Genomic DNA, 112,146 nt, shown 5'->3' with positions numbered 1-112,146 from the left:
GTCATGGCGGCCGCGAAACGGTTGTCCGGCACGTTGAAGGCCAGGTGCACGCCGCCGACCGCGACGTCATCGGCCAGCCGCAGCTCGATCGTGCTCCAGCCGATGCGGATGCGGTTGCCGCTGACCGGCAGCTGCAACACATCGCGGAAATAGGCTGCCACCCCGGTGACGTCGGATACCGGCAGGGTGAGATGCAACAGACGCATGGTCTCTCCGCCTCGAAGCGTGCGCTGACAGTGTAGTGGCACGGGCCTTCGCGCGCCGTCGTCATCCGTGCAACACGGCGTCGCGAAGCGCTATGGTCGCGGCTTCAGGGCGGCCTCGAAGAACCGCTGCGCCTCCGCCACGGCGCGTGCATGCGTCTGCGCTCTTGGCGTCTGGCTGCTGCACAGGGCGGGCAGTCGCTGCTGGCCCAGCGGCGTGCATTCGGACAGGAAGTCGTAGTGGCCGACACCGGGCAGGACATCCAGTCTCGCCTCCGTGATGGACGCCTTGGCGACCTCCGCGTTGGTGGCTGCAGGAGCGACCGTGTCCGCCGCGCCCTGGATGATCGACACCGGTTGCCGCAGCGCCTGCAACTGCTGGGGCGGGAACGCCTGCATGATCGCCGGTGCCATCAGGAACACGGCGCGCACCCCCGGGACCGGGCGGGCATCATCGGCGTGGGCCATCCACGGCGCCAGATCCGCTGCTGCCGCCGCGGCCTTGCGAGCCTCCAGGGTGTGCGACGGCGCCTCGCTCTGGGGCTGGCACACACCGTCATCCGGATGGGCTTCGCAGAAATCACGCAACCGCCGCAGGTCCGGTCGCGCCCCCGCCGCCAGCAGGGCCGTGTAGCCTCCGGCCGAGAAGCCCATTACACCGATCCGCTGCGCATCCACGTGCGGCCCCAGCTTGGGATCGGCCTGCACGGCGGCCAATGCGGCGCGCAGATCATCCGCACGCAGCCAGCTCAGCATGCTGCCCTGCAGGGTCAATTCATCCACGCCGTTGTTGCCGGGATGGTCGACGGCGATCACCAGATAACCAGCGCGCGCCAACGCGGTGCCCAGCCAGCCCATCATGCGGGCGCTGCCGCCGTTGCCATGCGAGAGCAGCAAGGTCGGCAGGCGGCCACCGGTAATGGCGGCCTCCGGCGCCGCCTGGCCCACCACGAACAGCGGTGCATCGGGCGGACCGATACGCAGTGGCACTTCGCTGCTGCCCGCCATAGCCGGATACCAGACGGTGTAGCGAAGCGTATCGCGCTGCTGCGCGTCGCGTACCGCAGCGCTGGCCACGGTGGTCACCGCCTGGTGTTCGCCGGCCAGGCCACTGCCGGGGACGCCGGCGAGCGACGCGGGGGCAATCAGGACCAGGCCCAGCAGCAGGTGCATCAAGCGCATCGCACGACTCCTTTCAGTGTGTTGCATTCATCAGGGGTGGGGGTCCACGGGCAGCCAGATCTCCACACCGCCATTGCCGCTGTGCTCGTCGAAGCGGGCGTCGTAGCGTTCCAGGTCCGGCGCCGCGGCAAGACTCAATCCGGAGGTGGGCAGATAGTGATCCAGCAACCAGAACCAGGTGGCGCGGATGGACGAGATGTGGCCGTCATGCCAGGCCACCAGATAGCGGCGCGCGGGAATCTGCAGGCGCTGCCAATGTGCTGGAATCGAGGTCAGCGCGGCGCTGGGCAATGCGGCCAGGTAGGTGAATCCGCCGTCGTCATCGCTGTCGTGGCATACACCAAAACTGACCGGTGCGGGTTTGGGCCACTCCCGGTTGAGCTGCGCCCATTGGCCAGGGATGGCGCCACTGCTGTGGCGGGTGTGGCGCATGCCGATTCCGGCCACCTGGAACGAAGGCGTGTCGAGCAGGCGCGGTGCCACGCTGCAGGCGGTGGGAATGTCGTCCACGCGCGCCGCCTGCACCAGGACCAGATCCGCAGTGCCGGACTCGCGCACCCGTTCGGGGGTCTGCCCGAACTGCTCGCAGAAGGCACGGGTGAACGCGGCATGCGTGGAATAACCGGCGTCCATCGCCACCGGCAGGATTTCGTCGGCACCGTCGGCCAGCCGCTGCGCCGCCATGCTCAAGCGGCGGCCGCGCAGGTAGCGCATCACCGACGTGCCGGTGCGCGCGTGGAACAGACGCGACAGATGGAAGGGCGACAGGCCAGCGGCTGCCGCGATATCGGCCAACGCCAGCGGACGGCCCGCATGGGTTTCGATGTACCACAACGCCTTGCCTGCCGCGCTCATCCCGCCATCCCCGCTGCACTGTCCGGCACAGTAGCGGATCGGCTGCCGCTGCGCTTAGCAGTTCTTGCGCAGTGGATGGCTGACATGGGGAGAGAACCGGGCCGCCGGTCGACTCCGGCAAAGTCCCCGGCCGGCCGGGAGAGCCGGCCCGCCGGGGATACCACACAACGCTTTACCGCCTTACTTGGTTTCTTCCCACTGCACGACGTCGGGCTCGGCGGCGCGGATGCCGGCGGTCGACAGCAGTCGTGTGGTCGCGTCCAGTGCGGCGTTCACCGATGGGTACTCGACGATCGCACGGCCGGAGGCCTTGGACACCTTCACCACGGTGCCGCCGGTGGCCGTTGCCGCGCGCTGTGCGGAGGCTGCATCGGTGAAGAAGACCTTTACCCGGGAGGTGGCCACCACCGGCGCGCCGTCGCTTGAAACGGCGGCGGCGAACTTGCCGGCACCAGCATCCAGACGTGCAGCGGCACCGGTGCTGCTGGCGTCGGTGGAGCGCTTGCTGCGGGTACCGGTGGCGGGCGCCGGTGCGTCGGTCGAGGGCGTGATGCGGAACTCACCGCCCTTGGCCTGCTGCACGGTAGCCGACGGCGCCAGCTGGAAGCGGGTCGCGCCCACGTTGAACGCGCGGCCCGTGGCCCTGGCCTTCAGTTCCTGTGCGTCCACGGCAGACAGGCTCCGGGCTGTGGGGGCCTGGGTCGAGCTCTGCGCCCAGGCGGTAGAGGAGATCGCCGCGACGGCGAGGGTGGTCAGCAGAATTGTCGTCTTCATCATCAGTGCCCCAGAACGCGGATCTTGAAGAATTCGAGGCTGCCGCGCGACGCTGCGTTCGCGGACTGCCCCATGTCGGTCACTTCCAGGGTCCAGGTGCCGTTGCCGGTCTCATCCAGGAAGGCGTTGCTGGACAGCAGGTCCCAATTGGTGAAGTTGCGCTGGATCGCCACGGAACCCGACAGGCCGGAGCCGATCGAGGTGAACGCCGGTTGCACCACGCTGCGCGTACCGCTGGGTGAAACCAGCACGAACTGCAGCTGGCGGGTGTTGCTGTGATTCACCCGGAAGCCCAGCTGCACCGATTCGACGTTGCGTGCGACATTGGCCAGCTGCACCGTCAGCCGCGCTGCCGCAGCGGAGGTGTTGCCGATGGCGACCCGGCGCGTGGTGTTGCGCCATCCGCTGTCCACCAGCGGCCCCAGCGACTGGAAGTTCTCTGCGACCTCCACCGCGCGCGCCGCGTTGACCACGCCGAAGCCGTACCAGTTGCTGTAGGCCCGGTTTGCAGCGTTGACGGTCCAGCCCGGCACCAGCGTGCGTCCATCGGCGAGTGTCACGGCAGGCTGGTTGGGATGGTTGCGGGTCGCCGTGGTGGCCAGGATGTACTTCACGTCGCGGTAGGTCAGGTTCGGATTGGTTTCCAGCACCAGCGCCGCCACGCCCGACACCATCGGCGCCGAGGCCGAGGTGCCGTTCATCTTGGCGGTGTAATTGCAGGTGCTGTCGACAGCGGACTGATTGCCGTCCAGTGTGTTGCGCAGGCTCGTGTTCTTGTTGCTGCCCTGCGCGCAGCCGGTGACATCGGTGGTGACGATGGCCGGATCGTAGCGGACGGCAGGCTGGCCCGGGACGACCTGCCGCTGCCAGCCGTACTCGCCACCGAATGCGGACACCCACAGCGCGGCACCGGTGGACGAATAGGACGAACGCACGCCGTCGGCGCGCACCGCACCCACGGTGATCACATTGAACAGATTGTTGCGGGGGTCGCGGCCGGCAGGCACGCAGCCGGTGCCGCGGTTCTTGGTGTCGGTGGTGCAGACATCCTGCGTCTGGCTGATCGATGCGTTGTTGAAGTTGTTGCCGGCGGACTTCACGTAGATGCCGCCGCTGCCGCCGCGCGTGCCGGACAGCGCCTGCTCGTACGCGCGGATATCGTTCTCGCTGAACGCGAACGGCAGGTTCGGGTTGCCCGGGCCTGCGCCCCAGCTGTTGTTGAACACCTGCACGTCGGCGGCCTCGGCGCCGTCCCACCACGAGTACTCGATGTTGGCCGTCTGGCTGCCGCTTGCATCGGAGGCCAGTACGTTGAAGCCCTTCAGCGTGGCCGCCGGGGCCACGCCGCGCACGCCCACGCCGTTGGCGCCCACCGCGCCGGCAATGCCGCCGACCATGGTGCCGTGATTGTCCACATCCGGAGCGGAAGGGGAGGGGTTGTTGGAGTTGTTGGCAAAGTTCTTGCCCGCCACGGCTGCCACATTGGCGGCCAGGTCCGGGTGGGCGATCTGCAGGCCGTCGTCGACGATGCCGATGATCACCCCTTCGCCGCGGATGCCATTGCGGAACAGCCCATCCACGTTCAGATCATTGCCGGCAACCGGGCGCGTGTCGCCCTGTACGGCCTGTCCGGTGTTGAGCAGATGCCACTGGATCCCGGCCAACGGATCGGCCTGCTGGGCCTGGGCGGTCACGGCCAGGCTGCCCAGTACCAGGGCAGTGGCCAGGGCCAGCCGCGCGGAGCGCGGTGGCGCGGAGTGGTGCGTGTGTCGCTTCATACACGAATCCTTCTGTTGTGAATCGGCATGGCAGGACGGCGGGACGGAATTGCCCCATCGCAACGAGCCAAACGCGACACAACTGAGAACCCCCTACCTCTTCACGGCAGCAATCTGCAGATGTGCCGATTGCGTCACAAACACTCATGCCCCGCGGTAATGACGACTGCGCATTCCTGTTGTAAGGCCGAGCCTGGCCTCGTCGCAGAACCGAAGGCTCATCGCGCGCCTTCACCACCGACTGTGCTACCAAGGCCCCTGCACTTCCCCGCAATGGAGCAGGACGATGGTCAATCCGCTGGCCCAGGCCCATCGTGGCCTTGGCACGACGCTGTTCAGCCTGTTGAACCCGATCCCGTTCGGCTTCTTCGTCGGCGCCCTCATCTTCGATGCCATCTACCTCAACTCTGCCGAGGTGATGTGGGGCAAATCCGCGGCGTGGCTGATCACGTTCGGCCTGCTCATCGCCATCGTGCCGCGACTGATCAACCTGTTCGCCGTCTGGCGCCGGGGCAACACTGCCACGCGCATCGACCGTCTCGATTTCCTGCTCAATCTGGTGGCGGTCGCCCTGGCCATCTGGAACGCCTTCGTGCACAGCCGTGATGCGTATGCGGTGGCCGTTCCCGGCACGATCCTGTCGGCGCTGACCGTTGCACTGATCGGTCTTGGCCATGTCCTGTTGTCACTGCAGCCGCCGGTGCTGCAAGGAGGCCGTCATGGTTGATCGCATCGTGCCTGCTGCAGGCGGGCTGGTCCTGGCCGCAATCCTGTCGGCGTGTGCCGGCAAAGCCGAATATCACCCCAGCGAACAATCCGGTGCGCATCCGCCGCTGCCGGCGCCGGAGAACTACCTGATGCCGCCCATGCAGGTACCGCGCGGGGTGGGCTGGGCCGATGGGCAGGCGCCGTCGGTGGCCGACGGACTGAAGATCGAGCGCATCGCTGCCAACCTGCAGCACCCGCGCCGCCTGCTGACCCTGCCCAATGGCGATGTGCTGGTGGTGGAAGGCAACGGTCCGGGCACCGAGCCGGTCACCACCCCCAAGCAATGGATTGCCGGCAAGGTAAAGGCGCGCTCGGGCAAGGCCGGCAAGGGAGGCAACCGGGTCACGCTGCTGCGGCGCGCGCCCGGCACTGCCACATGGAGCCAGCACGTCTACATCGAGGGCCTGCATTCGCCATTCGGCATCGCCCTGATCGGCGACACGCTGTACGTCGCCAACACCGACAACATCATGAAGTACCACTACGTGCCCGGCGAAACGCGCATGTCCGACAAGGGCAGCGAATTCACCGACCTCCCCAGCACCGTCAACCACCACTGGACCAAGGATCTGCTGGCCAGCCGCGATGGCAGCAAGCTGTACGTGGGTGTGGGCTCCAACAGCAACATCACCGAAAACGGCCTGGCCATCGAGTACCGGCGCGCGGTGGTGCTGGAGGTGGACGTGGCGACCAGCGGCAGCCGCATCTATGCCTCCGGCCTGCGCAACCCCACCGGCCTGGACTGGGAACCCAGCACCGGCAGGCTGTGGGCAGTGGTGAACGAGCGTGACGAGATCGGTGCCGACCTGGTGCCGGACTATCTCACCTCGGTACAGGAACATGGTTTCTACGGCTGGCCGTACAGCTACTACGGCCAGCATGTGGACGAGCGTGTGCAGCCGCAGCGGCCGGATCTGGTGGCCAAAGCGATCCGCCCGGACTACGCCATCGGTTCGCACGTGGCACCGTTGGGGCTGCTGTTCTATACCGGCCAGGCACTGCCGGCGAAGTACCACGGCGGCGCCTTCATCGGCGAACATGGCAGCTGGGACCGCTCTCCGCTGAGCGGCTATGAAGTGGTGTATGTGCCGTTCAAGGATGGCAGGCCGACGGGGCGTCCGCAGACCGTGGTCAGTGGCTTTGCCTCGGAGGACGAGAAGACATTGAGGGGCGCACCGGTGGGCATGGCCATCGACAGCGAGGGCGCCCTGCTGGTGGCCGACGACGTCGGCGATGTGGTGTGGCGTGTGTCGGCCAGGTAGCTCTGCAGAGTCCAGCCATGCTCGACTGCTCTGGATCTGGCTTCTGTAGGGCCGAGCCCATGCTCGGCCTACGCGCGCAGCGCTGGGTTTCCGCGTACAGGTCGAAGAGCAGCCGAACGTGGGCCCGGCTCTACAGTTCCGTGGTACCGCTGCGGATCCCGCTGAACACCGATTCGGCCGCAAACCCGACGCCGCCCAGCAGCACGCCGAAGTACGCAACCGTGGCGACCAGGAAGGCATAGCCGGCCGCCACCGCCGCGCCATCACGCTGGATGAAGCCGATGGCGAAGGACATCAGGGCAAGTGCCGGCAGCGTGTTGCTGAAGGGAATCGGCCCGGCCGGCGCCATCAGCAGCAGCGTGGCCACGATCAGGGCCAGGTTGTTCAGGCGCATCATTCTCTTCGAGCGCACCATCACCGCCAGCCGCATCGGTCGCGACAGGCGCTCCATGCGGTGCACCCACTTCAGTGCGCGGCCAAGGTTGGCCTTCAGCTTGTCGGTGGCGATCTCGCGACGGGCCAGCTTCCGGGGCACCCACAGCGGGCGGTTGCGCACCCGGCTCAGGCCGATCAGCAGGATCGAGGCACCGAATACGGTACTCAGCCCGGGAATCGACACCGGAATGATGAAGATGGCCGAGAGCAGGATCACGATCAGCAGCAGGCCTTCATCGCCCAGCGCGCCGAGCAAGGTGCCGACGCTGACCTGGTCACCGGGCAGCTCGTCGATCATCTGCTCGATCTGCTGGGCCAAGGGGGCGCTGTCGTTGGTTTCGGGGGCACGGTAGGTCATGCGTCGCAAGCTTCTCCAGGGAAGGGCGGTCAACGGGCCGTCCTGCGGTGTGGGACGCACAGGCTCTGGCAGTATCCCGGCCAACGTGGGCAAAGAGGTGAACCGGGCATGAGGGGGTAAACTGGCGTGCCCCGCATGAGTTGAACGCAATGGACATGGGCCGCAGGCAATCGACCGTCGAACTGGTCGCCATCGACATGGATGGCACCCTGCTGGATCCCACCCACGCGCTCACCGCACGCGCCAAGCAGGCTATCGCGCAGGCGCGCGCGCTGGGCGTGCACATCGTGCTGACCAGCGGCCGCCCGGTCCCCGGCCTGGCGCCGTTCCTGCACGAACTGGGCATCGATGGCAACGACGACTACTGCATCGCCTGCAACGGCGGCCTGGTGCAGCGCATCGGCACGCGTGAAACGGTGGTCGAGTACCCGCTCAGCTTCGACGATTTCCTGTTCTGCGAGCAGGTGGCGCGCGAACTGGGCGTGCACTTCCAGGCGCTGGACAGCCAGCGCATGTACACGCCCAACCAGGACATCAGCTATTACACGGTGGCCGACTCGCACCTCTCGCGCATGCCGCTGTCGTACCGCCGAGTGGCCGACATGGATCCCACCATGTCCTTCATCAAGCTGATGATGATTGATGAGCCGGAGGTGCTGGACGCGGCCATCGCGCGGTTGCCCAGTGAGCTGACCGAGCGTTTCGCGGTGCTGAAGAGCGCGCCGTTCTTCCTGGAGGTGTTCGATCATCGTGCAGGCAAGGGCCCCAGCCTGCAGAAACTGGCGGAGCACCTTGGGATCGACCGTGCCAACGTCATGGCCATCGGCGATCAGGAGAACGACCTGACCATGCTGCAGTACGCCGGCACCAGCGTGGCGATGGGCAACGCGATCGATGCGGTGAAGGCCGTGGCGCGCTTCGAGACCACCACCAATGCCGACGAGGGCGTGGCGCGCGCGATCGAGCGCTTCGTGCTGCGGTAGGGTCCGGGGCGGTAGGCCGTCTCCTGCGTCGACGCAAGGTTCACACAATGTTGCCGCGTCATGCTTCCTGGCATGGCCCAGTCCGATTCCGCCCAACCACCGATCCGTCCGGGCGTCCGAGCATGCCCGCGCACCGCGCCCTGCGCTGTGCCCAGGGTCGATCTCGACGCCGAATATCAGTTCTGGCAGGTCTATGAGCGTCTTGTCCGCCCCCTACCCGGCGGGGGCCTGCGGCGGGCCTGGCTGGTTCTGCAGGCGGTCTACCGCACCCGCCTGCGATTTCCTGCGGACACCCAGGAAGTCGCGCTCGCGCGGGTCATGTTCGGCAGCAATACCACTGCCGAGCGTTCGGCCGAACTGCAGGACCTCTACGGTCTCGTCAGTCGCCGTCTGGCAGCCGTCGCTGCCCGGGGCAGAGGTGCCTCGCGCAGCGGGGCAGGCGATCGCGCGAGGACCGGACCCCGCTGATGGCCCGCGGCATCCGGCGAAGACATCCAGCCCGGCGTGATACTCGGTGGTACTGACCTGGAACAGGCCCAGCAGTGAGTGGAACAGGTTGTCATGGCTGAACACCCGCGTAGCCGCATCGCGGCGCAGGCACGCAGGATCCAGTTCTGCATGGGAGGCGAACTGCGCGGAGAACCACATGATCATGGGCACCTGGGTCTGCTCCTGTGGCGCGATGAGGTAGGGCGTTCCATGCAGGTACAGGCCGTGCTCGCCGAGTGACTCACCGTGGTCGGAAACGTAGATCAGGGCCACATCGCGGTCGTTCGAGTAGGACTGCAGCAGGTCGATCGCACTGCCGAGCATGCGATCGGTATAGACAAGCGTGTTGTCATACGTGTTGACCAGCGCTTCATTGCTGCACTTCTGGATCTGGTTGCTGTCGCAGGTTGGACTGAAGACACGGGCGTCTGCGGGGTATCGCTGGAAGTAGGTGGGGCCATGGCTGCCCAGCGGGTGCAGAACGACGAGGCCGTCGCCCTGCATGGCTTCGATGCGCGATGACAGCCCGTGAAGGAGGATTTCGTCAAGGCACGTGCCATCGTCGTTGGTACACAGGCTGTCGACCTTCAACTGTGCCATGTAATCCGTCGGCACCCGCGCACACACGCCCTTGCAGCCGCCATTGTTGTTGTCACGCCAGACCACGTCGACACCGGTCTTCCTCAGGATGTCGAGGACGTTCTCCTGCGACGCGGCCCTCTCCGCATCGAACCGTGTGCGCGGCATGGATGAGAACATGCACGGCAGGGAGATCGCGGTGGCGGTCCCACAGGACGATACGCTCTGGAAGCTGATGACGTTGTCCTTGCGCGACAGCATCGGGTTGGTGGGTCTGTCGTAGCCGTTGAGCTGGAAATTCCGGGATCGGGCGGTCTCCCCTACGACGAGGATCACCAGCCGGGGTCGGGGGCCCTGTGCACGCACGGCGTCGTCGGCCAAGGTGCGCAGCGGCTGGAGACGGGCGCGGTGGCTGCTGCCGAGATGGCCATAGGTGTGCCGCACGATGTTCAGTGGCAGTACCTGTTCCCTCAGATAGCGGTTGTTCCGCAGCAGCGATGAATAGTCCTTGTAGAAGCCCAACGCAATGGTGACGAGCACCATCATCGTGGCAAGAACGTTTGCCAGCCACACCAGGGAGGATCGCAGCGGACGGCCGTGATTGCCCGTCCGCATGAGCAGCAGGATGCATGAGGGCAGCACGCCCAGCAGGAGGACGGACAGCACCAGCGGGAGCGAGAAGTAGGAAGCCATCTCGGCCTGATTGGTCTCCAGCACGTTCTGCACCATGCTTCTGTCGATCAGTACGCCGTAATGCAGCATGAAGTAGCTGGCGGCGCTGCTGACGATCAGCAGCAGCGCCAGAAGCGGCTTGCGCAGCAAGGGCAGCATCCCGACGGGTGTCAGCAGGAGGTTGAACAGGCAGAACAGCAGCAATGGCAACGAGCCGATGAACAGTACGCTGCGAAAGCCATGGATCTCCACGATGGACCACAGGCTCTTCCAGAGGGCCATGTTGCCCGCCGTTGCGAAGAACGCGGCCGAGAGCCAGACAAGCGTTACCGGATGTGGCCGATGCCACGTGAAGCAATCGCGCACGTGCAGATCCTGCGGAGCCAGAGAGGCGCGCAGTATCTGGACGCGTTCATCAGGAAGTTGTCAGCTGCGGATGCGGACCCAGCAGGATCACCGCCCATACCAGCGCGACCATCACAAGCACCACGCTCTGCGCAGCGCTGCCCATGTCCTTGGCGTTCTTCGACAGGGGGTGGTACTCGAGCGAGATGCGATCGACCACCGCCTCGATGGCCGAGTTGAGCAGTTCAACCACGAGGCTCAGCAGGCTGACGGCCAGCATCACGGCACGCTCCACCGCGCTGATGTCCAGCACACAGGCGATCGTCATGAGCAGGCCGTGCAGGACAAGCAGCTGGCGGAATGCTGCCTCCCCGCGGAATGTGGCGATGAAACCGTCGCGTGAGTGAATCAGGGTGTGCAGGATGCGTCGGAATCCGGTTCTGCCGTGCCGGTACTTGCCCTCGCCCTGCGGTGCCTGCTGCTGCATTGGTGACCTGCCTCTCCATGAAAAGGTGGCCAGAATGTGGCTGGCAATGTCAGCAAAGTGTCAGGCACGCGCTTGCGGCGAGGACAGGTGAAGCAGGAATCGGCACCCCTGAGCGGATGTCTCCACCTTCATCTGCCACCCAAGGTGCTCTACCACGCGCTGCACGATGGACAGCCCCAGCCCTTCGCCATCCTGGCGTGCGCTGGGAAGGAACCTGCTGAACTGGGCAGGGTCGATGGTCGGGGGCAGGCCCGGACCGGTGTCGGCGATGGCCAGCTCGCCCTCCCGCAGGGTGATGCGGACCTCGCCCCTGTCGGTGTACTGGCAGGCGTTGCGCAGCAGATTCCATACGACGCAATGCGCCAGCTCCGCATGGGTGACCACAGTGACCTCCTCTGGGGCATCCAGCCGCAGTGTCACGGGCTTCCCTGCGAGCCAGGGTGCGCAGCGTGCCATGCACTCCTGGACGATGGCACGCAACGGGACGTCGGTCAGAGAAAGGCTCGCAGGGGATCTGGAGAGCAGCAGCAGGCAGGTCAGCTGGCGTTGCATCTCCTGTGTGGTCCGCAGGATGCGGTCGGCGCTGGGCAGCAGATGGCTGTCGGGCGGCAACTGGTGAAGCAGTGTCTCGGCCGCGCCAGCGATGATGGCCAAGGGCGTACGCAGCTCGTGGCTGGCGTCTCCGGCAAAGCACCGCTCGCGGTGCAGGAACCGCTCCAGCTCATCGCTATGCTGGGCAAAGGCACGCGCAAGAACGCCGATTTCGTCGCGCGCGTCCTGGTACGGGAACGGCTTGGATGTGCGCTGCACCGCCTCGGAAAGTCGGGTGATCGGAGCGATGACGTGGGCCGACGTCAGTCGCCCGATCCAGTAGGCGCACAGTACGCAGGTCAGGATGACCAGTGCGGCGAAGGCATTGATCAGGTGTTCAAGGTAGGCATAGTGCTCGCCGTCCTGGAGCAGGTAGTAGCGCTTGCCCTCGACGTCGAACACCCGCAGGTGCCACTCGTTGGGTGCGGGCTCGCCGTGGTAACCGGGACCATACTGGCGCAGCACGGTCGGCACGTTCTCCTCGTCATAGAGCTGACTGTCATGCGTGACCACGCGTGGTGATCCAAGGCGGATCGCATCCTCCAGCCTGCGCACCTCGCCATCCTGCGCCCGTGAGACCGCCGAGGCGCGTACCTCGTCATAGTCGACGAGCTCGACCACGGCGATGAAGCACATGGCTCCGGCCATCAGCAGCACGAAGGACACCGTGATGCGCGTCCGCAGCGACATCCGTTGATAGATCGACGTCCACGCCGTCGGTCCTGTCGGCATGACCTACTCCGGTTGCCCGGGCGCGGGGTTGGAAAGACGCCAGCCTACGCTGTGTACCGTTGCGATGAGCGGGTAGTCGAAGCGCCGATCCACCTGCAGGCGCAACTCGTGGATATGCGTTCGCAACGCGCCACTGTCAGGCGGCTCGTCACCCCAGATCAGGTACTCCATCTCCTGCTTGCGCACGACGGCCGGCGCCGCCCGCACCAGTGAAACGAGCAGTTTGTGGGCCGTCGGCGTAAGGCTGATCGCCTTGCCGCACCGCCATGCCTGCGGCGAGCGCGTATCCACCTGCAGCTCCTGCCACGCAATCACCGTGTCCACCTGCCGGCCCTGGGCTCGACGTACCAGGGCCTTGATGCGGGCATCCAGCTCGGCCAGTGAGAACGGCTTGACCAGGTAATCATCCGCACCCAGGGCCAGGCCCTGCACCCGGTCGTCCACCTGGTCGCGCGCGGTGAGCATCAGGATCGGTATGGGGTTCTGGAACTCCTGCCGAAGCCTGTGGCACAGCGTCATCCCATCGAGGCGGGGCAGCATCAGGTCCAGCAGAACGGCGTCATAGTCGTTCTCCGTCGCGCGGCGCAGCCCGCTGGCGCCGTCCCGCGCATCGTCCAGCACGTAGCCCAGTGGTTCCAGGAACGCATACAGATTGGCTACCAGCTCAGGATTGTCTTCAATGATGAGCAGGCGTGTCATGGGCCGCGCGCATGAGGAGACATGAAGCCCGAACTTTGGCCGATCCACCGACGTTTGCCAAGCCTCGTCGCCCGTTCCGCCAAGGGCCCGCACGCCATGACTGCGGCATGAAGCAGCTGCGCATGTTCTTTTTCATCTCTTGAGCATTCGCCTATCGTGTGCGGTCCAGCGGGCATCGACAGACGGAGGAAATCATGGAGACCAGACGATCCGCGCGCCTGGTGATCGTCGATGAAGACGGAAGGCTTCTGCTGTTCCGGTACCACGACGAACACCACGCCCCCTTCTGGGCGACCCCGGGCGGTGAACTTCTGCCGGGCGAAAGCTATCTGGACGCGGCGCGGCGCGAGCTCCGGGAAGAAACCGGACTGAACCTGCAGATCGGCAGGCTCGTTGAGGAAAGGGACGCCGTCTATGCGGTCGCCCGTTCGACACCCGCGAGATGGCTGGAGACGTATTTTCTGGTTCACGCTCCGGTACAGCCAGCCATTCGACGTGACGGCTGGACAGAAGAGGAGAACGCCACGATCACAGACTGGAAGTGGTGGCGCGCAGAGGAAATGAGAGAGCAGCCTTCCTGCGTGTTCAAGCCGGAATGGCTGCCGGCATTGCTGGAGCGGCTGCGGTCATGATGCAGCATCATTGGCTCGCCTTCCCCCGATCCAGCTGTCGATAGCCAATCGCCTCGGCCAGATGTGCGGTCTGGATGTTCTCGCACCCGGCCAGATCGGCAATCGTGCGTGCCACGCGAAGAATGCGATGCATCGCGCGCGCTGACAGTTGCAGGCGCTCGATGGCGTGTTCCAGAAGATCCTGGTCGGCCTCGCTCAACCGCGTGCACGCGCGCAGCGCAGCGGGCGGCAGATGCGCATTGAGTCCCCCGCGCATCTGCTGCCGCGCATGCGCAGCCTCCACCCGCCCGCGCACCGCATCACTGGGCTCGCCCAGCGGCGTGCTCTCGCGCAGCTCCACCGCATCCATGCGCGTCACCGCGATGTGCAGGTCGATGCGGTCCAGCAATGGGCCGGAGACACGGGCGCGATAGCGGGTGATCCGCTCATCGGTGCACAGGCAACGGTTGCTGCGGTCGCCGGCCCAACCGCAGGGGCAGGGGTTCATCGCCGCGACCAGCTGGAACCGCGCCGGAAACATCACGCTGCGTGCAGCGCGGGCGATGCGGATGTGGCCCGATTCCAGCGGCTCGCGCAGGGTCTCCAGCGCGCTGCGGTTCCACTCGGGAAGTTCGTCCAGGAACAGCACCCCATGGTGCGCCAGTGATATCTCGCCGGGGCAGGGCGGATTGCCGCCGCCCACCAGTGCCGCAGCACTGGCGCTGTGGTGTGGCGCGCGGAACGGTCGTTGTCGCCATCGCTTCGGGTCCAGCCCTTCGCCACTGACCGAGGCGATGGCCGCCAGCTGCAACGCATCGATCTCGGAGGACGCCGGCAGCAGCCCGGGAAGGCGTGAAGCAAGCAGGGTCTTGCCACAACCGGGGCTGCCGATCAGCAGCAGATGGTGCCCGCCGGCCGCAGCCACCTCCAGCGCGCGCCGTGCATGCACCTGCCCGCGCACATCGGCCAGATCCGGCAGCGGCAGGGGCGTGGTGTCCACCCGCTCAACCCGCGGCAACAGGCGCGGATTGCCCACCCCGGCGCAGCACTCCAGCAACGTGCGGGCCACGCGCACGTCGGCGTGTTCGGCCAGCGCCGATTCGGCCGCATTCCCCGGTGGGACCACCAGGATGCGGCCCGCTTCGGCCGCCGCGATAGCGGCGGGCAGCGCGCCTGCAACCGGGCGCAGCTCGCCGGTCAGGCCCAGCTCGCCCAGGAACTCGTACGGCAGCAGCGACTGCGGCGGGATCTGGCCACTGGCGGCAAGAATGCCCAGGGCGATGGCCAGATCGTAGCGCCCGCCTTCCTTGGGCAGATCGGCGGGCGCCAGGTTCAGGGTGATGCGCCGTTGCGGGAAATCAAAGCGCGCGCAGAGCAGCGCCGCACGTACGCGTTCGCGCGACTCGCGCACACTGGTTTCGGCCAGACCGACGATCTGGGTGGCGGGCAGGCCACCGGAAAGATGTACTTCCACCCGCACCAGCGGGGCCTCGACCCCGGCGCGGGCACGGCTGTAGACCAGGGCCAGGCTCATGTGTGCTTCCTGCAGAGAGAGAGGCTCGATGGTGCGGCCGTCACTCTGTCCGTCGCCATCAGGCATTGCTGGCCAGGCGCCTAGGGCTTTCCTGCGTGGCACGAGGAGGGGGGGGGCACCGACGCGCGCGCGGCTCGGTATGACCGTCGGCCAAAAGCAGATAACTACTGAGCATTTCTGCATTGGGGCGCGGGCGGGGTTAATGAATGTGCGATGTCTGGTCCACCGATTGCGGCTGGCATTGCTTCCCCCACGACCCGTACAGCCCACGATGACGACAGCTCGTTCTTCACTGCGCCCGCGATTGCTGGCGTTGGCGGTGTTGCTTGCCACCGCGTCTCCCACACTTCATGCACAGTCCACCACCGGCGCGATCGCCGGACAGGCGCCGGCCACCGCCCAGCGCATCTTCGTTCGCAGCGATACCGGCCTCACCCGCGAGGTGACGGTCGATGGGCGAGGCCGCTTTACCGTCGGCCAGCTGCCACTGGGCCGCTACGTGGTGGAAGCACGCGATGCCGAAGGGAACGTGCTGCAGACCCGCGAGGGCATTTCGCTGACGGTAGGCGCCAGTACCGAGGTGTCCTTCGCTGACGTCACCCGGCTGGACGGTGTGCAGGTCAGCGCCGACCGGGCCGCGGCTGCGATCGATGTCAGCAGCGTGGACTCGCGCACGGTGATCACGGCCGAGCAGCTGCAGCGCCTGCCACTGGGTCGCTCGGCCGAGGCGATCGCGCAGCTTGCGCCCGGGGTCAACGGCAACAGTGGCAATGGCACCTATGCCGGCCCGACCGGTGCACAGCTGGTGAGCTTCGGCGGTTCGTCCGCTGCCGAGAACGCCTACTACATCAATGGCTTCAACAGCACCGATCCACTGCGCGGTCTGGGTGGCCTCACGCTGCCCTACGGCAGCATCGACCAGCAGGAAATCTACACCGGTGGCTACAGCGCCAAGTACGGCCGTTCCGATGGCGGCGTCATCAATGCGGTGGGCAAGCGCGGCACCAATGAGTGGCGATTCGGTGGCCAGGTCACCTGGGAACCAGCATCCACGCGCTCGGACAAGGACGATGTGCGTTACCCGGGCAATGGCGCGCTGTATTCACCGGAAAGCCAGGACCGCGAGTGGGTGACCACGCAGAGCATCTACGCCGGTGGCCCGCTCCTGGAAGACCGGCTGTTCTTCTTCGGCTCGTACGAGCTCGAGCGCCGTGAGGGCACCGACGTCAAGAATGTGGAGGCGACCAATGCCTACTCCCGCTATGAGTACGACCGCCCGCGCTGGTACGCCAAGCTGGACTGGAACATCACCGACAACCACCTGCTGGAACTGACCGGAGCCTCCAGCCGCAATGTCTTCCGGGGCGATAGCTTCGCTTACGACTACGACACGCTCACCCGCGGTGCGCAGCGTGGCAAGGAAGACACCACCAAGACCGGTGGCGACCTGTGGACGGCCAAGTACACCGGCTACCTGACCGACCGGCTTACCGTCAGCGCGCAGTATGGCGAAATGCGTACCGATGACTACATCGGCAACCCGGCCTACGACGGCAGCCTGACCTACATCAGCAGCGCCACGCTGCAGAATCCGGCGCTGAACGGTGGTACGCCGATCACCAATGCGCAGACCACGTCGCTGCTGGTCAACCCGGATCGCGGCAACCGCACCAACAACCTGCGACTGGATGCGAACTACAGATGGGGCAACCACAGCATCACGGTCGGCATCGACAACCAGAATGCCCGTGCGCTCAACCGTGGCTCGGTGGCCTCCGCCGACGGTTACTACTGGATCTATGGCCAGTCCAACCCGAACGTGCCCCTCAATACCGGCCTGGGCGTGCCGGCCACCGGCGGCATCCGCAATGGTGAGGACGGTTATTACGTGCGCCAGTACATCTACAGCGCACTGGCGTCGGTACGCGCCTCGCAGCGGGCGCAGTACATCGAGGACAGCTGGCAGGTGGCCGACCGCCTGCTGTTGAACCTGGGCCTGCGCCTGGATCAGTTCACCAACTACAACCGCGATGGCGACGCCTACATCAAGCAGACCAGCGGGCAGTGGGCGCCGCGGCTGGGCTTCAGCTGGGACGTCGACGGCGACGGGCGCTTCAAGGTGTTCGGCAACGCGGGTCGCTACTACCTCGCGCTGCCGCTCAACCCGGCCTTCAACGCGGCGGGCGCGACGCTGGCCACCTCGACGTACTACACCTATGGCGGCATCGACAGCAACGGTTATCCAACCGACCTCACCGCGTTCTCCGGCGCGGTGTCGGCCAACAACTACTACGGCGTGCTGCCCGATCCGAAGACGGTGGCGACCTCCGGCATCGAGCCGTCCTACCAGGACGAGTTCATCCTGGGCTTCAGCAGGGCGCTCGGCCAGAACTGGGTGTACGGCGCGAAGGCGACCTATCGGGTGCTGCGCAGCGGCGTGGATGACTACTGCGATATCGGCGCGGTGCTGGCCAAGGCCGACAGCCTGGGGTATGACGTCACCAAGGACAGCAATCCGGTCAGTTGCTGGTTGATCAATCCTGGCCGTGCGAACACCTTCAATCTGGTCGATACCAGCGGCAACTACGTAAGCGTGCCGCTGACCAATGCCGAGATGGGCTTCCCCAGGTTCAAGCGCAACTACTACGCGGTGAACCTGTCGCTGGAGCACCCGTTTGATGGCCGCTGGTATGGCCGGGCGGACTACACCTGGTCGCGCAGCTACGGCACCACCGAAGGCCAGCTGCTGTCGGGCATCGGCCAGACGGCGGTGTCGACCACGCAGGCCTGGGATTACGCGCAGCTGATGGAGCACACCAACGGGCCGCAGAGCAACGACCACACCCACCAGTTCAAGCTGCATGGTTACTACCAGTTGACGCCGGAATGGCTGGTCTCGGCCAACCTCAAGGTGATTTCCGGCGCGCCCTTCAGCGCGTTGGGTTCGTATGGCCCGAACTTCGAAGACCCTTCCGGCTACGGCATTGCCTACCACTTCTACAACGGCCAGCCCGCGCCTCCGGGCAGCCAGGGGCGGCTGCCCTGGCTGAAACAGCTGGATCTGGGTGTCTCCTACCGGCCTTCGGTGGCGGCTGGGCGACTGGGCTTCAACCTGGATGTGTTCAACGTATTCAACAGCCAGGTGGCGTTGTGGAAATCGCCGTACTCCGAGTTGGATCCGGGGCAGCCGGACCCGCTGTACGGCGCAGCGACGGTGCGGCAGGCACCGCGCTCGCTGCGCGTCAGCGTGAGCTACGACTACTGAGGGAATGCGCCGGCACGGGCGGGCATAAGCTGCCACCCGTAGGGGGGCGGACGATGCGTGGCTCGAAAACCGGGTTGTGTTGGGCCGGCGGGCACGAGGCCCCCACGAACCGCCCGCCATGGCCGGCAGGCGGAGACTTCATCACAACGGCGGGTTTTCGAGGCCCGGCCACCGATACACGGTGGCCGGGCAACAATTACCTGCCGTTGTGGGGAGTGCCAAGGGATCGGGGCCAATGCGGCCAGGCCCGAGACGTTTCTGGCATTGTCGTATAGGGAGGAGTGGCGCGAGAGGCTTGAACGGCGGGGCTTTCGGTACTTCTGCGACGGCCCCGTCAGATTCGTCTGTTGGAGGGAGAAGAGTGCGTTGATTGCGACAGCGTGCGGCGCGCGTCTGCGAAGGTGCGAGTGACTTTCCACCTATTGACCGTCCAGCACGCCACGCCGAGTCTGACTGCCGTGGCAGTCACTGGGATGTAGCTGCCCGCAGGACGAGAAGTGGTGTTTGAATGGATTCGCCGACCCGTGCAGACCCCGACAAGGATCATTGCAGATGTTGCGCCACAGCCGACCTCTTCTTTTCGCGGGTCTGATACCCCTGCCATGGTTCCTGTTCTGGACCACCGTTGCTGCGATGCTCGCACCCGGTTACAACCCGATTGCACAGCACGCCAGCGAGCTGCTGCAGGCACCCGCGCTCGCAAGCCTGTGCGGACGGATCGCCGCCATCGGCTGCGGGCTGGGGTTCGTACTGTTTGCCATTGCGCTATGGCGGGAATCCGGTCGCCGGATCGCCGTGGGTGCCGCCTGCTGGATGATCTTTGGCGTCTCCATGTTGACCAATGGGCTCTGGCCCATGGGTCATCCGATGCACGGCTTCTACGCCATCGGTATCGCGAACATCATTGCGCCGGCGATGTCGCATATCGAACTGCGGGCCTGGTCGGCCAACCGAAGGGCCTATGCCGTGACTGCCGTGGTGAGCATCGCGGCAGTGGTCTATCTATGGTTGAACCTGGTGGGCGCGGATCCGCAGGGTTTCAGGGGACTCACCCAGCGCCTGTTCTCTTCCATCAACTCCCTGTGGCCCTTCCTGGTCGCGCTGTACCTGCTGCGCAGGGGGCCAAGTGCACTACAGACGCAGCCCGCGCATTGATGGACAGGCGTGCCAGGCACTCGGCAATCGCGCAGGTCCGATCAAGGCTGACATCGACGGGACGCGCATACTGAAAGACATTCCGAAAAGACGACCCGACTTCAATGGCAGCATTCGATCATTCCCTGGTAACGCTTCGATTTTTCGGCGACGACCTTCTGCCGGATGAGATCAGTGCTCTGCTGGGGGCGGCTCCAACCGCCTCGCATCACAAGGGCCAGGAACTTGCAGGCAGCCACTCGGGCGTCGTGCGTATCGCCAGGACCGGAAGCTGGCGAATGGCCGCGATGCGTCGTGAGCCTGAAGATCTGGAGGCTCAGATTTTTGAGATCCTTGATCAGCTCACCGGAGATCCCGCCATATGGAAGTCGCTGGCACGGTTCCGGCCTGACCTGTTCTGCGGCCTTTTCATGGGCAGCAGCAATGATGGTGTCTCGCTTTCGCCCAAGGTCCTGCTCGCCCTGGGAGAGCGCGGCATCGAGCTCGGCCTTGACATCTACGATGCCGATGAAGATGTGCGCAACGCTCAGCACCAATAGACCATCAGTTGATGATCTCGCCACTCCCCGATGCGACGAATTCCCTCAACTGCCGGATGAAGTCCGCATCGTAGGGTTCCCACTCGGTGATCTCACCGACAATCCGCAACGGCTGTGCACTGCGATACGACCGTGTCGGGTTCCCGGGAAACTTCTTGTTGGTGACGTTCGGATCGTCCTCGAACGGCCCGGTCGGTGCCACCACGTACACACGCGGCGGTCCCTCGCCCCGGGCCATCTCCGCGGCCAGCCCGGCACCTTTGGCAATCGTGGTGAAGTAGATGTGGTTCATCACCACGCCATCGCGATAGTTGGAGCCGTAGCCGGCAACCAGCAGATCGCCCGTGGCCAGGTCGGCCCGGGTGCCGTGATAGAACGGCCCGGCGACCTGATCGCAGGTGTCCTGCGAAACGGGTGTCCATTCGGTGTCCTGCGTCATCGCGCTACCCCCAGGTTGTCCTGCCGGATCGACAGGCCGGCGAGTCTAGGGGGCCAGGTGGGCCTTGCTGCAAGGCCCCATCGGGGAAATAATCTGTAAGTGGGAGGCGCAGCGCGCCTCCTTTTCATTCTGCGGCGCGGCGCCCTTCCAGCTCGCGCACCGCTGTTTCCAGCGCATCCAGCTTCTGGCGGGTCTTCAGCAGCACCGCGCGCTGCACTTCAAATTCCTCGCGCGTGACCAGATCGAGCTTGGCCAGCCCAGCCTGCAGCGCGCTCTTGAAGGTGGCCTGCAGTTCCTCGCGTGATTCGCGCAGGCCCGGCGGCACCAGGTCGCTGAGGCGGCGGGCGAGGTCATCGATTTGGTTCAGGTCGATCATGGGGTGCTCCGTGGGTGGCGCCCGCGCATCAGGCGCGGGCAGGCCGTTCAGCCACAAGGATACTGCCGGCGCGCGCTGCCCGGACAGGCGGCCGCGGCGTCGCACCGGGCGCGTTCAGGCGCTATCCTCCACGCCGGAAGACAGGAGATCGACGATGAAGATGGTCATGGCGGTGATCAAGCCGTTCAAGCTTGACGACGTGCGCGAAGCGCTGGCCGAGCGTGGCGTCACCGGCATCACGGTGACGGAGGTCAAGGGCTTCGGCCGCCAGAAGGGCCATACCGAGCTGTACCGTGGCGCCGAGTACGTGGTCGACTTCCTGCCGAAGGTGAAGCTGGAAGTGGCGGTGACCGATGACCAGGTGGAGGCGGTGGTGGAAGCCATCGTCAAGGCGGCCGGTACCGGCAAGATCGGCGACGGCAAGGTATTCGTGTATGACCTGGGCAGCGTGGTGCGTATCCGTACTGGCGAGCTGGACGCAGACGCGCTGTAAGCCGTCCGGCGGGATGTTGTAGCCGAGCCGATGCTCGGCTGCCGTTCCGCCGTTATGTAGAGTCGAGCTTGCTCGACTCTACAAAGAGCAGCCGAGCATGGGCTCGGCTCTACAAGGAGCGGTAAAGCGGTGAGCGGAGCGACGCTTACCGGCGCTTCGCCCACTTATAGAACCGCTTCCAGCCCTGGCGCACTGCGGCCACCCAGCCGGGGTCGGCCACCAGGGCGGCCTGGGTGGCGCTGGGCGCCTGCCCGGTCACGCGCTGGCGGATCTTCAGCAGGTTCTTCATGTCGCTGCGGCGCATCTGCCGGGTCAGCGGATTGCGGCGCAGCCAGCGCGGTGCGCGCCAGGCCGAGGTGAAGTCCAGCAGCACCGGTACGCCTCCGCTGACCACCACGTTGGTGCCGTGCAGATCGTTATGGGTGATGCCGGCCGCATGCAGGCGGCTGAGTGCGTGCTGCAGCTGCTCGAACACTTCATTGCCGACTGCCTGGGCGGTGCTGAGGGTCTGGCCGGGAATGAACTCCATGCCCAGTGCCAGGCCTCCCAGTGTTCCCAGCAGCGCCGGCGCGTGCTTCCAGCCGCCCAGGCGCTGCAGCATGCGCGCTTCACGGCGCACCATCAGGCGTGCGACCAGCGACAGCGGCGTACCGCGATAGCGGGAGTAGTCCTTGATGACGGCCTCGCGGCCATCCAGGCAGATGCGGTAGACATCGGGGGCCAGCAGGCGTTCGCCACGCTTGAGCAGCAGGGGCGTGGTGGCGTCATCGCCGCAGGTCTGGCAGGGGGAGGCAGGAAGGGGCATGGCGGGGTCTCGGACGACCCGGTGGGCGGCGCTGAAGCGTCAAGCGAACCGGTGAGGCGGGGGAAACTGGCTAAACTTTCGTTAAGTCAATTTTAGTACCGGCAAGTTCGCTAATCCACGTTCTGTCGGAGAAATGTCGGGGCCGTGGCTGGAACAGTTCGTCGCGCACGGGCGGACAATTTCGTCTCACTCTTAGGTTTGGGGCATTGAAAATCAATAAGTTGAAGAGGAAATCCACCCGTTCAGCCAAGCGCCGCTGAACATGGCGCACGTGTGGCTTGACCCCGGCGCACGGCCTGCCGACCATAAGCTGTTCATCCGCGACATCGGCGGCCGCCCCGTTCCGGCACGTCCCCGTCCCCTGCCGCGTTGCCACCGATGCCGGCCGCCTGCGCCGTGCATCGCCCCCTGATTCCCGTTCCGGCTGCCGCCGGAGGAAAGTTTTTGATGATTAAGATCGTACTGGCAGTGCTGTTCGTGGCCTGCGTGCTGTACATCCACTTCCGTGGCAAGGTCCGCGCGCGCTGGTCGCGCCAGCTGCTGGACCACTCCAGTTTCATGGCCCCGATCAACGTGGTCATGTACATGTTCTCGAAGGTGCCGACCACGCCGTTTCTGGACCCGGGCAAGGAGTTCCCGCAGCTGGAACCCCTGCGCCAGAACTGGCAGATGATCCGTGACGAGGCGCTGGCGCTGCGCGATGCGCAGAAGATCGCTGCGTCCAGCAGTTTCAACGATGCGGGGTTCAACTCGTTCTTCCGCCGTGGCTGGAAGCGCTTCTACCTGCGCTGGTACGGCCCCTCGCACCCGTCAGCGAGGACGCTGTGCCCGAAGACCGTGGCCCTGATCGAGTCGATTCCGGATGTTCGCGCAGCGATGTTCGCGCAGCTGCCGCCGGGCAGCGAGCTGCGTCCGCACCGCGATCCGTTCGCCGGTTCGCTGCGCCTGCACCTGGGCCTGAGCACCCCCAACGATGATGCCTGCTACATCGAAGTGGACGGCATCCGGAAGAGCTGGCGCGACGGCGAGTGGATGATGTTCGACGAAACCTACATCCACCACGCGCATAACGAGACCGAGCAGGACCGAGTGATCCTGTTCTGCGACATCGCGCGCCCGCTGCGCTTCGGCCTGCCGGGCCTGTTCAACCGTGCGGTGGCCGCCACGCTGCTGGCCGGTGGCGCTTCGCCGAACCTGCCAGGTGATCCGACCGGGGGTGTCAACAAGGCATTCGGCAGCCTGTACAAGGTGCGCCTGAAGGCCAAGGCGCTGCGCGAGCGCAGCGTGGTGGCCTACCAGGTCATCAAGTGGGGCCTGGTGGCGGCGGTGATTGCCGGAATCTGGGCGCTGTAAGCGAAACGCCGGGCATCGCCCGGCGTTGCCTGCAAATGAAAAACCCGCGCTGCTGCCAGCGCGGGTTTTTTGTTGAATCAGCTCTTCAGTGCCGCCTGCACGAACGGCGGGGTCACCAGCACTCCGGTGTGCAGCGCGGCGGTGTAGTACAGGGTCGTGAAGGTCTTGGCGGCCGAATCGGCCTGACGGAAGTCGAAGCTGCTGTCGCCCTTGCGCGCCATGGTCACGCTCCACCAGCCGGTCGGGTAGCACGGCTGCGGGAACGGCAGGGTCTTGAACGAACCGAAGCCGGCCTTGCCCATCTCGGTACGCATCTCGTTGATCAGTTCCAGCTGCATCAGCGGCGATTCGGACTGCTGCACCAGGATGCCATCGTCCTTCAGCGCCTTGAAGCAGCTCTCGTAGAAGGCCTTGTTGAACAGGCCTTCGCCCGGGCCGACCGGGTCGGTGGAGTCCACGATCACCACGTCCACGCTGCCGGCCGGGCAGTTGGCCATGTAGGCCACACCGTCGTCGAACAGCAGTTCGGCGCGCGGATCGTCGTTGGAGTCGCACAGCTCCGGGAAGTGCTTGCGCGCCATCACCGTGACCTGCTCGTCGATGTCGCACTGGGTCACGCTCTCCACGCCCTTGTGCTTGAGCACTTCGCGCAGGGTGCCGCAGTCGCCGCCACCGATGATCACCACGCGCTTGGGGGCGGCGTGGGTGAACAGCACCGGGTGGCTGATCATCTCGTGATAGAAGAAATTGTCCTTGCTGGTCAGCATGATGGCGCCATCGATGGTCATCAGGTTGCCCCAGTCGGTGGTCTGGAAGATCTCGATCTTCTGGAAGGGCGACTGCACCTCGTCCAGCTTGCCGGTGATGCGGTAGCCGATGGCCGAGCCGGTGCGCTCGAAATGCTCGATGTACCAGTTGTTGCTGTCAGTCATGGGACGTGTCCTTCTGGGGTCCTGTTCGGAGGGGGTAGAGCCGGGTTGGCGGCACGGGGCCGCGTGGCGCAAGCCACATCCGGACGGATCGGCCTGTTCAGGTCCGGCAGGAGCCGGGTCACGGGCGCGGGCGCGCATGATAACGAACCTGTGGGCATATAGGCGTTATCATGCCCCCCCTTTTATTGCCAACAAGGCCGACTGAAATGACCGATTGGTCCCTCGACCAAGCCCGCAAGACCTACTCGATCCCGCATTGGGCGGATGGTTACTTCGACGTGGATCAGGCCGGGCACATGGTGGTGAGACCGACCGGGGCGGACGGCCCGGTGGTGTCGCTGCCCAAGGTGGTGGACGCCGCCCGCGAGGCGGGCGCCAAGCTGCCACTGCTGGTGCGCTTCCCGGACATCCTCGGCCAGCGCCTGGGCAAGCTGCAGGCGGCATTCGCCCAGGCCCAGCAGGACTGGGATTACGCGGGTGGTTACACCGCGGTGTACCCGATCAAGGTCAACCAGCACCGCGGCGTGGCCGGTACCCTGGCCAGCCACCACGGCGAGGGCTTCGGCCTGGAAGCGGGCAGCAAGCCGGAGCTGATGGCGGTGCTGGCACTGTCGCGCCCGGGCGGCCTGATCGTCTGCAACGGTTACAAGGACCGTGAGTACATCCGCCTGGCCCTGATCGGTCGCAAGCTGGGCCTGCAGACCTTCATCGTCATCGAGAAGCCGTCCGAGCTGAAGCTGGTGCTGGAAGAGTCCAAGGCGCTGGACGTGAAGCCCGGCCTGGGTGTGCGCATGCGGCTGGCGTCGCTGGGCGCCGGCAAGTGGCAGAACAGCGGTGGCGACAAGGCCAAGTTCGGCCTGTCCCCGCGCCAGCTGCTGGACCTGTGGAAGTCGCTGCGCGATACCGAGTACGCCGATTGCCTGAGCCTGCTGCACTTCCATATGGGCTCGCAGATCTCCAACGTGCGCGACATCGCCAACGGCATGCGCGAAGCCACCCGCTACTTCGTTGAACTGTCGCAGCTGGGCGCGAAGATCACCCATGTGGACGTGGGCGGCGGCCTGGGCGTTGATTACGAAGGCACCCGGTCGCGCAGCTTCTGCTCGATCAACTACGGCTTGAATTCGTATGCCAGCAACATCGTGCAGCCGCTGGCCAACGCCTGCGAAGAGCACGGCCTGCCCCCCCCGCGCATCGTTACCGAGTGCGGCCGTGCGATGACCGCGCACCATGCAGTGCTGATCGCGAATGTGTCCGAAGTGGAGCAGGCGCAGGAAGGCCGCGTGCCGGACCAGCACGATGACGAGCCGGCGTCGATCCGTCATCTGCGCGAGATCCACGAGGAACTGGACGTGCGCCCGGCGGTGGAACTGTTCCAGGAGGCGCAGCACTTCCATGCCGAAGGCCTGTCCAGCTACGCGCTGGGCCAGATCGACCTGCCGCAGCGTGCGCGCATCGACGACCTGTTCTACGCCATCGCCCACGGCGTGCGTGCGCGCCTGAGCTATGACGAGAAGAGCCACCGTCCGGCGCTGGATGAACTGAACGAGCGCCTGGTCGACAAGTACTTCGTCAACTTCAGCGTGTTCGAATCGATTCCCGACGCGTGGGCCATCGACCAGGTGTTCCCGATCGTGCCGATCGAGCGGCTGGACGAAGTGCCGGACCGTCGCGGCATCATTGCCGACATGACCTGCGACTCGGACGGCATGGTCAAGACCTATGTCGAGAACGAGAGCCTGGACAGTTCGCTGCCGCTGCACGCGATCAAGCATGGCGAGAGCTACCGCATCGGCTTCTTCATGGTCGGTGCCTACCAGGAGATCCTGGGCGACATCCACAATCTGTTCGGTGACACCGACGCAGTGGAAGTGGTGGCCGATGCGGACGGCTACGCGATCACCCAGCAGCGTCGTGGCGACACCACCGACGTGATGCTGGACTACGTGGGCTACCGGCTGGACGACCTGCGCGCGGCCTATGCCCAGCGCGTGGCTGCCGCCGGGCTGTCGCCGGAGCGTGCGCAGGAACTGTCGCAGGCGCTGGAGGCGGGCCTGACCGGCTACACCTACCTGTCCGACGAGCCGCTGGTCTGATGCCCGCGGCAACGCCGGGCATGGCCCGGCGCTATCGGTCCTGATGAGCGCCCGCGCGATCTTCCACCTGTTCCTGCATGCCGCCGTGCCAGCCCTGCTGGCATGGCTGTTCTGGCGCAAGCGCTTTGCATCGGCGTGGTTGCTGATGCTGCTGGGCTGGATCATCGATCTCGACCATCTGCTGGCCGATCCGATCTACGCGCCGAACCGCTGCAGCATCGGCTTCCACCCGTTGCACACCGCGCCGGCGATCGCGGTGTATGCCGGGCTGTGCGTGCCGAAGAAGACCCGCCTGGTGGGCATCGGCCTGGTGATCCACATCGTGCTCGACGCCATCGACTGCTGGTGGATGCATCAGCGCTGAGGCGGGTCGTGCAGCGCCGGGGCGGCTCTACCGGGGAGGCGGGGCGTCCGTCGGGGCCAGCGGCAGTTCCAACCGTGCGCGCAGTCCCGGGTTCTCGTTGGAAAGGCGCAGTGAGCCGCCGTGGCTGGCGGCGATCTCCGCGGCGATCGCAAGGCCCAGGCCGCTGCCCTCCACCCGTTCGTCCAGGCGTACGCCACGCTGCATGACACTCTCCAGCTTGGCTTCGTCCAGCCCCGGGCCGTCATCGCGCACTTCGATATGCAGCCGGTCCTGTTTGGCCAGGGCCCGCAGGCGTACTTCGCTGGCGGCCCATTTGCCGGCGTTGTCCAGCAGGTTGCCCAGCATCTCCTCCAGGTCGGTGGCTGCGCCGGCGAAGGCCAGCCCGTGTGCCACGTCCATCTGGAAGCGGATGCGGCGGCCGGCATGCACGCGGGTCATCAACCGGCACAGTGCCTCCACTGCGGGCGCCACCTCGCTGCGCTGGTGGTGGTCCACGGCCAGGCCGGCGGCCAGGTAGCGGTCGATGCTCGCACGCATGCGCGCGCCCTGTTCGTGCACCGTGCGCCGCCAGCCGCGTCCTTCACCCTCCGCCTCGGCCGCCAGCACGCTCAGCGGCGTCTTCAGGGCATGCGCCAGGTCCTCGGCGCTGCTGCGCGCGCGCGCGACCATGCGCTGGTGGTGATCGAGCAGGGCATCGAGCTCATCGGCCAGCGGCGCGATCTCCAGATCCAGCCGGCTGCGGTCGATGCGCTCGGCATCGCCACGGCGGATGCGTTCCAGCTGCTGGCCCAGGCCGCGCAGTGGGCGCAGGCCGAAATGCACCTGGCTGGCCAGCACCGCCAGCCATGCCGCGACCAGCAGGCCCAGCGCCAGCGCGCTGCGCTGACGGAAGGCGGCGGTGTCCGCGTCCAGCGCGCTGCGATCATGGGCAACCAGCGCAATGTAGGGCTGCGATGCACGTGGCAGGCGCACCTGCTGCACACGGGCACGCAGCGATTGCTGCATCGGCCCGCTCAGATTGCGCTCGGCCGGGCCGGTGGCCGTGACCGGCAGCGTCTGGTCCCACAGCGAGCGCGACTGCAGCAGCACCTTGCCGTTGCGGTCGGTGATCTGCCAGTAGGCGCCGGAGAACACACGCTGGAAGCGCGCGTCGTTGGGTTCCTGGCGCAGCCGCAGCTGTCCGTCGGGATCGATTTCCGCCTGCGCGAGCAGAGTCAGCATGTCCTGCTGCAACTCGCCGTCAAGACGGTCGCGCGCGCTGCGCTTGAACAGCTCGCCCAGCAGCACGCTGGCCAGCACCGACACCAGCACCAGGCCGATGCCCCCCACCAGCAGCAGCCGCCGCCGCAATGAAGGCTGGCGCGCGCTCATGCCTCGGCCAGCCGCCAACCCTGGCCACGCACGGTATGGATCAGTTCCACGCCCAGCTTGCGCCGCACCCGGCCAAGCAGCACGTCCAGCGCGTTCGAGTCCGGATCGTAACCGCCTTCGAAGACCTGTTCGCCGAGGCGGTCGCGGCTGATCACGCGGCCGGCGTGATGGATGAAGTAACTCAGTACGCGGAACTCCTGGGGACTCAGCGGCAACGGTTGCCCGTCCAGTTCAAAGCGACCGGCGTTGACGTCAAGCTGCAGGGGGCCGCACTGCAGGCGCGGGCTGGCGTGGCCACGGCTGCGGCGGATCAGGGCACGCAGGCGCAGCACCAGTTCATCGGCCTGGAACGGTTTGGTCAGGTAGTCATCGGCGCCTGCATCGAAGCCGGCCAGCTTGTCGTGCCAGCGGCTGCGTGCGGTCAGCACCAGCACCGGAAAATCGCGGCCATGGGCACGCCAGCGCTCGATCACGCTCAGTCCATCCAGGCCGGGCAGGCCAAGATCGACGACCGCGGCATGCAGGTCCTCGATCTGGCCGATCTCTTCCGCACGACGGCCATCGGTGGCCACATCGACCACGTAGCCGGCCTGCTCCAGCAGGGGCTGCAGGCGCTTGGCCAGCTCGGTGTCATCCTCGGCAAGCAGGATCCGCATCAGTCGTCCAGTTCCATCTTCAACAACGTCCCGTTGCGCGCATCATAGTCCAGCTCCACCACTGCGCCGTCGTCACGCAGGATCTCCACCTCATACACCGCGTCGTCCAGCTCCACCTCCAGCAGTTGGCCGGGCTGGCGCCTGAGCGCGTCGCGCACCACCTGTTCCAGGGGCACGTAACGGCCCTGCTGCACGGCGCGGCGCGCGACCTGCTGCGCCGGGTCCGGCGCAGGGCCGGCAGCGGAGCCCGGAGTGGCCAGGGCCAGCAGCAGGGGCAGGGAGACCAGCATCGGTGACGGATCCTCGGGCGATGGCGACAGGCGCGAGCATGGCACCGCTGACTAACAGCCGACTAACGATGGCCGCTAAGGGGCTGTTAGCCGACCGCGGCATCGTGGTGCTGCCGGAATGGTCCGGCCACGAACAGGAGAACTCCCATGCTGAAGTCGCTCACCCTCGCCACCGTCGCCGTGCTGGCCATCGCTCCGGCCGCGCACGCTGCACCGCTGGGCATGGCCCAGGCCGAGCAGGCCCTGCGCAAGGCCGGCTACACCCAGATCCACGAGATCGAACGCGATGACGGCCTGTGGGAAGCCGACGTCAGCCGCGCCGATGGCCGCTTCAGCGAGGTCTACGTGGACCCGAAGACCGGCGAGATCTTCGATGAGCACAACGGCCGCGCGCTTCTCCCGACCGAGCAGGTGCTGGCCAAGGCACAGTCGCAGGGCCTGCGCGAGATCCACTCGCTGGAGCGCGATGGCGCCACCTGGTCGCTGGAAGCGCGCAATGCCCGCAACCAGAAGGTCGAGGTGCGCCTGAGCGGCTATGACGGCCGCATCCTGCACAGCGAACGCGACGGCTGGCTGGATTGACCGCCTCGGGTAGCGCCGGGCCATGCCCGGCGGCCTGATGCATGCGCTGCGCTCGCCGGGCATGGCCCGGCGCTGCCCGCAGGTGCTTACCAGCCGTAGGGCGGCGGGTAGTCCCAGTAGCCCGGGCCGCGACCGTAGTAGCCGCCATACGGGCCGAAGAAGCCCGGGCCCTCGCCTTCGCTGACGTGGATGTTGAGGTTCACCCCGCGGGTCTTGCCCTCGTCGGTGGTGTAGTTCTTGCTCAGATTCAGCGTGGCGGCGTTGTAGTGGCTGTTGCCGCCGCGCTTGGAGTACCCGATGCCGGTGGTGAAACTGCCGGAGACCTTCACCTTGTCGTCCTGCACGTCGGCGATGCGGGCATCGTCGTGCACGCGTGGGCCACTCTTGTCACCGTAGTAGGTGCCCGGCGGGTCCTGCTGCAACGTCGGATCGTTGAGGTAACGCATCGGCGCCTGCGGCAATGTCAGGTCCAGCCCGGTTGCCTGCGGTGCGGTGGCGCCGGCAGCGGACTGGGCGAGCACGGTCCCGGGCAGGGCCAGGCACAACAGCAGGGTCAGGGGGCGGATCATCTTGGCGCTCCAGCGGACAGGGACCACGCCACACGCGGCGTTACAGGCCGACGCTAGCAGGGCGTGCTTGAATGATGCCTGTCGGCGCCGGATTGGGGTAGAGCCGGGCCATGCCCGGCTGCAGGTCACAGCCGCCCGAACCCGAACAGCTCCGCCAGCGGATGCTTGCGCCGCTCGATGCGGGCCCGCAGCAGCTGTGCGCCGATCATGGAATAGGTGATGCCGTTGCCGCCGTAGGCCATTGCCAGGTGTACGCGCGGCCCCCACTGTTCATGCGGGCCGAAGAACGGCAATCCGTCGGCGGTCTCGGCGAAGGTACCGGCCCATGAGAATGCCGGTACCGGGTCGAGCTTGGGAAACCAGTGCAGCAGCTGCTTCATGAGCTTGTCTGCCTTGCCTTCCACCCGCCGGTCGCGCCGTGCCGGAATATCGATGGCATCGTCCAGCCCGCCCACCAGCAGGCGACGGTCGCCGGTGGCCCGCAGGTACAGATAGGGGCGCGCGCTTTCCCACACCATCGTGCGCTGCAGGGGGCCCAGCACCGCGGCATCGACAGGGTCGGTGATGAAGGCATAGCTGCTGCGGTTGCGTGCGACGCGCTGCGAGAGCCAGCGCTGGTTGGCGTATCCCATCGCCAGCACCACGTGGCCTGCGCGGATCGTAGCGCCTGATTCGGTCTTGGCGGTAACGCCCCGTGTACCTGGCGTCAGCGTGTGCAGCACGGTGCGATCGTGAATGTGGCCGCCGCGCTGGCGCACCCGCTTCAGCAATCCATAGGTGAGGCAGTAAGGGTCGACCCGCGCCGCCTGCCGGGTCAGCAATGCACCGCCGGCGTCCACATCGAAGCGCTCCGCCAGCGCCTCCGGGCCCAGCCAGCGGGCGTCCAGGCCAGCGCTGCGGCGTGCCTGGCCCTCGGCCATGAGGCGGGGCACGTCGCGGTGGCGACTGGCCAGGTACAGGCTGTCCATGCGCCGGAAGTCCACGTCCTTCAGGCCACGCGCCACTTCGCCCAGTGCCGGGATCGCCTCGGCACAGGCCCGATAGGCCAGCGTGGCCGCGTCGTGGCCATAGCGCTGGGCCAGTTCCAGCAGATGGGTGTCGATCTCGTACTGCAGCAGCGCGGTGCTGGCGGCGGTGCTGCCCCAGCCGATGTCGCGCTGCTCGATCAGGGCGACCTCGTGACCGTGTCCTGACAGCTCATCGGCGATCAGGGCGCCGGTGATGCCGCCGCCGACCACCAGCACATCGCAGCGCAGGTCGCCCTCCAGCGGGGGAAATGCCTGGATCAGGCCATTGCGTACGGCCCACCAGGGATAGCCACTTTTCAGGTCCATGGTGATGGGTCAGGCGGTGGGATGGCCGGTGTGCGGCGTGTGGATCAGTTCGGACAGATCGAAGCCCTGCAGCCGCGCCGTGGCCAGATAATGGTCCCGCACGGTGGCGTCCAGCTTCGGCTCCCGTGCCAGCAGCCACAGGTAGCGGCGATCGGGGCTGCCAACCAGCGACACGCTGTAGTCCGGAGCGATCTGGATGACCCAGTAGTCGCCCTTGGCGAAGGGCAGCCAGCGCAGGCCCTTGGGCAGGAAGCTCACTTCCAGGCGCGCGCTGTCGTTGTCGACGGGGCAGGCTTCGCCGCTGGCCTCCTCGACCTGGCCGTCCATGCGGCAGCGGTTGTGGACGCTGACGTTGCCGTTGTCGAGCAGGCTGTAGTGCGCCGAGACATCGGTGCAGCCTTCCGGCTCGTGGCGCATGGGCAGGCGCGCGATCTCATACCAGGTGCCCAGGTAGCGGGGCAGCTTGAGGTCGGCGACGGTCTTCAGTGGCAGCTGTTCGGTCATCGGCAGGCGCAGCGGGAACGGGCCTCCACGATGCCGACGGCCTCGCCACGAGCGGGTGAAGCCGGAGCGATGGCGGTGTCCAGAACATTGCGTCGCCGCGGCGTCATTCCCGCTGTCATCGGCGCGGCGGTATCCTGCCGCCAGCGCCGGGTGTTCCGATCCAACCTGAAGTGGAGGTGCCGATGTACCAGGTGATCCTGTTGAAGAGTGAAACCGCGTTCGCGCGCGAGCAATGGCCGCAGGTCGACGATCTGGTGGACTATGAGGGCGTCAGCTACAGCCTGCGCGCCGGTCCGCGCCAGCCGCTGCCGACCGACCACGACTGGCCTCCGGTGGCGGTGTACGCCCCGGACGAAATCACCGAGGAAGAGTTCCAGGACTGGTATGCGCTGCAGCAGCCGACGGTGGAGGAGCTGCGGTTGAAGTACTGAACCGCGGGGGCGGGTGCTGCGGGCGGTGCCGCCCTGGGCATCCGACCTTGACCGGTCGTGCCGTATAGTCGCGCGCAGGCGCGGTGGTCCGCGCGAACCGGTGTGCATCTGGCGTGTCTTCTTTCCTGCAATCGATCCGCACGCGCGGGCCCTGGCTGGGCCTGCTGCTGGGCGCCGCCCTTCTGCTGTCCGCGCCGGTGTTCGCCCAGGATGAGGCGCCTACGCCGAAGCAGCAGCTGGCACAGATTGACAGCACGCTGAAGGAGATCGCGCGCAAGCGCGACGACGCCGAAGCCACCGAAACACTCGGCACGCTTTCAGAGGACGCCTCGAAGGCCAAGCGGGATGCAGAGGCGCTGGAAAAGTCCCTGCAGCCACAGCTGGACCAGCTCAAAGAGCAGCTGGCTCAGCTGGGTGAAGCGCCGCAGGGCACCACCGAGCCCCCCGACCTGGCCGCGCAGCGACGTACGCTCAGCCGCGAGAGCGATGCCCTGGCCGCCTCGGTGGCCCAGGCCAAAGCCATCGCGGTGCGTGCCCAGCAGTTGAGTGCGGACATCGACAAGCAACGTTCCGCGCAGATCAGCGAGGAACTGGGCCGCAAGGTCGATTCACCGCTGTCGCCGTCGCTCTGGCGGCAGGTGGCCGATCAGCTTCCCGATGACATCGCCCGCGTGCGCCCGTTGGCGCAACAGGGGCGTGACACCCTGGCCAAGGCCATCGACACGCACGGCTGGGGCACCCTGCTGCTGGGCCTGGCCGCAGCACTGGTGATGATGTTCCCGCTGCGCCTGTGGCTGCGCGCGCTGGGGCGCCGGTTTGCCGCCTCGGAACGCGCGCCGGACGGCCGCCTGCGCCGTTCCGGCCTGGCCATGTGGCTGCTGCTGGTGGGCACCCTGCTGCCGGGCTATGCGGTGGTGGTGCTGGTGGCTTCGCTGAATGCCATTGGTGGCATCGCCCCGCGCCTGCAGAATGTGGCCGATGGCCTGGTGGCGGCGACCTTCGCTGCGGCCTTCATCGCCGCGCTCAGCGCGTGCCTGCTGATGCCCAGGCGCCCCTCCTGGCGGCTGCTGAACCTGGATGACACCGCCGCGCTGAAGCTGCGCAAGTACGCCTGGGGTGCCGCTGCGCTGGCCTGGCTGAGCAACGTGCTGGTGGCCATCGACCGTGCCACCCGCACCAGCGACGTGACCACGGTGGCACTGGATGGCGTGATTGCGCTGACCTACCTCGGCCTGATCATGGCCATGCTGGTGACCCTGGCACGCCTGCACCGGCGGCAGACGGCCGAAGCCGAAGCGAAGCTGGAAGCGCAGGCCGAGGGTCTCGGCGCACAGCAGCCGGTGCGCCGCAGCAGTTGGTTGGTACTGGCGCGGGTGGCTGGCAACATCGCGGTGGTGGCGGCGATCATCGCCACGCTGCTGGGCTATGTGAACTTCGCCAAGTTCGTGAACCAGCAGTTGATCGGCGGCAGCATCGTGGTGCTGGCAGCCACACTGCTGTTCAAGTTCGTCGATGATTTCTGCACCTGGCTGTTGAACGCCGACAGCAAGGTTGGCCAGACCATCCTGCTCAGCACCGGCCTGAGCGTCTCCAGGCTGGAGCAGGCCGGCGTGCTGCTGTCGGCGGTGCTGCGCACCTTCGTGGTCCTGATCGCGCTGCTGGCACTGGCCGCGCCCTTCGGCAATGTCGGCTCGATCGTGGAGCGCTTCGCGTCGCTGGCCAATGGCATTCCCATCGCCAAGGACCTGACGCTGGAGCCGGGCCGCATCGTACTGGCCATCGGTGTGCTGCTGGCCGGGCTGGGGGTGATGCAGGTGGTGCAGCGCTGGCTGGCCGACACCTACCTGCCCAAGACCGAACTGGATCTGGGCGCGCGCAATTCAATCAGCACCGTCGCCCGCTATCTTGGCATCATCATCGCAGTACTGTGGGCCCTGACGGTGATGGGACTGAACCTGCAGAAGCTGGCGCTGCTGGTCAGTGCGTTGTCGGTGGGTATTGGTTTCGGCCTGCAGGCGATCACCCAGAATTTTGTTTCCGGCCTGATCCTGCTGGCCGAGCGACCGGTGAAGATCGGTGACTGGGTGAAGCTGGGTGACCAGGAAGGCGACATCCGCCGCATCAATGTCCGCTCGACCGAGATCCAGGTGGGCGACAAGTCCACGTTGATCGTGCCCAACTCGGAGCTGATCACCAAGACCATCCGCAACATGACGATGGGCAACAACCAGGGCCGCATCCAGATCCAGTTCGCGGTACCGACCAGCACCGACGTCGCCGGCCTGCGGCAGGCCATGCTGGATGCCTATGGCGCGCACACCAGCGTGCTGCAGACGCCCGCGCCGACGGTATACATCGACGGCATTGCCGGCGGCCAGATCACCATCAACAGCTTCGCCTACGTGGCCAGCCCGCGGCAGGTGTACGGCACCCGCAGCGATCTGTATTTCAGTCTGTTGCAGATCCTGGCGGAGCGGAACATTCCGCTGTCCACGCCAACGGACATCCACATCACCCGCGACCCCCAGGAGTAGGGGATTCCCGGCAGGGCTGCGCCCTGCACCTGCCGAGGCCGGAGCAACAGCAACAGCAACAGCAACAGCAACAGCAACACCAAGCATTCCATGGGATGCTTGGTGGGTCCGGTTGCGGGGGCCGCTGCAAGTACGTCCATGTAAGCTCGGTCGCCGCATCCATGCGGCTCACGCCCCCCGCAACCGGACCCACCCCGCCTTCGACAGATTTCCGCGATCTGCTGGAATTGCTTTTGGGGTCAGATCCGTTTTCTTCCGCAGAAAACGGATCTGACCCCAGATTGCTTTCGATATCTGACAGAAGTGTCGACCAAGGTCGACACCTACCCACACCTGCCGGAAACCGTCAGAGGTGGGGCGGTGTGGGTTGGCAGGACCGTTGGCGCCATGGATGGCGCCATCGAGCCCCCATGGATGGGTTTACGGCGTGTCCTGCCAACCTACACCGCCCCGCCATCCCACGGAATGCACGCTGTTGCTGTTGCCTTTGCTCCAGCTCGTAGCGGGTGCAGGGCGCAGCCCTGCAGAAAACCCTATCCCCGCGGTCGGCTGCGCGAAGGCACCAGCGCGAAGGTATCCACGGCCAGCTTCTCGGCGTGATTCAACCAGGCGCGGATCTCCAGATCGTCCACTTCATGATCCAGTCCGAAGGACACATTGATCTTGCCGTCGGCATCAGGCTGGACCCACTGCTGGGCCAGCACCACCTTGCGCTGCGATGACACGGCCTCGATCCAGAAACCGCGATCCGGGCGCGTGCTTGCCACCAGCTGCAGCATGTACTGGCCGGCGCGGGTGCGGCGGCCCTTCTGGGTGATCATGTGGGCCTGGCGCACGCTCGGGCGTGGTCCCTGGAACGCATCCAGCGGCGCGTCCACCGCGATGCCACCACGCAGGTCGTCGTCGCGGTACAGCTTGATGCCGTTGTCGCGGTTCACCAGCAAGGCGCACCAGTCGCCGTCGGCCGACCCATCCTCGAATGCGGTGCAGCGATCCACATAGGCCAGGGTGTTGTCCGGATCGGCATCGTCGAACTGGCGGGACGTGTTCTCCAGATACACCGACTTCAGGCTCCAGTCCTTGTCGTACTCCAGCAGGACCGGCGGCTGCACGTGCTGCATGCCCACCACCACCTGGTCGTCGTTGTCGATCCTCAGTTCGCGGGTCGGCTCGCCCAGCCACAGCGACCGGGCGAATGCCAGGTACTGCGGGTAATCGCGGCCGCCATCGCGACGCGCCGCGACGCTGGCACTGGGGGCACGCGTTTCGTCCAGCAGCGAGCGGCCGAAGCCCATCGTGCGCAGGCCCGGATCGAGCAGGCCCAGCAGGGTGGCGCCGGAGTCCAGCGTCGAGCCGTTCTCCGCCGCCAGCTGGCGCGGCGCCACGCCATCACCGAGGAACAGCAGCAGGTTCTCGCGCTTCTGCCTGGCCAGCACGTGACTGAGATCGTTGGGCATCGCCAGATGGTCCGAGGCGATCACGATCAGCGTGTCCTTGCCGTACGGACTGGCCTGGATGCGCTGGACCAGCTGCGAGATCAGGCGGTCGGTGCATTTGAGCGCGTTGAGCAGGCCGATGTTGCCGTACTGGCTCTGGTAGCGTTCGCCCTTGCACGACACCGGCAGGTGGCCTGCGGGATGGTGCGTATCCATGGTCAGCGTGGTCAGCATGAACGGTGCGCCGGCGCGCGAGAGCTGCTCGAAGCGCTGGTAGGCGGTGTCCAGCAGCACGTCATCGTGTACGCCCCAAGCAGAGTAGTGAATGCGCCCGATCTTCTTCTGCTGCTTGAACCACGCCAGATCATGTACTTCGTCGAAGCCGTGGCTGGCCAGGAACTGGCCCTTGCCGGCGAACTGGCCGTTGGCGCCGCCCAGATAATGGTTGGTGTAGCCCTGCTGCTTCAGGTAGTCGCCCAGGCACACGGCCTTGGGCAGGAAGCTGCCCATCCGGTCCATGCTGTTCTCATCGCCCTGCGAGGTGGTCAGCGGCACGCCGCACATCGATGCCACCAGCCCGGCGATGGTCCAGCCACTGCCTTCGGCCGATGCCAGGCCGCGCACATCCAACGACCTGGCGGCCAGACGATTGAGATTGGGCATCAACCCGGGAAACACGTTCTCGTCCAGATAAGTGCGTTCAAGACTTTCGCCGTAGATCCAGACGATGTTGCGCGGCCGCTGCAACGGCTGGGTAGGCACCTGGTATTCCGGCGCGATGCGCGCGAAATCAACCGGTCGCAGCTGCTGGTAAAGACGCTGGCCGTCGCGCGCCAGCGGACTGACCATGAGCGTGACCACCCATGCGACGGCGAAGCCGGCGAACCAGGCCGCACCCCGTCCGGGCCGATGCCAGCGGCGGACCCGCGTGGCGAACAGCGGTAGCAGCGAAACCAGGGCCAGCACGATGAAGCCGGCGATGTAGCCCTTGAAGTCGGCGACGCCGGCACCCTCCATGTCCGCACCCAGGTGGTACAGCGTGGCGGCGTTGAGTCCGTCACCGGAGAGCTTGTCGATCAGCCACCACGTGCTGAGCGCCAGCAACAGCAGTGAGAACGAACCGGCCTTCCACCACATCCATTTGTCGGAAGCGAGGAACAGCCAGGCCAGCAGCAACAACGACAGCAGAAGGATCCAGAGCATAGGCGGCTTCGGCAGTGAACGGGGTGGTGCGATGGACGTCGTACCGACGCGTGTCCATCCGACCGGCGCTGCCGCTAGCACGTGTGCATGACAGGCCGATGACCCGATAGTGCATGCACGAACCTGACTGAAATGTTTGTTGATCGACCGCGTGCGGTAACAGCGCGATCAAGTAAAACGGGCGTGAAAACGCGCGTTGGATTGCATTAAGAACCGCATGAATGGGGCACTTCGGAGATGGACGTATGGCGCAGGTGCACATGTCGCGCACCACGCACTGCGCTCATCGATGGCCGCGTTCCTCGCGTGCCCGCGCGCGCCGATCGAACAACAGCGCACTGGTGACGATGCCCAGCCCCAACGCCACGCCGATCAGCATCAGCACCAGCGCGATCGCCGGGTAACCGAACACATGCCAGCCGGTATCGAGCTTCATCATCAGCGATGCGGCGAGAATCAGCGCTGCGCTGATGATGCCCGCCGCCACGCGGTTGGCGATCTTCTGCAGGTTCTCCATCAGCCGTGATTCCTCCAGCCCGGTCACCTTCATCTGCAGGCGGTTCTCGGCCAGCAGGGCCATGATGTCCGACAGCTTGCGCGGCCCATCGCGCAGCAGCTGCTGCAGCTCCATCGCCTCGCTGGCGAGGTTGGCGGCCGACAGCGACTTCTTCAGGCGCGCGCGCATCACATGCTGCAGCTGGCGTTCGACGATGCGGCGCGTGTCCAGTTCGGGCGCGAGCAGGCGGCAGACCGTCTCCAGGTTCAGCAGCGCCTTGCCCAGCAGGCTCAGTTCCGGCGGCGTACGCAATCCACAGGCCGTGGCGATGCGCACCATGTCCAGCACCACGCGTCCCTCGGAGAAGTTGCCGCTGGCGGCATAGCGCGCGATCAACTGGCCGGTCTCGCGCAGGTAACGCTCCTCGTCGAAGGCTTCCAGCCGGGTGCTGATGCTGATCAGATCGTCCGCCACTTCTTCGCCGCGGCCATCGACGGCGGCGAACAGGATCTTCAGCAGGCGCTCGCGCAGCCGCGGTGGCATGTGCGCGACCATGCCCAGATCGAAGATGGCGAGGCGACCATCGGGCATCACCCGCAGGTTGCCCGGATGGGGATCGGCGTGGATCTCGCCATGCACGAAGATCTGGTCCAGGTAGCCCCGGATCAGCGCGGCTGCCAACGGGTCCATCGACTGCTCGGTACGGCGTACGCCGGGTATCGCGTCCACGCGAACGCCGGTGGCCAGCTCCATGGTCAGCACGCGCTGGCTGCTGTAATCCCAGATCGGCTGCGGGACCCACAGGCGCCGGAAGGGCCGCAGATGGCGGCCGAAGCGGGCCAGGTTCTCGGCCTCGGCGTGGTAATCCAGCTCCTGCATCAGGGTCTTGGCGAACTCGTTGAGCCAGTCGCGCAGGCGCACCCGGCGGCCGACCTGGGTCAGGTGATCGGCGGCCAGAGCGAAGCTGCGCAACGCTTCCAGGTCCGAACGCAGCTGCGCGGCGACCTCCGGCTTCTGCACCTTCACCGCGACCTGCCGGCCGTCATGCATCACCGCACGATGGACCTGGGCGATCGAGGCGCAGCCCAGCGGCTCGGGGTCGAAGGCCGCGAACAGCTTGCTCACCGGTGCCCCCAGCTCCTGCTCGACGATGGCATGGATGCGTTCGACCGGAATCTCGGCCACCTTCTCCTGCATGCGCTCCAGTGCCGTGGCGAACTCCACCGGCACCATGTCTGGACGTGTGGACAGCATCTGGCCCAGCTTGACGAACGTCGGCCCCAGCGCTTCCAGGTCACTGACGAACTGCTCGGGATTGCCGTCGGCCGGCACCTCGGCCTGGCTGCCGGCTGCGTCCAGGTTCATGCCGGAGAACACCCCCGAATGACGGTAGCGCATCAGCAGGCGCAGGATCTGGCTGCGTCGGCTCATGCCTTTTACCAGCGGTGGATTGCCAGTGGCGGTGGGCGGATTGTTCAAACGGCACTCCTTGTGGACAACGACCGGTAGTGCCGGGCCATGCCCGGCGGAACGGGATCACCTCGCCAGTCTGGCCGGGGCAGGGTAGGCACGCGGTGAATCCACTTCCTCCCGGGCCGTTGGATCGGTCAGAATCCGTCCATCCTCCCTCCTGGAACCCCCATGGCCGGTGCCAGCCTGTTTGCCCTGCTCGACGATATCGCGACGCTGCTCGATGACGTCTCGATCCTGACCAAGGTGGCCGCGAAGAAGACGGCCGGTGTGCTTGGCGACGACCTGGCGCTGAACGCGCAGCAGGTAACCGGTGTTTCTGCCAACCGTGAACTGCCTGTGGTCTGGGCGGTGGCCAAAGGCTCGCTGCTCAACAAGGTGATCCTGGTTCCGGCCGCGCTGGCGATCAGCGCCCTGGAAGCCTGGCTGCATGGTCGTGGCTGGAACGTGCCGCTGATCGTGCCCTTGATGATGATCGGTGGCGCATTCCTTTGCTTCGAGGGCGTGGAAAAGCTGGCGCACCGTTTCCTGCATTCGGCGGACGAGGACGCCGAGCACCAGGCCGAGCGGCGCAGGGCGCTGGCCGATGCGCAGGTGGACATGGTGGCGTGGGAGAAGGACAAGGTGAAAGGTGCGATCCGTACCGACTTCATCCTCTCTGCCGAGATCATCGTCCTGACACTGGGCGTGGTTGCCGCCGCCTCGTTCTCCCAGCAGGTACTCACCCTGGTGGTGGTCGCATTGGCGATGACGGTGTTCGTCTACGGACTGGTTGCCGGCATCGTCAAGCTGGACGACGCGGGCCTGTACCTCTCGCGCAAGGGCGGAGCGGTCGCAGCGTTCGGACGCGGCCTGGTCGCATCGGCGCCGTGGTTGATGAAGTTCCTGTCGATCGCCGGCACCGTGGCCATGTTTCTGGTCGGCGGCGGCATTCTGGTGCACAACGTGCCGGCGCTTCACCACGCGGTGCAGGCGCTCGGTGGCCAGGGCCAGTGGGGCTGGCTGATCGGCGCGGTTGCCAACATGGTGGTGGGTATCGTCGCTGGCGCCATCGTGCTGGCGGCGGTGACCGGCATCCAGAAGCTGCGCGCGAAATAGCCGCGTCGCCGGACGGGCGGCGGTAGCGCCGGGCCATGCCCGGCGGAGCGCTTCAGCCCGCCTGCACGCGGTTCTTGCCCTGCCGCTTGGCCGCATACAGCGCCTCGTCGGCCCGTCGCAGCAGCGCCTCGCTGTCATCGCCGGGCTGCCATTGCGCCAGTCCGGCACTGAAATGCACCGGCACGCGCCGGTCCTGCACGGTCAGTACCCGATGCGCCAGTGAGCGCTGCAGGCGCTGCACGGTGGCCATGCTGTCCGCACCGGGGGTCTCCGGCAGCACCAGCACGAACTCGTCGCCGCCCAGCCGCGCGATGCCATCGGTGGCGCGCAGCAGCAGCCTGCACACCGCCACCATGTGCTGCAGCAGCGCGTCACCGCCGGCGTGACCATGCGCGTTGTTGGTCTGGTGGAAGTCATCCAGATCGATCACCGCCACGCCCAGCGGTGTGTTGTTGCGTTCGGCGCGCGCCAGCTCGCGCTGCAGCAGTTCGTCCAGGCCCCGGCGGTTCAGTGCCTGGGTCAGCGGATCGATGCGCGCGAGGTCGCCGGCCATGCGCAGTTCCTGTTCCAGCTCGGCGATGCGTTGTTCAGCGCGCTCCACATCCAGCCGTGCGGCGGCCAGGTGGTCGCGTGCCTGCGCGGCCTGCTGCTGCACTTTGCCGGTATCGCGCATCACCTCCTGCAGCAGCTGGTTCAGATCGGCGATGCTGCGCGCCTCGCGAAGCTGCAGTGCGTAGCTGCCGATACGGTCATGGTATTCACCGGTGCTGGTGGCCATGCCATCCATGCGTTCGATGAAATCCCCCATCAGTCCGCGCATCGCCGCCTTGGAGTCGTCGATGCCCTGGCGCAGCAGGCCCTGCCGGTAGATCACCTCGCGCAGCTCGGCACGCGTTCGTTCAACGGCCTCGGCCTGCAGCGGGCCGGACAGCAGTTGCCGCACCGCCGCGATCTGGCCCTGCAGCCAGCTGCGATCGTCCAGCAGTTCGCTCACATTCTCCAGCAGCAGTGCGAACAGCTCCAGCAGCAGCGCCTGCTGTTCCTGCCAGCTGCCGGCACGCACGCCGATCTGATGGCCGAGCTCGCGCACACCCTGCTCGATCGGCTCCAGGGCGCTGCCCGGCTGCCAGTGGCGCAGGCGAAGGGACAGCGCCTGCGCCTGCTCGCGCAGGTCCGGGTCGTGCTGCAGCAGCGCCACTACCGCGCCGCCCAGCAGCAGGCGCAGCTGTTCGGACAGGCGCAGGCTGTCGGGCTGCCCATCCGGTGAATGCTGGTCGATGGTGCGGATGTACTTGTCGATCAGTTGCCGCATCGCCCGCCCGTAGCGTGGCCAGTCGGCGCTGGCCTGCGCGGACTGCAGGCGATCACCCATGTCGCCCAGTTCGCCCGGCAGCGTCGCCATGCCATTGGCGAACGCGGCCAGCAGCGGCTCCGGCGCATCGGCACCGGCAAAGAGCCGTTGCAGGCTTGCGCTGCTGCCGCCCTGCAGGACCACGCGCTCGCCCTCACCCGCGTCGGCAACCGCGCGCACGCGTGCCGGCGGACCGAGGGCGGTGCCGGGGGCGGGGCGCGGGTCGGGGTGGTCCGTCATGGAGCGAATCCTGGGGCTGGCAGGGTCTGGTTCCAGCATATCGGCGCGGCTGCCGATGGCTTGAACGGCTAGGATGGGCGACAGGATGCCGCACGGGAGGTGGTGATGCGCGTGATGTTGCTGGGGGCGACCGGCCTGGTCGGCGGGCTGACCCTGCCCGGGTTGCTGGACGACCCGCGCTGCAGCGCCGTGATCGCGCCCACCCGGCGTCCGCTGGCGTTGACCCATGGGAAGCTGGAGAACCCGGTGCTGGCCTTTGACGCGCTGCCGGCCTCGCCTGAGTGGGCGCGCGTGGACGCGGTCATCTGCGCGCTGGGCAGCACCATCGCCCAGGCCGGCAGCCGCGCGGCCTTCCACCGCATCGACCATGACTATCCGCTGGCGTTCGCCCGCCTCGCACAGGCACAGGGCGCGAAGACCTATGTATTGAATTCCGCCGCCGGTGCCAACCCGCAGTCGTCGATCTTCTACAGCTGGGTGAAGGGTGAGCTGGAGCGTGACCTGCGCGCGCTGGGGTTTGCTTCGCTGACTCTGGTGCGGCCTGGACTGATCGGCGGCGAGCGCACCGAGGTCCGTCGTGGCGAGCGTTTCGCACTGGCGGTGCTCGGTGCCCTGGGGCCGGCACTGCCGCGGGCATGGCGGATCAATCCAGCCGCCAAGATCGCCAAGGCACTGACCGGAGCCGCGCTGGCCCCGCAACCGGGTGAGCACGTGGTGACATCAAGCGCACTGGTCGGCTGATGTCGCGTGCGCTGCGCCTGACCCAGCTGCTGCAGCTGCTGCGCCGCCATCGACGGCCGGTGGCCGGACAGGTGCTGGCCGATGCGCTGGGTATCGGTCTGCGCATGTTGTATCGCGCAAAGGGACGCGCGCAGGGCTCTGACCCGCATAGCGAAGTGGTGTCGGCTACCTGCTGGCGCCTGGCCGTCCCAATTGATTTGCCACCCAGCGACTTTCAGCCATACCCGTTTCGATGTCATCGATCCGGCCATCACGTTCCCGGGGATAGTAGTTGACGGCATCGACGACGACGGTGTCGGGGCCGATCCCGTCGAAGAGATCCTTAGGCAGTTCGGCGATCTTCCACACGGTATGGCGACGAAAACGATCTCGCCGTTACGGGCTGCCTCGGAGACGGTGACCGCCGTGGCGCCGGTTTCGGCGGCAAGCTCGGCAAGCGAATCCGGGCCGCGCGAGTTGGCGACGGACACCTTGTGGCCCAGTTTCGACAGCCGGCGCGTCAGCGAGCCTCCGATCTCCCCGGCTCCTATGATTCCGATATCCATGAGGGAACTCGCATTTCGCTGGTCGGTTTTGACGGAGGTCAGTTTGACTTGCCCGCGACAAGCGCCGGCAGCGTCACGCCTTATCCGCCCAGGCGGAATCAGAGCTTGTAGCCGCCGCTCGCCTCGATCACCTGGGCAGTCACCCAACGACCTTCATCGGAGGCAAGGAAGGCCACGACTGCGGCGATGTCCGAGGTTTCGCCAAAGCGTCCCAGCGCGGTATCGGCTTCGATGGCCTTCACCATGTCGGCGTTTTCGCGGACAGTGGCGTTCATGTCTGTTCGCGTCCAACCCGGCGCCACGGCGTTCACCGTGATTCCGCGCGGCCCCAGTTCCATCGCCAGCGCATGGGTCAGGTTGCTGATGGCCGCCTTGGCCATGGAGTAGATGGGGACGGCCGGCAATGGGCGCGTGGCCAGTCCGGAGGACATATTGATGATCCGACCACCATCGGAGAGACGGCTCAGCGCGGATTGAACGACGAAGAACGGTGCGCGGGCGTGAACCGCGAACATCGTGTTCCAGGCGTCCGGCGTCGCATCGGCAAGACCGCCCCAGCCTGGGTTGCCGGCGTTGTTGACCAGAATGTCGAGCGCCTTGCTGCCCTTCCTTGCAGTGAACTCGTGGTCGAGCGCATCGAACAGTGCCGGGATCGCCGCGGCATCAATCAGGTCGGCGTGAAGTGCGAAGGCGTTGCCGCCCGCTTTCTCGATGGTCGCAACCACTTCTTCCGCGCCTGCGCTGCTTGTGTTGTAGGTGATGGCAACGGTCGCACCGTTGGCCGCAAGCCGCTCGGCAATCGCGCGACCGATGCCGCGCGATCCGCCAGTGACGAGTGCGGTTTTGCCATTGAGGGACTGGGACATGAGATTCTCCTGGGTAAAGCAAAGTGTGATTTCAGTGGCCTGGCGGATCGGATTGCGAGGTGGCTCAGGTGATCCGTTCGCGTGCGATCGGGCCGGGGTTTGCCTCGATGACCGACAGCGCCAGCCGGACAAGACCCTCCGCGTCCCCGGCATATTCATGCTCGGCAATGTGGTGCAGCAGGACGCCGGCCTGCTCCAGTTGCCGGGCGCCTTTGAGGCGGCCGGCGTTGATGGGTTTGAAACCGGCATCAGCGATCAGACCGCGCGTCACCTGCCCGGCCGAAGCGTCGTCGCTGACATAGAAGACGTTGGGCTGCACCGGCGACTTCGACCACGCTGCGGCCTCGAGCAATGGCGATCCCAGCAGATTGAACGCCTTGACGATACGAGCCTTCGGCAAGCGTTGTTGCAGAACCTCGGAGGTCGAGTTGTCGCGCATGAAGTCCAGCTCGTGGAAATGCTGGAACTCAGCGGTGACGCCGAGCGGATTCATGGTGTCGATGACGGTCTTGCCATCGAGCGCGTCGCCCACTTCGCTGACGATCGCGTCGACCCGCGGCCAGTAGACGGAGAACAGAACGGCCTCGCCGAACTCGGCGGCCTTCCGGATCGTGCCGAGCCGGGCCTGATCGCCCAGTTCTGCCAGCAGTGGTGCGATCTTGCGATCCTCGCCGTCCTTCGCAATGACGAGGTCATGACCTGCGGTTGCCCAGGCTCGCGCTAGGCGACTGCCGACATTGCCAGCATTCAAGATTCCTATCTTCATCTGCTTTCGAGCTTCCCGGTAGCGCGTTGAAAGCACTACTCTAGGGATGATTGAAAAATAGATAAATGGCAGACAAAACTACAGACAGTTGTCTTTATGCGCATCAATAAACGATTGGAACGAGGCCACACGAGTGGCAATCATCGGCACGGCGAGAGGCGCCAGTTGCATGGTTCCACTTGTCTGTCGGGCCAGGCGCACCGTATCGGCCAGAGGCTGTGAACGGTCATCGGGCGCCCGCAAGGGCGCCCGATGTAGAGGCTTTACTTCTTGACGGTCGCGGCGCTTGCCTGGGCCATGAAGAGGTCGACGTGGACCTGCGGCATGCCCTCGAACGTGCCGCCGATCGGTGACGGGCGCTTTGCCTCGTTGATCAAGCGCTGAGCATCTTCGCGCGACACGGGCGTGCCGGGCTGCGTGTAGGCGCGCTCGGCTTCTTCGCCCGTCGCTTTCAGATCTACCGTCGGAGCATAGCGCCAGAAGTAGATGGGCGTGCTCGGTTCAATGCGCCAGCTGTCTGCGAGCGAGCCCGCATCGATGGTATCGAAGCCGATGTTGTCGAAGAACTCGGTCACCGCCTGCTTCGCTCCGGCGTCGTCACCTGCGATCGGCAGCGTCGTGCGGCTCGCCGATCCCTTCGGCGTCGCGTTGGCCTTCATGTGGAGCCAGCTGAGGTTGTGAAGGCCCTTGACGACCTTTGCTCCCGGCAAACGCCGCTGGATCAGCCCACTTGAGGTCAGCTCCCCCTTGTCGAGAACGTCGTTGTTGCCGAACGCGGGATAGTAGTTCGTCTGGTCGAGTACGACTTTGCCCGCGAACTTGCCGACGGGCAGCTGCTCGGAGGCGGCGATCGGGATCGAGAGCGTGACGATGTCACCCGCCGCGATGGCCTCCTCGGTGGTGCCGGCGCTCGCCAGCGGACCAAGTTCCTCGATCAGCTCCTTGAGGGTGTCCGCGCCGCGGGAGTTGCTGATCACCACCTTGTAGCCCGCTGCGATCGCGAGGCGCGCAACGGCCTTTCCGACGAGGCCGGAGCCAATGATTCCGATTGTTTGAGTCATCTTCGCATTCCTTCTATGGGAGAACGGCGGGAATCCGCCGACAGGTTTCATGGGACGCACGCCTGAGCGCGCCGCGATGCAAGCAAGTCGTTCGAACGTCAGGGCGGTGAGCGTCTCGATCGCCGTGACGCTCACAACCGCAGCGAGTCAGTGCCGCCGCTGATTTCATTGAGTGCGACGTGTTGCATGAATCGGACTATGGACTTACGCTTTTGATTGATAAACATATGGATAAGTCAAATACTGTTGTCCATGAATACATCAATCGATCTGCCCGAGATGCGCGTCTTCGTGGCGGTTGTGACCGACGGCTCTTTCACGACGGCTGCGGATCGGCTGGGCACCGACAAGGCGCGTATCAGCCGCATCGTCAGTCGCATGGAGAAGAAGCTCGGCGCACAGCTCCTCACCCGCTCGACACGGCGCCTCAGCGTGACCGAGGTCGGGCGCGATTACTTCGAGCGCGCCATGTGCATCCTGACCGCCGCCGAAGCAGCGGAGGCGGCGGTAGCGCAGCAGTCCAGGGAGCCCAAAGGACTGCTCAAGCTCACGGCTGGATCCGAGTTCGGAACGATGATCGTGGACGGATGGATCGCAGCGTTTCTGCGAACGGCCCCGAAAGTGACGGTGGAAGCGGAATACACGAACCGTCTGGTCGATATCATCCATGAAGGCTTCGACGTCGCCATCCGTGTTGGCGCGCTTGAGGATTCGGGGCTCTCGGCGCGCAAACTCGGCGAGGTGTCTTACGGGCTGTATGCGGCCCCTGGCTATCTGAAGCGCGGGCCGGTGCTTTCCGCCGTCGGCGACCTGAAGCGCCACAACCTGATCATGAAGACGACGCGGGGGCGCTCCAATTGGGCCCTGGTAAATGGTGAGAACACCGAGAAGGTCACGGCATCCCCGCGCTGCGCAGTCAACAGCACGATCGCCGCGAAGAACCTCGCGCTTGCAGGACTCGGGATCACGCACTTGCCGCGTTTCATGGCTGAACGCTATGTGGCAGCTGGCACGCTGTCTTGCGTGCTTCCCGGCTGGGCAGAGGTTCCGGCGCCTGTCCACGCCGTATTCGCGTCGAGCCGCTATATGGATCCCAAAGTGCGTAGCTTCGTGGATCTCTGCCTAAGTGCGTTCAAGGAGGGTGGCGGCGCACAGTGAGTGGCAGATCAGATGGCTGGCCCGCATTGCCGCCCACGCTCTCACGATACGCCACCGCGACCGTCGGTGACGGGCCGATGCGTCAGTCCGGTGTCGGCGGCAATGTCATTGGCGGCTTGCGCCAGTTCCCGATTGCGGAGTCGGTGCCTTGCGGGCGGCGTTCTTGGCTGCGCTCGAATCGCTTCCCCAGCGAACCTCTGCTAACCACTCCTGCGCCAAGGCACGGGCCTGTTCGACGGTCAGTTCCCAGTATCAGGGCAGGGCGGGTTTTGCGCCGCTCGCCGGCGTTCGAGCGGTACTGAAACATGAACACCCGGCGGCCTGTCGGGTAATCTTGCGAAGAAGGCCGGGTACCACGGTGTCCCGGAGTTGGACGGTCAGCGCCTGGAGCTTCGCCGCATCACTGCGGATTTGGAGCCTTGGCGTAGTCCAGCGAAGTGCTGAGCTGGGGGCATCGTGAAACAAAAAAACGCCGGGCGATGCCCGGCGCTTCCTTCAATGATGTGCCAACCAACAGTTGGCACCCATCCCATCAGCTGGCCAGGGCCAGGTCGTCCATCATCGCGCGCAGGAAGCGGGCAGCTTCGCCGCCGGTGGCCGCGCGGTGGTCGAAGGTGACCGACAGCGGGATCACCTTGTGCGCTTCCACGCCGCCCATCACCGGGGTCATCTGGTGGCGGGCACGGCCGGCACCGACGATGGCCACGCACGGCGGCACCACGACCGGGGTCGCGTAGCGGCCGGCGAACATGCCGAAGTTGGACAGCGAGATGGTGTAGCCACTCAGTTCCGAGGCCGCGATCGAGCGCGCTTCCACCTGCTCGCGCAGGCGGTTCACGCCTTCGCGGATGCCACGGGCGTCCAGCATGTCGGCGTTGCGCAGGGCCGGCACGAACAGGCCGTCGTCGGTGTCCACGGCGATGCCGATGTCCACCTGCGCGTGCAGGGTGCGGGTCAGCGCTTCGCCATCGAACCAGGCGTTCATCGCCGGCACCTTCTGCGCGGCAACCACGATGGCACGCACCAGGCGGGCGGTGACGTCGTTGCCGGGCAGCCAGGCATGGATGTCGGCGTCGTCGTTGAGCGTGGTCGGTACAACCTTGCTGTGCGCATCGGCCATCACCCGCGCCATGTTGCGGCGCACGCCCTTCAGCGGTTCCGGCTGGCCCTTGGCGACCACGCCCGGCGGCTGCGTGCGCATCGGCTTGCCCGCCGCAGACAAAGGGGTGCGGGTTTCGTTCTGTACCGGCGCAGACACCTGCGCCGGGGCCGGCACGGCATAGGCCGCAGCGGCAGCCGGGGCCGGCGCGGCGCCGAGCTTGGCGGTGCCGTTGGCGGCGGCCTGCTTGACGTCGGCCATGGTCACCGCGCCATCGCTGCCGGTGGCGCGCACGCGGCTCAGGTCCACGCCCAGCTTGCGGGCCATCGCACGCACCGCCGGTACGGCCTTGACGCCACCGACGGCCAGCGCCTGCTCGGTGTGCACGGCATTGGAGCTCTGCATCGCGCCGACCACCGTGCCGGCGTCATCGCGCTCGGCCTTGGCGTCCTCGGCGGCGGCCGGTGCCGGAGTCGGCAGCGGCGGCGGGGTCGGTGCTGCGGCCGCAGCCGGTGCCGGCGCATGGCCGTGGCTGTGGCCGGTGTCCTGGCCATCGGCACGCTGCGGCAGGTTCGGGTCGATCTCGAAGCTGGCCAGCACCGAGCCGGTCGGAATGATGTCGCCGGCCGCACCGGACAGCTTCAGCACCTTGCCGGAGACCGGCGACGGCACTTCCACCACGGCCTTGGCGGTCTCCATCGACACCAGCGGCTCGTCCAGCTTGATCACATCGCCTTCCTTCACGAACCACTCGACGATGGTCGCGTCCGGCAGGCCTTCGCCCAGGTCGGGCAGGTTGAAATTCTTGGTCTGGCTCATTTGCAGTTCTCTTCCAGCAGTTCCAGTTCGCGGGCCGGCAGCCAGCCCGTCGCACCATTGGCGCGCTCGGACCACCACCATCCGCCGTGTTCGTGATGCAGCTTGACCATCTCGCCGCTTTCCACATCCAGCTCGCGGGCGTCGTAATCGCGCAGGGCTTCGGCGCGACCGTCGTCCAGCAGTTGCAGCCAGGCGACGGGCGCCCAGCCGGCGCGTCCATCGCTGGTGCGTACCCAGGCAAACGCCGGCCATTCCTCGTCACGTACGCCTACTTCGACGATCTGGCCGGTGCGGAACCGGAGCGGGTTGGGATACTGGCTGCGGTAAGCCCCAAGGAGGCGGGCCCGCATGTCAGCCTGCCGCCACCGCGCGCTTGACCGCGGTCACGATCCGGTCCACGCTCGGCAGGTACTTCATCTCCAGGCGGAACAGCGGAATGTGCGTGTCGTAGCCGGTAACGCGCTCGACCGGGGCCAGCAGGTCGTACATCGATTCCTCGGCCAGGCGCGCGGCGATTTCCGCACCGAAGCCCGCGGTCTTCGGGGCCTCCTGCACGATCACGCAGCGGCCGGTCTTGGACACCGACTCGGCGATGGTGGCGAAGTCCAGCGGACGCAGCGTGGCCACGTCGATGACTTCGGCACTGATGCCCTCGCCAGCCAGCTTGTCGGCCGCTTCCAGCGCTTCCTTCACCTGCGCACCCCAGGCGACCAGGGTCACGTCGGTGCCGTCGCGCAGCACGAAGCACACGTCCAGCGGCAGGGCTTCGCCGTCGTTGACGACCACTTCCTTGTACTGGCGGTAGATGCGCTTGGGCTCCATGTAGATCACCGGATCGGGATCGCGCATGGCGGCCAGCAGCAGGCCATAGGCGCGCTGCGGGCTGGACGGCAGCACCACGCGCAGGCCCGGCACGTTGGTGAAGATCGATTCGTTGGCTTCGCTGTGGTGTTCCGGCGCACGGATGCCACCGCCCCACGGCACGCGCAGCACCATCGGGCAGTGCAGGCGGCCACGGGTACGGGTGCGCAGGCGCGCGGCGTGGCAGATGATGTGGTCGACCATCGGGTAGACGAAGCCATCGAACTGGGCTTCGGCCACCGGCTTCATGCCCTGCGCGGCCAGGCCGACGGTGAGGCCGGCGATGGTCGTTTCATCCAGCGGGGTGTCGAGGATGCGCTGCGCACCGAAGCGCTGCTGCAGGCCGGCGGTGGCGCGGAACACGCCGCCGTTGACGCCCACGTCCTCGCCCAGCACCAGCACCGACGGGTCGTGTTCCAGCTCCCAGGCCAGCGCCTGGGTGATGGCTTCGATCAGGGTGATGGGGGTAGCGGTCATTGCGATGTCTCCACCGGCGACAGCAGCGCTGTCGGCGGCATTGGCCTGGGAAGCGGAAGCGCCCGTCTTGATGTCATCCATGGCGCTGCTCCAGGGCAATGGCGGCCGCGCGCTGGGCCAGAAGATCCGGCGGCGGATCGGCATACAGGTAGTCGAACATCGCCTCGACCGGCTGCACCGGGGTATTGAGGTACTGGTTCACTTCCTCGTCGACCCTGGCGCCGCACTGCTCCACCCAGGCCTTTTCTTCGTCCTCGCTCCACACGCCCTGGGCGGTGAGGTACTTGCGCAGGCGCAGCATCGGCTCACGGGTCCAGGCATCCTTCACTTCGGCGTCGTCGCGGTAGCGGCGCGCGTCGTCGGCGGTGGTGTGGTCGGACAGGCGGTAGGTCATCAGTTCCAGCACGGTGCCGCCTTCGCCGGCGAGGCCGCGCTCGCGCGCCTGTTCCATCGCCGCCAGCACCGCGATCAGATCGTTGCCGTCCACCTGCAGGCAGTGCAGGCCGCCAGCCAGGCCCTTCTGTGCCAGCGTTTCGGCGCCGGTCTGCGCCGAGCGCGGCACCGAGATGGCCCAGCCGTTGTTGACGATGCACAGGATCAGCGGCAGCTTGTAGGCACCGGCAGAGTTCAGTGCGGCATAGAAGTCGGTCTTCGAGCTGCCGCCATCGCCACACACCGCCACCGCGACCTGCTGCTCGTTGTTGAGCTTGAACTTCAGCGCGGCGCCCGCAGCGTGCAGGCACTGCGTGGAAATCGGCACGCAGAACGGGAAGTCCTTCACCGCATTGCCGGTGAAGTCGTTGCCGCGCTCGTCGCCGCCCCAGTACATCAGCACGTCGTACGGGCGCACGCCACGCATGAACATCGCGCCGTACTCGCGGTAGCTCGGGCCGAGCACGTCGCCTTCGCGCATGCCGGCGCCGATGCCCACGTGCGCCGCCTCGTGACCCAGGCAGGCGGCATAGGTACCCAGCTTGCCGGTGCGCTGCAGGGCGATGGATTTGCTGTCGAACGTGCGTACGTACAGCATCTGCTTGAACAGCGGCACCAGGACGCGCGGATCCTTCAGGGATTCGGGCAGGTCGTCGCGGACGAGCGTGCCGTCCGCATCCAGATACTGCAGGTATTCGATCTTGAATTCAGCGGCAACCGTCATCGCGTACTGCACCTTCGACAGAGAAGTTACAAATGATATGAATCGCCATGTTAAGGAACGCGTACGAAATAGCCTTCCTGCGGCGCAACACGGCGATTCCCCGTTGTACCCCTGCCGGCGGGTGGAGGGCCAATAACAACAACGTATTCAGTCGTTGCTGCATAGCATCAGAATACGCCTCCGGCTGACTGCCCGCGCAACGTCGCAAACGGTTCCACGCGCGGGCCCGCCATTGCCGGGTGATCCACGGCTCACCGCACGGCCCGGTATGGACCCTCCGGCTGCCAGCGCGGCGGCAACGCGCTACCCTTGCCGCCCCCGATCTGGTCCCGCCCATGTCCGTCGACAACAACCAACGCGATCTCGAAGCCGGCATCCACACCGACCTGCACGGCCGGCTGACCTACGGCGGCTACCTGCGGCTGGACCAGCTGCTCAGTGCCCAGCAGCCGCTGTCCAACCCGCCGCACCATGACGAGATGCTCTTCATCATCCAGCACCAGACGTCGGAGCTGTGGTTGAAGCTGCTGGGGCACGAGCTTGGCGCGGCGATCGGCTTCCTGCAGCGCGATGAAGTCTGGCAGTGCCGCAAGGTGCTGGCCCGCAGCAAGCAGGTGCTGCGCCAGCTCACCGAGCAGTGGTCGGTGCTGGAAACCCTGACCCCGTCCGAGTACATGGGCTTCCGCGACGTGCTGGGGCCTTCCTCGGGCTTCCAGTCGCTGCAGTACCGCTACATCGAGTTCCTGCTGGGTAACAAGAACGCGCAGATGCTGCAGGTGTTCGAGCATGATCCGGCCGGGCAGGCGCAGCTGCGCAGCGTGCTGGAGGCGCCCAGCCTGTACGAGGAATTCCTGAAGTACCTGGCCCGCTTCGGCCACGCCGTGCCGGCGATGTACGAGACCCACGACTGGACCCAGCCGCATGTGGCCGACGACGCCCTGCAGCCGGTTTTCGAGCGCATCTACCAGGACACCGACCGCTACTGGCGCGAGTATTCACTGTGCGAGGACCTGGTGGACCTGGAGACGGCCTTCCAGCTCTGGCGGTTCCGCCACATGCGTACGGTGATGCGGGTGATCGGCTTCAAGCGTGGTACCGGAGGCTCGTCCGGGGTCGGCTTCCTGCGCCAGGCGCTGGAGCTGACCTTCTTCCCCGAGCTGTTCCAGGTGCGGACCACGCTGCAGGCCGCGCCCCCGCCGGAGCTGGGCTGATCCCCATTCATCCGGATCCCGGCCGGCGGCTGGATCGTTTCAGATGCAAGTTCAGCGAGCAGGCGGGCACCTGCCTCAAACGGCGTGTATTTGACGTGAACGCCACAAGTCGGTGATCCTCGCGCGTTGCTCCATTGCACATCGGACGTGCTCGTCATCCACCGAACCAGGAATCCCGCATGAGCGTAAACGCCACTGCGAACACCCCGGAGCCGGCGCTGCCGGACTTCAAGACCACGCTGGGCCACCCGCGCCCGCTGTGGATGCTGTTCATGACCGAGTTCTGGGAACGCTTTGCGTTCTACGGCATCCGCTGGGCCTTGGTGCTGTACATCGTCGCCCAGTTCTACAACGGCAACGCCGCCGGCGAGGGCGATGCCAGCCGCATCTACGGTGCCTATCTGGCGCTGGTGTACGCGGCGGCGATCTTCGGCGGCTACGTGGCCGACCGGGTGCTGGGCTACCAGCGCTCGATCCTGACCGGCGCGATCATCATGGCGGCCGGCCTGTTCATGATCTCGCTGCCGGAAGAGCATCTGTTCAAGCTCGGCCTGGCCACGATCATCGTGGGCAACGGCCTGTTCAAGCCGAACATCTCCACCATGGTCGGCAAGCTGTATGGCCTGAAGGACGAGCGCCGCGATTCGGGCTTCACCATCTTCTACATGGGCATCAACATCGGCGCGATGATCGCCCCGGTGCTGACCGAGTACCTGGCCCGCAAGGTGTTCGGCACTTCGGAAATGCCGTCGTACAAGGTCGTGTTCATCGCCTCCGGCGTGGGCATGCTGATCTCGCTGGTGTGGTTCTACATCGGCCGGGCCGGCCTGAAGGGCATCGGCGCACCGCCGGCCGGTGCCGAAGGCTTCGGTCGCATCGTGATGGTGCTGGTGGGCGCGCTGGTGGCCATCCCGGTCGCCTACTTCCTGCTGGCGACCGGCGCCACCGCGCTGGCCTGGATCCTGGGCGTGATGTTCGCTGCGCTGGCCGTGCTGCTGCTGGTCGAAGGCATCCGCGAGGGCAAGGTGCAGCGCGACCGCGTGATCGCCATGCTGATCATCTTCGCGTTCAACGTCATGTTCTGGATGTTCTTCGAACAGGCCGGCAGCTCGTTCACCTTCCTGGCCGAGAACATCGTCAACCGTGACTTCGGCAACTGGACCTTCCCGACCGCGTGGTTCCAGTCGGTGAACTCGGTGGCCATCATCACCCTGGCGCCGCTGATCGCCTGGATCTGGGTGGCCCTGGGTCGCGCCAATCCGTCCATCCCGCGCAAGTTCGGCCTGGGCCTGCTGTTCAACGGCGCGGCCTTCGCCCTGCTGATGTTTGCCCTGTCGCAGATGGTCGTGGACGGCAAGATCCCGTTCTGGACCCTGTTCATGGTCTACGTCATCCAGTCCGTCGGTGAGCTGTGCCTGTCGCCGATCGGCCTGTCGATGGTGACCAAGCTGGCCCCGGTCCGCCTGGTCGGCTTCGGCATGGGTGGCTGGTTCCTGTCCACCGGCATCGGCAACAACCTGTCGGGCATCTTCGCCGGCGCCGTCAGTGGTGAAGGCGGCATGACGATCGATTCGGCACTGAAGGGGTATACCTTCGGCTTCTGGGCCCTGATCGGTTCCGGCGTGGTGCTGTTCCTGATCGCCCCGCTGATCAACAAGCTGATGCACGGCGTCAAGTGATGAGAGGGTAGCTGGCATGCGTAGGAAGCTCGGTGGTGCGATGGGGATGGTCTGTGCGGCGCTGATCGGCGCGTGTTCGCAACCCCCGCCACCCGCCGCCACCGGGCCGACGCAGCCACTGGATACCCGTCCCACCGAGCCACCGGTCGCTGACCCCAGCGAACCGGTGGCCTCGGGCAACACCCCGGTGGCGGCGGATATCGCCGCCATCGCCGGGCTCAGTGCACAGTTCGACCCGGCCCGCGACCCCGCCGACGATCTGGCCACCGCCAAGGTGGAAGCCCAGCGTGGCAAGAAGCGCATCATCCTCGAGGTCGGCAACGCCGGCTGCGACCGCTGTCATGCGCTGGACCAGATCGTGGAGGGGGATGGCGACCTGCGCCGTTTCCGCGATGCCCACTACGTGTGGGTGAAGGTCAATGAGAGCGACGAGAAGCCCAACAGCGCTTTCCTCGGCCAGTTCCCGGAGATGGGCCGCGACTACCCCTACCTGCTGGTGCTCGATGCCGACGGCACCCTGCTGGCACCGCAGGCAACGGCGGCAATGCGCAGGGGCGAGACCTACCTGCCGGCGCAGGTGATGGCCTTCCTCAAGCAGTGGGCGCCTGATCGGTAGCGCCGGGCCATGCCCGGCGGATGCGCGCGCCGTCACATTCCCAGCATCGCCGCCTCAATTTCATCGCACGCACGCCGTTACCGGCAAGGCTCCCGGTCGACCCGACGTCGACGCACCCTACCGGAACGCCCATGCACAGCGACCACGCCGAACGATTGCCCGATCCTGCCAGCAGCCTGGGCGAGGGTGGTGCTGGCGAGGGCGTGACCCTGCCGGCACAGGACGCACTGCTGGATGACGTCGGCATCGGCGACAGTGCCCCCGAAGCGGCCCCGCCGCACCATCGCCTGCCGCAGATCGCACTGCCTGACAACGTCGTGCTGAAGGGCGCGGTGCAGACGCTGGTGGAACAGAAATCGCGACTCGATGCGCTGGCGTCGCAGGGCCAGCTGGCCGGCCTGCTGCCGCCGGAATGGCAGGGCAACGGCGTACGCGCCATCGAGCTGTCCACCTTCATCCAGGGCGTGCTGCCGTTCCTGCAGCCGGGAGAACGTGGCGAGACCGCGGCCGCACGCCTGCCGGTGCGTCATGTGCTGGGCGACGACAGCCGTTGGGGCCTGCCGGATGTGGCCGAACCGAAGTCGCTGGCGTGGTACCTGGCCAGTGACGAACGCGCCACTGCCGGCGGCAGGGACGTGGCCGAAGCCTTTCTGGTCGGGGCACTGGGCGTGGCGTGGATGCAGGAGGGGCGCAGCCGCCCGGGCTTCCTGCGTGCGGTGGGGCAGGACAGCCTGGCCGCGCGGGTGACCATGCTGGGCTATCCGGCGGCCACCGAGCTGGCGCTGTACAGCGTGGTCGCGCATGGCCAGTCGCAGGTCTGGTGCGTGCATGGTCGCCGTCGCATGCGTCCACTGGTCGCACCGTGGCTGAGCGTGCCGCTGTTGACGGCCTACGGCGTGCCCGCACCGGTGCCATGGCCGTCCGCTTTCCCGCCCGTGGACGCCGTTGCCGAGGCGCTGGCGACCGCGCGCCAGGGACGCGCGCTGCCCGAGGTGGATCTGGGCAAGGTGGTGGCGAAGATGGCCGAAGACGCAGCCGGCGAAGCATGGCAACCGGTCAGCCTGCTGCAGCTCAACACGTGGTCGCCGCGCTGGCATTTCTTCCTCGGCACCTTCGTCGGCGTGCCGTCGCTGCTGCTGGTGGCTGCCGCGCTGGCCCTGCCGGGTGCGGTCGAAGCGGCCACGGTTGCCGCGTCGCTGGGCTTTGCCGGTGGCGCGATCGGTGCACTCGCAGTGCCGTGGATCCATGCGCGGCGCAAGCACCTGAGCTGAATCGTGCTGTCCCGAGACCGGCGCCGAGCCCCGGCGGCATGCCTCAGACGCCTTCGCCCATCCGCTCCAGGCCATCGCCCGCCAGGCGCAGGATCAGCCTTTCCAGCAGCTGTTCCTCCTCCTCGCTCAGCACCGACATCAGCTTGCGGGTAATCTCGATCACCAGCGGGGCGATGGTCTCGTACACCTCGAAGCCCGCTGCCGACAGGGCCAGGACCGAGCGGCGACGGTCGTCGCCATGGGTCTCGCGCTTGATGAAGCCACGCTCGAGCAGGCGCGCCACCGCGCGGCTGACCGCCACCTTGTCCATCGCCGTGCGGTCGGAGACCTCGCTGGCCGACGACCCGGGATACAGCGCCAGGATGGTGATGACCCGCCATTCCGGAATGGCCAGACCGTAGCGATCACCGTACAGCTTGGCGATGTTGCCGCTGACCCGGTTGGACAGCACGCTCAGCCGGTAGGGCAGGAACTGTTCCAGGTCGAGCAGGACGTGCGATGCACGCAGGCGTGTCGAAGCGGGATCGGCGGGGCTCATGTTGCGGTGCACCTTGCTGGTGGTTTCAAGTGTAACTATAAGGGTTGGGTCCAGACCCTGCATTCTCGCCGGGTCGTTACCTGCCCGCACCTGGTTTGTACCGATGCGGTACCGATTCGGAGCCCCGCCATGAATACCGCAGTCCAGCCCTCCTCGCATCCCAATCCGGGCATGCAGGTCACCACCTTCGAGAACCCGATGGGCATCGATGGTTTCGAGTTCGTCGAGTTTGCTGCCCCGGCCGGCCGCGGCCAGGAGCTGCACGACTACTTCCGCAGGATGGGTTTCACGGCGGTGCTTAGGCACAAGCAGCGTCCGATTACCGTCTATCGCCAGGGCGACGTCAACTTCCTGGTCAACGAAGACCCGGATTCGTTCGCTGCCGACTTCGCCGAAAAGCATGGTCCGTGCGCCTGCGGCTTCGCCATCCGCTTCAAGAAGCCGGGCCAGGAGGTCTACCAGACCGCGCTGGGCAACGGTGCCGAGGCCATCGGCTTCAAGCCGGACAGCAAGGCGGTCGGCGCGCCGGTCATCAAGGGCATCGGTGACTGCATGCTGTACCTGGTCGACCGCTATGGCAGCGCCGGCAGCATCTACGACGGCGACTACGAGCCGATCGCCGGCGTCGATCAGCATCCGGTGGGCTTCGGCCTGACCTTCATCGACCACCTGACCCACAACCTGTACTTCGGCAACATGCAGCAGTGGTCGGACTACTACGAGCGGCTGTTCAACTTCCGCGAGATCCGCTACTTCGACATCAAGGGCCTGAAGACCGGCCTGGTGTCCAAGGCCATGACCGCGCCGGACGGCATCGTGCGCATTCCGCTCAACGAATCGTCCGATCCGAAGAGCCAGATCAACGAATACCTGGATGCCTACAAGGGCGAGGGCATCCAGCACATCGCCTGCTTCACCGAGAACATCTACGAGACCGTCGAGGCGATGCGTGCGCAGGGTGTGGATTTCCTCGACACACCGGACACCTACTTCGACGTGATCGACCAGCGCGTGCCGAACCATGGCGAGGACGTGCCGCGCCTGGCGAAGAACAAGATCCTGATCGACGCCGATCCGGAAACCCACCAGCGCAAGCTGCTGCAGATCTTCACCCAGAACTGCATCGGCCCGATCTTCTTCGAGATCATCCAGCGCAAGGGCAATGAAGGTTTCGGCGAAGGCAACTTCACTGCGCTGTTCGAGAGCATCGAGCGCGACCAGATCCGCCGCGGCGTGCTGTAACGTTTCAGACCTGCACCCTCAGCGGTAGCGCCGGGCCATGCCCGGCGGCTTTCCGTTCCGGCCTTGCCGTTCCAGGAGCCCCCATGTCCACCTCCATCACCGCCCGTGGCTACCAGTCCGGTTTCGGCAACGAATTCGCCACCGAAGCCGTGGCCGGCGCGCTGCCGGTCGGGCAGAACTCGCCGCAGAAGGTGGCCCATGGCCTGTATGCCGAGCAGCTGTCCGGCACCGCCTTCACCGCGCCGCGCGGCAGCAACCGGCGCAGCTGGCTGTACCGGATCCGCCCGGCGGTGACCCACGGTGAGTTCACCCCGTTCGCGCAATCGCGCCTGCAGTGCGATTTCGGCTCGCAGCCGGCCTCGCCGAACCAGCTGCGCTGGAGCCCGCTGCCGCTGCCGGAACTGCCCACCGACTTCGTCGAAGGGCTGTACACCATGGGCGGCAATGGTTCGCCGGATGCCCACGCCGGCGTCGGCATTCATCTGTATGCCGCGAACCGGGACATGGTTGGCCGCTACTTCTACGATGCCGACGGCGAACTGCTGATCGTGCCCCAGCTGGGTGGCCTGCGCCTGCTGACCGAGCTGGGCGTGATCGAGATCGAACCGCAGCAGATCGCGGTGATTCCGCGTGGCGTGCGCTTCCGCGTCGAGCTGCCTGATGGCCCGAGCCGGGGCTACATCTGCGAGAACTACGGCGCCCTGCTGAAGCTGCCCGATCTGGGGCCGATCGGCGCCAACGGCCTGGCCAATCCGCGCGACTTTGAAACCCCGCATGCGGCCTTCGAGGACCTTGACGGTGAGTTCGAACTGATCGCCAAGTTCGAAGGACGCCTGTGGCGCGCGCCGATCGACCATTCGCCGCTGGACGTGGTCGCCTGGCACGGCAATTACGCGCCGTACCGCTACGATCTGCGCCGCTTCAACACCCTCGGTTCGATCAGCTACGACCACCCGGACCCGTCGATCTTCCTGGTACTGCATTCGCCCAGCGACACAGCAGGGACCAGCAACATGGATTTCGCCATCTTCCCGCCGCGCTGGCTGGTGGCGCAGAACACCTTCCGGCCACCGTGGTTCCACCGCAACATCGCCAGCGAGTTCATGGGCCTGGTGCACGGTGCCTACGATGCCAAGGCCGAAGGCTTCGTGCCGGGCGGCGCCTCCCTGCACAACTGCATGAGCGGCCACGGACCGGATGCACCGACCTTCGACAGGGCCTCCAGTGCCGATCTGTCCAGGCCCGACGTGGTCAAGGACACCATGGCCTTCATGTTCGAGACCCGCGCGGTGATCCGCCCGACCGCCCAGGCGCTTGATGCCGGGCACCGGCAGGCCGATTACCAGCAGTGCTGGGCAGGGCTGCGCAACAACTTCCGATGAGCCTCATGCGGCATCGGTGAAGGCGTCGCAGTGCTCCAGCGGCAGAACTTCCAGCAGCCGCTGCCGTACGCGTTCGCAGTAGCCTTCGGAGGTCAGCGCGGGCAGTACCTGCAACGCCGAGTGCAGCACCTGCAGCACATCGGTCTGCGCACGTGCCTGCTGCAGGTCGCGGAACAGCGCCGCTGCCTGCGGATGCCGCTGCATCTCCAGGATGCCCAGCAGATAGATCCGTGAGGCGACCAGCGAGCGGCGCCGTTCGATCGGCGTGGCCGCAGGCGCGGGTGCCTGCGGCCGGGCAGGTGTGCGCCCGGATGCCGCCGCCGCGGGAGGCGGGGCGTCGGTTTCCAGATAGCCGGCATGGATCAGCTGGATCAGCATGGCCGGCGTCTCCTGGCCCATCAGCCCGCTCAGCTCGGTGACGCTGCGCTGGCCATCGCACAGGATGAGCAGCCGGCGCTGGCGCATGTCCAGCGGCGCGCGGTGCGCCTGCAGCGCGGTTCGGGCGAGATCGGTCTTGCGCGGTTGCATGGATGGGACAGCCAGGACGGTGCACGCCGAGCCTGAACGAAGGCGATGAAACAGCGATGACAATGCAGCGCCTGCACGCGGCCTGCGGTAGCGTCCGCCCATCCCTCCTGGAGCGATACCGATGAAGCTGCTGCCATTGGCTGGCCTGATGCTGCTGTCCCTGACCGCCTGTGGCGGTGGTTCGGACAAACAGGGAGCGGCCGGCAGCGGCAGCGACTCGCCGGCCGAGACCGCCAGTGCCACCGGCCCGGCGCAATCGGCCGATCCGGACCTGGCGTCACGGCCGGCCAACGATGCCCGCGCCGACAGCCCCGCGCGCCTGGACGGTTTCGGCGGGGTGGCGCTGGGTGCGGGCATCGCCGAGGTGCGCAGCGGCTTCGGCGCGCCGCTGCAGGGGCTGGGCAGCGATGCGGCAGGCAGGCCATTGCCGGCCGACGACGGCAACGAGGACTGCTATTTCCTGCGTCCGCAGCAGGCCGATGACCCACGCCTGATGATCGAAGGCCGCAAGCTGGTCCGCTATGACGTGCGCAGCGCCGCCATCACCGCGCCGGGCGGCGGCAGGGTCGGCATGACCCTGGGCGAGTTGCAGGTGCTGTATCCGGAGCGTGCCGATGTCGGTCCCGACAAGTACGACGACAAGGCCCAGCACCTGCGCGTGCGTCCGGCGCAGGAAGGTGCGGCGGTGATCGATTTCGCCCTGGGGCCCGACGGCCGGGTCAGCGCGTGGCGGGTCGGCCAGACCCCGCAGGTCGATTACACCGAAGGTTGTGGCTGATCCTTGATGCAGCGCCCAGCCTCGCGGCCGGGCCAAGCGTAGAATCGCGCGACGACCGCTGGGGGAGTGCTCGATGATCGCCATTGCCATCGCCTGGTTTCTGCTTGGCCTGCTGCTGCTGGGGCTCGGCGGAGACTCCATCGTCAAGGCCGTTTCCGGCCTGGCCCAGCGCTTCGGTGCCCGCCCGTTCACGGCGGGTCTGCTGCTGCTCGGCGTGGCGACGTCGATGCCGGAGCTGGTGGTCAACGCCCGCGCGCTGGCCGTGGGCCAGCCGGAACTGGCGCTGGGCAACGCGGTGGGCAGCAGCATCGCCAACCTGGGCCTGACCCTGGCGATCGCGGCGATCGCGGCCCCGTTGCTGCTGCGCGCGCGCCTGCAGGCCGTGCTCTGGTGGTCGCTGCTGGGGGCCGGCGTTCTGTTGATCCTGTTCGGGCTGGATGGCCGCCTCGCGCGCTGGGAAGGTGTCGTGCTGCTGGCCGGCTTCGTCGTCATGCAGGCCGTGCTGATGCGCCGTGGCCGCAGTGAGACCGCCGATGTGCAGGCGGCCATCGCACGATCGGCGCTGAGCCGCACCAGCCTGCCGTTGAATATGCTGCGTGTGCTGGTGGCCGTGGTGGCCCTTTACTGGGGGGCGCGGCTGGTCGTTGGCGCGGCGGCCGACTTCGGCGTCGCACTTGGATGGACGCCGCTGCTGGTCGGCCTGCTGCCGCTTGCGATCGGCACGGCCTTGCCGGAGGTGGCCACCGCCATCGCCGCCGCGCGGCGTGGCCATGGCGACATGGTGCTGGGCCACGTGCTCGGCTCCAGCGCGGTCAATCTGCTGCTGGTGATCGGCGCGATGGCGGCGCTGCAGCCGCTGGCCCTGCCGGCATCGTTCGTGCGCCTGGAACTGCCCGCGCTGCTGGCTTTTGCCCTGGTGCTGTATCCGATGCTGCGTGGCGACCTGAAGATCAGCCGTGGCGAAGGCGTGATCCTGCTGGTGGCGTTCGTCGGCTGGTTCGTATTGGAACTGCTGCTGGTGGGTGCACCGGCACTGTAGCGCCGAGCCCATGCACGGCTCGGCAGCAGATCCCCGCCCTGAGTGGATGCGGGGAGTCGTGTGATCAGCGTGTCGGGCTCTGCTCTTCTTTCCGCGCCGGCTCCGGCGGCGGCAGCTGCTCTTCGGCAGCCCGTTCGTTGCCTGGCAGGGTAGGACGGGTTTCCATCAGCAGCGACAACGCGGCCTTGGCCATCATGTGCGCGCTGATCGGCGCGGTGATGAACAGGAAGACGGTGATCAGCAGCTCGCGCGGCTGCGGATCCTGGCCGAGGAAGATGTGGTAGCAGACCGAACACACCAGCACGCAGCCCACGCCCAGCGTGCTGGCCTTGGTCGGCGCATGCAGCCGCTTGAAGAAGGTCGACAGCTTCACCAGGCCCAGCGCACCGACCAGGATGAAGAAGCAGCCGAACAGCAGCAGGACCGACAGGCCGATCTGGATCGCGGTGATCATTCGACGATGTCCCGGCGCAGCACGAACTTGCTCAGCACCACGGTGCTGCCGAAGCCGAGCATGGCGATCACCAGTGCGGCCTCGAAGTAGATCGGCGAGTTGAGGTACATGCCGAACAGCATCAGTTCGGCGATGGCAGTCACTGAAAGTGTGTCCAGGGCGAGGATGCGGTCAGGCACGCTCGGGCCGCGCAGCAGGCGCCAGGTCGCCAGCAGCATGGCCAGTCCGACCACGTGCATGCATACCACCAGGGTGGTCTGGATGACTTCAAAACCGGTCATGGGAAGATCTCCATCAACGGGGCTTCGTAACGTTGCTTGATCGTGTCGATCAGCGCCTGTGGATCCTCCAGGTGCAGCACGTGCACCAGCAGGAACCTGCGGTCGTCGCTGAGTGCCGCCGACACCGTACCCGGGGTCAGGGTGATCATGCTGGTCAGCGCGGCGATGCCGTGGATGTTGGCGATGTCCAGCGGCAGCCAGATGAAGCCCGGATGGATGTTCTTCTCCGGGCCGAGTACCTGCAGGGCCACCCGGATGTTGGACATCAGGATGTCCCACAGGGTGACGCACAGCAGCTTCGGTACCGGGCGCAACGTACCGATGCGGGCGAACTCGCGATCCAGGCGCGCGGCGAACAGCGGCACGACCACGCCCAGCACAAGGCCCAGCAGGATCTGGCCAAGGTTGAAGCTGTCGGACATCAGCAGCCAGAACGCCACCACCATCATGCTCAGTGCGGGCGACGGTACCAGGCGGCGGAACAGGGGGCGTTGCGCGGTCATGGCTGGCGGATCTCCGGTGTGGTCGCGCGCAACTGTTGCACGTACTCGCCCGGCTGCAGCAGCTGGGCGGCGGTGGCGTCGGTATGGCGCATCAGCGGGGCGGCGGCCAGGGTCATGCCGATGCCGTAGGCCAGCAGGATGCAGGCAGCGAACAGCTCGACCCTGCGCAGCTTGGCCTTGCGGGGCGGCGGCGCGTCCGGCTCGGGCAGCGGCACGCGCCAGAACAGGCGGATGCCCCCTCGGGTCAGCCCCATGATGACCAGCAGGCTGCTGACCAGCACGGCCGTCCATACCGCGCCGGTGTACTGCGCCGGCATCCCGGCCAGCAGGGCGGCCTTGGCCAGGAAGCCCGACAGCGGCGGAAGTCCGGCGACCGACACGGCGCCGATCAGGAACAGTACCGCTGGCGTTTCCTTGCCCGGCATCGGTGCGATCACTTCCTTGCGGTCGCTGGCACCGCCGCGCCGGCGCCGGATCAGGTCGGCCACCAGGAACAGCGCGGCAGCGACGAAACTGCTGTGTGGCAGATAGTACAGACCGGCGGAGAGCACCTTCGGCGTGCCCACCGCGAAGGCAATGAACAGGGTCGCGGCCGAGACGATCACCAGGTAGGAGATCAGCACGCGCAGGCGCGCGGCGGCCAACGCGCCCAGGCCGCCCAGTACCAGCGTGGCCACGCCGGCCCACAGCAGCCAGTCGCGTCCGTACCCGGCCATCGCGCCGGCGTCCTCGCCGAACCACAGCATCTGCACGCGCAGCACGGCGTACAGGCCGACCTTGGTCATGATCGCAAACAGCGCAGCGACCGCAGCAGGTGCGCGCGCGTACGATTCGGGCAGCCAAAGGTACAGCGGCATCAGGGCGGCCTTGGCGCAGAACACCAGCAGCAGCAGGCCCATCGTGGCCTTCACCAGGGTCAGCTGTGCCGGCGGAACCTCGGCGATGCGCTGCGACAGCTCCGCCATGTTCAACGAGCCGAGCGAGGCGTACAGCAGGCCGAGTGCGATCAGGAACAGCGTCGATGCGGTGACATTGAACACCACGTAGTGCAGGCCGATGCGCATGCGCAGGCCACGGCCGCCGCTCAGCAGCAGGCCGTAGGAAGCGATCAGCATCACCTCGAAGAACACGAACAGGTTGAAGATGTCGCCGGTGAGGAACGCACCGTTGAGGCCGACCAGCTGGAACTGGAACAGCGCATGGAAGTGCGGCGCGCGCCGGTCCCAGCCCGAGCAGGCATGCAGCAGGCAGGGGATGGCCAGCAGCAGGGTGGTCAGCAGCATCCACGCCGACAGCCGGTCGGCCACCAGCGCGATGCCCAGGCGCGAGGGCCAGTCACCCAGCAGGTAGACGCGGATGTCACCGCCCGCCGTATCGGCGAACAGCAGCCCGACCACCACGGCCAGGGCCGCCAGTGCCGTCCAGGCCACGGTCCGCTGTACCTTCGGACCATAGCGGCGATGCTCGACGAACAGTGACAGTGCGGCGCCGAGCAGGGGAACCAGGATCGGCAGGATCACCAGATGGTTCATGCGCGGTCCTCGCCCTGGCGCGGCGGCGCATCGTCATCGGGCTCGTGCGCGTCCACGTGGTCGCTGTGGTTGTCGCTGCGGCTGCGCATGGCCAGCACGATGCTCACTGCAGTCATCGCGAAGGCGATCACGATGGCCGTCAGTACCAGCGCCTGTGGCAACGGGTCGGTGTAGTTGCCCAGGTGGCTTTCGACGCCTTCCTGCAGTACCGGTGCCTTGCCCTGCACCAGGCGCCCACCGGCAAAGATCAGCAGGTTGGTGGCGTAGGACAGGAAGGTCATGCCAAGGATCACGTCGAAGCTGCGCGCCCGCAGCAGCAGGTACACGCCGATGGCGGTCAGCACGCCGATCGCGGTGGCCAGGGCCAGTTCCATCAGTGCATCTCCCCGGTGCGGGCCGAACGGCGTTGCAGATCGATCTCGCCCTTGCGGGCGGTGCGGGTTCGAGAGGGCTTGACCGTGCCCATCATCGACAGCATCAGCATGGCGCCACCGAACACCACCAGGTACACGCCGATGTCGAAGCCGATCGCGCTGGCCAGCGGCACGTCGCCGATCAGCGGCAGGTGCAGGTCGAGGTGCCCGCTGGTCAGGAACGGCACGCCGAACAGCATCGAAGCACTGCCACTGAGCAGGGCGATCAGCAGGCCGGTACCGATGCACCGGATGTAGTCGAAGCCGAAGCGCGACTCCACCGATGCCGTACCCTGGATCACGTACTGGATCAGCAGCGGCACCGCCAGTACCAGGCCGGCGATGAACCCGCCGCCCGGGGCGTTGTGACCGCGCAGGAACAGGAAGATGGAGACCGTCAGCGTCAGCGGGAACATGATCTGCGCCAGGTCGGCCGGTACCGGCAGCTTGATCGGCGGCCCGGGCATGATCTGCTCCGGGGCCATCCGCGTGCGGCGCAGCAGCGCGTGCACCACCAGCGCGGCGATGCCGAACACGGTGATCTCGCCGAAGGTATCAAAGCCGCGGAAGTCGACCAGGATCACGTTGACCACGTTCTGGCCATACGCTTCGGGCAGGGCACGCGCCACCAGCTCACCGGCCATGGTGTTCGGCGGCAGGGTCATCGCGGTATAGGCCAGCGCGCCGAGACCGGAACCGGCGATGACCGCGATCAGCGCGTCGCGGCGCTTGCGCCAGCGCGGCCGCTCCGGTCCGGACTGCGCGGGCAGATAGTTCATCCCCAGCAGCATCAGGACCAGGGTCACCATCTCCACCAGCAGCTGGGTCAGTGCCAGATCCGGTGCCGACAGGAACACGAAGGTCAGCGCCACCATCAGGCCGACGCCGCCCACCAGCAGCACCGCCAGCAGGCGCTGCTTGTACACGCGCAGCGTGGCGATCGCGCAGCCCATCATCACCAGCCACAACGCCCAGCCCAGCAGTGGAATCGGCTGCGGCGCGGTCCAGTTCGGGGACGCCGGATTCGCCACGAACGGCGCGGCGGCCACCACGATCGCGACCAGCACCAGGCCCAGCAGCATCCGCTGCAGGCTGCCGTTGGCAATGCCGTTGGTCAGGCGCATGGCCAGTGCGGAAACCGCATCCAGCTGCGCATGGAACACGTTGCGGCCGGTGGTGGTATTGGTCACGGCATGCAGGTTGATCAGCTTGCGCAGGCCGAAGTACAGGGCGATACCGCCCACCACGCCGATCGCGCTCATCGCCAGCGGCAGGTTGAAGCCATGCCATACCGACAGGCTGTACTCGGGCATGGCGCTGCCGAGGATGGAGGCGGCAGCGGCATGCAGGACCGGCGCCACCGTCAGCGCGGGCGCGATGCCGACTGCCACGCAGACCACCACCAGCAGTTCCACCGGTACCTTCATCCAGCGCGGCGGTTCATGGGGAACGCGGTCCAGCCCGTGCGGGCCGGGGCCGAAGAAGGTGTCGTGCACGAAGCGCAGGCTGTAGGCCACGCCGAACACGCCGGCCAGCAACGCCGCGATCGACACCGCCATGCGCATGGTCTCGGTGCCGCCGGCGCTGATCGCCTCGGCGAACAGCATTTCCTTGGACAGGAAGCCGTTGAGCAGCGGAATGCCGGCCATGGCCAGCGAGGCGATGATCGCCAGTGCGCTGGTGAAGGGCATCAGTTTCCGCAGTCCGCCCAGCTTGCGCATGTCGCGGGTGCCGGTCTCATGGTCGATGATGCCGGCGGCCATGAACAGCGAGGCCTTGAAGGTGGCGTGGTTGAGGATGTGGAACACGCCGGCGACCACCGCCATCGGCGTGGACAGGCCGAACAGCAGGGTGATCAGGCCCAGGTGGGAGATCGTCGAATACGCCAGCAGCCCTTTCAGGTCGTGCTGGAAGATCGCGTTCCAGGCGCCGATCAGCAGGGTGAGCGCGCCGATGCCGCTCACCGTATAGAAGAACAGGTCGCTGCCGGCCAGTGCCGGATGCAGGCGCGCCAGCAGGAACACGCCTGCTTTGACCATGGTGGCCGAGTGCAGGTAGGCCGAGACCGGTGTCGGCGCCGCCATCGCATGCGGCAACCAGAAATGGAACGGGAACTGCGCGCTCTTGGTGAAGATGCCGGCCAGCACCAGGAACAGGGCATAGGGATACAGCGCGCTGGCGCGGATCTGTTCACCGGCCGCCAGCACCACATCCAGGTCGAAGCTGCCGACGATGCGCCCGATCAGCAGCACGCCACCGAGCAGGGCCAGCCCGCCGCCGCCGGTGATCACCAGCGCCATGCGTGCGCCCTCGCGCGCGTCCTGGCGATGCGACCAGAAGCCGATCAGCAGGAACGAGCTGATGCTGGTCATTTCCCAGAAGATCATCAGCAACAGCAGGTTGCCCGACAGCACCATGCCGAGCATGGCGCCCATGAACAGCAGCAGGTAGCAGTAGAAGCGGTGGGCGTTGTCCTGCGCACTGAGGTAGTACCGCGCGTACAGCACCACCAGCGCGCCGATGCCCAGCACCAGGCCGGCAAACATCCAGGCCAGGCCGTCCAGCCGCAGATGGAAGTCCAGGCCGATCTGCGGCAGCCAGGGCAGCAGGGTGCGGACGATCTGGCCGTCGAGCACCGCCGGGGTGAGCCAGCCGAGAATGGCCAAGCCGCCCAACGGCGCCAGCGCCGCCAGCCAGGCAGCAGTCGAGCGCGAACTACGGGGGAAGGCCGCAACAGCCGCTGCCATCAGGAACGGCAGGGCCAGCAGCAGAGGCAGGCTGGGGAGCATGCAGGGAATCCATGATTCACGAGCAGGTCAGTGAGGATAACAGGCTGCGAAATGTCGCCGAAAGCCATCGAACGGCGATCAATTGCCTGTAACGTTCGCTGATTCATTTTTTTTGCAGTGCAGCATCTACTCCGCGGTGCCGGCCAGGGGCCGCACCCTACGCCCGCGCACGGCGACCGCAGGCCCTGTCGCACAGGGGCTGCCGCTGCGACAGGCGCTCAGGCAAAGGGCTGAGCGTGCAGGCTGGCAGGCCGGCAGTGGACCGCAGGTGAGGAAGCCCGCCCGTTCAGGAAGCGAGGGTGACGCTCGCCCGGAGGCGTGTCAGTAACGCCAGTCGAGCCTGCGATAGAGCTTGGCCATCACCCAGGCCGGGCCGATCAGCAGGTAAGTCAGGTCGGTCAGGAAGCTGGGCTTGCGGCCCTCGAACTTGTGCCCGATGAACTGCGCGATCCAGGCCACGACGAACACCGTCACCGCCAGCCAGAACAGGTTGTGCAGGCCGATCTCGGCCTCCAGCAGGCGGCACAGGCAGCCGAACACGAAGAACTGGATGAGCATGCCGATGCCCAGCGGACGCGACAGCTTGTTGTAGAAGCACCAAGCACTGAACATCGCGAACGCCGACCAGATGCCGTACTGGAACCAGGTGATCAGGGGGGGCAGGCACCACAGCAGGGCCACGGCCGACCACAGGATGGCCGGTACCGCGACCACGTGGATGCGCTGGTTGATCGTATTGCGGTGATCGTCGGAGTAGCTGGCGAAGTAGCGGTCGATCGGCCGCGCGAGCTCGGTGGTGGTCTGCATGCTTCTTCGCTTCCTCCGGTGAGGCCGACAGCATACTCCCGGGCGCCTTCGCACAGCGCCACCCTGGGCGCTGCCGGGCAGGACGCCCCCGGTCGCCGCGACCGGGGGCGCAGGGGATCAGTCGACGCTGATCCCGGCCAAACGCTGCAGCGCCTCGGCGTACTTGGCGCGGGTGCGCTCGATGATCTCCGCCGGGATGTTCGGGCCCGGGGCGGTCTTGCCCCAGTCCAGCGTCTCCAGGTAATCGCGCACGAACTGCTTGTCGTAGCTGGGCGGGCTGGTGCCCACTTCGTACTCGTCGGCCGGCCAGTAACGCGATGAATCCGGCGTCAGCATCTCGTCCATGATGTACAGGCGGCCGTCGGCATCGGTGCCGAACTCGAACTTGGTGTCGGCCAGGATGATGCCGCGCTCGCGGGCGTAATCGGCGGCGAACTTGTAGATGCGCAGGGTGGCATCGCGCACGCGCTCGGCCAGTTCGGCGCCGACCTGCCGCACCATCGCATCGAAATCGATGTTCTCGTCATGGTCGCCCACCGCGGCCTTGGTCGAGGGGGTAAAGATCGGTTCGGGCAGCTGCTCGGCCTGGCGCAGCCCATCGGGCAGGTCGATGCCGCTGACCTTGCCGGTGCGCTGGTAGTCCTTCCAGCCGCTGCCGATCAGGTAGCCGCGGGCGATCGCTTCCACCGGCACCGGCTTCAGCTTGCGGGTGACCACGGCGCGCCGGGCGTACAGCGCCGGGTCCACGCCTTCAGGCAGCACGCTGGCCACGTCGATGCCGGTCAGGTGATTGGGCATCAGGTGCGCGGTCTTGGCGAACCAGAAATTGGAGACCTGGCAGAGCATTTCGCCCTTGCCCGGGATCGGGTCGGGCAGCACCACGTCGAACGCCGACAGGCGATCGGTGGCGACCATCAGCAGGTAGTCGCCCGGCGGGGTCCCTGCAGGCAGCCGCTCGCGCGGGATATCGAACACATCACGCACCTTGCCGCGGTGGCGCAAGGGCAGGCCGGGGAGATCGGATTGCAACAGCGTGGTTGGCACGGGCACTCCTGGGGCGTTGTCGATACGGCTGCCCAACGGACCCGGCGGGCCCGCTGACCAGCGGGCGGCCTAGTGTAAAGCCGTCCGGGCCCGCTGTGACGTAAAATGAGCGTCCATTTCGTCGGTCGACCCCGGAGCGCCATGCGCTGGTACGGAAAACTGCTCGGATTCATCGCCGGCGCCCTGCTGTTCCGGCCCAATCCGCTGTTCGGCGCGGTGGTCGGCCTGCTGATCGGCCATGCCTTTGATTCGGATTGGTTCCGCCTGAACAAGGAGAACCCGTACCGGGAGCTGGGGCTGACCTCCGAGGCCACCGATGCCGAGGTCGAGCGCGCCTACCGCAAGCTGATCTCGCAGTACCACCCGGACAAGCTTGGCGGCGCCGCCCCCGAGTTGCAGCAGCAGGCCGAGCAGAAGTCGCGGCGCATCAACGCCGCCTACGACCGCATCAAGACCCTGCGCAAGCGCTGACCCCTTTCCCCTCGTTGCAAGGCCCGGCCATGTCCCACTGCCTCATCGCCCCCTCCATCCTGTCCGCCGATTTCGCCCGCCTCGGCGAGGAAGTCGACAACGTCCTGGCCGCCGGTGCGGACTGGGTCCACTTCGACGTGATGGACAACCATTACGTACCCAACCTGACCATCGGCCCGATGGTCTGCCAGGCACTGCGCAAGCACGGCGTGACCGCGCCGATCGACGTGCACCTGATGGTCGAGCCGGTGGACCGCATCATCCCGGACTTCGCCGAAGCCGGTGCCACCTACATCAGCTTCCATCCGGAGGCCAGCCGCCACGTGCACCGCACGATCCAGCTGATCCGTTCGCTGGGCTGCAAGCCGGGCATCGTGCTGAACCCGGCCACGCCGGTGGACATCCTCGACTGGGTGCTGGATGACCTGGACCTGGTGCTGCTGATGTCGGTCAACCCGGGATTCGGCGGCCAGGCCTTCATTCCTTCGGCGCTGGACAAGCTGCGCGTGGTCCGCCAGAAGATCGATGCCAGCGGCAAGGACATCCGCCTGGAAATCGACGGTGGCGTGAAGGCCGACAACATCGGCGAGATCGCGGCTGCGGGCGCCGACACCTTCGTCGCCGGCTCAGCCATCTTCAATGCCAAGACCCCTTACCAGGATGTGATCGCGCAGATGCGCGCCAACGTCGCTGCGGCGCGGGGCTGAGGCATGAGCACGGTGGCCGTGTTGAACATCCGCCCGGCCACTGCCGCCGACGCGGGCCTGATCCTGCGCTTCATCCGTGAACTGGCCATCTATGAGCGGGCCGAGCATTCGGTGCAGACCGACGAGATCGGCATCGCCGAAAGCCTGTTCGGTCCCGACGCAACTGCCCGCGCGCTGATCTGTGAAGCCGATGGCGAGGCCATCGGCTATGCGGTGTATTTCTACAACTACTCCACCTGGCTGGGCCGCAAGGGCATCTACCTGGAAGACCTGTATGTCAGCCCGCAGCAGCGGGGCGCGGGCGCTGGCAAGGCGCTGCTGAAATACATCGCGCGGCAGGCGGTCGCCGAAGGCTGCGGTCGCTTCGAATGGTCGGTGCTGGACTGGAACACGCCGGCCATCGAGTTCTACACCGCAGCGGGCGCGAAACCGCAGGATGAGTGGACCGTATACCGGCTGCAGGGCCAGGCGCTGCACGATTTCGCCAACGGCTGACGATCGCGCCCGGGTGCGACTTCAAAAAAAAGGCCACGCCCATCGTTGGCGTGGCCTTGCTGCATGCGTGGGAGGCTGATCCTGCCTCCATCCGTCGTCCCTGCTATGGCCTTCCATTCTCCGGGAGCTGAATGACACGCATGTGACATTCACTGCCGGCAAACGGTGCGTTGCTAGCCTGTGCCACCCCACACCGGAATCCCCGCATGACCGCACCGCGCTGGCGCCTGATCCTCAACGGCAAGTCCGCAGGCAATGACGAGCTGCGCGACGCGGTGCGCCATTGGCGGGAGCGGGGCGTGCAGCTGGAGGTACGGGTGACCTGGGAGGAAGGTGACGCCGAGCGTTACGTGGCCGAGGCCATCGACCACGGGGTAGACGTGATCGTGGCGGCAGGCGGCGACGGCACGCTCAGTGCGGTGGCCGAAACGCTGGCCCACCGCGATGAATCCGCCGATGCCCTGCCTTCGCTGGCATTGGTCCCGATGGGCACGGCCAATGACTTTGCCACCTCGGCGAACCTTCCGACCGAGCCGGAGGCCGCGCTCGCGCTGATCGGGCAGACCACGGCACATGCCATCGATCTGCTGCGCGTGGATGCCGATGGCACGCCCTGGTGGTGCGCCAACCTGGCCAGTGGCGGTTTCGGCACGCAGGTCACCGTGGAAACCGATGCCGGCCTGAAGAAGATGCTCGGTGGCCTGGCCTACGTGATCACCGGCATCGCCAAGCTGGGGCGGATCGAGCCGATTACCGCGCGTCTGCACGGTCCGGACTTCGCCTGGGAAGGCGGCTTCATCGCGCTGGGGATCGGCAACGGCCGGCAGGCCGGTGGTGGCCAGCAGCTGTGCCCACAGGCACTGATCGATGACGGCCTGCTGGATGTCACCGTCGTACCCGAACTGGAGGGGGAGGTGGCGTCGACGCTGGGGCAGATGCTGACCGGTGGCAAGGAAGCGGCGCTGGAACGGGTGGCCACCCGCGTCCGGCTGCCCTGGCTGCAGCTCGAGTCGGCGCAGCCACTGACCCTGAACCTGGACGGTGAGCCCGTGCAGGCGCGACGGTTCCGCATCGACTGCGTGGCTGGCCGGGTGCGTATGCATCTGCCGGCCGATTGCCCGCTGCTGGCCACGTAAGGTGGCTGCCACGCCTGGCGCTGCGGGGTTCCACTCCCGTCCAAGCTGCGATACAGTCAAGGGGTGTCCAGCCTGACGACCCCGCATACCCTTTCTTCCGCACGCCGTTGGTGGCGATGGTGGCCCGTTGCCGTCGTCCGCCCCCATAACGCTGTGTCCCGGAAGGAAAGTCGTCTTGAACTCGCACGCTCAGTTTCAGCTGCAGGCCGCTGAAGGCCACACCCACATTCCCGTTGTCCGCGAAGTGCTGTCCGACCTGGACACGCCGCTTTCGGTCTATCTGAAGCTCGCCGACGGCCCCAATACCTACCTGTTTGAATCCGTCGAAGGCGGCGAACGCTTTGGTCGTTACTCGATCATTGGCCTGCCGGCGCGCCGCGTGTATGCCTTCCATGGCCATACGCTGACCGTGCGCGAAGACGGCCAGGTGGTGGAAACCCGCGAGGTGGCCGACCCGTTTGCCGAAGTCGAGGCGCTGCGCAGCGCCCACTCGGTGCCGAAGCTGGAGGGCCTGCCGGGCTTCACCGGTGGCCTGGTCGGCTGGTTCGGTTTCGAGTGCATCGGCTATATCGAGCCGCGCCTGGCACCGCCGGCCGGCCGCGATGAACTGGGCACGCCGGACATCCTGCTGCTGCACTCCAACGAGCTGGCGGTATTCGACAATCTCAAGGGCCGCCTGTACCTGATCGTGCACGCGGACCCGCGCGTCGACGGCGCGTTCGAGCAGGCGCAGGCGCGCCTGGATGCGCTCACCGCAAAGCTGCGTGCACCGGGTGCCGGCTATCCCGCACCGCTCAACAGCGATGTGCTGGATGAATCCGATTTCGTCTCCGGTTTCACCCGCGATGGCTTCGTCGATGCGGTCCAGCGCAGCAAGGAATACATCCGCGCCGGCGACATCTTCCAGGTGGTGCTCAGCCAGCGCCTGAGCGTGCCGTTCAAGGCACGCCCGGTGGACGTGTACCGCGCGCTGCGCGCATTGAACCCGTCGCCGTACATGTATTTCCTGGATGTCGGCGACCTGCAGGTGGTGGGCTCCTCGCCGGAAATCCTGGTGCGCCTGCAGGACGGCGAAGTCACCGTACGCCCGATCGCCGGCACGCGTCCGCGCGGCGCCACCATCGAGCAGGACCTGGCACTGGAAGCCGAGCTGCTGGCCGATCCGAAAGAACGTGCCGAGCACCTGATGCTGATCGATCTCGGCCGCAACGATGCCGGTCGCGTATCAAAGGCCGGCACGGTGGAAGTGGGCGAGCAGTTCGTGATCGAACGCTACAGCCACGTCATGCACATCGTCAGCGAGGTGACCGGGCAGCTGCAGCCGGGCTTGAGCTATGCCGACGTGCTGCGCGCCACCTTCCCGGCCGGCACCGTCAGCGGCGCACCGAAGATCCGCGCGCTGGAAGTGATCCGCGAACTGGAGCCGATCAAGCGCAATGTGTACGCCGGCAGCATCGGCTATATCGGTTGGCACGGCGATGCCGATACCGCGATCGCGATCCGCACCGCGGTGATCAAGGACGGCCGCCTGTACGTGCAGGCCGGCGCCGGCATCGTCTACGACTCGGACCCGGACAAGGAATGGGACGAGACGATGAACAAGGGCCGCGCGCTGTTCCGCGCCGTCGCCCAGGCTGCCAAGGGCCTGTAAGGCGCCCTGCGCCGTGGCCTGCGCTGCGGCACCTTCTGCTGTACCTGGCCCTCTCCCTGTGCGGCACCCACGTGTACGCCCACTCCCGATAAGCGACGGAACCTGACCATGTTGTGGATGATCGACAACTACGACAGCTTCACCTACAACCTCGTGCAGTACCTGCAGACGCTGGGTGCCGAGGTGAAGGTGGTGCGCAACGATGCAATGAGCGTGGATGAGATCGCCGCGCAGAAGCCCGAACGCATCGTCATTTCGCCCGGCCCGTGCACGCCCAACGAGGCGGGTGTGTCGCTGGAACTGATCCAGCGCCTCGGTCCGACCACGCCGATCCTTGGCGTGTGCCTGGGCCACCAGGGCATCGGCCAGGTCTACGGCGGCACGGTGATCCGCGCGGGCAACATCATGCACGGCAAGACTTCGCCGATCCGCCATGAAGGCAAGGGCGTGTTCGCCGGCCTGCCGGACCGCTACCAGGCCACCCGTTACCACTCGCTGGTGGTGGACAAGAACAGCCTGCCCGATGTGCTGGAAGTGACCGCCTGGACGGAGAACGACGACGGCTCGATCGAAGAGATCATGGGCCTGCGCCATCGCCACTTCCCGGTGGAAGGCGTGCAGTTCCACCCCGAATCCATCCTCACCGAACACGGCCACGCCCTGCTGCGCAATTTCCTGCAGCGACCGGCCGCCTGAGTCCAAGGAGCAATCCCGATGAGCTTCTCCCCCCAGGAAGCCCTGCACCGCACCATCGAGCACCGCGAGATCTTCTTCGACGAGATGGTCGACCTGATGCGGCAGATCATGCGTGGCGATGTTTCGCCGATGATGACGGCGGCCATCCTCACCGGCCTGCGCGTGAAGAAGGAGACCGTGGACGAAATCGCCGCGGCGGCCACCGTGATGCGTGAATTCGCCCGGCCGGTGCCGGTGGCCGATACCTCCAACCTGGTCGATATCGTCGGCACGGGGGGCGATGGTTCGCATACCTTCAACATCTCCACCTGCGCGATGTTCGTCGCGGCGGCTGCCGGCGCGCGCGTGGCCAAGCATGGCAACCGCAGCGTGTCGTCCAAGTCCGGCAGCGCCGACGCGCTGGAGGCGCTGGGCGCGGTGATCGAGCTGCAGCCGGAGCAGGTGGCCGCGGCCATCGAGCGGACCGGGATCGGTTTCATGTTCGCGCCGATCCACCACCCGTCGATGAAGGTGGTGGCGCCGGTGCGCCGCGAGATGGGCGTGCGCACCATCTTCAACATCCTCGGCCCGCTCACCAATCCGGCCAGCGCACCGTCGGTGCTGATGGGCGTGTTCCACCCCGATCTGGTGGGCATCCAGGCGCGCGTGCTGCGCGAACTGGGTACCGAGCGCGCCATGGTGGTCTGGGGCCGCGACAACATGGACGAGATCTCGCTGGGCGCCGGCACCCTGGTCGGCGAATTGCGCGACGGCAAGGTGCGCGAGTACGAGATCCACCCGGAGGACTTCGGCATCGCCATGTCGGCCAGCCGCAACCTGCGCGTGGATGGCCCGGAGCAGTCCATTGCCCTGCTGCGCGCGGTGCTGGACAACGAGCCCGGCCCCGCGCTGGACATCGTCGCGCTCAATGCCGGCGCCGCGCTGTACGTGGCCGGCGTGGCCGACGACATCGGCGATGGCCTGGCCCGTGCCCGCGCCGCCATCGCCAATGGCAGCGCCCGCCAGCGCCTGCTCCAGTACATCGAGACCACCCGCGCACTGGTTGCCTGAGCGCGTGGTTCAGCCTGACCCCGTCGATGGCCGATAATGGCCGTCCTCACCGCCCCCGCACCGAACCGAAGACGATGAGCGACATCCTGCAGACGATCCTGGCCCGCAAGGCCGAAGAAGTAGCCCAGCGTCGCGCCCAGCGCCCGCTCGAGGAGCTTCAGGCCGCCGTGGCCAGCGCCCCGCCGGTACGTGGCTTCGTGCGCGCGTTGCAGGCGGCGGTGGCCAACGGCGACCCCGCGGTGATCGCCGAAGTGAAGAAGGCCAGCCCCTCCAAGGGCGTGATCCGCCCGGATTTCCGCCCGGCCGACATCGCGGTCAGCTACGAGTTCGGTGGTGCCGGCTGCCTGTCGGTGCTGACCGACGTGGATTTCTTCCAGGGCGCCGACGCCTACCTGCAGCAGGCCCGCGAGGCCTGCACGCTGCCGGTGCTGCGCAAGGACTTCGTGATCGATGCCTACCAGGTGTACGAGGCGCGCGTGCTGGGCGCTGACTGCATCCTGCTGATCGTGGCGGCGCTGGACGATACCCAGCTGGCCACGCTGTCGGAACTGGCACTGTCGCTGGGCATGGACGTGCTGGTGGAAGTGCACGACATCGACGAGCTGGAGCGTGCGCTGCAGGTGCCGGCGCCGATGATCGGCATCAACAACCGCAACCTGCGCACCTTCGAGGTCTCGCTGCAGACCACCCTGGACATGCGCCTGGCCGTGCCGCGCGACCGCCTGCTGGTGACCGAGAGCGGCATCCTCGGACCCCAGGACGTGGCGCTGATGCGTGACGCCGGCATCCACGCGTTCCTGGTCGGCGAGGCCTTCATGCGCGTGGAAGAGCCGGGCGAGGGCCTGCGTCAGCTATTCTTCGCGGCATGAAAACGCATTACCCGACGCCACGCGCGGATGCGCCGCTGGTGGTCTTCGACTTCGATCACACCCTGTACGACGGTGATTCGGGCACGCACCTGTTCGCCTCGCTGATCAAGCGCAACCCGTTGCGCATGCTCGCGGCGCTGCTGGTCACCCCGATTGCCGGGCCGATGGTGGCGATGCTGCCGACCCGCCGTGCCGGCATTTCGATCTACGTGTGGATCGGCAGCTTCGGCCTGCATCGTGCGCGCGAGTTCAACCGGGTGATCGACGCCTACGTGATCAGGAACGAGGCGCAGATGCGCGCCAAGCTGCTGCCGCAGGCGCTGGAGGTGTTCGCCGCGCACCGTGCAAAGGGGGATCGCGTGGTGGTGGCCACGGGCGCCCCGCCCGAACTGGCCCGCGCGATCCTGGCCTTCGTTGCGCACCAGGACGTGCCGGTCATCGGCACGGAGGTCGGGCCGCGCCTGGGAGGGGTGGGGCCGACCCGTCACTGCCACAACGAAGAGAAGATGCGCATGCTGCGTGAACGTGGCTATGGCGACATCGACATTGCCTACTCCGACAGCACTGCGGATCTGCCGCTGCTGCTGGCGGCGAAGGCGCCGGTGGTGGTCAACCCGAAGCCGGGCAAGGTGGCGTTCTTCCGCAGCGTACTGCCGGCGGGCACCCGCATCCTCAACTGGGGCTGCGTCGACCGCGGCGGCGACAAGGCCTGATCCACCGGGCCCGCCGGGCATGGCCCGGCGCTACCCCTTGCCGCCCGATGGCGCCGTGCCATTGCACGCCATCCCGCAGCGCGGGGCCATGCCCGGCGAATCCGCAAGCCATCCGGTAGCGCGCCGGGCCATGCCCGGCGAGCGCGGAGCGCGGTCACCGCGCCAGGTACCCGGTCACCGCGTGGCCGATCTGGAACAGGCTGATGCCCAGTACCAGCACGCCAACCGCGACCAGTACCCAGCGTTCCTTGACCCGCTTGACCAGGATCGCGGCCACCGGCGCGGCCATCATGCCGCCGATCAGCAGCCCGGCGACGATCTGCAGGTGCTGCACCCCCATCGACAGCAGGAAGGTGGCCGAGATGGTCAGGGTGACCACGAACTCGGCCGCGTTGACCGTGCCGATCGTGGTACGGGCCTGGCCACCACGCGCCAGCAGGGTGGACGTGGCGATCGGGCCCCAGCCACCGCCGCCGCTGGCGTCCAGAAGGCCGGCGAAGAAGCCCAGAACCGGCACGCGGCGGATCTCGCCGCTGGGCATCCAGCGCCCGGCAGCACGGGCCAGAATGACGATGGCAAGCACCAGCAGGTACAGGTAGATCAACGGGCGGATGAAATCGCCGGGCAGTTGGGCGAGTACATAGGCACCGATCGCACCCCCGATCGCGCCGGGCAGCGCCAAGCGCACGAACAGGCGTTTATCGACATTGCCAGCCGCAAGATGCGACACACCGGAGGCGCCGGTGGTGAACACTTCGGCGGTGTGGATGCTGGCGCTGACCTGCGCCGGCGGCAATCCCATGCTCAGCATCACCGATGAGGAGACCAGGCCGAAGGCCATGCCCAGCGCGCCATCGACCAGCTGCGCACCGAGGCCGATGAGGATGAACCACCAGAATTCGCTGCTCAGTTCCATGCACCGAGCCTAGCGCGCGAAGGAGTGCGGACCAAGGTCCGCACCCACCGGGTGCTCAACGATCAACGGGTGCCGTAAAGCACCACGGTCTTGCCGCGGGCATGCAGCAGCCCGTCGGTCTGCAGCTTCTTCAGCACGCGGCCGGCCATCTCACGCGAGCAGCCGACCAGGCGCGCCAGTTCCTGCCGCGAGACGCGCAGCTGGCTGCCCTGCGGGTGGCTCATCGCCTCCGGCTCCTGGGCCAGATCGTGCAGGGTGCGCACGATGCGGTCGGTGACGTCCAGGAACGCCAGGCGGCTGGCCTTGCGGCTGGTGTCGAGCAGACGCTTGGAGATCTGCTGGCCCAGCGCGTACAGCAGGCGCGGCGCGTCGGCCGACAGCGGGCCAAGGAACAGCTGATGCAGGCGCTCGTAGCTGATCTCGGCCAGCTCGCAGGCGGTGCGGGTCCGCAGGATCACTTCGCGGCGGTCCGATTCCACGAACAGGCCCATCTCGCCGACGAACTCGCCGGCACCGAAGTAGCCCAGCACCAGCTCACGATCGTCATCTTCCTCGGCCATGATCGAAACCGAGCCGCTGATGACGTAATACAGGGTTCCCGCCGGGTCTCCTGGTCGGAAGACGTCGGTCCGGGTGGGATATCGCCGCCTGTGGCTGTGCGCCAGGAAACGATCGATTGTTGCGATATCCAGGGCCAGTGGACTGCTAGCTAGGCGCACGGTTGACACGATAGGGGCGCTCCCTCTGCGCATGAACGGATTCACGGGGTCGATAGCGGAGCTTAACCAGCGCAATTGTTAAGGGCAAACAGTGTGCCAGAACTCTTGCGTCTTCACGTTCCCCCCGGGGGCGGTTTGCCCCATAATTCACCCTTTCTCTTCTTACACAGGAATCGACCGCCGTGGTCAAGCCGTTGCCTCGCCTGAGGTTGCAGGGTTTCAACAACCTCACCAAGGCGCTGAGCTTCAACATCTATGACGTGTGTTACGCGCGCACCGAAGAGGAGCGTCAGCGTTACATTGAATACATCGATGAAGAGTACAACGCCGACAGGCTGACTCAAATCTTGACCGATGTCGCCGAGATCATCGGCGCCAACATCCTGAACGTGGCCCGCCAGGACTACGATCCGCAGGGTGCCTCGGTGACCATCCTGATCTCCGAAGAGCCGGTGATCGACAAGAAGCTGGCGGGCAAGGAGCTGATCTCCGACGCCGTGGTCGCGCACATGGACAAGAGCCACATCACTGTCCATACCTACCCGGAAACCCATCCGCAGGAAGGCATCGCGACGTTCCGCGCGGACATCGACGTGGCCACCTGTGGCGTCATTTCGCCGCTGAAGGCCCTGAACTACCTGATCGAGAGCCTGGAATCGGACATCGTGATCATGGACTACCGCGTCCGTGGCTTCACCCGCGATGTGAAGGGCAAGAAGCACTTCATCGATCACAAGATCAATTCGATCCAGAACTTCCTGGCCAAGAACATCAAGTCGCGTTACGAGATGTTCGACGTCAACGTCTACCAGGAGAACATCTTCCACACGAAGATGCACCTGAAGGACTTCGACCTGGATCAGTACCTGTTCGAGGAAAAGGCCAGGAACCTGTCGTTCAAGGAACGCATGAAGATCGAGGCGCTGCTCAAGCGCGAGATCGAAGAGCTGTTCCACGGTCGCAACCTGTCCGAGTAACACCCCTGTGCGATGCCGGCAGGCATCGTCACCCAGGCGGGACGACCCGCCCCGTGGAACCTGCGTGCTGCGCAATTCATAGTTCCACGGCGATGTACCGACCTACGGCCCGGTGTGAAGACACCGGGCCGTTTCGTTTTTCAACCACTAGGTAAGGACCCCCACCCATGCCCTGGATCTACCTGCTGCTGGCCGGCCTGTTCGAGATCGGCTTCGCGCTTGGAATGAAGTACTCCGAAGGCTTCAGCAAGCCACTGCCCACGGCCGCCACGGTCGTTTCCGCGCTGATCAGCCTGTACCTGATGAGCCAGGCCATGAAGAGCATTCCGGTCGGCACGGCCTATGCCATCTGGACCGGCATCGGGGCCATGGGCGTGGCAGTGCTGGGCATCTACCTGTTCAACGACAGTGCTTCACCGGCCCGCCTGGCCTGCGTGGGCCTGATCGTCGCCGGTGTGATCGGCCTGAAGCTGGTGTCGCCGAACTGAGCCGGCGCTGAGGCGTCCAATGCCGCGTTGCCGGCAGCGCCGGGCCATGCGCGGCGGCCGTTCAGAGGCGGTACGCGATGGTCTTCATCACCTTCGAGGCCAGCGCCATCGCCCCCGGAATCGGGAAGGGCAGGCGGCGGGCGCCGGCCTGCTCGGCATGGTCCGCATGCCGGGCCTCGTCCTGCTTCATCACTTCGATGACCGCGCGGCTGCGCAGGTCGGCGGCCGGGAGATCCACCAGATGCTCATCCAGGTGGGCCTCGACCTGGCGTTCGGTCTCGACGACAAAACCCAGGTTCCAGCCATCACCGCGCAGCCCGGCCAGGGTGCCGATGGTGTAACTGCCTGCGTACCAGAGCGGGTTGAACAGGCTCGGCCGGCTGTCCAGTTCGGCCAGCCGGGTGGCACACCACGCCAGGTGGTCGGTTTCCTCCTGCGCTGCCTCCAGCAGATGCTCGCGGGTGGCCGGGTCGCGGGCCACGGCGGCCTGGCCGAAATACAGGCCCTGCGCGCAGACCTCGCCGACGTGGTTGATCCGCATCAGCCCGGCCGCATGGCGGCGCTGGCGGGCGTCCATGCCCGGCTCGTCGGTGTCCACCGCCGGATAGGGGCGGCTGGCCGGCGGGTTGCCGAACACCGTGTCCAGGGCGCGCTGGGCTTCGGTCAGCAGGTGGTCCAGCGGGGTGGTCTGGCGGAGCACGGTCATGGCGATACGGTGGGGCGGGAGACCCGCCGATTCTCGCCCGCGCCCGCGCCCCTGCCAACCCGGGACAGGGGGCGGCTTGCGCCGGGGCCTGGACCTGCGTACAATCCCGCCTCTTGCGCTTCACCTTTCACAACGCGTGGCAGAGTTCCGGCGAGTCCTTCGCCGCAATGAGCCCGACCTAACCTAGAGTTCTTCATGAGCACTTTCACTGCCAAGAACGAGACCGTCCAGCGCGACTGGTACCTCGTCGACGCCGAGGGCAAGACCCTGGGCCGTCTCGCCACCGAGCTGGCCCGCCGTCTGCGTGGCAAGCACAAGCCGGTCTACACCCCGCACGTTGATACCGGCGACTACCTGGTCGTCATCAATGCAGAAAAGATTGCCGTCACCGGCAAGAAGCTGCAGGACAAGATGTATCACCGTTTCACCGGTTACATCGGCAACCTGAAGACCGAGTCCCTGGCCCAGGCGCTGGAGCGCCACCCGGAGCGCGTGATCGAGATCGCCGTGAAGGGCATGCTGCCGAAGGGCCCGCTGGGTCGCCAGATGTACCGCAAGCTCAAGGTCTACGCCGGCACTGAGCATCCGCACGCCGCACAGCAGCCGCAGGTTCTGGATATCTAATCATGGCTATCACTCAAAACTACGGCACTGGCCGCCGCAAGTCCTCCACCGCTCGCGTGTTCCTGCGCAAGGGTTCGGGCAACATCACCGTCAATGGCCGTCCGCTGGACGAGTTCTTCGGTCGTGAGACCGCGCGCATGATCGTGCGCCAGCCGCTCGAGCTGACCAAGAACACCGAAAGCTTCGACATCCTGGTCACCGCCACCGGCGGCGGCACCACCGGCCAGGCCGGTGCGATCCGTCTGGGCATCGCCCGTGCGCTGGTCGAGTATGACGAAACCCTGAAGTCCGAGCTGCGCAAGGCTGGCTTCATGACCCGTGACGCCCGTGAAGTCGAGCGTAAGAAGGTCGGTCTGCACAAGGCCCGTCGCGCCACCCAGTTCTCCAAGCGCTGATCCACTGCGCCTGGCTGGGCTCCTCCGGGAGCCCGCTGGTTGGAAAAAGCAGAAGCCCGGCTTTGGCCGGGCTTTTGCCGTTTCGGGGTTGTGCATTGGAGAGGGTAGGGTCAGAGCTTTTGCCTGCGAGAAGGATCCGACCCCAGGGTTCTCTCTGGAGGGGAGCCCCCTTGATGTTCAAGGGGGTGCGCCGACAGGCGCGGGGATAAGGTGGAATGCGCGACCAAATTAAACGCAGACGGCCAGATCTTTCGATCTGGCCGTCTGCGTTTAATTTGGCTGCCCCGGATGGATTCGAACCACCGAATGCCTGAGTCAGAGTCAGGTGCCTTACCGCTTGGCGACGGGGCAATGTATCGTGTAACTATTTTCTCACTTTTCACGCTGAAAAACAACTTCAGCATGGTGGCTATGGGTGGACTCGAACCACCGACCCCAGCATTATGAGTGCTGTGCTCTAACCGGCTGAGCTACATAGCCTTGGTGAGCCCGCTATTCTGCGGATACACCGTGGGACTGTCAACACATTTGTGCCGCGCTTGTCGCCTGACAGGCGGCGTGGGATAGTCCTGACCAGTAGATTTTTTTAGGAGTCCGCATCGTGATCGATCCGGACGGCTATCGACCGAACGTCGGCATCGTGCTGATGCGGCAGGACGGGCAGGTGTTCTGGGCACGACGCGTGCGCCGGGATGGCTGGCAGTTCCCGCAGGGTGGGATGAACACCGACGAGACGCCCGTCGAGGCCATGTATCGCGAACTGCAGGAAGAGACCGGCCTGCTGCCTGAGCACGTGGAAGTGCTGGGGGCAACGCCCGGCTGGCTGCGCTACAAGCTGCCGGCGCGGGCGGTCCGCCGCAATGAACGGCAGGTCTGCATCGGCCAGAAGCAGGTCTGGTTCCTGCTGCGCCTGACCGGTGACGAATCCCATGTGTGCCTGGACCATACCGATTCGCCGGAGTTCGATCACTGGCGCTGGGTGGATTTCTGGTATCCGGTGGAGCATGTGGTGATGTTCAAGCGCGGCGTCTACGCGCGCGCGCTGCGACACCTGGCGCCGTTGGCGCGCGGGGTGGCGGGGCAGGGCGTCACTGCCATGCCGAAGAGCGCAGCGGAAGCGTGGATGCCCGGCAACACCGCGGGCCACGACCGACCGCGCAAGCGGCCGCGCAGCAGGGGCTACTGGCCCAAAAAGGCGCAGGAAGGACCGACGAGCTGACCGCCTGAACGGTATCGAGAATGGTTCAGGTCTCTGATTGACAACCATTCTCGTTTCCATTGGAATAGCGACCAGGCCGCTTCTGGCCTGTCAGCCCGGTTCCCGCCTGTGTACGTCTGCATCTGCAACGGAGTCACCGACCACCAGATCCGCGAAGCCGCCAGCCATGGCGTGACGTCGGTGGCCGAGCTGACCATGCGCACCGGATGCGGCGCGACCTGCGGGTCCTGTCTGGACATGGCCGGCGAGCTGCTGGCCAAGGCACGTGCCACCCACGATCTGCCGTTGCCGGTACTCGGTCTGGCCCAGGTCGCCTGACTGTCTTTTCCGCGGTGCGTTGATACCGCGCCTGCGCATCCTTCACGTGCGGCCGCACAGGCCAATGCGCACGATTCGCGTTCCTTCACGACCGCACGCAAGGCGGTAAAGTGCCTGCGTTTTCAGCGTGCAGGAGTATCCCCATGAAGGGCGACACCAAGGTCATCGAATTCCTCAACAAGGTCCTCTACAACGAGCTGACCGCGATCAACCAGTATTTCCTGCACGCCAAGATGCTGAAGAACTGGGGCATCAAGGAACTCGCCGAGCATGAGTACAAGGAATCGATCGACGAGATGAAGCATGCCGACATGCTCGCCGACCGCATCCTGTTCCTTGAAGGACTGCCGAACTTCCAGGCGCTGGGCAAGCTGCGCATCGGCGAGAACCCGACCGAGATCCTGCAGTGTGACCTCTCGCTCGAGCGTGATGGCGTGGTCACCCTGCGCGAGGCGGTGGCCTATGCCGATTCGGTCGGCGACTATGTGAGCCGCCAGCTGTTCGTGAAGATCCTCGATTCGGAGGAAGAGCATATCGACTGGCTGGAAACGCAGCTGGACCTGATCGAGCGCATCGGCGAACCGAAGTACCTGCTGAGCAAGCTCGAAGAGTGAGTCAGCCCGCCTGGCCGGCGCGATGCTGTGCCAGGTACCCGCCCAGCGCCACCCGTGCCCGGGCGAATTCGGCCACCAGCAGCGCAACCGCAACGGCGGGGCGCTGCAGACTGCCGGCGCGGGCCTCGTGCTCGATCCGCTGTGCGACCGCCGACAGCGACATCGCGCCGACATTCGCGCTGGAGGACTTCAGGCTGTGCGCGACTGCCTGCAGGCGCTGGCCATCGTGGTCCTGCGCCGCCTGCTGCAGCGCCTGCACCATCGCCGGTGCGTCTTCCAGGTACACCGATACGATCTGCGTGGCGGCATCACCGATGACCGCCTGCAGCTCGTCCAGCACGTTCCGGTCCAGAACCGGGTGGGCGACAGGTTCTGGACCGGCCTTCGCTGCCGCCGCCGGAGCTGCCGGCGTGGGGAGGGCTTTGGGGCCCCAGCGCAGCAGCAGCGCGTGCAGCGTGTCGCGCGCGATCGGTTTGGACAGGTAATCGTCCATGCCTGCTCGCAGGCAGCGTTCGCGATCACCGGCCATGGCATTGGCGGTCATGGCGATGATCGGCAGGCGCCGGCCTCCGGCTGCGATCTCTTCCTCGCGCCACTGGCGCGTCGCGGCGTAACCGTCCAGCACCGGCATCTGGCAGTCCATCAGCACCACGTCCACACCGCCTTCGCGCAGCGCGACCAGTGCCTGCTCGCCATCGACGGCGTTGCGGACCTCGCACTGGAATACCCGCAGCAGGTGTTCGGCCACCATGCGGTTGACCGTATTGTCCTCCACCAGCAGCACGCGTAGACCGAGCGCTGGCAGGGCAGCCGGTGCCTGGCCCTCTTCGGCGGCAGCCAGCCAGGCGGACGGGCGCGCGCTGGCGGTGGGCGTGGCAAGCAGGGCGTGCAGGGCGGCATCCTCGAAGGCGACCGGCAGCTGGCGATGGCGCTCCTGCGCGGGCAGCGGCTCGTCCTGCAGCCACAGCACCTGCAGCGTGTCGTCCTCACCGCGCGCAGCCAGCGCCTGCCGCAGGCGGGTTCCGCCGCTGCGGCGCGCAGGCGCATCGATCAGCAGCCAGGCCGGCGCAGCGTGCCCGGGGCGGGGCACGGCTCGCAGCCGCTCGGCCAGCGCGTCCATCCCGTCGATGACCTGCACCTGCAGCTCGTGATGGGCGGCAATGCGTTCGATGCGCGCCTGCAGGTGGCTGTCGGCACTGAACAGCAGCAGGGTGGCCGGTGCGCGTGCCATCGCCGGCAGGTCGCCGGGAACCTTCAACAACGGAATCTCGAACCAGAAGCGGGCGCCCTGGCCGGGGGTCGACTGGACGCCGATGTGGCCGTGCATCAGGTCGATGATGCGTTTGCAGATGGCCAGGCCCAGGCCGGTGCCACCATAGATGCGGGTGGTCGACGCATCGGCCTGGCTGAAGGACTGGAACAGGCGTGCCTGCTGGGCCTCGTCGATGCCGATGCCGGTGTCGATCACTTCGAAGCGCAACTGGTGCTGGGCCGGACCTTCGCCCAGCCGTTGCACGCGCAGCTGCACCTGGCCGCGTGCCGTGAACTTGATGGCATTGGCCAGAAGGTTGCTCAGCACCTGGCGCAGGCGCACCGGATCGCCGCGCACGGGAAGGCGGACCGTCGGATCCAGTTGCAGCACCAGTGCCAGTCCCTTGGCGTCGGCAGCGCGCTGCATCAGCTGCACCACGGCGTCGAGCAGCTCGCGCAGATTGAAGCTGGTGATCTCCAGCTCCAGTGCCTGTGCTTCCAACCGCGAGTAATCGAGGATGTCGTCGACGATACGCAGCAGTTGCTGTGAGCTGGCCGATGCGGTGGCCAGCATCTGCCGCTGATCCTCGCCCAGCGGGCCACGCGCGATCAGCTCCAGCATCGGCAGGATGCCGTTGAGCGGCGTACGGATCTCGTGGCTCATCGTGGCCAGGAACTCGCCCTTGGCCAGCACCGCCGCCTCGGCCGCCTGCTTGGCCTGCAGCAACTGCTGTTCGAGCTGGCCCTGGCGCTCGGTGGTGCGGCGCAGCTGGTCGCGCTCGCTGGCCAGCGCGGCACGATCCCGTTGCAGTGCGGCCAGCGCCTGGCTGCGCGTGCGCAGGCGCAGCCCCGCCAGCAGCAGCGCGATGGCCGCCACGGCCAGGGCCACCAGCAGCACCGCCCACAGCGGCATGTCAGAGCACCGCGTTGTGGAAGTCGAAGTTCAGGTCGCTGCCGGCGGACTGCACCATGTTGCCCTGGATGTAGTCGACCCCTCCCACCCACATCGCGGCCGCTGCCTGCGGATCTTCGATCTGCTGCCCGATGATCTGCAGTCCGGCGCCGTGCGCCCGCTCGATCGCCCTGCGCAGTTCTTCGCGCGTGCCTGGATTGGCGTGGCTGCTGGAGAAGCGCGCAGCCATGCGTACGAACGAAAGCGGCAGCTGGCCCAGCAGCGCGTCGGCATCGTTGCCGGGCTCGAACTGGCTCAGGCAGAAGCGCACGCCGGCCTGCGCCATGCGCTGACAGAACTGCTGCAGCGGCACGGTGTGGATCAGCGCATCAGGCAGGCGCACGTCGATGACCAGCGCACTGCCTGGCAGGTCGCGCTGCTGCAGCGACTCCAGCAGCCAGTCGGCGAAGGCGTCGCGCTGCAGGGTACGCAGCGACTGCGAGACGAACAGATTGAGCGGCTGGGTGGCATGCCGGTACAGATCCAGCAGGCCCAGCGCATGATCGAGCACCTGCTGGTCGAGGTCGGCGATGCGGCCGGCGGCTTCGGCGGCCGGAATCACCTGGCCGGCGGTCAGCACGGTGCCGTCGGCCTGGCGCAGCCGCAGCAGGACCTGGTACTGCGCGCTGCCTCCACCGGCGACGGCGACGATGGGCTGGTAAGCCAGTTCCAGCTGGCCTTCCAGCAGGGCCAGATGCTCCTGTTCGCTGATGGCCTGCCGATGCACGTGGCCGGCCACGCCGGCACTGAGCAGGCGCGCCTGCAGGGTCGTGCGCTCGACGGCTTCCAGCGCACTGGCGGCATCCTCGAAGCCGGGCGACAGCGGTGCATAGCCGACCACGCCACGCAGGTGCACCGATTCGTCATCGCGGATCACGAAGGCCCTCGCGGAGAGCTGCTCGCGCAGGGCGGCGGCCACGTTCTCCAGCCTGTCCTCATCGGCATCACGCGCCAGAAGCAGGAAACTGTTGTCGTTCAGGCGCGCCAGCAGGTGCGGATGGCCGGCTTCGGCCAAGCGCTGTCCGGCCTGCACCATCAGCCGTTCGAACGCAGCGTAGCCATAGCGCTCGCGCAGGCCCAGCGCGCTGGCCACCTCGATGAAGAACAGGCCGCCACGATCATGGTGGGCCAGGGCGGCGTTGAGCTGCTGCAGCACATGATGGCGCGTCGGCAGGCCGGTTTCAGGATTGCTGGTGGCCGGCGTGCCGGAGGCGCCGGGCAAGGTTGCCGCCTGCGCGCGGGCACGGCGGATGCGGTTGGCGACCGCCGCGATCAGGTGCCGCGGCCGGATCGGCTTGCTCAGGTAGTCGTCGGCACCGCTGTCGAGCACTTCGAACTGGCGCTCCGGATCGGGATCGCCGCTGAGGAACACGATGGGCAGCAACTGCAGGCCGGGCTGCTGGCGAATCATCGCCGTCAGCCGCATGCCGTCCAGGCCGGGCAGGTGCAGGTCCATCAGGATCAGGTCAGGGCGATGGTCCTTGATCGACTGCTGGACGCCTTCGGCATCGCTGAGCACGATGGCCTGCATGCCGGCGCCGTGCAGCACGCTCTGCGCGAACAGGGCCTGCGCACGGTCGTCCTCGACGATCAGCACGCGGTAGGGTGAATCCGCCGGCGCCGGTGCCGGGTCGTGGTTGCCCGCCTCGGGCTGTGAGGTGACGCCCGGCAGCGGCGGTGGAGCACCGCCGGAGGCAGGCCCACTGTCAGCGACGCTGGACGGAACCGATGGGGAGGCACCCGCGTCCACCACCGCAGTGGCCCAGCGTTGCCAATGATCGGCCGGTGGCGTTTCAGCGCGACCCGGGCGGACGCCTGCGGGGGATTCAATTGCGGCCATGGGGGCTCCTGATGATCGCAGCCATTATGCGACACGCCCGGCGTTCATCCGGTGCGTGGCTGTTGCCGGTCAGTGCCGTTGCCGGCACGGGCAAGCCAACGCACGCCGCGCCACAGAGCGCGCCATGCCAGCCAGACCAGCAATGCGCCGGCCAGGCTGCATGCCAGCACCACGACCAGCGCGATCCAGGGGTGTGCCAGGGCCAGCGCCAGGCCGCCAACCACCACGGTGTCTTCGGCGATCGAGGCGACCCAGTTGCTGGCCGGCTCCGGCGAGGTGTTGAGCAGGGCACGGGTGCCCGCCTTCAGGCCATGGCTGGCCAGGGCAACGCCGGCGCCCGCAGCGAGCGCGCCGGTACCCAGCTGCCCATCCGGCGACAGGGTGGCGGCGGCGAGGAAGGCGCCTGCGGGGACCCGGGCAAGGGTCTGCACCAGGTCCCAGACCGAATCCACGCCGGGAATCTTGTCGGCAAAGAACTCGGTCACGGCCAGTGCCGCCGAGGTGCCCAGCACCCACCACGACTCGGTCGCCTGCAGGGCGGGCGGCAGGTCGACCCAGCCGAGCAGGCCGGCCAGGCCGACACCGAAGACGGTGAGGTAGACACGGATGCCGGCCAGCCAGGCCAGCAGGATGCCGATCACGAACAGGTGGGCTTCGGTCATGGCGATGCTCCGACGGCGGAACTGTGCGAGGGGCCACACTATCGACGATGACGTGCCTGAACGCCACAGACCTCGGTCGCCGCCAGCGCAGGAATCCTGCCGATCCTGTCATACACTAGCCCGTCGTTTGCCACACGGGCCGTGCCGGTGTCGCGCCCGCGATGCCACGGGATCTACCCATGACCAACCGTCCTCCCATGCGTGTGCAGGTCCGCCTGCCCGGCGCGTCACATCCGCCCGCGGACCGCCGTCGCCTGTGGGTGATTGGAGGCATCTGGCTGCTCAGCCTGGTGCTGGCCACGATCGGAGGCTGCTGGATGGGGGCGCCGCGTGGCGAGCAGGGACAACGGTTGCAGGCAGCCGAGAAGCGTGCCGAGAGTCTGCAGGCGCAGCTGACCGAACTGCGCCAGAAGCAGGCCACGCTGGAAGCCTCCGACCGCATCAGCCGCGCCGCCAACAACGAAGTGCAGTCCTCGCTCGCCGAGCGCGACGAAGAGATCGCCGGGTTGCGCGCGGACGTCGCCTTCTATGAGCGCCTGGTCGGTTCGACCAGCCAGCGCAAGGGCCTGAACACCCACTCGATCGAGTTCAGCCCGGAATCGGCCGGCACCTGGCAGTACACCGCCGTGCTGACCCAGAACCTCAACCGCGGGGCCATCAGCCAGGGGCAGATGCGTTTCACCGTGGAAGGCGTGAAGAACGGCAAGCTGGCCACGATCAGCTGGGATGATCTGCACCAGCGCAGCAAGGTGCCGGGACAGGACTACTCGTTCCGGTACTTCCAGCAGCTCACCGGCAGCGTGATGCTGCCGGCTGACTTCACTCCGCAACGCGTGCGGGTGACATTGGGGAGTGGTGCGGGGGGCGCCACCCAGGTATTCGACTGGAAACAGGCCGGCGCGCCGGCCAGCAAAGGGGAGTAGGCAGATGTTCGGAAACAGCAAATCCAACCGTGACGGCCAGCTGGTGGTGGATGCCCTGATCGGCAACCAGGTGGTGATCCGCGGTGATGTGGAGTTCAGTGGTGGCCTGTACGTGGAAGGTCGCATCCATGGCAAGGTGATCGCCGCCGAAGGCGCCAGCACCGCGACCCTGACGCTCGCCGAGCATGGCGTGATCGAAGGGGAGATCCGTGCCCAGGTGGTGGTCATCAGCGGCCGCCTGGAGGGGGATGTCCACGCCACCGAAAAGGTCGAACTGACCCCGAGCGCGCGGGTCAACGGCAATGTCCACTACGAGGTGGTGGAGATGAACGCCGGGGCCCAGCTGAATGGACGCCTGATCCATGCCAGCGCACCGCTGGCGGCCCTGCCTGCACCCGAAAGCGGGGATCCCGCCAGTGGCAAGGGCGACACCGCGGCTCGACGCAAGCTGGCCGAAGCGATGGCTTGAAAGCCACCGCCGGTGCCCCCATGCTGATGCCATGAGCACGCTAGTCTCCCTGCCCGGCGCCCCCACGGCGGCCGCGCCCGATTACCAGTCGCTGGAGCGGCCGCTGAACTTCACCGAAGCAGCGGCCTCCAAGGTCAAGTCGTTGATCCAGGAAGAGGGCAACCCCGATCTGGCGCTGCGTGTGTATATCGAGGGTGGCGGCTGTTCGGGCTTCCAGTACGGTTTCGAGTTCGACGAGAACCGTGCCGAGGACGATCTGGCGGTACAGACCAGCGGGGTGACCCTGCTGGTCGACCCGCTCAGCCTGCAGTACCTGATGGGGGCTGAAGTGGATTACACCGAGAGCCTGACCGGCGCGCAGTTCGTGATCCGCAATCCGAACGCGAAGACCACCTGCGGTTGCGGCAGCAGCTTCAGCATGTGATTGCAGGGCGCGGGGCCTGCGCTCCGCGCCAGGTGTGTCGAGCGGTCTCCACACCTCACAGCAGAATGCGCACAGCGCCGACCTTGCCACCCGCATCGAATGGCGGCAGGCTTGCTGGATGTCCAATATTCTTTCGCCGCTGTCCGGTTTCGCCTTCATTGGCGAGCCGCTGGAGCGCGCCGATGCCCTGCGCGAAGATGCCGATGTGCTGGCACGCCTGTGGCCGGATGCGCGGGTTCTCGTGCTTGACCAGGACGGCAGTGCCTTCACCGGTGCTGATGACCAGCCACTGGCGCTGACCGGCGCCGACATCGGGGGCGGCCCCGGTGCCGCGATCTTCCTGGGTCTGCGGGGTGAGCAGGCCTGGTTCTCGGTGGAAGCGTCCGCGGTTGCCGTCACTGCGCCTGGCCGGCTCGACCTGCGCCAGGCGGCACTGCTGTGGCCGGTGGCCGATGCGACCGCTTTCAGCTACGCACGCGGCATGTCCTACTGGCATTCGCGCACGCGCTTCTGCGGCGTCTGCGGGGGGGCGGTGGCCTTTGCCCGCGGTGGCTTCGTTGGCCGCTGCGGGCAGTGCGCGACCGAACACTATCCCCGGGTGGACCCGGCGGTGATCGTCGCGGTGGAAAACCAGGGCCGGTTGCTGCTGGGGCGGCAGTCCAACTGGGCGCCGCGCCGCTATTCGGTACTGGCGGGTTTCGTCGAACCAGGCGAGACCTTCGAACAGACCGTGGTGCGGGAAGTGCACGAGGAGAGCCGGGTGCGCATCACTGCCTGCCAGTATCTCGGTTCACAGCCCTGGCCGTTCCCGGGCGCGCTGATGGTGGGGTTCCGCGCGCAGGCGCAGGACGATGTGCCGACCGTGGATGGCGAACTGGAGGATGCGCGCTGGTTCAGTGCCGACGAGGTGGGCGCGGCGCTGGCACGTGATGTCGAAGATGATGGCCAGGGCATCCGCCTGTCGCCGCCGATCTCGATTTCGCGGGGGCTGATCGAGCACTGGTATCGCCAACAGCGGGCGTGAAGACCGCACCGGCCTGTCAGAACGGCGGCGACCATTGCCGCCACCTGAACACGGCCCGGGTTACAGTGCGGCAGACCGCTGATGGCGGCGTCGCGACGGGTAAGGTAGCGACGCCGAGCGCCTTGTTTTGTAGGGAGACCTGCCATGTTCACCACTCTGGCTGCCGTGCTGGTTGCACTGGCCCTGGGCCATGTCGCCCCGGCCGCTGCCGCCTCGCTGCGCCGCTTTGACAGCTTCCGGCGCTGGCTGGGCTGGCTGGATGCGCACGGCGGCAAGGCCTGGCAGGGCCCCATGGGCGTGGTGCTGGCGCTTCTGCCGCCGCTGGTGTTGATGGCGCTGCTGGCCTGGCTGCTGCGGGGCGTGCTGTTCGGGCTGCCCTCGTTGCTGCTGGGCGTGGCGGTTCTGGCCTGGTGCTGGGGGCCGCGCGACCTGGACCGTGACATCGAAGCGATCATCGATGCCGATGACGCACCGACCCGGCAGGCGGCCGTGCGCCATCTGCAGGCGGCCGGTGGCAGCCTGCGCGAGGATGTACCCTCGCTGGTGGAGGCGACCGTACTCAATGCGCTGCGCCGCTGGTTTGCGGTGCTGTTCTGGTTCCTGCTGCTGGGCCCGGCGGGCGCGCTGGGCTATCGCCTGCTGGCGCTGATGTCCGAAAGCCCGATGCGTGCACGCGTACCGGTGGAACCGCTGGCAGTGGCCCAGCGCCTGCTGGGCTGGATCGAATGGCCGGTGGCACAGTTGATGGCGTTCTCGATGGCACTGGTCGGCAACTTCGACACGGCGTGGAAGGCATGGCGGCAAGCGCATGGCGAGCGCCTGGTCGGAGGCATCGGATTCCTGGGTGCGGTGGCGCGGGCCAGCGTCAATGCCGAGCTGCGCGAGGACGCGCATGACTACACCGAGGCGGGCCTGCTGCCGGTCTGGCAACGTCTGCCCGACCTGCGCGATGCCATGAGTCTGGTGTGGCGGATGCTGCTGCTGTGGCTGGCGGTGCTGGCCGTGCTGGTGATCGCCGGCTGGGTGACGTAGCCGCTGGCCAGGCGCGTGCGGCCTGACCGCAGCACGCGTCGCGACGCGCCTGGACGCGAAGTGGGAATCTAGACCGGCGCCAGTGCGGTGAACGGTGCCCACGGCAGGTTGCGCAGCAGAGCGTAACCGGGCAGCAGCCACAGCCAGAACATGGGATTGGCCAGAATCCGCATCAGCGGATCAAGCACACGCGGGCGGATGCCGGCGATGTTCAGCAGCATCAGCAGCAGCAGGGGCAGGCTGATGACCAGCAGCGGGTTCATCGCCATCGCGCCGGCCAGATCGAAATGGACCAGCGAGTAAAGGCAGCGCGTGCTGCCGCAGCCGGGGCAATACAGGCCGGTGAGTGCGTACAGCGGGCAGCCCGGCAGGGGATTGCCGGCCACGTAGGGATTGACGTTACGCAGCACCACGGCCGCGCCAGCGGCCAGGCCGGTGGAGGCCAGCAAGGGTGCCCAGCGGGCGAGCCGGGAAGGAAGAGCGGACACGATCAGGCGAAGACGGATCCGGCGCGGACGCCGCCGGATCCGTCCGCAGGCCTCAGTAGCTGCCGTTGCTCATCGCGCCGATGCCACCGAGCACGACGAAGAACAGCACGTACAGCACGACCATGATGACCCAGGCGATGGCCGACCAGATGGCCCACTTCTTGGCCTTGGCGGACGAGTCCTGGGCACCGGCGATATCGCCAGCGGCCAGCTTGCCGTTGACCTGTGCCGCATAGACGATCGACACGATGCCGACCGGCAGGCAGCAGAGCAGGGTGCTCAGGATCGCCCAGACCAGGTTGTTCGGGACCTGCGGAGTAGCGGTGTTCATGATTCAAGCTCCTTGATGGGTGGTGGTGGATCAATGGTCGGAAAGAGCGCCCAGTGCGGCCAGGCCGCCGAAGAGCCCGAACCACAACAGCAACAGGACCGGCAGGGCCGCGGCCGAAGCCGCCGCCCACCAGCCCGCCTTGCGTGACGCGCTATAGGCTCCCGCCAGATCGCCGGCCGCGCGGCGGCCATCGACCTGGGCGGCATACACGATCGACACCACGCCCAACGGCAGGCAGCAGAACAGCGTCGTCAGGATCGCCCACACCAGATGGTTGGGGATGTAGACCGGACGGCCGAGTGGTGGCGGTTGATTCAACGTGAGACTCCATTCCTTGGTGGCCGACCGTTGTGAACGGGCCGGACCTCCCCCCTGTGGGTGCGTAATCTACCGCAACCTGCGTCGCATGTATGCGTTTTCAGCCCGGCAATGACGGGCATGGCGCTTGACGCTGGCGTATGTGGGGCGGGGGCGGGCTACGCGCGAACGGGGGGATTGCGTCAGGCGTGATCGCCGCGAAGGGCGCGGACCTGGGCTTCCAGTGCCGGCGCGTCGGTGCTGCGACCATCGATGGCAGGCGCCGCCACCACCTCGACGGTGGCGCGGAAGCGGCGCGGAACCCGCATGCGGCCAAGCCGGCTGTCGCGCCGGCTCCACATGCTCGACCACATCCCGCGCAGGGCCATCGGCACCACCGGCACCGGCCGGCGTTCGAGGATCTTCTCGACGCCGGACTTGAACGGCGCCATCTGCCCATCGCGGGTGAGTGCTCCCTCCGGGAAGATGCAGACCAGCTCACCCTCGGCCAGCGCCGCATCGATCTCCTCGAACGCGCGCTGCATCAAGGCCTCGTCCTCGCGAGCCCCGGCAATCGGGATGGCCTTGGCGGTGCGGAAGATCCAGCGCATCACCGGGATGTTGAAGATCCTGTAGTACATGACGAAGCGTACGGGGCGCGGAATCGTCGCCGACAGGATCAGTGCATCCATGTAGCTGACATGATTGCAGACGATCAGTGCTGCGCCTTCATCCGGCACATTGGCTTCGATGCCATGCGGGCGCAGCCGGTACAGGGTGCGCACCATCACCCAGCTCAGGAAGCGCATCAGGAATTCGGGGACGATGGTGAAGATGTAGATCGCCACCACGGCATTGGCGATCGCCAGCGCCAGGAACAGCTGCGGGATGCTCCAGTGCAGCAGTTCGCGCGCGGCCAGTGACAGCAGTGCGGCGGACACGATGAAACCGGAGTTCTGGATGTTCAACGCGGCGAACACGCGTGACATCTGCGCCTTCGGCGTGCGGCTCTGGATCAGGGCGAACAGCGGAACGACGAAGATGCCGGTGAACAGGCCGATTCCGACAAGGTCGATGACGATGCGCACGCTGCCGGGCTGCTGCAGGAACTGGGTGATGCTCAGCCCCTGCACGGTGGCCTCGCCGCTGCGGGCGAAGTACAGATCGAGCAGGAACGCGGTCATGCCGAACGCGCCCAGCGGCACCAGGCCGATCTCCACTGTGCGCGCCGACAGCCTCTCGCACAGCAGCGAGCCAACGCCGGTGCCGATGGAAAACAGCGCCAGTGCCAGCAGGTACAGCTTGGGTTCGCCGCCCAGGTTGGCCAGCGCATAATTCGGCAGCTGCGAGGTCAGCACGGTGCCGACGAACCAGAACCAGGACACGCCCAGGATCGCGTTGCGCACCGCCTTCTGCTGGCGCGCCATGCGCAGCACCACCAGCGACTCGGGCAGCGGGTTCCAGTTGATCTTCAGGCCCGGGTCGCCGGCATCGACCCTGGGAATCAATCGCGCCGCGATATTGCCGCAGACCGCCAAAGCGATGACCAGCGATGCCGCGAACACGGGCCCGTGGCTGCCGGCCAGCAGGAACACGGCGCCGCCGATGATCATCCCTGACAGGATCGAGATCGATGTGCCCATCTCCACCAGCCCGTTGCCACCGGTCAGCTCCTCGGGTTTGAGTACCGAGGGCAGCACCGAGTACTTCACTGGGCCGAACAGGGTCGACTGCATGCCGGTGCAGAACAGCGCCACCAGCAGGAACGGCAGGTTCTCGGTGAGGAAGCCGATCGCTGCCAACGACATGATCACGATCTCCATCGTGGTGGTGATCACGATGAGCCGCGACTTCTCCAGTTTGTCGGCGATCTGCCCGGCCAATGCCGAGAACAGGAAATAGGGAAGAATGAAGATCGCCGGCGCCAGCGTGGTGTACAGCGAACGCTGCTCTTCGGACACGCCCAGGTAGAACAGCAGGCCGATGATGGCCTGCCGGTATACGTTGTCGTTGAAAGCGCCCAGCGCCTGCACGATGAAGAACGGCAGGAAGCGGCGCTGGCGCAGCAGGGCGAACTGGTTGTGACCGGACATGGAATCTCCTTGACCGGCGCAGCCTAGCATTCCTGCCCGCCGGCCGGGCCCGGATCCAGTGCTGCCGGGCGGCGGTCAGGTCAGGCTGCGTACGGCCTCGTTGGCGGCGGCACGCAGCTTCGGCAGCAGGCGCAGCACCAGCGCCATCTGGGTGCGGATCAACTGCAGCTTCGGTGGCATCACGTCCTCGATCTGCTCCAGCTCCGCAGCGACTGCGCGGTCGGCATCATTGTCATCCTCCGCAACCGCCTGCCGTGCGGCCAGCGCGCCGGCCAGCTGCTGCAGCGCCTTGCGCACCCGGTCGCCGGCGGCCAGTGCCAGCGGGTCGCCGGCGTAGCTGTCGACCTGGTCGCGGTGGGCACCCAGTGCCGACAGATGACCGAGCAGGGTGTTGGACAACGCCAGGAAGTGGAAGCCGGCATCCAGGTTGCGGCGTACATGGCCGGGCTCGCGCAGCATGTTCGACAGTGCAGTGGACAGCGCCGCGTCGGCATTGTGCATGTCGCGGCGGGCGATGCGGTAGGCCAGGTCATCGTGCATGCCACTGCGGTACTGGCCCAGCACCGCATCCAGGTAACGCGCGGCGGTATCCAGTACCCGTGACAGGACCCGATGCAGCTGACGTCCCTGCCAGTCCGGCAGGATCAGGAAGGCGGCCGCCGCAGCGATCGCACAGCCCAGGATCGTGTCCACCATGCGCGGCACGATCAGTACGAAGCCATCGCCGATCAGGTTGAAGCAGGTCAGCGCCATCACCGTGATCGCGGCCGAGGCCACCAGGTAGCGATCGGTGCGGGTGAAGAAGAACAGCAGCGCCGACAGCAAGGCGATCAGCAGCTGCACGTGCAGCTGTGGGAACAGCTGCAGCAGCGCCCAGGTCAATACCAGGCCGGCCAGGGTGCCGACGATGCGCTGTGCCAGGCGCTGGCGCGTGGCGCCGAAGTTCGGCCGGCACACGAAGACGATGGTCAACAGCACCCATGAACCGTTCTGGGCATTGAACAGGCGGATCGCCAGGAAGCCGGCGATCAGCGCCAGCGCCATGCGCAGGCCATGGCGGAACAGCACCGAGCCGGGCGTGAGCTGCTGGCGCAGCCGTACCCCCATCTCGCGCAGGGTGTGCGGGTTGCTGTCGCGCAGGCGCGTGTCGACATTGTCCAGGCTGGCCTCGGAGCGTTCGGCGTCGAGCAGCCGGCGCTCGATGCTGCGCAGGTTGTGCACCAGCAGATCCAGCGAACCGAGCAGGCGCTGCCATTGCGGACGCTGCTGGTCGCGCAGGTAGGCCAGCGCGTCGGCGAGGTCGCGTCCGGCCTGCTGGTTGCTCTCGCCATACACGAACGGGCGGCGCAGGCGGATGGCTTCGCCCAGACGCGCGCAGGCCTGCCCCTGCAGATCGAGCAGGCGCTGGCAGCGGTACAGCACGTCGCTGTGGAAGAACGCATCCACCAGTGCGCCATAGGGATAGTGCGAGGAGCTGGCGCGCTCGTGGAAATCCTGCGCCATGTAGTACAGGCGCAGGTACAGGCCGGAGTTGACCCCGGGCCGGCCGGAACGGCCGAAGCGCGCAAGGATCGCCGTCTTTGCTTCGTTCAGGGCTCCCACCACACGCCGGTTCTGTTCGGCCAGGTCCAGCTGGCGGCGCTGCAGGTCGGCCTCACGCACCGGCTCGAACAAGGCGGCTTTCAGCTGCAGGTAGCGGCCCAGTTCCTGGTAAAGACGGGCCACGCGTTCGCGCACCGGGCGGTTGGCGAACAGCGCGGTCCAGACGATGGACAGCAGGCCATACCAGACCGCACCGGCCAGCAGGTGGCTGACCGCATGCAACGCACGTGGCAGATCTCCGGCGCCGCCATGCTGTTCCAGCCCGATCATGGTGTAGATGGCCAGGGTGACCGTGGCCTGGGCGATGGAGGCGTAGCGTTCGCCCAGAGCACCCAGCAGGGTCAGGCCGAAGGTGGACAGCGCCAGTGCGCCGATGAACAGCCACGGCCACGGGAACAGCGCGATCACCGAGGCGGCGGCGATGCAGAAGCACAGCAGCGACAGCAGCACCGCCTTGGTGCGGCCCCACCAGTTGTCGTCGGTTTCGGCGATCGCGCTGGCGATGATGCCAAGGAACGCCCCGGGCAGCGCGGGGAGCGCGTCCAGCTGCCAGCACACGGCCATCGCAGCCGACAGGGCGATGAACACGCGCAGGCCATAGCTGGCTTTCTCGTGTGCCCACAGGCGGCTGAGGCGGGAATGGGACGCGGACATGCAGGCTCGGGCGGCGGATTGCCTCCATTATGGCGGTGTGCGCGTGGGTGCGGTGTTCAATGTGCGGACCCACGGTCCGCACCCGCACAAGCCGGGTTACATCTCCCAGCGCACGCTCACCGCGAAGGTGCGCGGCAGGCCGACGCCCGCGTTCGACCAGTACCTGCGATTGGCCAGGTTCTCCACGCTGGCGCGCAGGGTGACCGGGTGCCCCGACGCCATCAGGCGGTAGCCCACACCGGCATTGACCAGGGTGTAGTCGGGCAGCTTCAGGGTATTGTCGGCGTCGTACCAGACATCGCCGTAGTAGCGCACGGCAGCATAGGTTTCCAGTCCATCGACCCACGGCAGCTGGTAGCTGGCATGCAGCACACCGCTCCAGCGCGCGGCGCCGACGGTGCGGTTGCCTTCCTGCGCGGCATTGTCGGGCGACAGCCTGTCGTAGGTCGGGTCCAGCCAGGTCACGCCGCCACCCACGGTCAGCGCATCGGTCAGGTGCAGGTCGGCGCTGGCTTCCACGCCTTCGTACAGGGTGATGCCATCCTGCACCAGGCGCAGGCCGGCGTCGGTGGGCTGGTCGATGTTGGCACCGCGTTCCAGGCGGAATGCGGCCACGTTCGCATTCCAGCGCGAGGCTTCCACCTTGGCGCCGACCTCGTACTGCTTGCTGATGGTCGGACCCAGCACATCACCGGCGTTGATGTAGGGGTTGCCCACGCGGCTGCCGGCTTCCAGCGATTCAATGTAGCTGGCGTACAGGGTCACGGCCTCGCTGGGCTTGAACATCACCGCATAGGTCGGGGTGACCGGGTAGGTGTGGTAACGGCCCTTGGTCTCGAAGTCGTTGTAGCGCCAGCCGGCCAGCACCGACCAGCCCCCGCCGAAGTCCACGGTATCGCTGGCGAATACGGCCTGCTGCACGGTTTCATCGCCGCGGGTCATCACCCGCGAACCCACCGCGTCGTGGCGGATGGCCGAACGCTGGTACAGGTTGGCGCGACCAATGGTGTTCCACTCGTAGGGGCGGTCCCAGCCCAGCCCGGTCTGGTGGCTGACGCCGGCCACCAGCTGGTGCTGCAGCGGGCCGGTGCGGAAGCCGCCCTGCACCAGCGCCTGCGCCAGTTTCCATTGGCTCTTGCCGCCCAGCTCATACACATTCACGTTGTAGTCGCCGTTCGGATCGTCGATGTAGGCGAAGATCTTGTTGACGTCGTTCCAGGAGGTGGTGACGCCGTAGCTCAGGCTGGCCTTCCAGCCGCTGTTGATCTGCCAGGTGAACGCCGTGGACAGCAGGCTGGAACGGGTATCGTAGTAGGTGCCCGGCACGCTGTTGTCGACGTCGCCGGCAATCGGCCGCGGCAGCGAGGTCATGCCGATGAAGTAGTACTGCGGCGACTCTTCGCTCAGGTCGCGGGACTGGAACACGCCGTCGAAGGTCCAGGTGAGCGCATCGCTCAGGCGCGCGTCCAGCGACAGCGCGCCGACCTTGCGGTCGACATGGCCACCATTGAAGGTTTCGCCCTTCTCCTGATACGCGTTGAAGCGATAGCCGAACATATCTTCGTTGCCGAAGCGGCCACCGGCATCGACACCACCACTGATGATGGCCTGTTCGCGCCAGCCCAGCTGCGCCGAGAAGGTGGGGGTATCGGTCGGCTTCTTGGTGATGTAGTTGACGATGCCGCCGGGCGCGCCGAAGCCGTACAGGAAGCCGCCGGGGCCCTTCAGCAGGTCCACCTGTTCCATCACTTCCAGCGGCCATTCGGTGCCCCACGAGGACACCTGCAGACCGTTCACGCGGTAGCTGTCGTAGTTCAGATCGATGCCGCGGTTGCGGATGGGCGAGCTCCAGCCGCTGGCGTAGGCGCTTACCTGGGTGGTGACCGATGGATCGAACAGGAAGGCTTCGCCCAGCGATACGACCTGGCGCTGCTCGAGCTGTTCGCGGCCGACCGCAGTAATGGCGAACGGGGTATCGCGCAGGGCACGGTCACCCAGCGCGCCGGCTTCGGTGTGGGTGCGTTCGCCGACCACCTTGATGGCGTCCAGGTCGGTGGCGCTGCGGGCATCAGCCGGGGCTTGCGCATGGGCTGCGCAGGCGGTGGACAGGGCGGCGGCCGGCAGGGCCAGGCGCGGGGTGCGGAACGAAGGCATCGATCGGATTCCTCGGCGGACGGCCACAGGCCATCCACCCATGGTTGGGGGAAGAGGCAGTGGCTGGGATCACGCAGGCTGTCCGTGAACTGGGAGCGGGGCGCCGCAGGGGCGCAGGACCATGGCTGGTTGCGAATTGTTCTCTTTTCGTTACAGCGCGTCAAACCGTGAGCGTCGCCCGGGTGGTAGCGGCGCGCCGGGCGTGGCCCGGCGCTACCGAGGCTAGGCGCGCTGCGCGCGCTTGAGCAGTTTCGCCTCGCGCCTGCGCGCGCGCCGCGCCCGCCAACGCTCGGCCAGGCAGGAGAAGATCACGTACAGGGCCGGCGTGCTGAGCAGGGTCAGACTCTGCGAGAACAGCAGGCCACCGATCATCGCGATGCCCAGCGGCCGGCGCAGCTCCGACCCTTCGCCCAGGCCGATTGCCAGCGGAACCGCAGCCAGGATGGCCACCATCGTGGTCATCATGATCGGCCGGAAGCGGACGATGCTGGCCTCGCGTGCGGCCTCGCGCGGGGTCAGTCCGTGCTCGCGCTGCGCCACCAGCGCGAAGTCGATCATCATGATCGCGTTCTTCTTGACGATGCCGATCAGCAGCACCAGCGCGATCATCGAGATGACCGACAGCTCGGTGTTGGTACCGAACAGGGCCAGCAGCGCGCCTACGCCTGCCGCCGGCAGCGTGGACAGGATCGTCACCGGATGGATCAGGCTTTCGTACAGCATGCCCAGCACCAGGTACACGGTCAGGATCGCCGCCAATACCAGGATCAGCATGTCGCTGGGATCGGAATTGAAGCCAAAGCCCGCATCGTCGGCCAGGCGGATGTCGCCCGGCATGCGCATGCCGGCCACGGTCGCATCGATGATCGCCTTTGCCTCGCCCATGCTGACGCCGGGGGCGAGGTTGTAGCTCAGGTCCATCGTCGTGTACTGGTTCTCATGCGTGATCTGCGAAGGCGCCAGCCCCGGTACCTGGGTGGCCACCGCAGTGATCGGCACCATCTCGCCATTGCCTGCGCGCACATGGACCTCGTCCAGTGCGGTGGGGGTCGCCGTCTGCGAAGGCAGGGCATTGACCACGACGCTGTATTGGTTGATGTCCGAGTAGATCGTCGAGATCTGGCGCTGGCCGAATGCACCGTACAGCGCACCGTCGATGGCACCGACCGAGACGCCCAGTCGCGCGGCCTTGGCGCGGTCGATCACGATGTTCTGGCGCAGGCCGGCGTTGTCCACGTCGGTGCCGACATCGCGCAGCTTGGGGTTCTTCTTCAGTTCCGCCTGCAGCTTCGGCAACCACTCCTGCAGCGCCGCCAGATCGTTGCCCTGCAGCGAGATGCGGTACTGCGCGCCCTGGCTGGAGCCGCCGCCGTCGTTGCTGGGCAGATCCTGGATGGCGCGCAGCCGCAGCTGCAGGTCGGGATAGCGGTCGGCCTTGGCGCTCAGTCGCGCCAGTGCATGCGCGGTGGTCTCGCGGCGGCCTTCCTTGCGTGACTTCAGTTCGACATTGAACTGCGCGCTGGAACCCTGGCGGCCACTGCCCAGGCGCACGCCGACGGTCTTCACCGCCGGGTCGGCCATCAGCATGTCGGTGATGCGGCGCTGGCGGTTGACCATGTCCTCGAAGGACACGGTCGCGCTGGAGTTGGCGCGGCCCCAGATGAGCCCGGTGTCCTGTGGCGGGAAGGCGCCCTTCTTCACCGCGCCGAACAGGAAGACGGTCACGCCGATCAGGATCAGCGGCGTGAGCGAGAGCAGCAACGCGTGGCGCAGGGAGAAATCGAGGAACACCGTGTAGATGCGCAGCATGCGTTCGTGGCCGGCGTCCAGCCAGCGGCCCAGGCGCGAGGGTGCCGCGCGATGGTCGTGCGCACTGAGGAACCGGCTGCACAGCGCCGGCGTCAGCGTCAGCGAGACGATCATCGAGACCACGATCGCCGCCACCAGGGTGACGGTGAACTCACGGAAGAACGCGCCCATCATGCCGCTGGCGAACAGCAGCGGGATGAACACCGCAACCAGCGAGGCGGTGATCGAGACGATCGTGAAGCCGATCTCGCGTGCGCCGGTGAACGCTGCCTGCAGGCGCGGCATGCCTTCGTCGAGGTGGCGCATGATGTTCTCGATCACCACGATCGCATCGTCCACCACGAAGCCGATCGCGATCACCAGCGCCAGCAGGCTCAGGTTGTTCAGGGTGAAGCCCAGCGCATACATCACCAGTGCGGCGCCGGCCAGCGACAGCGGCACCGTCACGGCCGCGATCAGGGTCGGGGCGAGCCGGCGCAGGAACAGCGCCATGGTCAGCACCACCATCGCCAGGCTGATCAGCAGGGTGATCTGCACTTCGTGCAGCGACGAGCGGATCGTCGGCGTGCGGTCGAAGTATGGCGTCATCGTGGTTCCCGGCTGCAGGTAGTCACGCAGCGTCGGGATCTGCGCCTTCACCCGGTCGACGGTCTCCACGATGTTGGCGCCGGCGCGGGTGAACACATACATGACCACCGCGGGCTTGTGGTCGAACCATGCCGCCTGGTAGGCGTCCTGCTGGCCGTCGTAGACGTTGGCGACGTCCTTCAGGCGGATCACCCGGCCGTCGCCTTCGGTCTTCACCACCAGGTTGGCGAAGTCCGCAGCGCGGGCCACCGAATCGTTGGTGATGATCGCGGTGGTGGAGTTGCCATCGCTGAGGAAGCCGGTCGGCGAGGTCACATTGGCCGCGCGCACCGCGTTGCGCAGGTCGTCGGCGGTCAGGCCCAGCGCGTTCATCAGCCGCAGGTTGACGTCCACGCGCACTGCCGGCGTCGACGCGCCGGCGATGTCCACCGAGGCCACGCCGCTGATCTGGCGGATGCGCTGGGCCAGCAGCGAGTCGGCCACGTTGTACAGCTCATCGGCCGACTGCGTCTGCGAGGTCAGTGCGATGGCGATCACCGGGTCGTCGTTCGGATTCGCCTTCTGGTACATCGGAGAGCCCATGCCCGAGGGCAGATCGGCCTGCGCGGAATTGATCGCGGTCTGCACGTCCAGCGCCGCCGAATCGATGTCACGGTCGCTCTGGAAGATCATGAACACCAGCGAGCTGCCTTCCGAGCTCGACGAGCGCATGCGGTCGATGCCCGGCAGCTGGCCCAGATGACGCTCCAGGGGTGCGGTGACCGTGGAGGCCATCGTCGCCGCGTCGGCACCGGCCTGGCTGGCGTGCACGAAGATCACCGGAATCTGGATGTTCGGCAGTGCCGATACACCCAGCCTCAGGTAGCAGATCAGGCCCACCATGAACAGGCCGATGGCCAGCAGGGCGGTACCGATCGGGCGGCGGATGAAGGGGCCGGACAGGTTCATCGCGCGGCCCCCCGCAGCAGCGGGGCAGGGGTCATGCCTGCGGCTCCTGCAGCGTGCCCTCGCGCAGTGCGCGTTGCTCGCGGCGGCGCGCCAGCCACTCGGAGAAGCGCTCCATGTACAGGTAGATCACCGGCGTGGTGTACAGCGTCACCAGCTGCGAGAGCAGCAGGCCGCCGACGATGGCGATGCCCAGCGGACGGCGCAGTTCCGAGCCGATGCCGGTACCCAGCGCGAGTGGCAGCGCACCGAGCATGGCCGCAGCCGTGGTCATCATGATCGGGCGGAAGCGCAGCAGGCAGGCGCGGCGGATCGCTTCATGCGCGTTGGCACCGGCGCGGCGTGCTTCGATCGCGAAGTCCACCATCATGATGCCGTTCTTCTTGACGATGCCGATCAGCAGCACGATGCCGACGATGCCGTCCACCGACAGGCTCAGGCCACACAGCATCAGCGCCAGCAGCGCGCCGACGCCTGCCGGCGGGAGGGTCGAGATGATCGTGATCGGATGGATGTAGCTCTCGTACAGCACGCCCAGCACGATGTAGATGACCACCAGCGAGGCCAGCAGCAGCCACACCACATCGGTCTGGCTGCCGGTGAACTCGGCGGCCTTGCCGATGAACTCGGCATGCAGGTGCGCGGGCATGTCCAGACTGTCCTTGGTCTCCTGGATCGCGCGTACCGCTTCGGACAGCGAATAGCCCGGCGCGACGTTGAACGAGACGGTCACGGCCGGCAGCTGCTGCTGGTGGCTGACCACCAGCGGCGCGCTGGTCACCTGGCCTTCGGCCAGCGCCGACAACGGAATGATGTTGCCGGCACCGACCGTGATGCCGGTGTTCTGCGCGCCGATGCCGGTGGCCGTGGAGGAGTTGGAGGAGGTGACCTGGCCGAAGCTGGTGGCGTTGGTGCCGGTCAGCGCGCCAGCACCGTTGGAGGCCACCGCCAGCTGCTCCATCAGCGCGGTGCTGGTGCGGAACTCCGGTGCCACTTCCAGCACCACGCGGTACTGGTTGAGCTCGGTGAAGATGGTCGAGATCTGGCGCTGGCCGAACGCATCGTAGAGCGTGTCGTCGATGGTCTGCATCGGCACGCCCAGCACGCTGGCCTTGTCACGATCGATCGTCAGCTGCAGGGCACGGCCCTGGTTGGACAGGTTGTTGTCCACGTCGGCCAGCTCCGGCCGCTGGCGCAGGGCCTCGGTCAGGCGCGTGGCCTGGGTGGCGACGGTGGCCGCGTCCACGTCCGACAGGGAGTACTGGTACTCGGTCGCGGCCACGCGGGTGTCGAGGGTGACGTCCTGCACCGGCTTCAGATACAACGCTACGCCGGGAATCCCGGCGACGGCCTCCTGCAGGCGCGGCAGGATCCGGTCCAGCCCATCACGCTGGCTGCGCTCCTTCAGCACGATCGACAACTGGCCCTGGTTGAGCGTGGGGTTCATGCTGCCAGCGCCGATGAAAGCCGACACGCCAGTCACATCCGGATCCTTGCGCAGCGCTTCGGCCACCTGCCGGGTGCGCTGCTCCATCTGCGGGAACGCGATGTTCTGGTCGGCCTGCACCACGCCGGTGATCAGGCCGGTGTCCTGCTCGGGCAGCAGGCCCTTGGGAATCAGCACGTACAGCAGAACGGTCAGCACAAGGGCGCCGCCGGCCACGGCCAGGGTCAGGCGCTGGTGGTCCAGCACCCAGTCCAGGCTGCGTTCATACAGGCCGACGGTGCGGCTCCACACGGTCTGCTTGCCGGCCGCGTGCGCCCGTTCATGCGCGTCCTCGCCTTCCGGCAGCGCGTCGGGCTTGAGCAGGTAGGCGCACATCATCGGGGTGAGCGTCAGCGAGATCAGCATCGACAGCACGACCGCGATGCTCAGCACCCAGGCGAACTCATGGAACAGGCGGCCGGTGACGCCGGGCATCAGCAGCAGCGGCAGGAACACTGCCACCAGCGATACCGTCAGCGACAGCACGGTGAAGCCGATCTGGCGCGCACCGATCTCGGCCGCTTCCTTGCCGCTCTTGCCCTGCTCGATGTAACGGACGATGTTCTCGATCATGACGATGGCATCGTCGACAACGAAGCCGGTGGCCACCACCAGTGCCATCAGCGAAAGGTTGTCCAGCGACATGCCGGTGAACGCCATCACCGCGAACGTGCCGGCCAGCGACAATGGTACCGCCACCGAAGGAATGATCGTGGCCCACAGGCGGCGCAGGAACACGAAGATCACCGCCACGACCAGGCCGATGGTCAGTACCAGGGTGAACTGCACTTCGTGCACGGAGGCGCGGATGGTCTCGGTACGGTCGTTGAAGATCTCCAGATGCACGTCGGCCGGCAGCACGCCCTGCAACTGCGGCAGGATCGCGCGGATGCGCTCGACGGTCTGCACGATGTTGGCGCCCGGCTGGCGGCGCACTTCGAGAAGGACAGCCGGCTTGCCGTCGGCCCATGCGGCCAGCTGGTCGTTCTCCACGCCGTCCACCACCGCGGCCACGTCCGACAGCCGCACCGGGCGGCCGTTCTTGTAGCTGATGATGGTGTCGCGGTATTCGGCGGCACTGGACAGCTGGTCATTGGTGCCGATGCTGTAGGACTGCGTCTTGCCGTTCAGCGAGCCCTTCGGCGCATTGACGTTGGCCTGGGTGAGCGCGCTGCGCAGTTCTTCCAGGGTCAGGCCCATGTTCGACAGCTGCGCCGGATTGACCTGGATGCGCACCGCCGGGCGGACATTGCCGGCGATCGACACCAGGCCCACGCCCTGCACCTGCGACAGGCGCTGGGCCAGGATCGAATCGGCGTAGTTGTTGACCTCCCGCAGCGGGCGCGTGTCCGAGGTGAGCTTCAGGGTGACGATGGCCGCATCGGCGGGGTTCACCCGGTTGTAGACCGGCTGGTAGGGCAGCGACGAGGGCAGGGTGGCCTGGCGGATCGCCGCCTGCACGTCCTGCGCGGCGATATCGATGTCGCGGTCCATCGAGAACTGCAGGATGATCGTCGACAGCCCGGCCGACGAATCGGACGTCATCAGCTCCAGGCCGGAGATCTGGCCGAACTGCCGCTCCAGCGGGGTGGTGACCAGCGAGGCCATTGTGGTGGCATTGGCACCCGGGTACTGGGTGGTGACCACCAGGCTGGGCGCATCGATTTCCGGCAGTGCCGACACCGGCAGCTTGCGATAACCGAGAATGCCCAGCAGCAACAGGCCCGCCATCAGCAGCGAGGTGGCGATCGGGCGGCGGATGAAGATCGTCGAAAAGCCCACGGACTGATCCTTGCTGGCGCTTCAATGGCAGCGCCGGCGTCGATGCCGGCGCGAAAGGAATCGGTGGCCTGCGCTCAGCGCGGGCCACCACCGCGGCGGCCTGCACCGCTACTCTTCTGTTCGGCGGCCTTCAATTCGGCCTCGGTGGGTGCAGCCGGGGTCTCGCCGGGCTTCAGGGCCGTGACCTTGCTGCCGGGCTTCAGGCGGAACTGGCCTTCACTGACCACCCGCTCGCCGCCCTTCAGGCCCTCGGCGATCTGCACGTGGCTGTCGCCCACTTCCACGCCGCTGCGCACGGTCTGCATCTTCACCGTGTTGTCGCCCTGCACGACGTAGACATACTCGCCGTCCGGGCCACGCAGCACGGCCTGGGTCGGAATCACCACGCCGCCGCCGATGGTGCGCAGCTGCATGCGCACATTGACGAACTGGCCCGGCCACAGGCCGTTGTCCGCATTGTCGAACACCGCGCGTGCCTTGAAGGTGCCGCTGTCGGCGCTGATCAGGTTGTCGACCACATCGAGCTTGCCGTCGCCGGACAGCACGTGCGAATCGGCACGGTCCAGCGCAGCCACCGGAACGCTGCCGGCCGCCTGTGCCTGGCGCACATCGCCGAGCTGGCGTTCGGGCAGGTTGAACAGCACGTGGATCGGGTGGATCTGGGTCAGGGTGACCAGGGCGGTGCCCGCGTTGACCACGTTGCCGGCATCGACTGCACGGATGCCGGCGATGCCCGAGATCGGCGCAGTGACCTTGGTGTACTGCAGCTGCACCTGCGCCGAGCGCATGCTCGCCTCGTTGGCGGCCACTGCGCTTTCGTACTGTGCCACTTGGTTGCGTTGTGTATCCAGATCGGTCTTGGCGACGTACTGGCGGTACTCGGGGGCATTGGAGCGCTGGTAGTTGGAGCGCGCGGTCGCCAGCAGCGCCTCGTTCTGGCGCTTGGCGGCAGCGGCCTGGTCATAGCTGGCCTGGGCGGTACGTGGGTCGATCACCGCCAGCACGTCGCCCTGCTTCACTTCCTGGCCTTCGCGGAAGTTCAGGCTCATCAGCTGGCCGCCGACCTGAGGGCTGACCGTGACGGTATTCATCGCGGTGACCGTACCGAGCGCACTGGCGTAGACGGGCACGTCCTGGCGCACGGCGTCGACCACGGTCACCGGTACCGGTGCGGCATCGGCGTCATCGCCACCTTGGCCGGCGGCGACGCCGGGCCTGCCGGCCTTGTCCTTGCCACCGCTCAGCACGCGCAGGCCCACCACGGCCAGCACCAGTACCGCCACGACCAGCAGCACGATCTTCCAAACACGTGACATTCAAGGACTCCAAGAGGGCTGGACGGGCGGGGCCCGGTGGGCAATGCGCAAAGCATACCTGTGCCACATCACGTTTCCTGCATGACGGATGGGACGGGCGCTAGGACCGGGACCGGCCGCGGAGGTTCCCGTAAAGGCAGCGTTGCCCTACATTCAGGTGCAGAACCCTGCCGTGGAGTACCGAGATGCGCCGTTCGTTGCTGCTGTCCGCCCTGATCCTGGCCCTGCCGGCCCTTGCCCATGCCCAGGACGGGCAGCGCCCCGAGGTGACCGCGGCCGCACAGCGGCTGCAGGCCAAAGTGGTGGAGTGGCGCCGTGATTTCCACCAGCATCCGGAGCTGTCCAATCGCGAAGTACGGACCTCGGCCGAGGTCGCCAAGCACCTGCGCGCAATGGGCCTGAAGCCGAAGACCGGCATTGCCCATCATGGCGTGGTGGCGATCATCGAAGGCGGCAGGCCGGGTCCGAAGATCGCCCTGCGCGCCGACATGGACGCGCTGCCGGTGACCGAACAGACCGGCCTGCCGTTTGCCTCGAAGGCGACCGATCAGTACCGCGGGCAGACGGTGGGCGTGATGCATGCCTGCGGCCATGATGCCCATACCGCCACCCTGCTGGGTGTGGCCGAGGCGCTGGTGGCAATGAAGAAGGACCTGCCGGGCCAGGTCATGCTGATCTTCCAGCCGGCAGAGGAGGGCGCGCCGCCGCCGGAAGAAGGCGGTGCCGCGCTGATGCTGAAGGAGGGCCTGTTCGCCGACTTCAAGCCGGAAGCCGTGTTCGGCCTGCATGTGTTCTCCAGCGTGCAGGCCGGTCAGATCGCCGTGCGTGGCGGTCCGCTGATGGCCGCCTCGGACCGCTTCGGCATCAAGGTGATCGGTCGCCAGACGCATGGCTCCGCGCCGTGGAACGGTGTCGACCCGATCGTTGCCACGGCCGATCTGGTCGGTACCGCGCAGACCATCGTCAGCCGTCGCGTGAATCTGTCCAAGCAGCCGGCGGTGCTCACCTTCGGTGCGATCAACGGCGGCATCCGCTACAACATCATTCCGGACGAGGTGGAGATGGTCGGCACCATCCGCACGTTCGACGAGGGCATGCGCCAGCAGATCTTCGCCGACCTGCGCAACGTCGCAGAGCACACTGCGGCCGCGCACGGGGCAAAGGCGGTCACCGACATCTACGAATCAGAAGGCAACCCGGCCACGGTCAACGATCCGGCGCTGACGGCGCGCATGCTGCCGAGCCTGCAGGCGGTGGTGGGCAAGGACAACGTGTACGAACCGCCCCTGCAGATGGGCGCGGAGGACTTCTCGCTGTATGCCAAGGAGGTGCCGGGCATGTTCTTCTTCGTCGGCTCCACCAGCGTGGGCATCGATCCGGCGACGGCACCGGCCAATCATTCGCCGAAGTTCCTGCTGGATGAGAAGGCGCTGGACGTGGGACTGCGTGCACTGCTGCAGGTGAGCCTGGACTACCTGCATGGTGCCGGCACCCCGGCAGGGTGAGGCTTTGCGGCAGGGCTTGCAGCCCTGCACCCCTGAAGCAACGGCAACGTCAACGGCAAAAGCGGTGCTGGATTTCTGTTGGTTGGGCGGGGCGGTGTGGGCCTGCAGGACACGCCGTAAACCCGTCCATGGGGGCTCGATGGCGCCATCCATGGCGCCAACGGTCCTGCAGGCCCACACCGCCCCGCCCCCGACAGGTTCACGCGGCTGCTGGTAGGTGTCGACCTTGGTCGACACAGGCAGACATCGGGAATGTCTGAAGGATTGGCTTTTGATTTTGATTTTTCTGATCTTTCCCGTGGTGGTGGCTGCGTGCAGGGAACTGTCAGGGGCCGGGTGGGTAGGCGGGGCGGGGGTGTCCGCGGCATGGATGCCGCGGCCAAGCCCCCAAGGACGGGTTTACGGCGTCCCCCGACCCGCCTACCCACCCGGCCAAGCCGATAGACCGCCTTCCACGACCAACCGACAAAACCACCACGGAGGGGCTCCGCCGTTGGCCGGCCCGGCCGGAGGCCCAGCCCCGTCGCGATACAATGGCCCCATGAACACCCCCCAGGATTCCAGCCTCGGTCGCGAGGTCAGTTACCCGTCGCAGTACGATCCCGGCCTGCTGTTTCCCATCCCCCGCCGCGCCGCCCGCGCCGAGATCGGCCTCGACGACACCGCGCTGCCGTTCGTCGGCCATGATCGCTGGCATGCGTTCGAGCTGAGCTGGCTCGACCCGCGTGGCAAGCCGCAGGTGGCCGTCGCCACCGTGCAGGTGCCCTGCACCTCGCCGTGCCTGATCGAATCGAAGTCGTTCAAGCTGTACCTGAATTCCCTCAACAGCAGCCGCATCGACAGTGCCGAGGCACTGCATGCGCGTCTTGTCGACGATCTGTCAGCCTGTGCCGGCGCACCCGTGCAGGTGGCGTTCGGCCTGCCCGAACTGCGCCCGGTACCGCTGGGCGAATCCATCGACGGCCTGGACCTGGAGATCGACTGCTACGGCCCCCCGCAGGCGGACTTCCTCTCGGCCGACGCTGCGCAGCCGGTGGAGGAGACGTTGGTCTCCGCGCTGCTGAAATCCAACTGCCCGGTTACCGGCCAGCCGGACTGGGCCACGGTCAGCCTGCGCTATCGGGGGCCGAAGATCGACCGGGCCGGCCTGCTGCGCTATCTGGTGAGCTACCGCGAGCACGCGGAATTCCACGAGCAGTGCGTGGAGCGGATCTTCAGCGAGGTCTCCGCGCGCTGCCGGCCGCAGTGGCTGGAAGTGGAAGCGCGCTACACGCGTCGCGGCGGCCTCGACATCAATCCATGGCGCGCCAGCCCCGGCATCGCTGCCCCGGCCGCGACCTACCGCGAGCTGCGCCAGTAACCGCCGCAGGCGGTTACGGT

The 112,146-nt window shown here is 66.7% G+C and carries 105 protein-coding genes, 2 tRNA genes and 1 pseudogene (1 of these 108 only partly in view); 48 read left to right on the top strand and 60 right to left on the bottom strand.

The window, feature by feature from the left end:
- The 5 genes from AC06FB_RS07340 to AC06FB_RS07320 all read right to left on the bottom strand — a co-directional run.
- Positions 1-206: the 5' portion of a VOC family protein gene (locus AC06FB_RS07340; protein ID WP_340044313.1), read on the bottom strand. The gene continues 478 nt to the left of window position 1, outside the view; only the first 206 of its 684 coding nucleotides appear in the window; it begins with the start codon at positions 204-206; its stop codon lies beyond the left edge, outside the window.
- A 90-nt stretch (positions 207-296) separates the two neighbouring features.
- A complete protein-coding gene (locus AC06FB_RS07335) occupies positions 297-1,385 on the bottom strand; it encodes an alpha/beta hydrolase family protein (protein WP_478053508.1) in 1,089 nt (362 codons plus the stop codon).
- A 30-nt stretch (positions 1,386-1,415) separates the two neighbouring features.
- Positions 1,416-2,240, bottom strand: a complete 825-nt coding sequence (locus AC06FB_RS07330; protein ID WP_065174337.1) for an AraC family transcriptional regulator — start codon at positions 2,238-2,240, stop codon at positions 1,416-1,418.
- A gap of 180 nt (positions 2,241-2,420) precedes the next feature.
- Positions 2,421-3,017 (bottom strand): S8 family serine peptidase, encoded by a 597-nt coding sequence (locus AC06FB_RS07325; protein ID WP_053518156.1) that lies wholly within the window; start codon positions 3,015-3,017, stop codon positions 2,421-2,423.
- Entirely contained in the window at positions 3,017-4,792 is a 1,776-nt protein-coding gene (locus tag AC06FB_RS07320; protein ID WP_197571368.1) for a S8 family serine peptidase, read from the bottom strand. The genes AC06FB_RS07325 and AC06FB_RS07320 overlap by 1 nt, the downstream gene beginning before the upstream one ends.
- Before the next feature lie 286 nt (positions 4,793-5,078).
- Between AC06FB_RS07320 and AC06FB_RS07315 the strand changes: the two genes are divergently transcribed.
- Both AC06FB_RS07315 and AC06FB_RS07310 read left to right on the top strand, forming a co-directional pair.
- The gene (locus tag AC06FB_RS07315) at positions 5,079-5,519 is read left to right on the top strand and encodes a DUF2231 domain-containing protein (RefSeq protein ID WP_053518153.1); all 441 of its coding nucleotides are present in this window, start codon (positions 5,079-5,081) and stop codon (positions 5,517-5,519) included.
- Positions 5,512-6,822 carry a PQQ-dependent sugar dehydrogenase gene (locus tag AC06FB_RS07310; RefSeq protein ID WP_197600262.1) on the top strand — a complete coding sequence of 437 codons (1,311 nt, stop codon included), beginning with the start codon at positions 5,512-5,514 and terminating at the stop codon, positions 6,820-6,822. Before AC06FB_RS07315 ends, AC06FB_RS07310 begins: the two co-directional genes overlap by 8 nt.
- A 130-nt stretch (positions 6,823-6,952) precedes the next feature.
- Here AC06FB_RS07310 and AC06FB_RS07305 read toward each other — a convergent pair whose 3' ends face one another.
- Positions 6,953-7,615, bottom strand: coding sequence for an exopolysaccharide biosynthesis protein (locus AC06FB_RS07305; RefSeq protein ID WP_478053507.1), 663 nt, complete (start codon positions 7,613-7,615; stop codon positions 6,953-6,955).
- 149 nt (positions 7,616-7,764) lie between these two features.
- Here AC06FB_RS07305 and yidA point away from each other — a divergent pair, with 149 nt between their 5' ends.
- Entirely contained in the window at positions 7,765-8,598 is an 834-nt protein-coding gene (yidA, locus tag AC06FB_RS07300) for a sugar-phosphatase (RefSeq protein WP_065174342.1), read from the top strand.
- A 213-nt stretch (positions 8,599-8,811) separates the two neighbouring features.
- On the opposite strand, the gene AC06FB_RS07295 is transcribed toward yidA, so the two are convergent.
- The 4 genes from AC06FB_RS07295 to AC06FB_RS07280 are packed head-to-tail and all read right to left on the bottom strand — an operon-like array spanning position 8,812 to position 13,192.
- Positions 8,812-10,704, bottom strand: a complete 1,893-nt coding sequence (locus AC06FB_RS07295; protein ID WP_478053506.1) for a phosphoethanolamine transferase — start codon at positions 10,702-10,704, stop codon at positions 8,812-8,814.
- A gap of 49 nt (positions 10,705-10,753) precedes the next feature.
- Positions 10,754-11,170, bottom strand: coding sequence for a diacylglycerol kinase (locus AC06FB_RS07290; protein WP_111187238.1), 417 nt, complete (start codon positions 11,168-11,170; stop codon positions 10,754-10,756).
- 60 nt (positions 11,171-11,230) lie between these two features.
- Positions 11,231-12,493 (bottom strand): sensor histidine kinase, encoded by a 1,263-nt coding sequence (locus AC06FB_RS07285; protein ID WP_262101369.1) that lies wholly within the window; start codon positions 12,491-12,493, stop codon positions 11,231-11,233.
- A gap of 3 nt (positions 12,494-12,496) precedes the next feature.
- On the bottom strand, positions 12,497-13,192 hold the full coding sequence (locus AC06FB_RS07280) for a response regulator transcription factor (RefSeq protein ID WP_053518144.1): 696 nt from the start codon (positions 13,190-13,192) through the stop codon (positions 12,497-12,499).
- A 194-nt stretch (positions 13,193-13,386) separates the two neighbouring features.
- Between AC06FB_RS07280 and AC06FB_RS07275 the strand changes: the two genes are divergently transcribed.
- Entirely contained in the window at positions 13,387-13,824 is a 438-nt protein-coding gene (locus AC06FB_RS07275) for an NUDIX hydrolase (RefSeq protein WP_478053505.1), read from the top strand.
- A gap of 7 nt (positions 13,825-13,831) precedes the next feature.
- On the opposite strand, the gene AC06FB_RS07270 is transcribed toward AC06FB_RS07275, so the two are convergent.
- Positions 13,832-15,337 (bottom strand): YifB family Mg chelatase-like AAA ATPase, encoded by a 1,506-nt coding sequence (locus tag AC06FB_RS07270; protein WP_478053504.1) that lies wholly within the window; start codon positions 15,335-15,337, stop codon positions 13,832-13,834.
- A 271-nt stretch (positions 15,338-15,608) separates the two neighbouring features.
- Here AC06FB_RS07270 and AC06FB_RS07265 point away from each other — a divergent pair, with 271 nt between their 5' ends.
- From AC06FB_RS07265 to AC06FB_RS07255, 3 genes are all read left to right on the top strand, one after another.
- Positions 15,609-18,602 (top strand): TonB-dependent receptor, encoded by a 2,994-nt coding sequence (locus tag AC06FB_RS07265; protein ID WP_478053503.1) that lies wholly within the window; start codon positions 15,609-15,611, stop codon positions 18,600-18,602.
- Between the two features lie 552 nt (positions 18,603-19,154).
- Positions 19,155-19,757, top strand: coding sequence for a DUF998 domain-containing protein (locus AC06FB_RS07260; RefSeq protein ID WP_164151930.1), 603 nt, complete (start codon positions 19,155-19,157; stop codon positions 19,755-19,757).
- Positions 19,758-19,861: 104 nt separating this feature from the next.
- Positions 19,862-20,296: a DUF4279 domain-containing protein gene (locus tag AC06FB_RS07255; RefSeq protein ID WP_263176261.1), complete on the top strand. Its 435-nt coding sequence runs from the start codon at positions 19,862-19,864 to the stop codon at positions 20,294-20,296.
- A gap of 4 nt (positions 20,297-20,300) precedes the next feature.
- Here AC06FB_RS07255 and arr read toward each other — a convergent pair whose 3' ends face one another.
- On the bottom strand, positions 20,301-20,735 hold the full coding sequence (gene arr / locus AC06FB_RS07250; protein WP_065181514.1) for an NAD(+)--rifampin ADP-ribosyltransferase: 435 nt from the start codon (positions 20,733-20,735) through the stop codon (positions 20,301-20,303).
- A gap of 124 nt (positions 20,736-20,859) precedes the next feature.
- Positions 20,860-21,111: a ubiquinone biosynthesis accessory factor UbiK gene (gene ubiK, locus AC06FB_RS07245; RefSeq protein ID WP_053518135.1), complete on the bottom strand. Its 252-nt coding sequence runs from the start codon at positions 21,109-21,111 to the stop codon at positions 20,860-20,862.
- Positions 21,112-21,265: 154 nt separating this feature from the next.
- On the opposite strand from ubiK, the gene AC06FB_RS07240 reads away from it, so the two are divergent.
- On the top strand, positions 21,266-21,604 hold the full coding sequence (locus AC06FB_RS07240) for a P-II family nitrogen regulator (RefSeq protein WP_005411374.1): 339 nt from the start codon (positions 21,266-21,268) through the stop codon (positions 21,602-21,604).
- Positions 21,605-21,749: 145 nt separating this feature from the next.
- On the opposite strand, the gene AC06FB_RS07235 is transcribed toward AC06FB_RS07240, so the two are convergent.
- Complete coding sequence (locus tag AC06FB_RS07235) at positions 21,750-22,409, bottom strand: RIO1 family regulatory kinase/ATPase domain-containing protein (protein ID WP_478053502.1); 660 nt, start codon at positions 22,407-22,409, stop codon at positions 21,750-21,752.
- 447 nt (positions 22,410-22,856) lie between these two features.
- Between AC06FB_RS07235 and AC06FB_RS07230 the strand changes: the two genes are divergently transcribed.
- On the top strand, positions 22,857-23,762 hold the full coding sequence (locus tag AC06FB_RS07230; RefSeq protein ID WP_478053501.1) for an aspartyl/asparaginyl beta-hydroxylase domain-containing protein: 906 nt from the start codon (positions 22,857-22,859) through the stop codon (positions 23,760-23,762).
- Positions 23,763-23,839: 77 nt separating this feature from the next.
- Here the strand turns inward: AC06FB_RS07230 and speE are convergent, their stop codons facing one another.
- On the bottom strand, positions 23,840-24,694 hold the full coding sequence (gene speE / locus AC06FB_RS07225; RefSeq protein WP_053520374.1) for a polyamine aminopropyltransferase: 855 nt from the start codon (positions 24,692-24,694) through the stop codon (positions 23,840-23,842).
- A gap of 206 nt (positions 24,695-24,900) precedes the next feature.
- Here speE and speA point away from each other — a divergent pair, with 206 nt between their 5' ends.
- The gene (speA, locus tag AC06FB_RS07220) at positions 24,901-26,790 is read left to right on the top strand and encodes an arginine decarboxylase (protein ID WP_053520373.1); all 1,890 of its coding nucleotides are present in this window, start codon (positions 24,901-24,903) and stop codon (positions 26,788-26,790) included.
- A gap of 43 nt (positions 26,791-26,833) precedes the next feature.
- A complete protein-coding gene (locus AC06FB_RS07215) occupies positions 26,834-27,154 on the top strand; it encodes a DUF6122 family protein (RefSeq protein ID WP_053520372.1) in 321 nt (106 codons plus the stop codon).
- A 27-nt stretch (positions 27,155-27,181) separates the two neighbouring features.
- Here the strand turns inward: AC06FB_RS07215 and AC06FB_RS07210 are convergent, their stop codons facing one another.
- The 3 genes from AC06FB_RS07210 to AC06FB_RS07200 are packed head-to-tail and all read right to left on the bottom strand — an operon-like array spanning position 27,182 to position 29,471.
- Positions 27,182-28,525 (bottom strand): sensor histidine kinase, encoded by a 1,344-nt coding sequence (locus AC06FB_RS07210; protein ID WP_053520371.1) that lies wholly within the window; start codon positions 28,523-28,525, stop codon positions 27,182-27,184.
- Positions 28,522-29,181, bottom strand: a complete 660-nt coding sequence (locus tag AC06FB_RS07205; RefSeq protein WP_053520370.1) for a response regulator transcription factor — start codon at positions 29,179-29,181, stop codon at positions 28,522-28,524. The genes AC06FB_RS07210 and AC06FB_RS07205 overlap by 4 nt, the downstream gene beginning before the upstream one ends.
- Positions 29,181-29,471, bottom strand: a complete 291-nt coding sequence (locus AC06FB_RS07200) for a PepSY domain-containing protein (protein WP_053520369.1) — start codon at positions 29,469-29,471, stop codon at positions 29,181-29,183. Before AC06FB_RS07200 ends, AC06FB_RS07205 begins: the two co-directional genes overlap by 1 nt.
- 147 nt (positions 29,472-29,618) lie before the next feature.
- On the opposite strand from AC06FB_RS07200, the gene AC06FB_RS07195 reads away from it, so the two are divergent.
- Positions 29,619-30,053 carry a PepSY domain-containing protein gene (locus tag AC06FB_RS07195; RefSeq protein WP_053520368.1) on the top strand — a complete coding sequence of 145 codons (435 nt, stop codon included), beginning with the start codon at positions 29,619-29,621 and terminating at the stop codon, positions 30,051-30,053.
- Between the two features lie 86 nt (positions 30,054-30,139).
- Here AC06FB_RS07195 and AC06FB_RS07190 read toward each other — a convergent pair whose 3' ends face one another.
- From AC06FB_RS07190 to AC06FB_RS07180, 3 genes are all read right to left on the bottom strand, one after another.
- Positions 30,140-30,622, bottom strand: a complete 483-nt coding sequence (locus AC06FB_RS07190) for a hypothetical protein (RefSeq protein WP_065174357.1) — start codon at positions 30,620-30,622, stop codon at positions 30,140-30,142.
- Between the two features lie 125 nt (positions 30,623-30,747).
- Positions 30,748-31,956 (bottom strand): NAD(P)/FAD-dependent oxidoreductase, encoded by a 1,209-nt coding sequence (locus AC06FB_RS07185; protein WP_065174358.1) that lies wholly within the window; start codon positions 31,954-31,956, stop codon positions 30,748-30,750.
- A 9-nt stretch (positions 31,957-31,965) separates the two neighbouring features.
- The gene (locus AC06FB_RS07180) at positions 31,966-32,460 is read right to left on the bottom strand and encodes a lipocalin family protein (RefSeq protein ID WP_053520408.1); all 495 of its coding nucleotides are present in this window, start codon (positions 32,458-32,460) and stop codon (positions 31,966-31,968) included.
- 182 nt (positions 32,461-32,642) lie between these two features.
- On the opposite strand from AC06FB_RS07180, the gene AC06FB_RS07175 reads away from it, so the two are divergent.
- Both AC06FB_RS07175 and AC06FB_RS07170 read left to right on the top strand, forming a co-directional pair.
- On the top strand, positions 32,643-32,891 hold the full coding sequence (locus AC06FB_RS07175; protein ID WP_053520409.1) for a hypothetical protein: 249 nt from the start codon (positions 32,643-32,645) through the stop codon (positions 32,889-32,891).
- A gap of 113 nt (positions 32,892-33,004) precedes the next feature.
- On the top strand, positions 33,005-35,425 hold the full coding sequence (locus tag AC06FB_RS07170; protein ID WP_065174359.1) for a DUF3772 domain-containing protein: 2,421 nt from the start codon (positions 33,005-33,007) through the stop codon (positions 35,423-35,425).
- Between the two features lie 533 nt (positions 35,426-35,958).
- Here the strand turns inward: AC06FB_RS07170 and AC06FB_RS07165 are convergent.
- A complete protein-coding gene (locus AC06FB_RS07165) occupies positions 35,959-38,064 on the bottom strand; it encodes a phosphoglycerol transferase I (RefSeq protein WP_478053500.1) in 2,106 nt (701 codons plus the stop codon).
- A 283-nt stretch (positions 38,065-38,347) separates the two neighbouring features.
- Positions 38,348-39,991: an ABC1 kinase family protein gene (locus AC06FB_RS07160; protein ID WP_227255316.1), complete on the bottom strand. Its 1,644-nt coding sequence runs from the start codon at positions 39,989-39,991 to the stop codon at positions 38,348-38,350.
- 210 nt (positions 39,992-40,201) lie between these two features.
- Between AC06FB_RS07160 and AC06FB_RS07155 the strand changes: the two genes are divergently transcribed.
- A complete protein-coding gene (locus AC06FB_RS07155) occupies positions 40,202-41,128 on the top strand; it encodes a DUF808 domain-containing protein (RefSeq protein WP_459040641.1) in 927 nt (308 codons plus the stop codon).
- A 52-nt stretch (positions 41,129-41,180) separates the two neighbouring features.
- Here the strand turns inward: AC06FB_RS07155 and AC06FB_RS07150 are convergent, their stop codons facing one another.
- Positions 41,181-42,719, bottom strand: a complete 1,539-nt coding sequence (locus AC06FB_RS07150) for a GGDEF domain-containing protein (RefSeq protein WP_053519859.1) — start codon at positions 42,717-42,719, stop codon at positions 41,181-41,183.
- Positions 42,720-42,824: 105 nt separating this feature from the next.
- On the opposite strand from AC06FB_RS07150, the gene AC06FB_RS07145 reads away from it, so the two are divergent.
- Positions 42,825-43,460: a Rossmann-fold NAD(P)-binding domain-containing protein gene (locus AC06FB_RS07145; RefSeq protein WP_478053499.1), complete on the top strand. Its 636-nt coding sequence runs from the start codon at positions 42,825-42,827 to the stop codon at positions 43,458-43,460.
- Between the two features lie 165 nt (positions 43,461-43,625).
- Here the strand turns inward: AC06FB_RS07145 and AC06FB_RS07140 are convergent, their stop codons facing one another.
- The 5 genes and pseudogenes from AC06FB_RS07140 to AC06FB_RS07120 all read right to left on the bottom strand — a co-directional run bounded on the left by AC06FB_RS07140 (position 43,626) and on the right by AC06FB_RS07120 (position 46,698).
- Positions 43,626-43,808, bottom strand: a complete 183-nt coding sequence (locus AC06FB_RS07140; RefSeq protein ID WP_227255340.1) for an NAD(P)-binding domain-containing protein — start codon at positions 43,806-43,808, stop codon at positions 43,626-43,628.
- A gap of 47 nt (positions 43,809-43,855) precedes the next feature.
- Positions 43,856-44,005: pseudogene (locus AC06FB_RS07135) on the bottom strand (NAD(P)-binding domain-containing protein); the annotation flags it as partial.
- A 98-nt stretch (positions 44,006-44,103) separates the two neighbouring features.
- Complete coding sequence (locus AC06FB_RS07130; protein ID WP_478053498.1) at positions 44,104-44,871, bottom strand: SDR family NAD(P)-dependent oxidoreductase; 768 nt, start codon at positions 44,869-44,871, stop codon at positions 44,104-44,106.
- Positions 44,872-44,935: 64 nt separating this feature from the next.
- Complete coding sequence (locus AC06FB_RS07125; RefSeq protein ID WP_478053497.1) at positions 44,936-45,622, bottom strand: NADPH-dependent F420 reductase; 687 nt, start codon at positions 45,620-45,622, stop codon at positions 44,936-44,938.
- A 278-nt stretch (positions 45,623-45,900) separates the two neighbouring features.
- Positions 45,901-46,698 carry an NADPH-dependent F420 reductase gene (locus AC06FB_RS07120; RefSeq protein WP_193396017.1) on the bottom strand — a complete coding sequence of 266 codons (798 nt, stop codon included), beginning with the start codon at positions 46,696-46,698 and terminating at the stop codon, positions 45,901-45,903.
- A gap of 252 nt (positions 46,699-46,950) precedes the next feature.
- On the opposite strand from AC06FB_RS07120, the gene AC06FB_RS07115 reads away from it, so the two are divergent.
- Positions 46,951-47,856 carry a LysR family transcriptional regulator gene (locus AC06FB_RS07115; RefSeq protein ID WP_478053496.1) on the top strand — a complete coding sequence of 302 codons (906 nt, stop codon included), beginning with the start codon at positions 46,951-46,953 and terminating at the stop codon, positions 47,854-47,856.
- Positions 47,857-48,388: 532 nt separating this feature from the next.
- Here AC06FB_RS07115 and AC06FB_RS07110 read toward each other — a convergent pair.
- The 4 genes from AC06FB_RS07110 to pdhA are packed head-to-tail and all read right to left on the bottom strand — an operon-like array spanning position 48,389 to position 52,268.
- Positions 48,389-49,774 carry a dihydrolipoamide acetyltransferase family protein gene (locus AC06FB_RS07110; RefSeq protein WP_478053495.1) on the bottom strand — a complete coding sequence of 462 codons (1,386 nt, stop codon included), beginning with the start codon at positions 49,772-49,774 and terminating at the stop codon, positions 48,389-48,391.
- Positions 49,771-50,124 carry an SH3 domain-containing protein gene (locus AC06FB_RS07105; protein WP_053519854.1) on the bottom strand — a complete coding sequence of 118 codons (354 nt, stop codon included), beginning with the start codon at positions 50,122-50,124 and terminating at the stop codon, positions 49,771-49,773. Before AC06FB_RS07105 ends, AC06FB_RS07110 begins: the two co-directional genes overlap by 4 nt.
- Before the next feature lies 1 nt (position 50,125).
- On the bottom strand, positions 50,126-51,193 hold the full coding sequence (locus tag AC06FB_RS07100) for an alpha-ketoacid dehydrogenase subunit beta (protein ID WP_478053494.1): 1,068 nt from the start codon (positions 51,191-51,193) through the stop codon (positions 50,126-50,128).
- On the bottom strand, positions 51,186-52,268 hold the full coding sequence (gene pdhA / locus AC06FB_RS07095) for a pyruvate dehydrogenase (acetyl-transferring) E1 component subunit alpha (protein ID WP_053519852.1): 1,083 nt from the start codon (positions 52,266-52,268) through the stop codon (positions 51,186-51,188). Before pdhA ends, AC06FB_RS07100 begins: the two co-directional genes overlap by 8 nt.
- A gap of 335 nt (positions 52,269-52,603) precedes the next feature.
- On the opposite strand from pdhA, the gene AC06FB_RS07090 reads away from it, so the two are divergent.
- From AC06FB_RS07090 to AC06FB_RS07075, 4 genes are all read left to right on the top strand, one after another.
- A complete protein-coding gene (locus AC06FB_RS07090) occupies positions 52,604-53,479 on the top strand; it encodes a tryptophan 2,3-dioxygenase (RefSeq protein WP_053519851.1) in 876 nt (291 codons plus the stop codon).
- A 179-nt stretch (positions 53,480-53,658) separates the two neighbouring features.
- Positions 53,659-55,158, top strand: coding sequence for a peptide MFS transporter (locus AC06FB_RS07085; protein ID WP_053519850.1), 1,500 nt, complete (start codon positions 53,659-53,661; stop codon positions 55,156-55,158).
- 16 nt (positions 55,159-55,174) lie between these two features.
- Complete coding sequence (locus AC06FB_RS07080; RefSeq protein WP_065174365.1) at positions 55,175-55,774, top strand: thioredoxin family protein; 600 nt, start codon at positions 55,175-55,177, stop codon at positions 55,772-55,774.
- 131 nt (positions 55,775-55,905) lie between these two features.
- On the top strand, positions 55,906-57,045 hold the full coding sequence (locus AC06FB_RS07075) for a hypothetical protein (protein WP_193396014.1): 1,140 nt from the start codon (positions 55,906-55,908) through the stop codon (positions 57,043-57,045).
- 43 nt (positions 57,046-57,088) lie between these two features.
- On the opposite strand, the gene AC06FB_RS07070 is transcribed toward AC06FB_RS07075, so the two are convergent.
- On the bottom strand, positions 57,089-57,583 hold the full coding sequence (locus AC06FB_RS07070) for a MarR family winged helix-turn-helix transcriptional regulator (RefSeq protein ID WP_193396013.1): 495 nt from the start codon (positions 57,581-57,583) through the stop codon (positions 57,089-57,091).
- 129 nt (positions 57,584-57,712) lie between these two features.
- Between AC06FB_RS07070 and hppD the strand changes: the two genes are divergently transcribed.
- Entirely contained in the window at positions 57,713-58,825 is a 1,113-nt protein-coding gene (gene hppD / locus AC06FB_RS07065; RefSeq protein ID WP_227255313.1) for a 4-hydroxyphenylpyruvate dioxygenase, read from the top strand.
- Positions 58,826-58,908: 83 nt separating this feature from the next.
- Positions 58,909-60,207 (top strand): homogentisate 1,2-dioxygenase, encoded by a 1,299-nt coding sequence (gene hmgA, locus AC06FB_RS07060; RefSeq protein ID WP_065174368.1) that lies wholly within the window; start codon positions 58,909-58,911, stop codon positions 60,205-60,207.
- Between the two features lie 3 nt (positions 60,208-60,210).
- Here hmgA and AC06FB_RS07055 read toward each other — a convergent pair whose 3' ends face one another.
- Positions 60,211-60,735, bottom strand: coding sequence for a hypothetical protein (locus AC06FB_RS07055; RefSeq protein ID WP_262101380.1), 525 nt, complete (start codon positions 60,733-60,735; stop codon positions 60,211-60,213).
- 121 nt (positions 60,736-60,856) lie between these two features.
- Here AC06FB_RS07055 and AC06FB_RS07050 point away from each other — a divergent pair, with 121 nt between their 5' ends.
- Together AC06FB_RS07050 and AC06FB_RS07045 are read left to right on the top strand one after the other, a co-directional pair.
- Positions 60,857-61,513 carry a hypothetical protein gene (locus AC06FB_RS07050; RefSeq protein WP_053515542.1) on the top strand — a complete coding sequence of 219 codons (657 nt, stop codon included), beginning with the start codon at positions 60,857-60,859 and terminating at the stop codon, positions 61,511-61,513.
- Between the two features lie 73 nt (positions 61,514-61,586).
- Positions 61,587-62,552: a sodium:calcium antiporter gene (locus AC06FB_RS07045; protein ID WP_164151953.1), complete on the top strand. Its 966-nt coding sequence runs from the start codon at positions 61,587-61,589 to the stop codon at positions 62,550-62,552.
- 64 nt (positions 62,553-62,616) lie between these two features.
- Here the strand turns inward: AC06FB_RS07045 and AC06FB_RS07040 are convergent, their stop codons facing one another.
- The 8 genes from AC06FB_RS07040 to AC06FB_RS07005 all read right to left on the bottom strand — a co-directional run bounded on the left by AC06FB_RS07040 (position 62,617) and on the right by AC06FB_RS07005 (position 70,375).
- Positions 62,617-63,006 (bottom strand): Na+/H+ antiporter subunit G, encoded by a 390-nt coding sequence (locus AC06FB_RS07040; RefSeq protein WP_053515546.1) that lies wholly within the window; start codon positions 63,004-63,006, stop codon positions 62,617-62,619.
- On the bottom strand, positions 63,003-63,287 hold the full coding sequence (locus AC06FB_RS07035; protein ID WP_053515548.1) for a K+/H+ antiporter subunit F: 285 nt from the start codon (positions 63,285-63,287) through the stop codon (positions 63,003-63,005). The genes AC06FB_RS07040 and AC06FB_RS07035 overlap by 4 nt, the downstream gene beginning before the upstream one ends.
- Complete coding sequence (locus tag AC06FB_RS07030; protein WP_180875583.1) at positions 63,284-63,790, bottom strand: Na+/H+ antiporter subunit E; 507 nt, start codon at positions 63,788-63,790, stop codon at positions 63,284-63,286. The genes AC06FB_RS07035 and AC06FB_RS07030 overlap by 4 nt, the downstream gene beginning before the upstream one ends.
- Entirely contained in the window at positions 63,787-65,322 is a 1,536-nt protein-coding gene (locus AC06FB_RS07025) for a monovalent cation/H+ antiporter subunit D (protein ID WP_128988919.1), read from the bottom strand. Before AC06FB_RS07025 ends, AC06FB_RS07030 begins: the two co-directional genes overlap by 4 nt.
- Positions 65,319-65,696 carry a Na+/H+ antiporter subunit C gene (locus AC06FB_RS07020; RefSeq protein ID WP_053515553.1) on the bottom strand — a complete coding sequence of 126 codons (378 nt, stop codon included), beginning with the start codon at positions 65,694-65,696 and terminating at the stop codon, positions 65,319-65,321. The genes AC06FB_RS07025 and AC06FB_RS07020 overlap by 4 nt, the downstream gene beginning before the upstream one ends.
- Entirely contained in the window at positions 65,696-68,524 is a 2,829-nt protein-coding gene (locus tag AC06FB_RS07015; RefSeq protein ID WP_065174372.1) for a monovalent cation/H+ antiporter subunit A, read from the bottom strand. Before AC06FB_RS07015 ends, AC06FB_RS07020 begins: the two co-directional genes overlap by 1 nt.
- Positions 68,525-68,845: 321 nt before the next feature.
- Positions 68,846-69,331: an Mpo1 family 2-hydroxy fatty acid dioxygenase gene (locus tag AC06FB_RS07010; protein ID WP_053515557.1), complete on the bottom strand. Its 486-nt coding sequence runs from the start codon at positions 69,329-69,331 to the stop codon at positions 68,846-68,848.
- Positions 69,332-69,448: 117 nt separating this feature from the next.
- Entirely contained in the window at positions 69,449-70,375 is a 927-nt protein-coding gene (locus tag AC06FB_RS07005) for a phosphoribosylaminoimidazolesuccinocarboxamide synthase (RefSeq protein WP_053515559.1), read from the bottom strand.
- Positions 70,376-70,516: 141 nt separating this feature from the next.
- Here AC06FB_RS07005 and AC06FB_RS07000 point away from each other — a divergent pair, with 141 nt between their 5' ends.
- The 9 genes from AC06FB_RS07000 to AC06FB_RS06960 all read left to right on the top strand — a co-directional run bounded on the left by AC06FB_RS07000 (position 70,517) and on the right by AC06FB_RS06960 (position 78,163).
- Entirely contained in the window at positions 70,517-70,846 is a 330-nt protein-coding gene (locus tag AC06FB_RS07000) for a J domain-containing protein (RefSeq protein WP_005411327.1), read from the top strand.
- Positions 70,847-70,875: 29 nt separating this feature from the next.
- The gene (rpe, locus tag AC06FB_RS06995; protein WP_065174373.1) at positions 70,876-71,553 is read left to right on the top strand and encodes a ribulose-phosphate 3-epimerase; all 678 of its coding nucleotides are present in this window, start codon (positions 70,876-70,878) and stop codon (positions 71,551-71,553) included.
- Positions 71,554-71,565: 12 nt separating this feature from the next.
- Entirely contained in the window at positions 71,566-72,048 is a 483-nt protein-coding gene (locus tag AC06FB_RS06990) for a GNAT family N-acetyltransferase (protein WP_065174518.1), read from the top strand.
- Between the two features lie 206 nt (positions 72,049-72,254).
- Positions 72,255-73,184, top strand: a complete 930-nt coding sequence (gene yegS, locus AC06FB_RS06985) for a lipid kinase YegS (protein WP_065174374.1) — start codon at positions 72,255-72,257, stop codon at positions 73,182-73,184.
- Positions 73,185-73,359: 175 nt separating this feature from the next.
- A complete protein-coding gene (gene trpE, locus AC06FB_RS06980; RefSeq protein ID WP_478053493.1) occupies positions 73,360-74,835 on the top strand; it encodes an anthranilate synthase component I in 1,476 nt (491 codons plus the stop codon).
- 108 nt (positions 74,836-74,943) lie between these two features.
- Positions 74,944-75,531 (top strand): anthranilate synthase component II, encoded by a 588-nt coding sequence (locus AC06FB_RS06975; protein ID WP_074900025.1) that lies wholly within the window; start codon positions 74,944-74,946, stop codon positions 75,529-75,531.
- Between the two features lie 18 nt (positions 75,532-75,549).
- Entirely contained in the window at positions 75,550-76,581 is a 1,032-nt protein-coding gene (trpD, locus tag AC06FB_RS06970; protein ID WP_478053492.1) for an anthranilate phosphoribosyltransferase, read from the top strand.
- A 74-nt stretch (positions 76,582-76,655) separates the two neighbouring features.
- Positions 76,656-77,450, top strand: a complete 795-nt coding sequence (gene trpC / locus AC06FB_RS06965; protein ID WP_478053491.1) for an indole-3-glycerol phosphate synthase TrpC — start codon at positions 76,656-76,658, stop codon at positions 77,448-77,450.
- Positions 77,447-78,163: a haloacid dehalogenase-like hydrolase gene (locus AC06FB_RS06960; RefSeq protein ID WP_053515578.1), complete on the top strand. Its 717-nt coding sequence runs from the start codon at positions 77,447-77,449 to the stop codon at positions 78,161-78,163. Before trpC ends, AC06FB_RS06960 begins: the two co-directional genes overlap by 4 nt.
- A 154-nt stretch (positions 78,164-78,317) precedes the next feature.
- On the opposite strand, the gene AC06FB_RS06955 is transcribed toward AC06FB_RS06960, so the two are convergent.
- Together AC06FB_RS06955 and crp are read right to left on the bottom strand one after the other, a co-directional pair.
- On the bottom strand, positions 78,318-79,079 hold the full coding sequence (locus AC06FB_RS06955) for a sulfite exporter TauE/SafE family protein (RefSeq protein WP_065181533.1): 762 nt from the start codon (positions 79,077-79,079) through the stop codon (positions 78,318-78,320).
- 62 nt (positions 79,080-79,141) lie between these two features.
- Positions 79,142-79,831 (bottom strand): cAMP-activated global transcriptional regulator CRP, encoded by a 690-nt coding sequence (crp, locus tag AC06FB_RS06950; RefSeq protein ID WP_010482649.1) that lies wholly within the window; start codon positions 79,829-79,831, stop codon positions 79,142-79,144.
- 149 nt (positions 79,832-79,980) lie between these two features.
- On the opposite strand from crp, the gene speD reads away from it, so the two are divergent.
- Positions 79,981-80,775: an adenosylmethionine decarboxylase gene (gene speD, locus AC06FB_RS06945; RefSeq protein ID WP_019661504.1), complete on the top strand. Its 795-nt coding sequence runs from the start codon at positions 79,981-79,983 to the stop codon at positions 80,773-80,775.
- A 167-nt stretch (positions 80,776-80,942) separates the two neighbouring features.
- Positions 80,943-81,263: a DMT family transporter gene (locus AC06FB_RS06940; RefSeq protein ID WP_005411314.1), complete on the top strand. Its 321-nt coding sequence runs from the start codon at positions 80,943-80,945 to the stop codon at positions 81,261-81,263.
- Between the two features lie 61 nt (positions 81,264-81,324).
- On the opposite strand, the gene coq7 is transcribed toward AC06FB_RS06940, so the two are convergent.
- Complete coding sequence (gene coq7 / locus AC06FB_RS06935) at positions 81,325-81,969, bottom strand: 2-polyprenyl-3-methyl-6-methoxy-1,4-benzoquinone monooxygenase (protein WP_053515583.1); 645 nt, start codon at positions 81,967-81,969, stop codon at positions 81,325-81,327.
- Positions 81,970-82,164: 195 nt separating this feature from the next.
- Here coq7 and rplM point away from each other — a divergent pair, with 195 nt between their 5' ends.
- Positions 82,165-82,593, top strand: a complete 429-nt coding sequence (rplM, locus tag AC06FB_RS06930; protein ID WP_005414692.1) for a 50S ribosomal protein L13 — start codon at positions 82,165-82,167, stop codon at positions 82,591-82,593.
- A gap of 2 nt (positions 82,594-82,595) precedes the next feature.
- Complete coding sequence (gene rpsI / locus AC06FB_RS06925) at positions 82,596-82,988, top strand: 30S ribosomal protein S9 (protein ID WP_053515585.1); 393 nt, start codon at positions 82,596-82,598, stop codon at positions 82,986-82,988.
- A gap of 276 nt (positions 82,989-83,264) precedes the next feature.
- On the opposite strand, the gene AC06FB_RS06920 is transcribed toward rpsI, so the two are convergent.
- Both AC06FB_RS06920 and AC06FB_RS06915 read right to left on the bottom strand, forming a co-directional pair.
- Positions 83,265-83,339: transfer RNA gene (locus AC06FB_RS06920), tRNA-Gln, on the bottom strand.
- Between the two features lie 52 nt (positions 83,340-83,391).
- Positions 83,392-83,468 (bottom strand) — tRNA-Met (locus AC06FB_RS06915).
- Positions 83,469-83,589: 121 nt separating this feature from the next.
- Here AC06FB_RS06915 and AC06FB_RS06910 point away from each other — a divergent pair.
- From AC06FB_RS06910 to bfr, 3 genes are all read left to right on the top strand, one after another.
- The gene (locus AC06FB_RS06910) at positions 83,590-84,207 is read left to right on the top strand and encodes an RNA pyrophosphohydrolase (RefSeq protein ID WP_053515586.1); all 618 of its coding nucleotides are present in this window, start codon (positions 83,590-83,592) and stop codon (positions 84,205-84,207) included.
- Between the two features lie 108 nt (positions 84,208-84,315).
- A complete protein-coding gene (locus AC06FB_RS06905) occupies positions 84,316-84,525 on the top strand; it encodes a (2Fe-2S)-binding protein (RefSeq protein ID WP_032951724.1) in 210 nt (69 codons plus the stop codon).
- A gap of 143 nt (positions 84,526-84,668) precedes the next feature.
- Positions 84,669-85,139 carry a bacterioferritin gene (bfr, locus tag AC06FB_RS06900; protein ID WP_005414691.1) on the top strand — a complete coding sequence of 157 codons (471 nt, stop codon included), beginning with the start codon at positions 84,669-84,671 and terminating at the stop codon, positions 85,137-85,139.
- Position 85,140: 1 nt separating this feature from the next.
- Here bfr and AC06FB_RS06895 read toward each other — a convergent pair whose 3' ends face one another.
- The 3 genes from AC06FB_RS06895 to AC06FB_RS06885 are packed head-to-tail and all read right to left on the bottom strand — an operon-like array spanning position 85,141 to position 89,844.
- Positions 85,141-87,303, bottom strand: a complete 2,163-nt coding sequence (locus AC06FB_RS06895) for an ATP-binding protein (protein ID WP_111186824.1) — start codon at positions 87,301-87,303, stop codon at positions 85,141-85,143.
- A gap of 1 nt (position 87,304) precedes the next feature.
- Positions 87,305-89,182: an EAL domain-containing protein gene (locus tag AC06FB_RS06890; RefSeq protein ID WP_065181536.1), complete on the bottom strand. Its 1,878-nt coding sequence runs from the start codon at positions 89,180-89,182 to the stop codon at positions 87,305-87,307.
- Between the two features lie 44 nt (positions 89,183-89,226).
- Positions 89,227-89,844 (bottom strand): DUF4126 domain-containing protein, encoded by a 618-nt coding sequence (locus AC06FB_RS06885; protein WP_053515592.1) that lies wholly within the window; start codon positions 89,842-89,844, stop codon positions 89,227-89,229.
- A gap of 179 nt (positions 89,845-90,023) precedes the next feature.
- Here AC06FB_RS06885 and AC06FB_RS06880 point away from each other — a divergent pair, with 179 nt between their 5' ends.
- The 5 genes from AC06FB_RS06880 (at position 90,024) to ampE (ending at position 93,716) form a co-directional block, all read left to right on the top strand.
- On the top strand, positions 90,024-90,767 hold the full coding sequence (locus tag AC06FB_RS06880) for a DUF6776 family protein (protein WP_053515594.1): 744 nt from the start codon (positions 90,024-90,026) through the stop codon (positions 90,765-90,767).
- 4 nt (positions 90,768-90,771) lie between these two features.
- The gene (locus AC06FB_RS06875; protein WP_053515596.1) at positions 90,772-91,236 is read left to right on the top strand and encodes a bactofilin family protein; all 465 of its coding nucleotides are present in this window, start codon (positions 90,772-90,774) and stop codon (positions 91,234-91,236) included.
- 31 nt (positions 91,237-91,267) lie between these two features.
- Positions 91,268-91,660, top strand: a complete 393-nt coding sequence (gene erpA, locus AC06FB_RS06870) for an iron-sulfur cluster insertion protein ErpA (RefSeq protein WP_053515598.1) — start codon at positions 91,268-91,270, stop codon at positions 91,658-91,660.
- Between the two features lie 118 nt (positions 91,661-91,778).
- Complete coding sequence (gene nudC / locus AC06FB_RS06865) at positions 91,779-92,684, top strand: NAD(+) diphosphatase (RefSeq protein WP_164151968.1); 906 nt, start codon at positions 91,779-91,781, stop codon at positions 92,682-92,684.
- A gap of 144 nt (positions 92,685-92,828) precedes the next feature.
- Positions 92,829-93,716, top strand: a complete 888-nt coding sequence (gene ampE, locus AC06FB_RS06860) for a regulatory signaling modulator protein AmpE (RefSeq protein ID WP_478053490.1) — start codon at positions 92,829-92,831, stop codon at positions 93,714-93,716.
- Positions 93,717-93,784: 68 nt separating this feature from the next.
- Here ampE and AC06FB_RS06855 read toward each other — a convergent pair whose 3' ends face one another.
- The 9 genes from AC06FB_RS06855 to AC06FB_RS06815 form a co-directional block, all read right to left on the bottom strand.
- Positions 93,785-94,204, bottom strand: a complete 420-nt coding sequence (locus AC06FB_RS06855) for a DUF2752 domain-containing protein (RefSeq protein WP_053515602.1) — start codon at positions 94,202-94,204, stop codon at positions 93,785-93,787.
- A 52-nt stretch (positions 94,205-94,256) separates the two neighbouring features.
- On the bottom strand, positions 94,257-94,535 hold the full coding sequence (locus AC06FB_RS06850) for a CD225/dispanin family protein (RefSeq protein ID WP_065174386.1): 279 nt from the start codon (positions 94,533-94,535) through the stop codon (positions 94,257-94,259).
- A gap of 30 nt (positions 94,536-94,565) precedes the next feature.
- Positions 94,566-94,853 carry a CD225/dispanin family protein gene (locus AC06FB_RS06845; protein ID WP_053515606.1) on the bottom strand — a complete coding sequence of 96 codons (288 nt, stop codon included), beginning with the start codon at positions 94,851-94,853 and terminating at the stop codon, positions 94,566-94,568.
- Positions 94,854-95,035: 182 nt separating this feature from the next.
- Positions 95,036-96,925, bottom strand: a complete 1,890-nt coding sequence (locus AC06FB_RS06840) for an MFS transporter (RefSeq protein ID WP_065181538.1) — start codon at positions 96,923-96,925, stop codon at positions 95,036-95,038.
- Positions 96,926-97,000: 75 nt separating this feature from the next.
- Positions 97,001-99,181, bottom strand: coding sequence for a YccS family putative transporter (yccS, locus tag AC06FB_RS06835; protein ID WP_065174388.1), 2,181 nt, complete (start codon positions 99,179-99,181; stop codon positions 97,001-97,003).
- Between the two features lie 96 nt (positions 99,182-99,277).
- Positions 99,278-101,335 (bottom strand): TonB-dependent siderophore receptor, encoded by a 2,058-nt coding sequence (locus tag AC06FB_RS06830; RefSeq protein WP_478053489.1) that lies wholly within the window; start codon positions 101,333-101,335, stop codon positions 99,278-99,280.
- Positions 101,336-101,557: 222 nt separating this feature from the next.
- Entirely contained in the window at positions 101,558-104,680 is a 3,123-nt protein-coding gene (locus tag AC06FB_RS06825) for an efflux RND transporter permease subunit (protein WP_065174390.1), read from the bottom strand.
- A gap of 31 nt (positions 104,681-104,711) precedes the next feature.
- Positions 104,712-107,945, bottom strand: a complete 3,234-nt coding sequence (locus tag AC06FB_RS06820) for an efflux RND transporter permease subunit (protein ID WP_164151977.1) — start codon at positions 107,943-107,945, stop codon at positions 104,712-104,714.
- A 74-nt stretch (positions 107,946-108,019) separates the two neighbouring features.
- Complete coding sequence (locus AC06FB_RS06815; protein WP_478053488.1) at positions 108,020-109,261, bottom strand: efflux RND transporter periplasmic adaptor subunit; 1,242 nt, start codon at positions 109,259-109,261, stop codon at positions 108,020-108,022.
- A 185-nt stretch (positions 109,262-109,446) separates the two neighbouring features.
- Between AC06FB_RS06815 and AC06FB_RS06810 the strand changes: the two genes are divergently transcribed.
- Both AC06FB_RS06810 and queF read left to right on the top strand, forming a co-directional pair.
- Positions 109,447-110,766, top strand: coding sequence for a M20 family metallopeptidase (locus AC06FB_RS06810; RefSeq protein ID WP_128988411.1), 1,320 nt, complete (start codon positions 109,447-109,449; stop codon positions 110,764-110,766).
- A gap of 541 nt (positions 110,767-111,307) precedes the next feature.
- A complete protein-coding gene (queF, locus tag AC06FB_RS06805; RefSeq protein ID WP_053515757.1) occupies positions 111,308-112,126 on the top strand; it encodes an NADPH-dependent 7-cyano-7-deazaguanine reductase QueF in 819 nt (272 codons plus the stop codon).
- Positions 112,127-112,146: the final 20 nt, after the last annotated feature.

The organism is Stenotrophomonas sp. Steno-C15, from assembly GCF_056393265.1.
Note: the sequence above shows the minus strand (reverse complement) of the source record. Positions and strands in the feature narration are given on the sequence as shown.

Coding starts and splice junctions, on each gene's coding strand:
- AC06FB_RS07285 (WP_262101369.1), bottom strand. CDS start 12,493: ATGCCGACAGGACCGACGGCGTGGACGTCGATCTATCAACGGATGTCG.
- AC06FB_RS07080 (WP_065174365.1), top strand. CDS start 55,175: ATGCGTAGGAAGCTCGGTGGTGCGATGGGGATGGTCTGTGCGGCGCTG.
- yccS (WP_065174388.1), bottom strand. CDS start 99,181: ATGTCCGCGTCCCATTCCCGCCTCAGCCGCCTGTGGGCACACGAGAAA.
- AC06FB_RS07290 (WP_111187238.1), bottom strand. CDS start 11,170: ATGCAGCAGCAGGCACCGCAGGGCGAGGGCAAGTACCGGCACGGCAGA.
- AC06FB_RS07050 (WP_053515542.1), top strand. CDS start 60,857: ATGAAGCTGCTGCCATTGGCTGGCCTGATGCTGCTGTCCCTGACCGCC.
- AC06FB_RS07320 (WP_197571368.1), bottom strand. CDS start 4,792: ATGAAGCGACACACGCACCACTCCGCGCCACCGCGCTCCGCGCGGCTG.
- AC06FB_RS07120 (WP_193396017.1), bottom strand. CDS start 46,698: ATGACTCAAACAATCGGAATCATTGGCTCCGGCCTCGTCGGAAAGGCC.
- AC06FB_RS06825 (WP_065174390.1), bottom strand. CDS start 104,680: ATGAACCTGTCCGGCCCCTTCATCCGCCGCCCGATCGGTACCGCCCTG.
- AC06FB_RS07035 (WP_053515548.1), bottom strand. CDS start 63,287: ATGACCGGTTTTGAAGTCATCCAGACCACCCTGGTGGTATGCATGCAC.
- AC06FB_RS07130 (WP_478053498.1), bottom strand. CDS start 44,871: ATGTCCCAGTCCCTCAATGGCAAAACCGCACTCGTCACTGGCGGATCG.
- AC06FB_RS06960 (WP_053515578.1), top strand. CDS start 77,447: ATGAAAACGCATTACCCGACGCCACGCGCGGATGCGCCGCTGGTGGTC.
- trpC (WP_478053491.1), top strand. CDS start 76,656: ATGAGCGACATCCTGCAGACGATCCTGGCCCGCAAGGCCGAAGAAGTA.
- AC06FB_RS07240 (WP_005411374.1), top strand. CDS start 21,266: ATGAAGATGGTCATGGCGGTGATCAAGCCGTTCAAGCTTGACGACGTG.
- AC06FB_RS07180 (WP_053520408.1), bottom strand. CDS start 32,460: ATGACCGAACAGCTGCCACTGAAGACCGTCGCCGACCTCAAGCTGCCC.
- AC06FB_RS07280 (WP_053518144.1), bottom strand. CDS start 13,192: ATGACACGCCTGCTCATCATTGAAGACAATCCTGAGCTGGTAGCCAAT.
- rpe (WP_065174373.1), top strand. CDS start 70,876: ATGTCCCACTGCCTCATCGCCCCCTCCATCCTGTCCGCCGATTTCGCC.
- AC06FB_RS07105 (WP_053519854.1), bottom strand. CDS start 50,124: ATGCGGGCCCGCCTCCTTGGGGCTTACCGCAGCCAGTATCCCAACCCG.
- AC06FB_RS07265 (WP_478053503.1), top strand. CDS start 15,609: ATGACGACAGCTCGTTCTTCACTGCGCCCGCGATTGCTGGCGTTGGCG.
- AC06FB_RS07100 (WP_478053494.1), bottom strand. CDS start 51,193: ATGGATGACATCAAGACGGGCGCTTCCGCTTCCCAGGCCAATGCCGCC.
- AC06FB_RS06830 (WP_478053489.1), bottom strand. CDS start 101,335: ATGCCTTCGTTCCGCACCCCGCGCCTGGCCCTGCCGGCCGCCGCCCTG.
- AC06FB_RS07145 (WP_478053499.1), top strand. CDS start 42,825: ATGCGCGTGATGTTGCTGGGGGCGACCGGCCTGGTCGGCGGGCTGACC.
- AC06FB_RS07045 (WP_164151953.1), top strand. CDS start 61,587: ATGATCGCCATTGCCATCGCCTGGTTTCTGCTTGGCCTGCTGCTGCTG.
- AC06FB_RS07310 (WP_197600262.1), top strand. CDS start 5,512: ATGGTTGATCGCATCGTGCCTGCTGCAGGCGGGCTGGTCCTGGCCGCA.
- AC06FB_RS07335 (WP_478053508.1), bottom strand. CDS start 1,385: ATGCGCTTGATGCACCTGCTGCTGGGCCTGGTCCTGATTGCCCCCGCG.
- speE (WP_053520374.1), bottom strand. CDS start 24,694: ATGACTGACAGCAACAACTGGTACATCGAGCATTTCGAGCGCACCGGC.
- AC06FB_RS06895 (WP_111186824.1), bottom strand. CDS start 87,303: ATGCCGCTGTGGGCGGTGCTGCTGGTGGCCCTGGCCGTGGCGGCCATC.
- AC06FB_RS06955 (WP_065181533.1), bottom strand. CDS start 79,079: ATGGAACTGAGCAGCGAATTCTGGTGGTTCATCCTCATCGGCCTCGGT.
- AC06FB_RS07015 (WP_065174372.1), bottom strand. CDS start 68,524: ATGCTCCCCAGCCTGCCTCTGCTGCTGGCCCTGCCGTTCCTGATGGCA.
- AC06FB_RS07020 (WP_053515553.1), bottom strand. CDS start 65,696: ATGGAACTGGCCCTGGCCACCGCGATCGGCGTGCTGACCGCCATCGGC.
- AC06FB_RS07190 (WP_065174357.1), bottom strand. CDS start 30,622: ATGATCCGCCCCCTGACCCTGCTGTTGTGCCTGGCCCTGCCCGGGACC.
- arr (WP_065181514.1), bottom strand. CDS start 20,735: ATGACGCAGGACACCGAATGGACACCCGTTTCGCAGGACACCTGCGAT.
- AC06FB_RS06880 (WP_053515594.1), top strand. CDS start 90,024: ATGACCAACCGTCCTCCCATGCGTGTGCAGGTCCGCCTGCCCGGCGCG.
- AC06FB_RS06815 (WP_478053488.1), bottom strand. CDS start 109,261: ATGTCACGTGTTTGGAAGATCGTGCTGCTGGTCGTGGCGGTACTGGTG.
- ubiK (WP_053518135.1), bottom strand. CDS start 21,111: ATGATCGACCTGAACCAAATCGATGACCTCGCCCGCCGCCTCAGCGAC.
- AC06FB_RS06890 (WP_065181536.1), bottom strand. CDS start 89,182: ATGGCCGCAATTGAATCCCCCGCAGGCGTCCGCCCGGGTCGCGCTGAA.
- AC06FB_RS07150 (WP_053519859.1), bottom strand. CDS start 42,719: ATGACGGACCACCCCGACCCGCGCCCCGCCCCCGGCACCGCCCTCGGT.
- AC06FB_RS07165 (WP_478053500.1), bottom strand. CDS start 38,064: ATGCTCTGGATCCTTCTGCTGTCGTTGTTGCTGCTGGCCTGGCTGTTC.
- AC06FB_RS07215 (WP_053520372.1), top strand. CDS start 26,834: ATGAGCGCCCGCGCGATCTTCCACCTGTTCCTGCATGCCGCCGTGCCA.
- AC06FB_RS07085 (WP_053519850.1), top strand. CDS start 53,659: ATGAGCGTAAACGCCACTGCGAACACCCCGGAGCCGGCGCTGCCGGAC.
- AC06FB_RS06850 (WP_065174386.1), bottom strand. CDS start 94,535: ATGAACACCGCTACTCCGCAGGTCCCGAACAACCTGGTCTGGGCGATC.
- hppD (WP_227255313.1), top strand. CDS start 57,713: ATGAATACCGCAGTCCAGCCCTCCTCGCATCCCAATCCGGGCATGCAG.
- AC06FB_RS07155 (WP_459040641.1), top strand. CDS start 40,202: ATGGCCGGTGCCAGCCTGTTTGCCCTGCTCGACGATATCGCGACGCTG.
- AC06FB_RS06875 (WP_053515596.1), top strand. CDS start 90,772: ATGTTCGGAAACAGCAAATCCAACCGTGACGGCCAGCTGGTGGTGGAT.
- trpD (WP_478053492.1), top strand. CDS start 75,550: ATGAGCTTCTCCCCCCAGGAAGCCCTGCACCGCACCATCGAGCACCGC.
- ampE (WP_478053490.1), top strand. CDS start 92,829: ATGTTCACCACTCTGGCTGCCGTGCTGGTTGCACTGGCCCTGGGCCAT.
- rpsI (WP_053515585.1), top strand. CDS start 82,596: ATGGCTATCACTCAAAACTACGGCACTGGCCGCCGCAAGTCCTCCACC.
- coq7 (WP_053515583.1), bottom strand. CDS start 81,969: ATGACCGTGCTCCGCCAGACCACCCCGCTGGACCACCTGCTGACCGAA.
- AC06FB_RS07055 (WP_262101380.1), bottom strand. CDS start 60,735: ATGCAACCGCGCAAGACCGATCTCGCCCGAACCGCGCTGCAGGCGCAC.
- queF (WP_053515757.1), top strand. CDS start 111,308: ATGAACACCCCCCAGGATTCCAGCCTCGGTCGCGAGGTCAGTTACCCG.
- AC06FB_RS07110 (WP_478053495.1), bottom strand. CDS start 49,774: ATGAGCCAGACCAAGAATTTCAACCTGCCCGACCTGGGCGAAGGCCTG.
- AC06FB_RS07195 (WP_053520368.1), top strand. CDS start 29,619: ATGCTGAAGTCGCTCACCCTCGCCACCGTCGCCGTGCTGGCCATCGCT.
- erpA (WP_053515598.1), top strand. CDS start 91,268: ATGAGCACGCTAGTCTCCCTGCCCGGCGCCCCCACGGCGGCCGCGCCC.
- AC06FB_RS07315 (WP_053518153.1), top strand. CDS start 5,079: ATGGTCAATCCGCTGGCCCAGGCCCATCGTGGCCTTGGCACGACGCTG.
- pdhA (WP_053519852.1), bottom strand. CDS start 52,268: ATGACGGTTGCCGCTGAATTCAAGATCGAATACCTGCAGTATCTGGAT.
- nudC (WP_164151968.1), top strand. CDS start 91,779: ATGTCCAATATTCTTTCGCCGCTGTCCGGTTTCGCCTTCATTGGCGAG.
- AC06FB_RS07175 (WP_053520409.1), top strand. CDS start 32,643: ATGTACCAGGTGATCCTGTTGAAGAGTGAAACCGCGTTCGCGCGCGAG.
- yegS (WP_065174374.1), top strand. CDS start 72,255: ATGACCGCACCGCGCTGGCGCCTGATCCTCAACGGCAAGTCCGCAGGC.
- AC06FB_RS07200 (WP_053520369.1), bottom strand. CDS start 29,471: ATGCTGGTCTCCCTGCCCCTGCTGCTGGCCCTGGCCACTCCGGGCTCC.
- AC06FB_RS07230 (WP_478053501.1), top strand. CDS start 22,857: ATGATTAAGATCGTACTGGCAGTGCTGTTCGTGGCCTGCGTGCTGTAC.
- AC06FB_RS06840 (WP_065181538.1), bottom strand. CDS start 96,925: ATGTCCGGTCACAACCAGTTCGCCCTGCTGCGCCAGCGCCGCTTCCTG.
- AC06FB_RS07235 (WP_478053502.1), bottom strand. CDS start 22,409: ATGCCCCTTCCTGCCTCCCCCTGCCAGACCTGCGGCGATGACGCCACC.
- AC06FB_RS07270 (WP_478053504.1), bottom strand. CDS start 15,337: ATGAGCCTGGCCCTGGTCTACAGCCGTGCCCGCGCCGGGGTCGAGGCC.
- AC06FB_RS07205 (WP_053520370.1), bottom strand. CDS start 29,181: ATGCGGATCCTGCTTGCCGAGGATGACACCGAGCTGGCCAAGCGCCTG.
- AC06FB_RS07115 (WP_478053496.1), top strand. CDS start 46,951: ATGAATACATCAATCGATCTGCCCGAGATGCGCGTCTTCGTGGCGGTT.
- AC06FB_RS06975 (WP_074900025.1), top strand. CDS start 74,944: ATGTTGTGGATGATCGACAACTACGACAGCTTCACCTACAACCTCGTG.
- AC06FB_RS07010 (WP_053515557.1), bottom strand. CDS start 69,331: ATGCAGACCACCACCGAGCTCGCGCGGCCGATCGACCGCTACTTCGCC.
- AC06FB_RS07185 (WP_065174358.1), bottom strand. CDS start 31,956: ATGGACCTGAAAAGTGGCTATCCCTGGTGGGCCGTACGCAATGGCCTG.
- AC06FB_RS07210 (WP_053520371.1), bottom strand. CDS start 28,525: ATGAGCGCGCGCCAGCCTTCATTGCGGCGGCGGCTGCTGCTGGTGGGG.
- AC06FB_RS07025 (WP_128988919.1), bottom strand. CDS start 65,322: ATGAACCATCTGGTGATCCTGCCGATCCTGGTTCCCCTGCTCGGCGCC.
- rplM (WP_005414692.1), top strand. CDS start 82,165: ATGAGCACTTTCACTGCCAAGAACGAGACCGTCCAGCGCGACTGGTAC.
- AC06FB_RS07000 (WP_005411327.1), top strand. CDS start 70,517: ATGCGCTGGTACGGAAAACTGCTCGGATTCATCGCCGGCGCCCTGCTG.
- AC06FB_RS07075 (WP_193396014.1), top strand. CDS start 55,906: ATGCACAGCGACCACGCCGAACGATTGCCCGATCCTGCCAGCAGCCTG.
- AC06FB_RS07330 (WP_065174337.1), bottom strand. CDS start 2,240: ATGAGCGCGGCAGGCAAGGCGTTGTGGTACATCGAAACCCATGCGGGC.
- AC06FB_RS07040 (WP_053515546.1), bottom strand. CDS start 63,006: ATGATCACCGCGATCCAGATCGGCCTGTCGGTCCTGCTGCTGTTCGGC.
- AC06FB_RS07030 (WP_180875583.1), bottom strand. CDS start 63,790: ATGACCGCGCAACGCCCCCTGTTCCGCCGCCTGGTACCGTCGCCCGCA.
- yidA (WP_065174342.1), top strand. CDS start 7,765: ATGGACATGGGCCGCAGGCAATCGACCGTCGAACTGGTCGCCATCGAC.
- AC06FB_RS07305 (WP_478053507.1), bottom strand. CDS start 7,615: ATGACCTACCGTGCCCCCGAAACCAACGACAGCGCCCCCTTGGCCCAG.
- AC06FB_RS07160 (WP_227255316.1), bottom strand. CDS start 39,991: ATGAGCCGACGCAGCCAGATCCTGCGCCTGCTGATGCGCTACCGTCAT.
- AC06FB_RS07090 (WP_053519851.1), top strand. CDS start 52,604: ATGTCCGTCGACAACAACCAACGCGATCTCGAAGCCGGCATCCACACC.
- bfr (WP_005414691.1), top strand. CDS start 84,669: ATGAAGGGCGACACCAAGGTCATCGAATTCCTCAACAAGGTCCTCTAC.
- AC06FB_RS07255 (WP_263176261.1), top strand. CDS start 19,862: ATGGCAGCATTCGATCATTCCCTGGTAACGCTTCGATTTTTCGGCGAC.
- AC06FB_RS07275 (WP_478053505.1), top strand. CDS start 13,387: ATGGAGACCAGACGATCCGCGCGCCTGGTGATCGTCGATGAAGACGGA.
- AC06FB_RS06810 (WP_128988411.1), top strand. CDS start 109,447: ATGCGCCGTTCGTTGCTGCTGTCCGCCCTGATCCTGGCCCTGCCGGCC.
- AC06FB_RS07070 (WP_193396013.1), bottom strand. CDS start 57,583: ATGAGCCCCGCCGATCCCGCTTCGACACGCCTGCGTGCATCGCACGTC.
- AC06FB_RS06940 (WP_005411314.1), top strand. CDS start 80,943: ATGCCCTGGATCTACCTGCTGCTGGCCGGCCTGTTCGAGATCGGCTTC.
- crp (WP_010482649.1), bottom strand. CDS start 79,831: ATGCGCAGAGGGAGCGCCCCTATCGTGTCAACCGTGCGCCTAGCTAGC.
- AC06FB_RS06885 (WP_053515592.1), bottom strand. CDS start 89,844: ATGACCGAAGCCCACCTGTTCGTGATCGGCATCCTGCTGGCCTGGCTG.
- speA (WP_053520373.1), top strand. CDS start 24,901: ATGACCGATTGGTCCCTCGACCAAGCCCGCAAGACCTACTCGATCCCG.
- AC06FB_RS07260 (WP_164151930.1), top strand. CDS start 19,155: ATGTTGCGCCACAGCCGACCTCTTCTTTTCGCGGGTCTGATACCCCTG.
- hmgA (WP_065174368.1), top strand. CDS start 58,909: ATGTCCACCTCCATCACCGCCCGTGGCTACCAGTCCGGTTTCGGCAAC.
- AC06FB_RS07325 (WP_053518156.1), bottom strand. CDS start 3,017: ATGATGAAGACGACAATTCTGCTGACCACCCTCGCCGTCGCGGCGATC.